The sequence below is a fragment of the Acidobacteriaceae bacterium genome (assembly GCA_035944135.1).
Classification (GTDB): domain Bacteria; phylum Acidobacteriota; class Terriglobia; order Terriglobales; family Acidobacteriaceae; genus Granulicella.
Genome location: DASZBM010000002.1, coordinates 57,672 through 173,014 on the forward strand (window position 1 = coordinate 57,672; position 115,343 = coordinate 173,014).

Below are 115,343 nucleotides of genomic sequence, written 5' to 3' on the forward strand. Positions count from 1 at the left end.
GCATCTTGTTTGTTTCCAATTTATGCAGCTGATCGTAAAGGCTTCGCTTGAGCTTCTGGGTGAAGCCGGTTCCGGAGCGGCCGACGTAAAGAAGCTGGGGTGAGCTGGACTGGTGGGGGCTGTCGTTTTCGTAGACGCCGAGGATGAGGGAGCCGATGCGGCCGGGGCCTTCGGTGGAGTCGGTGAAGCCGCCGATGACGAATTCCTGCTCGAGGAGGCACTTGGATTTGAGCCAGTCGGAGGAGCGGCCGGAGCGGTAGGGCACATCGCGTTTGGAGATGATGCCTTCGGTGCCGAGCTTGCAGGCTTCGTGGAAGATCTCGGGACCTTTGCCGTCGATATGGTCGCTGAAGCGGACGGTGCCGTCGTCGGTTGAGGGGATGATTTTGGCGAGGAGTTGTTTGCGCTGGCGGACGGTGAGGTTGCGGGTGTTGCAGCCGTCGAGGTGGAGTAGGTCGAAGACGAAGTAGGTGAGGGAGAAGCGCTCGCCTTCGTTGAAGGAGGCCTGGAGATTGGCGAAGGAGGAGATGCCGTTGTCGTCGAGCACGACGACCTCGCCGTCGAGGGTGAGCTTGTCGGCGGGAAGGGCGGCGAGGGCGTCGGCGACGGCGCGCATGCGGTGGGTCCAGTCGAGGCCTTTGCGGGTGAGGAGTTGGACGCGGGAGCCGGACTTGCGGGCCTGGATGCGATAGCCGTCGAGCTTGATCTCATGCAGCCAGTCGGGGCCGTCGGGGGTGGCGGTGGTCTCTTCGGCGAGTTGTGGCGGGATGAAGGCAGGCTGGGATTCGGCGGGGAGGTTGGCGAGGGTGGCGGGATCTATAGAGCGGGCATTCAGCCCTTTCTCGGTTTTGATGACCGCCGACCCAGGGCTCGTATAGGTTGCGCCCTTGGCACTCTTCGATGAGCGGCGTGGATTGATGTCGAACTTCTCGCCTACGTTAGAGTTACTGGAGGAAGCTCTTGTAGTGGACGAGGAACCGTTTGACCCGGGTGGAGCGTCCCGGCGATACCAGGCACGGCCAGTGCCGGCGGTTTCTTTGGAGTTCCAGACGTGGTCGCTCTCGTGGGCGATCTGGTCCATGGTGCGGCCGGTGACGGCGGAGTTGGGCTCGGCATCGGTGATGGCCGGGTCGTTGGGGCCGCGTTCGAAGTCGTCGTGCTCTTTGATCAGGAGCCAGTTGGGCTTGTCGGAAGAGCCCCAGCGGGAGCCGGACGAGCTGGAGGATTTGGGGCCCATCCGGACGAGCGTCCACTTGCCGTGCATCTTGGTGCCGTCCATGAGGAATTTGAGTGAGCCCTTACGGAGGGCCTCGGTGACGTCTTCGTAGCCGGGCTGAGGGCGCCAGGTGCCCTGGTCCCAGACCATGACGGTGCCGCCGCCGTACTGGCCTTTGGGGATGATGCCTTCGAAGCCGCCGTACTCCATGGGGTGGTCTTCGACCTGGACGGCGAGGCGGCGGTCGCCGGGGACGTAGCTGGGACCTTTGGCGACGGCCCACGATTTGAGGACGCCGTTCCAGCCGAGGCGGAAGTCGTAGTGGAGGTGCGAGGCGGCGTGCTTCTGGATGACGAAGGGGAGCGCGTTTTCGTCGGTCGTGGCGGACTTGGCGCGCTTGGAGCCCGAGGGCTCGGCCGTGATGTGAAAGTCGCGCATGGAGCGGTAGCGCGAGAGTTGCTCGTCGACGGAGTCGGCGGCAGAGGCTGATTTGCGGCGAGCGGGTTTTGTGGGCTTGGCGGACTTGGCCGCGTGCGCGGGTTTCGGTGGGGATTTTTTGGCGGCGGATTTTGTGGGCGTCTTCTTCGCGGCCGATTTGGTTTTTGCTGATTTTCGGGAGGCCTTGCGTGGGGGTGCCATCAGGTCAACTCCATGTGGATTCTCAGATGTATCAGATGCGCGGTAAGGACGGGCAACTGCTTATTTCTCGTTGGTTTGCATGATCGGACTGGGGTGTTAGGCTGTGTCATCGTTTCCAACCTGATTGTTCGAGTTGCGAGGTGAGAGGTATGTCGCGCAGAGGTGCGGTTTCTCGTCGTGGATTTTTGGGTGGCGGCCTGGCCGCTGCGGCGCAGCTTGCTGCGCCGGTCGCAGCAAGGGCTGATCCGAAGGCGCGGACGTTTGTGCTGGTGCATGGAGCGTGGCACGGCGGATGGTGCTGGCGGCGCGTGGCGGATCGGCTGACGGCGAAGGGCCATTATGTGGTGGCTCCGACGTTGTCGGGGGTGGGCGAGCGCTCGCATTTGAAGGCTGAGGATATTGATCTGACGACGCACGTTGAGGATGTGGTCGGCGAGATGAAGTGGAAGGACCTGGATGATGTGGTCCTGGTGGGGCACTCGTATGGCGGGATGGTGATTACGGGTGTAGCGGAGCAGATGAGAGAGCGGATCGCGGCGATTGTTTATCTGGACGCGTTTATGCCGGGCGATGGGCAGTCGCTTGCGGATTTTACAAACAGGACGTCCTGGCCGGAGCCTGTGACCCCGGCGCCGCCGGCGACGTACTTCCACGTGAATGAGAAGGATGCTGCGTGGGTGCAGAGCAAGCTGACGGCACATCCGACGCGATGTTTCACGCAGAAGCTGAAGGTGACGGGAGCGTATCAGTCGATTGCGAAGAAGCTTTATGTGCGGGCACCACTGTTTGCGCAGAAGGGGTTCGATCAGGCGCTGGAACAGTGCCGCGCAGATAAGTCGTGGCAGACCGCGACGGTGACCTGTGGACACGACGTAATGATCGATCAGCCAGGGGAACTGGCGGCGATGCTGGAGAAGTTCGCTTAAGCGCTCTTGCGCTTATGGGTCGTGCGCGCGGTCTTCTCGCTCTTCGGCGGTTTCTTGGTGCCGGAGGAGATGGAGACTGTCTTTTTCTCGGCCGCGGCGGATTTCTTTGGAGAGCGCTTGGCGGGTGCTTCTTCATCGGCGGATGATTTCGCACCAGAGCTGACGGATTTGCGGAGCGCGTCCATCAGGTTGATGACCTTGCCCTTGGCGGGTGCGGGCTCCTCGTCCTTGGGGATGGGCAGGTGTTTGAGCTTGGCTTCGACGAGCTCTTTCACGGCAACCTCATAGCCGTCGACGAATTTCTCGGGATCGAACTTGGCCGTGCGGCGCTTGATGAGCTCTTTGGCGAGGTCGAGCGATTCCTTGTCGATGGAGTGGTGCTTGATGTCGGAGAAGTAGTCGGCGGGCTTGCGGAGCTCGGCGTCGTAGCGGAGGGTGTAGGCCATCATGCCGCCGGTTTCGGATTTGTTGTCGGTGCCGCCGGGGCCGCCGGGTGCGAGGGCGACGATGTGCTCGCGGCCACCGAAGGCGATCTTGGTGATGGCGACCTTTTTGGTTTCCTGGAGGGCCTTGCGGACGGTGAGGAAGGCCTCGGTCTGGGCGTCGTTTTCGGGGACGACGAAGTAGGGCTTCTCGTAGAACTCGGGGTCGATCTCGTCTTCGTTGACGAACTGCGTGACCTCCATGGTGTGCTTGGAGGGGACGCGGAGGTGGGCGAGCTCTTCGGGCTCGATGGTGACGTAGTGACCCTTGGAGTACTCGTAGCCTTTGACGATCTGGGATTTCTCGACAACCTCGGACTGATCGGCGGCCTCGTCGGGGCTACGCTCGATTGCGGAGGCGAGGACCTTCTGATGACGCACGCGCTCGCCGGTGGAGCGGTCGATCTGATGGAAGCTGATCTGGCTTTTGGCTTCTGTAGCCACGAAGAGCTTGACGCCGAAAGAGACGAGCGAAATTGTTACCTGTCCACTCCAGTAGGGACGTGCCATCCTTCACCTCAACTGATAAGAAGCTGGGGGCCGGTCAGTAGTTGGATGGTACCGCGGAAGCGAGGATGGTGCCAGATCGTTGTGAATGAGGTATTAGCGTGTGCGTTAGGCGAAATGAAATCGAAGAAAGTATTCAGGCGGTGTAGATCTCGCGGTCGAGCACGCGGGCGTAGGCGGGGACGGTGAGGAAGTCCTGGAACTTGGGGGCTTTGATGAGCTCGCGCATGAGGAAGGCGGCGTGCTCGTAGGCTTCGTAGCGTGGAGCGGGGACGTTTTCTTTGGCTCGGGCGAGCTCGGCGTCGATGAACTCGTCGCAGAGCTCGGTGGTGATCGGAAGGCCGGCGTATTGGCCGTCGGAGAGTTTGGCGCCGTGGTGGACCCATTGCCAGAGCTGTGCGCGGGAGATTTCGGCGGTGGCGGCGTCTTCCATGAGGTTGAAGAGCGGGACGCAGCCGATGCCGCGCAGCCAGGCTTCGACGTAGCCGAGGCCGACGGCGATGTTCTGCTTGAGGCCGGCTTCGGTGATGGTGCCCGCGGGGACGGCGAGGAGGTCGGCGGCTGTGGGGTTGTAGTCGGGGAGCTGCTTGTCGATCTGGTTGGGCTGCGGCATGAGGCGATCGAAGACCTCTTTGGCGACGGGGACGAGGCCGGGGTGCGCGACCCAGGTGCCGTCGTGACCGTCGGAGGCTTCGCGCTCTTTGTCGGCGCGGACCTGGGTGAGGGCGCGCTCGTTGGCTTCGGGGTCTGACTTGATGGGGATGAACGCGGACATGCCGCCCATGGCGTGGATGCGGCGGCGATGGCAGGTCTTGATGCAGAGCTTGGAGTAGCTGCGCATGAAGTGCGTGGTCATGGTGACCTGTGAGCGGTCGGGGAGGAGGATGGAGGTATCGGCGGCGAGCTTTTTGATGAAAGAGAAGATGTAGTCCCAGCGGCCGCAGTTGAGGCCGGCGGAGTGCTCGCGGAGCTCGAAGAGGATCTCGTCCATCTCGAACGCGGCGAGGATGGTTTCGATGAGGACGGTGGCGCGGATGGTGCCGCGCGGGATGGCGAGCATGTCCTGTGCGCGGAGGAAGATGTCGTTCCAGAGGCGGGCTTCGAGGTGGGACTCGAGCTTGGGAAGATAGAAGTAGGGGCCGGAGCCGCGGGAGGTGAGCTCGCGCGCGTTATGGAAGAGGTAGAGGGAGAAATCGAAGATAGAGCCGGACATGTACTCGCCGTCGACGACAAGGTGGCGTTCTTCAAGGTGCCAGCCGCGCGGGCGGATGACGAGGACTGCGGGGTTGTCGATGAGGGCGTAGTGCTTGTGGGTGGAGGGGTCGTCGAAGGTGATGGTGCGGCGGACGGCGTCGATGAGGTTGAGCTGGCCGTCGAGGAGATTCTCCCAGGTGGGCGTGGTCGAGTCTTCGAAGTCAGCCATGAAGACGCGCGCGCCAGAGTTGAGGGCGTTGATGATCATCTTGCGGTCGACGGGGCCGGTGATCTCGACGCGGCGGTCCTGGAGATCAGCGGGGATGGGCGCGACGGTCCATTCGGTCTCGCGGATCTGGCGGGTCGAGGCGAGGAAGTCGGGGCGTTCACCGGCGTCGAGGCGAGTTTGGCGAGCTGCGCGCGCGGCGAGGAGCTGCTTGCGGCGCGGGTTGAACTCGCGGTGCAGAGCGACGGCGAAGGCGAGGGCTTCGGGCGTGAGGACGCGTTCGTAGCGGTCGGCGGTGGTGGCGTGGATTTCGGTGTTGGGTGGGAGGGTCATGGCAATCCTTGCAAGAAGCAGATCCCCTTCGGGGATGACAGAAAGAAAGGCAACGGCAAAAGCTTAGGCGAAGCGGAGGTCGACGCGGCCCGCGGTGGAGAAGACGACCTCGACGGCAGAGCCGGCTGAGGCGAGAGTGTTGCCCGTCCAGGAGCCGGTGGTGATCCATTGGCCTTTGCGGAGGCCGCCGGTGCGCGCGGCGCCTTCGTTGGCGAGCCAGGGAAGAAGGCGGAGTAGGTCGCCGGCAGTGTTAGAGCCGGTGCGCTCGACGCGGACGATGCCGTCGACCGCGAGCATGACGTGCTCTTTGGTGAAGTCGATCGATTGCCAGTTGGAGACGGCGGGGCCGTAGACGAAGCCGCCGTGCATCTGGAGGTCAGCGATTACGGCAAGGCGAGCGGCCTTGGTCGGGTCTTCGAAGGCTGGTTCAAGGATTTCGATGGCGGGATGGCAGGAGGCCATCGCGGCGAGAGTTTCCTCACGCGTGTAGGGGTGTGCGCGTGGTGGGAGATCGCGGCCGACGAGGAAGGCGATCTCGGCTTCGAGGCCGCGGTAGCGCCAGCGCTCGCCTGCGAGTGTGCTGCCGGAGGCTGCGATCCAGGCGAGCGGCATGGGAGCGTACATGGGCGTGGCTTCTGGTGTACCAGCTCCGATCTTCCATCCGCCGATTTCGCCGAAGGCTGGAGCGATGCGGTCGTGGATGGCATACGCCTCGTCAAGAGACTGGGGCTGCAGGTTGGCGGGGAGATCGGCGAGCAGATGGCCGGTGCGGCGGGCGTTGAGGAGGGCGTCGGTCGCGTCGATGATGCGGAGTTCGTCGGGTCCAGTCATGTGAGGCTCCGTGAGAAGGTTAGTTTCTATCCCACCGATCGCGCAAAGGCGCGCGACGAATGGGGCAACCCCTGATCGTGGCGATTAGTTGACGTCGAGCGAGCGTGGGCCGTGGAGGAGTTGGTCAACGGTGAGGCCGCGGATGGAGGCGTCGAGGAGTTCGACCATGTGAAACGTGGGAAGTTCGGCGGCGCTGCGGCGGCGAAGGCCGTTCATGAGTTGCAAAAGACAGCCGGGGTTGGCGCTGATGACGGCGTCGGCGCCGGTGGCGAGCAGGTGCGAGACCTTGCGGTCGCCGAGTTCGTTCGCGGGCTCGGGGTTGAGGAGGTTGTAGACGCCGGCGGAGCCGCAGCAGAGATTGGATTCAGCGATTTCTTCGACGGTGAGTTCGGGAATTTGTGCGAGGAGAGCGCGTGGTTGCGCGAAGATGCCTTGCGCATGACGGAGATGACAGGCGTCGTGATACGCGACGCGGAGATTGATCGGACGGCGCGGAGCGATGGGCTCGACGGCAGCGAGGACCTCGCTGATGTCTTTGCATTTGGCGGAGAAGGCAGCGGCGCGCGCGGCCCAGGCGGGGTTGTTGCGGAGGAGGTGCGCGTACTCCTTCATGGTGCTGCCGCAGCCGGCGGCGTTGATGACGATGGTGTCGACGTTCGCGGATTCGAAGCTGGCGATCATATCCTTCGCGTAGCTTTGGGCCGCGTCCTCGAGACCGGAATGCACCATAAGTGCGCCGCAGCAACCTTGCGATTTGGGGATGATGACCTCGAAGCCTTCGGCAGCGAGGACGCGCGCGGTGGCGGCGTTGACGTGACCGAAGTAGGCGTCCTGCACGCAGCCGGTGAGCATGGCGACGCGGCCGCGGGATCGGTTGCTGGAGGCGACGGTGTGCGGGAGCGAGTGGAAAGGGTTGAGCGGGACGGGCGGAAGTAGCGCTTCCATGGAGCGGAGACGAGCAGGCAGAAGGTTGAGGAGACCGCTGCCGCGGACGAGATTTTGCAGGCCGGTGCGCTGGTAGATCGCGAGTGGAAGACCGAGTGCGCGGAGACGGCGCGGATGCGGGAAGGTGGCGAAGAGGAGCTTGCGGAAGAGCCGATCCGAGAGCGAGCGCGAGCCCGTGCGTTCGGCCTGGCGCTCGACCTGGCCCCGTGTGTCTTCGATGAGCTTGTTGTACTCGACGCCGGACGGGCAGGCGGTCATGCAGGCCATGCAGCCGAGGCAACGGTCGATGTGCGTTTGAAAGATTTCGTCGAGCGGGGCTTCGCCCGTGGCGGCTTTGCGCATGAGCCAGATGCGCCCGCGCGGAGAGTCCATCTCTTCACCCCAGAGCGCGTACGTGGGGCAGGCAGGAAGGCAGAAGCCGCAGTGAACGCACTTGTCTATCAGGGCTGGCTCGGGTGGGTTGTGGGTGTCGAACGAGCTGGGACGCGTGGAGGTGGTGATTTGCGTGAGTGCGGATTGCGTAGCGAGGCCGGTGGCTTCGTGGGTTGGCAGGGCTTCGGGAGTGCGTGGCATCAGATGCCTCCGACGAAGCGGCCGGGGTTGAGGATGCGGTTGGGGTCGAACTCGTTCTTGATGGCGCGCATGAGTTCGATGGCCGCTGGCGGGTCGCCCCAGGAGTTCACGGAGTGTGGGAGCAGTCCGCGGCGAAGGAGGATAGCGCTGCCACCGTGAGCACGGAGGCGAGCGCGTAGGTCTTCGGTGAGCACGGCGAGGTTTTCGGGTGTGGCGGAGAAGGCGACGGTGGCGATGCCGGTGGGTTCGGCAACGCAGTGTGCACGTGTATTTGGTTCTATGTTGAGTACGGCGGCGGCACCGACGATTGCGGAGAGCTTCGCGGGAAGGCTGGCGATTTTGAGGACGGTTGCATCAGGTTCGGCGAAGAGTCGCTCGTGTGCGGACCAGATGTTTTGATCTGAGGGAATGAGCGTGCAGTTTTGTGCGAGTTCGCGGAGTTGGCGCTCTTGATTGGTGAGGGCGTCTGGTTCGGAGGCGAGCTGGATGTCGAGCGCGAAGTCGGCTTCCTCGTTGCGCAGTTGCATGGCTTCGAGGCTGAGTGGAGCGGCAGTGACGCGGTGCATGAGGTCCGCGAGCTGCGTGATGGAGGCGGAGCGCGCGGTGAGGTTGAGTGTGCTCGCGGGCAGCGGATGCAGGCGGAAAGTGACCTCTGTGATGATGCCGAGTGTGCCGAAGGAACCGGTTAGGAGCTTGGGAAGATCGTAGCCGGCGACGTTCTTGACGACCTTGCCTCCGGAGCGCGCGATGGTGCCGTCGGCGAGAACGATGGTCATGCCGAGGACGAGGTCGCGGAGCGAGCCGTAGCGGCGGCGCAGGACGCCGGAGTCGTTGGTGGCGATGACGCCGCCGACGGTGGCGCGATCGGGGAAGACGGGATCGAGTGCAACGCGCTGGTTATGGCGTGCGAGCTCGCGCTGCATGGTGGACCACGGTGTGCCGGCGGCGACGGTGGCGGTCATGTCCTGCCAGACGTGCTCGCGGATGCCGGAGAGTTTTTGTATGTTGAGTTGGAGGCGTGGTGTAACGCGTGATCCCCAGGTGAGTTTGGAGCGGCCACCGGTGGGCTCGACGGCGAGGGACTCTGCATTGGCTGCGCGAAGGATCGCGATGACTTCATCGGCGTTTGCAGGTGAGAGGACCGTGACGCCGTCATGGTCGTGGGCGTCGATATTGAGTTCCGAAAGGGAGGCGAGCATCAAAAGACCTCCGCGAGCCCGGCGGCTTCGATGGGATGCGGCGCGTAGTTGCCGCCGGAGCGCTCGCCGCAGAGGCGTGGCGTAGGGAAGAGCTTTTCCGGGTTCGCGATGTTGTGCGGATCGAACGCGTGACGAACGCGATGCATGGTGGCGAGGTCGGGCTGGGCGAACATGTAGCTCATGACACATTGTTTTTCGCGGCCGACGCCATGCTCGCCGGTGATGGAGCCGCCGGCATCGACGCAGAGCTCCAGGATTTTATAGGAGAGATCGAGGGCGCGAGCTTCTTCGCCTTCGTGCGAGCCGTCGTAGAGGACCATCGGGTGGAGGTTGCCGTCGCCGGCGTGGAAGACATTGGCGATGCGAAGGCCGGTTTCGGCGGACATTTCCTGCATGCGCGCGAGTACGGAAGGAAGCTGTGTGCGGGGGATGACGCCGTCCTGCACGATGTAGTTGGGCGAGACGCGGCCCATGGCTGCGAAGGCGGCTTTGCGGCCCTTCCAGACGAGAGCGCGTTCGGTGTCAGATTGCGCGAGACGCTGTTCCCATGCGCCGTTCTTTGTGCAGAGCTCGCGGACGCGCCGCATCTGGGTGTTGACTTCGTCGATGGGGCCGTCGAGCTCGACGAGCAGGAGACATTCGCAGTCGGGATAGCCGGCGTGGACGGCGGCTTCGGCGGCGAAGATGGAGATGCGGTCCATCATCTCCATGGCGGAGGGAAGCATGCCGGCGGCGATGATGTCGGAGACGGTCTGGCCGGCGGCGGTGCTGGAGTCGAATGCGGCGAGAAGAGTTTGCACGCATTGCGGACGACGGACGATGCGAAGCACGGCCTTGGTGGCGACGCCGAGTGTGCCTTCGCTGCCGATGAAAACGCCTGGGAGGTCGTAGCCCGGTGTGTCAGGCACACCCGTTGGAGAACCAAGCCAGACGAGTTCGCCGGTGGGAAGAAGAACTTCACAGCCGAGAACGTGCGTGGTGGTGAAGCCGTATTTGAGGCAGTGCGCGCCGCCGGCGTTTTCGGCAAGGTTGCCGCCGATGGTGCAGACGATTTGTGATGAGGGATCGGGCGCGTAGAAAAAGCCGGCGCTGCGGACGAGATCGGTGACCTGCGAGTTGGTGACACCGGGCTCGACGGTGATGAGTGCGTTTTCAAGATCGATGGAGAGCACGCGGTTCATGCGTGCGAGACCGATGACGATGCAGCCGGGAGTGGGGAGCGCGCCGCCGCTGAGGCCGGTGCCTGCGCCGCGTGCGACGAAGGGGATGTTGTGCTTTGCGCAGACGCGGACGGCGGCTTCGACTTGTGCGGCTTCGCGCGGCAGGACGACGGCGCCTGGAACGGCACGGAAGTTTGTGAGGCCGTCGCACTCGTAGGTCTGGAGTTGGGTGCGATCGATGATGAGGTTTGCATCGCCGACGGCTGCTCGGAGTTCAGCGATGACTTGCGATGGGATCACGACCTTATGGTATCGCGGGTGGTTGCGGTGTTAGGTCGTGAGCCAGCGGAGTGCGTTGGCGAGAAAGCGTTGCTGGAGGACAGGGTGGAAGTCGGGGCAGCGATGGAAGAGGACTTTGCCTTTCCCGAGGCGCGTGGTGAAGGTGCCGGCACCGACGTTGCGATCGTGGTCGCGTGAATAGCCAACGACGACTTCCATGGGTGCGCCGTTGGGGGATTGATCGATGAGGAGGCCATTGGAGGGGCGGCCTTTGCATTGGTAGAAGCCGCCGAGGGCGCAGTTTTGTGGGAGGCCGGAGAAGAGTGTGTGCTCGCGGACGAAGTACCAGTTGCCCATCCAGGGAGCGCGGAAGTCGCCGACAGCGCCGCGGTAGGTGAAGGCTCCGGCAGCGGCGAGCTCTTTGGCGACGCCTTCGGAGAGTGTGTCGGTTGGGGGGATGGCGAGGAGTGGCGTGCCGGCACGGACGGCGTCGAGGATGCCCGTTTGGAGATGGCCGAGCGCGATGACCTGGGCTTCTTCACCGGGCTCGGGTGTGTGGCCGGGCTTCATCGGCGGTGCGGCTTCGAGGCCGGTGGTCTCGCCGACCTGGCCCTCGGCCTGGGTGTGCGAGGTGATGCCGGAGGAGATGATTGCCCTGTAAGTTGCGTTGGGCTTAAAGTCGACAACTTCAAAGCAGCCGATGGTGTTACTGAGCGCCTCAAGCTGGTTGCGCAGAGATGGTGAGATTCCGGAAACGGCAATACTCATCGGCTTGAGGCAATCGTTCGTTTGCGGCTTCGTGACCCAGAGCTCTTTCTTCTGTGTCGCGAGTGGTACCGATGAGAGTGCGAACTTGAAGCGATAGAGGCCTTCTTCGGTGAGTGGCGGTGTGGTGAAGGCTTCTTCGAGTAGATAGCTGAACTGATCGAGTGTTTGGTTGGTCGGTGCCGGGAGAGTCTTGAGTTCGATGCGCTTGTTGCTCGGCGTGATCATCGAGAAGGTGAGGGTGCCGGTGGAGGGTTGGTGCGAGTCATTGAAGAGGAAGAGGTCGAAGGTTGCAGGTTTGCCGAGCTCGACGGAGAGTGCGCGCTGCTTCGCGCAGGGGCGGATGGGTTGGAGTGTGTCGCCGATGAGGTGCGGGTCGGACTTGTGGTTGCGCAGGTTATCGACGATGCCGGAGTGGTTTTCAATGGCGGTGGACTCCCAGCCGGAGATGGCGGCGAAGTCGAGCGCGTCGTTGATGCGCGCGTTCTCCATGTAGTTTTGCCAGGACTCGTAGCAGGTGCGGCCGAGGGCGCGGAAGACGTGGTCGGGTGTGGGGAAGGATTTGCGGAAGCCCCACTTGTCGAGGAAGCGGTTGTAGCCGGCGATGATCTCTTCGTGGTCGGCGAGGTCGTAGCTGGCTCCGTGAGATGCGGCGCCGCCGTATTTTTTGTAGGTCTCGGTGATCTGGTGGACCATGAGGCCGTGGATGTCGGGGCGGGCGCAGCCTTCCATTTCGCCGTACTCGGTGAGGACGTTGCGGAGGTTGATGTTGTAGGTGTAGTCGGTGGGTGATTTGTAGAACTCGTCGTACCACTGATCGCCGGCGCCCTGGTGGTTGTTCCACCAGTCGCCCCATTTTTCTTCGTCGGAGCGATGGAGTTTGCCCTCTTTTAGCTGATCATTCCAGGGTTCGTACCAGGCTTGCGCGGCGCCGCGGGCGACGAAGCCGTCGTTGAGCACGACGCAGCGCGAGGGGTCTTCGTCGTGCATGGCTTTGAGGATGGCGAGCGTGTCGGGATTCTTGAGGTCGGCGCCGAGCTCGTTTTGCAGGCAGTACTCGATGACGGAGGGGTGCGAGCGGAAGGCTTTCACCATCTCGACGCACTTGGTGAACATGTAGCGCTGCGCAAACTTGTCGGCTTCGGTGGTGGGTTTCTCCATCACGGTGCCGGCGGCGTTGGAGGCGGTTTTGGGCGGCAGCTTGCCGATGGCCATCTTGCCGGCGCCGGGCTCCATGTAGCGGAGGACGCCGAGGCGGTCGTGCCAGCGGAGGACGTCTTCCTTGGCGAGATTGCGGTGGAAGTTGAGGCAGTTGAGGCCGAGGGCCTGCGCGGCGCGGACTTCTTTCTCGGCGAGTTCGGGGACGGGGAACATGCCGTTGAGCCCCCAGTAGCCCCAGGAGATTGCGGTGTAGATCTTTGTGCGCTTGCCGTTGAGGCGGAAGACGGCGTTGGAGTTCGGGTTGTTGGGGTCGACGCCGGTGATCGTGAAGGAGCGGAAGGCGAAGGCGATGGTGCGGGTGTCGGCGCCAGCCTCAGAATTCAATGTCATCCGCAGCCAGTAAAGCTTTGGATGATTCAGGTCCCATGCTGTCGCAGTCTCTGCACCGATCTCCTGCTTCACCGAGGTGATGCTTCCAGCGTCCGTAATGCCTTGCATGTTGACTGAGCGGCCTACGACTGCTCCAGTCTGTGGATCGATGACCTCGAAGTGGACAGTTGCGTTGCCGATAGCTTTCGAGTTTCGTCGGTCGAGCGTCACGTATGCGATGGCAGTGTTCTTTCGCGGTGTGTTGAGCACCCAGGCATCTTTGATGCGAACGTCACCATGCCCACTGAGCGTGATGCCGCGATCGAGCGCGCCGAAGCCGTGGGAGCGGTAGAGAGAAACCTTGCCCCATTTGGCGTTGAGGCCGTCGACCCAGTCGAAGCGGCCGAAGGGGTTGGTGATGCGGATGGCGAGGTGGTTGTCGCCACCGGGGTTGGCGGCGTCGGTGCAGTCGCACTCGAAGGGAAGCTCCTCCATGATGGAGTAGCCGACGAGCTTCTGGTTGAGGTAGACCTCGGCGCGGAGGTGGGCGCCGCGGATGTGGAGGAAGATGCGCTTGCCGCGGTACTCGGCCGGGATGTCGATGCGGCGGTGGAACCAGGAGACGCCGAAGTAGGCGCCGTTCTGCGGAACTGAGTCATCCGCCGGAGGAACTGGCGGGGTCGTCGCCGCATAACGGTATTCCTCGGGTGTGTAGGGACGACTGCCGTACTTGCCCCAGAAGTGTTGCTCGACGGAGGTCGGGAGTGTGACCTCGAGGCCGGTGTCATGCGTGAGTGTTGACCAGCCGCCCGTGGGTGAATTGACGGGAAGCGGTTGGCCTTTCGCGCAGAGCTTGCCATCGATCCAGCTGATGTCTTCAGGGAGAAAGATGTCGTCGTTCTGCCACTCGGCCTTGTCATCGATCCAGAGGCGCCAGCCTTCGTCGGGGATGAGCGTGCCGTTCTCAGGGTAGGGGAGTTCGGTCGGCTTTGTTTCCGCGGGCAGCGCCAGTGCGGGAGTGATGGCTGCGGCGGTGGTGAGTGCGGCTGTGGTCTGAAGGAAGGCGCGGCGGGAGAGGCTGTCAGACATGTACCCGTGAGTTTAGACGAGTGTATTTCTCGAGCGCGATGCTGAGGCTACTCGCCGAGCATGATGCGCTGAACGGAACGGGCGCGGCCGGTTGCGCCGTCGCAATCGATGAGTGTGGCGCAGAGTTTCGGGTTGCCCTTGGCGGCTTCGAACTTGCCGGGCATGCCGGTGAGGAAGCGCTTGAGAACCATCTCGGTCTCGACGCCGATGACGGAGTCGTAAGGGCCGGACATGCCGACATCGGTCTGAAAGGCGGTGCCGTTGGGAAGCACACGTTCATCAGCGGTGGGAATGTGGGTGTGTGTGCCGAGCACGGCGGTGACGCGGCCGTCGAGATACCAGCCGAGCGCGACCTTTTCGCTGGTGGCCTCGGCGTGGAAATCAAGGAGGATGACGCGCGCGCCGGACCTCTCGCGGATTTCAGTAAGGAGGTCGTCGGCTTTGCGAAAGGGATCGTCGCAGGAGGACATGAAGACCCGGCCTTGCAGATTAATGACCGCGTAGGCGGGGCCGTTGGGCAGTGTTCCCTGGTAGAAGCCGAAGCCGGGCGTGCCATGCGCATAGTTCGCAGGACGAATGACGCGGCGACCGCGCGAGTCAGAGTTTTCAGGAACTGCGATGTATTCGAAGATCTCTTTCTTGTCCCAGATGTGGTTGCCGGTGGTGATGACGTGTGCGCCGAGGTCGAAGAGCTCTTCGGCGATGGCCGGTGTGAGGCCGAAGCCGCCAGCGGCGTTTTCGCCATTGATGATGAGGAGGTCAACCGCGTGTGTTTCAACCAGATGCGGGATGTGTTCATGTGCAATGTGGCGGCCGGCGGAGCCAAATATGTCGCCTACAAACAGAATCTTCACTGGACGAGTTTATACGGCTAACAAGTTAAGAAGTCAGCGAGTCGGTGAGATAGCGGTTTTTGAGCCCGCCTGGGCGGAAAGGTGACACACTGATAGACATGATCGACCTGGTGTGGAACTTCCCCCTTCTACCCGGTCAGCAGGAGATGTGGTCGCGCTATCTGGAGGCAGCCTTGGCTGAGTCTGGATCGCAGTCTGTGGAGTCTTTGCGGCCGTCGTTTCGAACTGTTGAGCCGAAGCTGCGGGAGCGGGCGGCGCGGTGGCTCGGATACCCGTTGAGTCGTGTGTGGGTGACGTGCGGCGGACATCATGGAACGCTGAATTCGCTGATGGCGTCCGGGCTGGCAGGAACGCGCGTCGCTGTCGAGGGCAACACGTATCCGGGATTTTTGGATCAGTGCTGGATGACGAAGACGTCGGTGGTCGCGTGTCTTGTGGATGACGAGGGCATTGTGCCGGAGGCGTTGCGGGAACTATGCGAGCGCAAGCGGCAGGAGCTGGAGCCGGTGCACGGGATCTTCACGATGCCGACGGTGCAGAATCCGCTAGGGTTTGTGACGCCGGAGCAGCGGCGCGTGGAGATTGTGGAGATTGCGCGCCAGTTTCAGCTGACGATCATCGAGGACGACGCATACGGGTTTATGGAGGAGAATGCTCCGCCGAGTTATGCGGACCTCGCGCCGGAGCGCACCTATTATGTGCGCGGATTGGCGAAGAGCCTGGCGCCGGGTGCGAGGACGGGATTTCTGATTGCGCCGGAGAATGCGGCAGCGTCGATTGAGGCGTCGTTGCGCTGCACGGCGACGGGCACGGATGTGCCCCAGAATATGGCCGCGCTGAAGATGTGCGAAGAGGGCGTACTTGATGAGTTGATTAAGGCGAAGCGCGCAGAGGGGCGCGAGCGCAACAAGGCCGCGCGTGCTTCGCTGGGAAGACTGTGCGCGCCGGGAGCCGCGGCGGCCTGGCATGTATGGGTGCGGCTGCCGGAGGATGTTGAGCCGAGCGATATCGAGGGCGCGATCAAATCAGAAGGTGTGATCGTGACGAACGGGCAGTGGTGCGCGGCGGCGCCGGAGTACAGGCATGGGCTGCGGCTGGCGCTTGGCGCAGAAGTGGAGCGCGCGCGGGCGCTGGAGGGGGTCGCGCGGGTGGCTGGGGTGCTGGAAGGTTTTATGAAACAGGCGCAGCGGCAAGAGATGGGCTACACGAAGAGAATGGCGTGATTACTCGGCGGACTCGCCGTGCGTGTGGCCATCTCCTTCGTCTTCATCAGCGACTGTTTTGTTGATCGGACGCATGAGTGGGAAGAGGATGACATCTCGGATGGAGCGCGCGCCGGTGAGGATCATGGTGAGACGGTCGATGCCGATGCCTTCGCCTGCTGTCGGTGGGAGACCGAAGCTGAGAGCGCGAACGTAGTCCTCGTCCATCTGATGGGCTTCATCGTCGCCGCGGTCGCGTTCTTTCAGTTGATCTTCGAAGCGGCGGCGCTGGTCGTCGGGGTCGTTGAGCTCGGAGAAGGCGTTGCCGACTTCGAAGCCGCCGATGTAGAACTCGAAGCGCTCGACCCAGTCGGGCTCGTCGGGCTTGACCTTGCTGAGAGGAGAGACGGCAAGCGGGAAGTCGTAAATGATGGTGGGTTGGATGAGGTGTTCTTCGGCAAGGAACTCGAACAGCTCTGCAATAAGCTTTCCCAAATTGCCGGCTGATGGACCGTAGTCTGGATGGCCGATGTTGAAGTCGCCCGCGAGCAGTTGGAGATAGAGAGCGCGAACATTTTCAATCGTGTCAAACGACTTCTCCGTTGGTGCCGTCCCAAAATTTTTCGGCCAGAACTTAACGATCGCCTCACGCATCGAGAGCTTCTGCCACTTGCTCAGATCGATCTCGTTGCCGTTGAAGTTCGTGATCGCAGTTCCGTTCACTTCCTTCGCGACGGTGGTGATGAGCTCCTGAGTGAGGTCCATCAAGTCGTGGTAATTGGCGTAGGCCTGATAGAACTCGAGCATGGTGAATTCGGGGTTGTGCTGCGTGCTGACGCCCTCGTTGCGGAAGTTTCGGTTAATTTCGTAGACACGATCCAGCCCACCGACGACGAGCCGCTTGAGGTAGAGTTCGGGCGCGATGCGAAGCGAGAGGCCGATATCGAGCGCGTTGTGGTGCGTGCGGAAGGGACGCGCCGCGGCGCCGCCGGCGATGGTGTGCATCATCGGCGTTTCGACTTCGAGGTAGCCGCGGTCGTCGAAGAAGCGGCGGATGGCGCGGAGGATCGCGGCGCGTTTGACGAAGACGTCGCGGACGTTACGGGGAGATTCGGGTTCGGCGTTCGTGGTGGAAATGGGTTCTGCTGCCGCGGTGGGGTCAGCGGTCGCGGGGTTCTTCGACTCCGGCTCGCGGAGCGAGCCTTCGCTCAGAATGACAGCTTTTTTGTCAGCGCTCAGGATGCCTGGGCTTCGTGTGGGCGGGGCACCCGGATTTGTGGCCTGCTCCTGCTTTGCGAGCGTGCCGGAATTCATGATGAGGTCGACGTAGCGCTGGCGGTAGCGGAGTTCGACGTCCTCGAGGCCGTGGTACTTGTCGGGCAGCGCGATCATCGCTTTTGAGAGGAAGCTGATGGCGGGCTTGCTGCCGGCGGGCAGGGCTTTCAGTGTGAGCTCGCCCGTGCGGGTGCGCATGAGATGGCCGCGCACGCCGATGTGGTCGCCGAGGTCGAGCAGTTTGTAGAGCGCGAAGATGTCCTCACCGACGTCGTCCTTGCGAACGTAAATCTGAAGCCGCTTGCCGCCTTGTTGCAGATGCGCGAAGCCGGCCTTGCCCTGGAGGCGGATGGACATAATGCGCCCGGCGACGGCGAACTCGGGATGTTCAGCTTCGAGGGTCTCTGCGGAGACCGGCGCGGATTCGGAGTCGTAGCGCGCGAGTAGGTCGGGGATGTGCGCGAAGGGGATGGGCTCGTCGGCCGCAGGGAAGCGGTTGGGATAGATGCTTTCGGCGGTGGTGAGGCCAAGGCGCTGGCCGATGGCGGAGATCTCGCGCAGCTTTTCCTGACGCTGTGCGTAGAGATTTCGTTCGAATTCACTTTCAAACTGGGACAATCTGGAGGGCTCACTTTGCTGGAGACGTATGAGGCTTCAGTATATCGGCGAGTGGCGGCACGGCTGCGGCGGATGGTAAGGTTTGGCGATGGCGGATGATGGACAGAAGCAGAAAGGCGGCGGGATTTTCGGCAGCCTGGTGCAGGCGGAGTCGATGGTTCAGCTTGCGCTGGCGCTGCCGGCGGGCTGCCTGATTGGATGGTTCATCGGGATGCTGCTGGACCATCACTTCCATACGGATTGGATCCAGATTGTTGGGATTATTGTGGGGGCGATCGCCGGGTTTGTGCAGATCTTCCAGACGGCGTCGAAGTTTATGAAGAAGGGCAATTAGGCGTGGAACTGGCGGGACTGACCGACGAGGATGTGCGGCAGACGATGTTGCGCGCGCTGCGTCTGCTGGCGATCATCGCAGTGGCCGGAGTATCGCTGGCGTGGTGGAAGCTGGGCTGGCAGAGCGCGTTGCTGCTGGCGGTGGGGGCTGTGATTTCGGCGACCGGCCTGTGGGAGTGGATGCGGCTGATGGCGGTGGTGATCAGCCGCATGGATGCCGGCGCGGAGCCGCGTCCGGTGGGCACCGTGCTGGTGGGTTTCTTCATGCGGCTGGGGATCGCTCTTGTGGCTCTGTATGTTAGTCTTAAGTATCTGGATGGTTCTGTTTACGCGCTTGCCGCGGGCCTCGCATTGGGCATGGTTGCCCTGACAATTGAGGCGCTGAGGCTGGTGAGATCGTGGACAGTTTAGTCGCCTGCGGCATCTGAAGCTCACGAATTGAACCGCCTCCAGGACTAGATTTCGACGTAGGTTTTCTGAAGTTTCTATGCCGACTCAGCTTTTGTTCACGCGTCTTTTGAACCACTTCTTTGCCCGCCAGGTGGACGGGCTGCTCGCTGTTTTTCACGTCACTCCGGCCTATGCGAACGCTCCGATTACGAATGCAGTAGCGATGGAGCTGCTGGTGTTTCTGATCCTGCTGGTTTACTTCGTGCTCGTGCGGGCTTCGCTGAGCGTGGAGAAGCCGAACGGACTGCAGCATCTCGCGGAGTTGCTGAATGAGGGAGTCGAGGAGCAGAGCGAGGCCATCATCGGTCACGGGTATGAGCGCTTTACGAGCTATCTGACGGCGCTCTTCCTGTTCATCCTGCTGTGCAATCTGGTGGGTTTGATTCCGGGACTGGAGTCGCCCACGGCGAATCCCTCCGTGCCGCTCGGTTTTGCGGTCGTGACTTTTCTGTACTACCACTACCACGGTATCCGCGTGAACAAGGGCGCGTACATCAAGCAGTTCCTTGGACCCGTGTGGTGGCTGTACTGGCTGCTGTTCCCGATCGAGATCATCTCGCACTTCGCGCGTATCCTCTCGCTCACGGTTCGTCTTTACGCGAACATGTTCGCCGGCGACCTGCTGACGATCGCGTTCTTCTCGCTGGTGCCCATTGGTGTTCCGCTGGTGTTCCTCGGACTGCACCTTGGCGTTGCGATTGTGCAGGCGTATGTGTTCGCGGTGCTTGGAGCGATCTACCTTGGGCTGGCTGTCGCGCACGAGCATTAGAAATTAGCGGCGAAGTCTGCCGCGCAAAGATCCCGCGAGGGGGTGCTCCCTCTTCGCGGTGGGTACTTCCGCCGTTCAGCGTGAGGGGGCCAGTCAGGTGAGCCTCAACCACCCACTGATGGCGAGATAACGGGAGCATGGAGTACGAATGCGTAAGCTGCAATATCTCTTTATGTCACTGGCCGCGATGCTGATTGCCTCGCCGGCCTTCGCGCAGGCGACGGGGCAGTACAGCCCGGCGTCGCAGTGGGTTCCACTGGCGGCGGGCCTGGGAATGGCCTTGGCGGCCGGACTCTGCGGTCTCGGACAGGGACGCGCAACGGCCTCGTCGGCCGAGGCGCTGGCCCGCAACCCCGGCGCACGCCCTGGAATCTTTCTCTTCCTGATTCTCGGCCTCGCGTTCATCGAGTCGCTGGCGCTGTTCACCTTCGTCATCATCTTCTTGAAGGTTCACGCCTAAGCTTTACGCAAGCCAGTAAGAAGGCCTCCGCGATGCGGAGGCCTTTCTGTTTGGCCCGATTTCGCTGTGGAGTTACTCGCCGGTTGCAGGCGTCTGGACGGCTTCTGGATTGGGCGCCGGTGTGACGGGGAGCGTGACCGGAGTCGAGCGTTGAGTGAGATGCAGCACCCGGCCAGGAGCGATCCCGAGGAACAACGTTGCGAGCGCAGTGGCCGCAAGCGCGATGCCCGCAGGAATCGCGACCTTGCGCGTGGGGAGCGTGGATTCAGTCGCAGTTACCGGCCGCGTGTACAGGGCCGCGAGCAGACGCAGGTAGTAGAAGCACGCGATGCCGGAGTTGAGAAGTCCGATGACCGCGAGCCACACATGGCCCGTGTACATGGCTGCTGTAAACGAATAGAACTTGCCAAAGAATCCGCCGGTAAAAGGAATCCCAATCAGGGAGATGAGGAAGAAGCTGAGCAGGGCGGCGAGGCCTGGCCGGTGCAACGCGAGTCCAGTGTAGTCGTCGATCGTGCGCGACTCTTCGCTGTAGCCTGAAGCGGCTGTAAGGACGAGGAACGCGCCTACATTCATCGCGGCGTAGGCAGCGGTATAGAAGAGCGCGGCGGAGATGGCGTTTTCGCGTGTGGAGCTGAAAGCGACGAGCAGATACCCGGCATGCGCGATGGAGGAGTAAGCGAGCAGGCGCTTGACGTCACGCTGTACGAGCGCGCCGAGATTGCCGATGCACATGCTGGCGACAGCAAGGATCTCGATAAGCGCAATCCAGTGCGGCCGAAGAGCGGGCATGCCGTTGAAGAGGAAGCGCAAAAGCACAGCGAAGGCAGCAGCCTTTGGGGCGGTAGACATCATGCCGACGACAGGAGCGGGAGCGCCCTGGTAGACGTCAGGAGTCCAGACGTGAAACGGAGCGAGGGACACCTTGAAGCCGAGGCCGATCAGCACCATTGCGATCGCAAGGATCGCGAGGTGGGGTGTGGTGGTGGTTGCGATGCCGTTGTGGATCGCGGCGATTGAGGTGGAACCGGTCGCGCCGAAGCAGAGCGCGATGCCGTAGAGGAAGAATGCCGTCGCGAAGCTGCCAAGCAGGAAGTACTTCAGCGAAGACTCCGATGCAGTGGCCTGGCCTTTGCGGAAGCCGGCCATGATGTAGGTGGAGATCGAGGAGATCTCGAGCCCGATGAAGACCATTAGCAGTTCGACCGAGCAGGTCATGAACATCATGCCGCTCGCGCCGAAGAGCATCAGCGCATAGAACTCACCGGCGTGGGAATTGGGCGTGCCATCGAAGTAGTCGAGTGTGGCGAGCAGCGTGACGAGAACGATTGCGGCGATGAGCAGGTGGAAGAAGACCGAGAAGTCGTCGATCTGCACGGTGCCGTAGAACGCGCTGATCGTGCGCCACTGGAACTGGCCGAAGAGGCTGTGCTGGTAGACGGTCGCAGCGCCGGCGCCGAGTGTGCCGAGGATTGCGAGCCAACCGAGCGGTTTGCGCGAGCGGCCGGGAGCGATCGTTGGTTCGGCGAGCATGATGATCACGCCCGCCACGACAAGGATGACTTCGGGAAGAACGGACAGGAGCGATGTGGGCATTAGTAGTGGGCTCCTTTATTGATGGCCGGAGCCTGTTTGCCGAGCGCGGCCGCGCCGAGGTTGGGATCGACAAAGCCGGTGGGCTGTGCCTCTGGTCTGTCCACGGCAGACGTGCCCGGAAGCGGCTGAGTCTGGCGAGAGGCAATTGAAGTTGTGTAGGTCTGGATCCCCTTCGTCCAGTAAGGCGAGAACACGCCCATGACGAGGAAGAGCAGGGCCAGCGGCCAGAGCTCTACGTGCTCGCGGGCGCTAATGTCCCAGCCAGGAACTTCCTCAGGCCGGAGTCCCAGCGAGCCGTAAAAGACGCGCTGAATCATCCAGAGCATGTATGCGGCTGAGAAGATCACGCCCGTGGTGCCGACGACGGTCCAGAGTACATGGTGGGCGACGAAGGTCTGCATCGCGCCGGAGAGGATCAGGAACTCGCCGACGAAGCCGGAGAGCATCGGGAGGCCGACGGCCGCGAGTCCGGTGATGACGAAGAAGGTCACCATCCACGGATGACGCGCCGCGAGGCCGCCGTAGTCGCGCATGTCGTAGGTGCCGTAACGCTCATAAAGCAGGCCCAGAAGAATGAAGAGCGCAGCGCCAATGAGTGACTCGTTGAGAATCTGGTACGTGCCGCCGTCGAGACCGGAGATGGTGAAGGTGAAGATGCCGAGCACAATGAAGCTGTTAGCGCTGAGCGTGGCGAACGAGGCGAGCTTCTTCAGGTCAGTCTGGACCAGAGCAATGAGTGCGCCGTAGACGATGCCGATGGCGCCGAGGGCGATGAGCAGAGGAGCGAGCTGCCGGGATTGATCCGGGAAGATGCTGAAGCTGAAGCGAAGGATGGAATAAAGCCCGAGTTTGCCCGCAATCACCATGACGGCGGCCGTGGGGGCCTCCTGCACGGCGTCAGATAACCAGCCGTGCAGCGGGAAGATCGGCACCTTCACGCCGAAGGCGAAAAGGAACGCAAGTGAGCAGAGCAGGAGAGCGGACCCGTTTGTCGAGATCGCGTGCTGCTGAGCGAGCGTCTGCAAGGTTGGCAGATCGAACGTGCCGGTCTGCGCGTACAGCCAGATCATTCCGACGAGCAGCAGTGCAGACGGAATGAAGGTGTAGAGGAAGAACTTGATGGCAGCGCGGCGGCGGTTCTCGGTACGGCCGAAAGTTGCGATGAGCAGCGCCATGGGAACGAGCGAGAGTTCCCAGAAACCGTAATAGAGGAACAGGTCGAGCGAGACGAAGATGCCGATCATCGCGACCTGCTGGAGCAGGAACAGAGTGAAGAAGAGGCGCGAGCGCGAGCGGATCGCGTTCCACGAGCAAAGCACGCCCAGCGGAGCCAGTACGCCGGCGAGCACAACTAGCCACATCGACAGGCCGTCGACGCCAAGGTGATAGCGGATTGCAGGAGATGCGATCCAATCGGCGTTTTGCTCAAACTGGAAGCGGCCGAAACTCGCGTAATCGAAGTGCGCCGGCAGGTGCAGCGCGAACGCCAGCGTAAGAAGCGTGACGACAAGCGCGACGATGTGGTGTAGCTTCGAGCCTTCCTCGCGGTCCGGAATTAGCGCGACGATGATCGCGCCGACTAATGGCGTGAGGATAAGCAGCGTAAGAATGGAATGGTCGAGATTCATCGAGTCAGTGTGATGGCGTGCGTAGGTTGGGTGGCGACGACGAAGAGAACGATAGCGATGACGACGGCGGCTCCGAACGCCAGCCATCCTGCGTAGGAGCGAATGTTTCCGGACTGCATGCGGCGGGCAAGCCAGCCGAGCCCGCGGGTGCCGCCGGCCAGCGTTGCAGCACTTCCTTGCACGACGATTCCATCAACCAGACCGCCGAGAACGATGCGCGAGAGCATGAGCAGCGGCGAGACGATCAGACGGCCGTAGATCTCATCCACCCAGTACTTGTGATCGAGCAGAGAGTAGAGGCCATGGAAGCGTGCGGCGAGTGCTGCAGCGGTGCCCGGCTTCCGGTAGTAGAAGATGTAGGCGACGAAGAAGCCGATAGCGACGACGAGCAGTGAGATGGCAGCGAGCGAAAGCTCGAGCGCGTGCGAAGTTGCGGGCGCGGGGAGCACAGTGGCCGCACCCGTGGCGAAGACGGGCTCCAGGAAGTGCTCGAACTCGTTATGGCCGCCGAGTGCGGCAGGGACGCCGACCCAGCCGCCGATGATGGAGAGGATGGCGAGGATAGCGAGCGGGACCCACATGACGGCAGGCGACTCATGGACACCGTGCGGATGTGCGGCCTGAGCTTTGTCGTGCTCGGGCCCCTCGGGTTCGGCGAGCATGACGGCGTGGGTGTCGCGGTGGAGGTGGACGGGAGCGAGGTCCTCGTCGTGATCCGCATGTGCGCCGTGGCCGTGAGCGAGTGCGGCTTCGTCGAAACGCGGCTCACCGAAAAACGTCTTGAACCAGAGGCGGAACATGTAGAACGAGGTGATGCCGGCGGTAATGAGGCCGACGGCCCAGAGCGTGTAGCCGAGCGCGCCCCCGCGGATGAAGGTCTGGTAGAGGATCTCGTCCTTGGAGTAGAAGCCGGCGAAGGGAAAGACGCCGCAGATGGCGAAAACCGCAGCGGTCATGGTCCAGAAGGTGATAGGGATGCGCTTGCGCAAGCCGCCCATGTTGCGCATATCCTGCTCGCCGCTTAGCGCATGAATGACCGAGCCGGCCGCAAGGAAGAGCAGCGCCTTGAAGAAGGCGTGCGTCATCAGGTGGAAGATGCCGGCGGAGTACGCTGCTACGCCGCAGCCAAGGAACATGTAGCCGAGCTGCGAGACGGTGGAGTAGGCGAGCACACGCTTGATGTCGTGCTGCACGGTGCCGATAGTGGCAGCGAAAAACGCTGTAGCGCAGCCAATGATGGCGACGACTGCGAGCGTGAAGGGCGAGCGATCGAACAGCACATGGCAGCGCGCGACCATGTAAACGCCGGCCGTGACCATGGTCGCCGCATGGATCAGAGCGGAAACCGGTGTGGGGCCTTCCATCGCATCGGGCAACCAGATGTACAGCGGGATCTGGGCGGATTTCCCGGCTGCTCCGACAAAGAGCAAAAGGCAGATGGCGGTGAGGAAGCCCCCCGTGAGACCGGGAGCGGAGTTGACCTGGCCAAAGACGTTGGCGAAATCGAGGGAGCCGAAGTGCGCGATGAGCAGAAACATTGCAAGCAGGAAGCCGAAGTCGCCGATGCGGTTGACGATGAAGGCTTTCTTGCCGGCGTTTGCAGCGGAGTCGCGCTTGAAGTAGAAGCCGATGAGCAGGTAGGACGCTAGGCCGACGCCCTCCCACCCAACGAAGAGCAAAAGGAAGCTGGATGCGAGCACGAGCACCAGCATGAAGAACATAAAGAGGTTGAGGTACGCGAAGAAGCGCCAGTAGCCTTCTTCCTCAGCCATGTAGCCCACCGAATAGACGTGAATCAGGAACCCTACGCCAGTGACGACGCCGAGCATGATCAGCGTGAGGTGGTCGATCGCAAAGGCGAAATTGACCTGGAAACCGCTGATGGCGATCCACGGCGCGCCCGTCAACGTAAAGTGATCCGGCGCCCCAGCCGATTTCATGTACAGCCACAGCTTCAAAACGATGAGTGCAGGCACCAGCGTGAAGAGCAGTGCCACGGTCGAGACAAGCGCCCGCGGAAACCTGCGGCCGAGCGTTCCGTTGATAAGGAAGCCGGCGAAGGGAAGAGTCGGTATGAGCCAGAGCAGGGTATCGTTCATGCGTTTTGTGCGGGCTCGTTAATCCTTCATAAGGTTGACCTGATCGACGTTCAAGGTCTGACGGGCGCGGAAGAGCGCGATGATAATCGCCAGACCGACAGCGGCCTCTGCCGCTGCAACGACCATGACGAAAAAGACGAAGATCTGGCCCTCAATGCGGTGCCACATGTGCGCAAACGCAACGAAGGTCAGGTTGACGGCGTTGAGCATCAGCTCGATCGACATGAAAATCGTGATCACATTGCGCCTGATCAGAAAGGAACAGACGCCAATCGAGAAGAGCACGGCCCCGAGGATGAGGTAGTACGAGGTGGGGACCATTTAGCGGTCCTCCTTACGGCGAAGGCGTTTGGAGATCAAAACCACGGCCAAACCCGCAACGACGCCGGCAGCAAACGACAGCCAGGACTCGCGAGATCCGGTGAAGAACAGAGCCATGGCGAGAGATGAGCACATGCGGCTACTGCTCCTTCCTGGCGAGGACGACTGCGCCGAGAATCGCGACAAGGATCAGGATCGAAGTGACTTCGAACGGCAGCAACTGTGAGGTGAAGAGGGTGTGCGAGAGAACCTCGATGTTGTTCACGGCGCCGGTGAGGTAGCCACCGATGGGAACGGCGCCGAGGTGATCGCGCTCCGAGAGAAAGACGAACGTCAGCAGGCAGAAGATCGCTGCCGCACCGGGAAAGCCCGCGATCGTTGCAGCGCGCGAGAATTTCGACGCGGGGCTGGTATCTTCTTCGCCGGCATTCAGCAGCATGATGACGAAAACGAACAGCACCATGATGGCGCCGGAGTAGACGATCACCTGCGCAGCCGCCAGGAACTCCGCGCCCAGCGACCAGTAGAGCACCGCGAGCGACATCATCACGACGATGAGCGAGAGCGCTGAGTTAATCGGGTGGCGCTGCAGCAGAAGGTTGAGCGCTCCTGCGACCGCGAGCAGACCGAAGATGATGAACAGGGCAAGTTCCATCGTTGCTGTCTTTAAGCTCTTTCTTACGTACGCGTGTACTTTCGATTGTAAAACGCGCAGCCTGAACAGATGCGGGCCGATTCGATGGCGCGCAAGCTGTTTTTAGCTAGCGATACGCGAGTGCCAGGGCCGTCGCCAGGATGTTCAGGATGGCGACGGGCATAAGAAACTTCCAGCCGAAGTTCATGAGCTGGTCATAACGGAAGCGCGGAAGCGTTCCACGCACCCAGATATAGAGCAGGAGAAACGCGAGAATCTTTACGACAAACCAGAAGATGGACAGAAGCGTGCCGATCACCGGCCCGTTCAAAATGTTGTCGAAGATATGGCCGAAGGGCGATGTGGCGCCGCCGAAGAAGAGCAGGGTAGCGACGCACGCGACGGTAATCATGTTCGCGTACTCGGCCATGAAAAACATCGCAAACTTCATCGACGAATATTCAGTGTGATAACCAGCGACGAGCTCACTCTCGGCTTCGGGCAGGTCAAAGGGGGTACGGTTCGTCTCCGCATACGCCGCCATTATGTAGATGAAGAACGCGACGAACTGGAAGCCGCCAAAGAAGTTCCACGACAGCAGCCCATGCGGCGACTGTACGTCCACAATGTGGCGCAATGAGAGCGAGCCCGACCGCAGGACCACGCCCACCAGCGAAAGCCCAAGCGCTAGCTCATAGCTGACCAGTTGGGCAGAGGCGCGCAGGGAACCGAAGAGCGAGTATTTATTGTTCGAGCTCCAGCCTGAGAGCGCCACCCCATAGACCCCGATCGAGGTTATGCCCAGGATGACCAGCAGACCGATGTTGACGTCCGAGATCTGGCCGAGATCGACGGTGACACCGTGGAAGGTGAACGGCGTCACCTTTGCATACGGCACCATTGAGATCGAGACGAGCGCGCACGAAAGCGCGATGAGCGGCGCCAGGATGAAGAGCGGGCGCTCAACCGCAAGCGGCATCATATCTTCCTTCAGGAAGAGCTTGATCCCGTCAGCTAACGGCTGCAGCATTCCAAACGGCCCGACCCGCGAAGGTCCCCACCGGTTCTGTAGGCGGCCCAGGACCTTGCGCTCCAGCAGCACGGTGTAGGCAACCGCGGTGAGCGTGATGCCCAGCACGACGACGATCTTGATAATGCTGATCAGCAAAAAGATTTCAAAGTTATGCATGTCAGTCTAGTCGGCTTCCGCGAAGTGGTCGGCGACTTCGCGCTGCTGGTGCTTCTGGATGTCGAGGAGCATGGGCGAGTACTTCGTGAGCGAGCCCGAGGTAAAGAGCGTGTCGGACGACGGCAGGACCAGATCTTTACGGGAGGTCGCGTTCGAAATCTGGATCAGGCCGGAGCCTGCCGGCGTGAGATGCTGATCATTTCCGCTGAACAATTGCAGGCGCAGCAGCTTGTCGTAACCGGGAACGAGGCGCTGAATCTCGTCCAGGATCGCGAACGGATCAAATGGCGAAAGCTTGGGCTCGAGATTCTGCGCGGTGAGCCACACGGCATGGCGGTCGGCTTCGCCAGATTGCGCGCCGCGAGATTGGCCGATGTCTGCCCGGATCCCGCGCTTGCCAAACGGAACGAGTGTCTTGACGGGATGGCCCATCTTGTCCGCGAGCCGGACGATGAGCTCGAAATCTGGTCGTGTGCCAGCTTTATCAGCGGCTTTGTTGACGAGCTGGATATCACCGTAGCTATTGGTGACCGTGCCGGACTTCTCGTACAGCATTGCCGCGGGCAGCACGACATCTGCGATTGCCGCGGTTTCGGTCAGGAAAAGATCCTGCACGATGAGAAACGTATTCCGGAGCGCCTCCGGCGTAACTCCGTATCGCGCCACCGGGTTCGATCCGACGACGTACAGCGCCGCCAGGTTGCCGGCGTTTGCTGCGTCGAACATCGCAAGCATATCCAGGCCAGGAGTCGAGGGAGAGTTGTACTCAGCGCCAAGTGCCGAACCTGAAAGCGGCTGATAACCCGGGAGCACGTCGGGTAGTAAACCCATATCCGATGCTCCGTGCGAGTTTGCGTAATCAGCCATGCAGGCAAATTTTGCATTTGGCAGGGTGTTGACCAGCCGCGCAAGCTCGCCATCGCGCAGCTCATTGCCCACGAGCACGACAAGCTTCTCCTCACCAAGCACCGCTGTGCGCAAGTTGGAGAGTTCATCTGCCTGCGCGATCACCGAAGCCGCGCTTGCAGCGCTATCGTCTCCGGCCAGATAGCTGACGAAGCTGCCATAAGCAAACGGCGCGACCTGGATGAACGCGTGCGCTTGCCGCCGCAGCTTGATCTCTTCTGTATTCGCGACGTATACGTGCGCTTTGTTCAGCCGAACGTTCGTGCGAATGTTCCATGCCGTAAGCGGCGCCTGGTTCGTCGGGTCGCCTCCAACCAGCAGAATCGCCGGTGCGTTCGCCACGTCGCGCTGGGAAGCAAAGCGGCCCGTCGTGCCCTGCAGAGCAGCCGCGAGGGTGACGAAATCGGCCGTGCGGTGATGGTCGATGTTGTTTGTCCCCAGCACTGTGCGCGCGAATTTCTGGAGCAGATAATTCTCTTCGTTCGTCGTGCGGTTCGAGCCGATGACGCCAAGCGACTGCGGCCCGCGCGTGTCCCGCAGCTCACGCAGCTTGTTGCCCGCGAAGGTAAGCGCGTCTTCCCATGACACAGGCGTCAGTTTTCCATCCTTGCGAACCAGCGGCTGCGTCAGGCGCTCAGTGTTGTTCGCAAAGTCAAATGCATAGCGGCCTTTGTTGCATAGAAAGTCGCCGTTCATGCCGCTCTTGTCGCGGTTATCGCCGCGGATGATTTCCGCGCCTTCGCTTACCGCGCGTACGCCAAGCGTGGTCTTGCAGCCATCGCCGCAGTGTGTGCAGATAGTCGCGACGTGGTTCATCTCCCAGGGCCGCGTCTTGTAGCGGTAGGTGCCGGAGGTCAGCGCGCCCACCGGGCAAGCGTCGATGCACATCCCGCATTGTTCGCAATCCACGCGTGCGAGATGGTCCGGCGAAAGATCGGCCGGAACGTTCGGCGCGATCACCGATGAGCTGCCGCGGTTCTGAATGCCCAACGCGAAGACGTCCATGCCCTCGCCGCACATGCGCACGCAGCGGTAGCACAGAATGCAGCGCGGCCGATCGAAGAACACGACCGGCGACCACTGCTGCTCGTCGCGGTGGTTCTTGGGCTCCGTGTAGAAGCTGTCTGCCGCCCCATACTTGAATGTCATGTCCTGCAGTTCGCACTCACCACCTGCATCGCACACGGGGCAGTCGAGCGGATGATTGCCCAGCAGAAGCTGCAGCGTCGCCTTGCGCGCCTGCGCGATCTCCGGCGACTCCGTCGCAACAACCATGCCTTCAGTCACAGGCGTAGTGCAGGCGGTTTGCAGCTTCGGCATCTTCTCAATGCGCACCACACACATGCGGCAGGCAGCCTGCAGTGAGAGCCCGGGGTAATAACAGAAGGCCGGCACCTCAATCCCCGCGGACTTGCACGCGTCAATAAGCAGCGTGCCCGCGGGTGCGGTGAGCTTCTGGCCGTCTACTGTGAACGATACGTCTGGCATGAGTTTCCTCTAATGGATAGCCTCTGTGTGCTTGGTGGCATGAGGCTGCGACTGAACCTGAGCAAGCGCTGCTTCGACGACAGGGACGATGTTTCTGGGATCGCCGCTTTCCGCGTTCGCCCCGCAGATCACCTGCTGTTTATGGTCGGTGACCACGACGATTGTAGGAGTCCAGCCAACGTTCAACCGGCGTCCCAAATCGACGTCCGCGTTAACCTGCTTTGCCAGTGAACCATCGGGGTCAACTAGGAAGGGCATCTGCTTCCCGTGGCGTTGCAACCACATCCGAGTAAACTGCAGCACGTCCTCCTTGCTCGAGATGGACATCTGTGCAGCGAAGAGATCGGTGCGGAACTGGTTCGCGAGCTGGGGATTGATCCGATCCTCAATGTAGCGGGCGCACACGGCCCCTTCGAATGTCCAGACATGGCTCGGGATTGGGAGGTCGTAACGCTCAATGGGAACGTGGGTCTCTGCTGCGGCTTTCAATTCGATCGGATGAGCTGCGGCGCAGTGCGGACATCCAAGGTCTTCAAACACGACGATGGCGACCTTGCTGTTTCCTGGCGGTTTGAGCAGCGAGAGATTCTTCAGGACGCCCGTCGGAGCCTGCGAGGTGAATTGTGCGCGAGCAGCAACGGGCAGACATAAAGCGGCTGCGAGACTTGCATATCGCATCATTTGAGACCAACGCATCGTCATCCTCCTCTCTGTGCTTTGCGGTTTCACGCGATCAATGAGCTCCAGCAAGTTCGGGTTCGCCGACCGGCTGAATCTGAATGAGCAGCGGCTCCGTGCGCTTGCCCTCGAGATACTCCTCAAACTCCGAGCGGAACTTCTTCACAAACCCGAGCGTAGGCATCGCTGCCGCATCGCCGAGCGGGCAGAAGGTGCGGCCCATCATGTTCTCGGCCAGATACTGAATGTTGTCGATGTCCTTCTTGTTGCCGCCGCCGGCATGGAAGCGCACCAGCGTCTTCTTCAGCCAGTCCGTGCCTTCGCGGCAGGGAATGCACCAACCGCAACTCTCATGCTGATAGAACTTGATGACCCGCATCGCGAACTCAACGATGGACACCGTCTCGTCGAGAACAACGATGCCACCGGATCCGAGCATCGTTCCAGCCTTCGCCATCTGGTCGAAGTCCAGCCCGACATCAATCTCATCGGCCTTGAGCACCGGGCAGGATGATCCGCCGGGGACAACCGCCTTCAACTGCTTACCGTCCTTGATGCCACCCGCGACCTCGTAGATCGCCTTGCGCAGCGAGTAGCCCATCGGCAGCTCGTACACGCCGGGCTTGTTCACATGCCCGCTGATGCCAAACAGCCGCGTTCCGCCGTTGCGCTCCGTGCCGAGCTTCGCGTACGCCTCGCCGCCCATCAGCAGAATGTGCGGCACGCTCGCAATCGTCTCCGCGTTGTTGATGACGGTAGGCCCGCCGTATAAACCCACAACAGCAGGGAAGGGCGGCTTGATGCGCGGAACGCCACGCTTGCCCTCGAGCGACTCCATCAGCGCAGACTCTTCTCCGACCTCATACGCGCCCGCGCCGGTCTGCGTCACGATGTCGAAGTCCACGCCATCCTTGCCGAAGATGTTCTTGCCCAGGAAGCCCTTCGCATACGCGTCCGCGACGGCCTTCTCCATAATCTTCAGCAGGTAGCGATACTCGCCGCGCAGATAGATGAACCCCATCTTCGCGCCAATCGCGAGTCCGGCAATCATCGTACCCTCGATGATCGCGTGCGGGTCGTCGATAAAGATGACGTGGTCCTTGCACGTGCCCGGCTCGGACTCATCACCATTTACAAGCACGTACTTCGGCTTCTCGCTCTGCTTGGGCACAAAGCTCCACTTCAGACCGGTCGGAAAACCTGCGCCGCCGCGCCCGCGGAGGCCACTGGCTTTCATCTCGTTGATGATCCACTCCGGGCCTTTTTCGAGAGCAAGCTGCGTCGCTTTATAGCCGTCGAGCTCAAGGTACTTATCGATATCGGACGCGCCCTGGCCGAAGCGCCGCTTGAGCACGATCACCTCGTCGGGATGGCTGACGGAATTCGGCATTACTTCACGTCCTTTCCGCGGCCGGCAGCGTAGTCGTCCAGCACCTGATCCATCTTCTCGGGCGTCAGGAATTCGTGGAAGTCGTAGTTCACCTGCGCGGCCGGAGCCCAGCAGCACGCGCCGATGCACTCGACTTCTTCAAGCGAGAACAACCCATCCGGCGTCACGCCCTTGTGACCTACGCCAAGCCGGTGCTTGCAGTGGTCCAGCAACTCATAGCCACCGCGCAGCATGCACGAGATGTTGGTACAAATCTGCACGTTGTATTTACCCGCGGGCTTGGTGCGCAGCATCGAGTAGTAGCTCAGCACGTTGCGCACATCGAGCTCGAGGATGTCGAGCCGCTGTGCAAGCTCGGCGACAACCTCGTCCGAGACGTAGCCGACCTCATCCTGCGCGTAGAGCAGCATGGGCACGAGCGCCGAGCGCTTGACTGGATAGAGCGTCACCAGCTTGTCAAAGCGTGCGGCGAGCTCGGGAGAAAAAATCGTGTTGGCGATGGCGGCCATAAGAATCAGAGATCAGAAAACAGAAATCAAAAATTAGGGATCAGGATCTCGCGGGCGAACTGTTCAGCGGCGATGTCCATCTCCTGTTGCGGTTGATTGCCTACCGTTGCTGTGCCGTCCTCGTTCAAGTGAAACGCGAGCGGCGAATGGTTGCTGGCGGTTACCTCGTTCGGCGTGAAGCGAATCCAGCGGCTGCCCACGCGGAGGGTGATTTCGTCTGCACTTACTTCAACAACTGCGTGCTGCGTACTGTTCAGTCCGTGAGCGGCTGCGTAGCTGCGAAGCAGTGACGCCCAGGAGGTCCAAAGTTCGGTGTGGAGTGATTGCTCCACGTTATGCGATCATCGCCGCGCTCCGAATCGAGGGGCGACTGAGAAAAACAACAGCGATGATGAGGAGTAGCAATCGAATTGAATTCTCTATGTTGGAGACCGAAACCAACAACACGCCTGGGGATACATGGCTGCTGCTGAGCAATGCACCCAACAATCCCGGAGCGGAATGACCGTGGATTACGGGCGAGATGAAAACGTATCGAAAGAGATCCATCAGACTTGGCCAGAGAACAATTGCAGCGCCAAGCCAGAGGAAACCTGTGTTATGGGTGCGTAGGTACTTACGAATGAGAAGGACGGTAAGTGCCACGTACAGCACGAGCACGACAGCGACCAAAAAATAAATAGTCATCACTCCTCCTTTCGACCGCAATTCATCGACCTATCGATCGATCGCCCCCAGCACAATATCGAGTGACCCGATCACTGCAACCACATCCGCGATGAGTCGACCCTTGCACATCACTTCCAAAGCCTGCAGGTTCGCGAAGTCCGCGTTGCGCATGTGCACGCGGTAAGGCTTCGCCGTGCCGTCTGAGACCACGTAGTAGTTCATCATGCCGTGCGGCGCTTCGACCGAGCTTGTCGCCTCGCCCGCCGGAACCTGGAAGCCTTCGGTGACGATCTTGAAGTGATGGATCAGCGACTCCATCTGGGTCTTCATCTGCTCGCGATCCGGCAGGATGATCTTCGGCGCGTCAGCAACGTAGCGGCCTTCGGGCATGCCGTCCAGCGCCTGCAGGCAGATCTTCGTCGACTCCCGCATCTCTTCCATGCGCACGATGTACCGCGCCCAAACGTCGCCGTCATTCGAGACCGGGACCTTGAACTGAAACTTCTCGTAGCTGGAGTACGGCATGTCGCGGCGCAGATCGAAATCAACGCCAGACGCGCGCAGCGGGGGTCCACTCACGCCCAGCGCAATCGCGTCCTCCTGCGAGATGTAGCCGACGCCCTTCAGGCGGCCGAGCCAGATCGGATTGCCATTCAGCAAACCTTCGTACTCCGCGATCTTGTCCGGAAAGGTTTTGAGGAACTTGCGAATCTGATCGAACAGTCCCAGCGGCGGTTCCATCGACACACCGCCGATGCGGATGTAACTCGTCATCATGCGCTGGCCGCTGACGGCCTCGAAAAAGCGCATGAGCCATTCGCGCTCGCGGAAGCAGTATAGGAAGACCGTGAGCGCACCGATGTCCATCGCGTGCGTGCCCAGCCACACCAGGTGCGAGTTGATGCGCATCAACTCGTTGAACAGCACGCGCAGCCACTGCGCACGCGGCGGAATCTCGAGCTCAAGCAGCTTCTCGACCGCCAGCGCATACGCGGTGTTGTTCGTCATCGGCGCGAGATAGTCGATGCGGTCGGTGAGGGGCGTGACCTGCGCGTAAAACTTTGCCTCGCAGGTCTTCTCAATCCCCGTATGCAGATAACCGATGTCCGGCGCCATCGAGATGACGGTCTCGCCGTCGACCTCAATCACCAGGCGCAGCACGCCGTGCGTCGACGGATGCTGCGGCCCCATGTTGAGGATCATCGTCTGGTCGGAGACCGGGTCCGAGCCACGCGGATGATGGTGCGTCACCGACTCCTCGACGACGTCCTCAACGCCGGGGATGATCATGTCTTCCGCATTGCGCAGGCCGGTCAGCGTGGCGCCGGTCTGCTGCGTATTCACGCGGCCGGCAAACGGAGAGCGCGGCGCATCGGGATCCGGAGTCGTGGTGGGCTTCTCAGGAGCTTCGGTCGGCATTAGCGATACCCCTCCACCGGGTAATCCTTGCGGAGCGGGTGTCCGTTCCAGTTGTCGGGCATCATGATGCGCGTCAGCCGCGGGTGTCCGGCGAAGGTCACGCCAAACAGGTCGAAGACCTCGCGCTCATAGAAGTTCGCCGCCGGCCACACGCCGGTGATCGAATCAATCGTCGGTGAATCACCCTCCAGCCGCGCCACGATGCGGATGCGCTGTTTCAGCTTATGTGAGAGCAGGGAATAGCTGAGCTGAAACCTCGGCTCGGTCGGATACCAGTCAACGCCGGTTAGATCCTCGAAAAAGTTGTAGCCCGCAGCCTTCGCAGCTTCGCACGCCCGCACGATGGTTTCCGGCGCGACCGTGAGGGTCAACTCGCCGCGGTCCCACTTGGCGTCGGTGATGAACTGGTGAAGTCCCTGAACCGCGGCATGGTCGGCGAGCGCTGCAGCGACGGCTTCCTTGCCGAAGACGGCCTCGGGAGTGGCGGGAGTTTCCATTGGATCTTTTGGCTCAGGACCTTTTGGTTCAGACATCGCTTTACAACCACTCCTCGAAAGCTAAACAGTTACAGGTCGGCGCGATCGTTCGACCAGTTCAGGACGCCCTTTTTCCACACATAGAAGAGCCCAACGGCCACAAAGCCGAGATACACAAGCATCTCCCAGAACCCGAACAGCCGTGATCCGGTGATGCCCGGCAGCTTCCGGTAAATGACCGCCCAGGGCAGCATGAAAACCGCTTCAACGTCGAACAGGATGAACAGCATCGCCACCATGTAAAAGCGCACGGAGAAGCGCCCGCGGGCATCGCCCACCGGGTCCATGCCGCATTCATAGGCGCCCAGCTTCGTCCGCGAACGCCGATGCTTGCCCAGAAAATACGACGCGCCCACCATGAAACACGCCAACCCGATCGCCAACAGAATCTGAATAGCGAGCGGAACATATTGCCAGATGTATGGATTGCTCTGCATGGCCATCTTTGAGTGTAGGAGTGAGGTCGTCAAGGGTCAAGGCGAGCCGGTTGCTTCCTAAGCAAATCCAAGAAACTGCTGCTTACAAGACAAGAGACGCCTGCGCGTGGACACTAAGAGGCATCAGTGCATCTCCTCACGCTTGAAATTCTTTTGGTGGTTTTCATCGCCTCGCTGGTCCGCTCCGTCTTCGGCTTCGGCGAGGCCCTCATCGCCGTCCCTTTGCTGGCGCTCATTCTGCCCATCCAGATTGCGGTTCCGCTCGCCGTTCTACTCTCCGTCGCGATCGCGGCCGTCGTGCTCGTTCAGGATTGGCGCAAAATTCATCTCGGCAGTACAGCCTGGCTTCTCGTCTCCACGCTCGCCGGAATTCCTGCCGGAATCTGGCTCTTGAGGTTCGCCCACCAGGATCTCCTCAAGGCCGCGCTCGCTGCCGTAATCCTGCTCTTTTCCGGCTACTCTCTGCTCGGCCGCCGCTCGCTGCGTCTGGAGCACGACAGCCGGCCGTGGCTCCTGGGCTGCGGATTCCTCGCCGGCGTTCTCGGCGGAGCCTACGGGATGAACGGCCCTCCGCTCGTCATCTACGGAGCGATGCGCCGCTGGTCGCCGCAGCACTTTCGCGCGACCCTGCAAGCCTACTTTCTGCCCGCAAGTGCAATCGCTATCGCCGGCTACGCGCTCTCCGGTCTCTGGACAAAGCCGGTCACGCACTACTTTCTCGTCTCGCTCATTGCAGCGATTCCCGCCACGTTCCTTGGTGGCCTCATCAATCGCCGCCTGCGAGGAGACGCGTTCCTGCGCTACGTCTACATCGGCCTTATCTGCATCGGTATCGTCCTTCTGGTGCAAGCCGTCGGACACCACGTCTAGCCGCTGCCTAGAAGAAACCCCGGTACCACTCCACCATCGGCCCACCGAGCAGCGCCGCGACCAGGCCGCCAATACAAAGGAATGTCCCGAGTGGAATCTGGCTCGCTGTAGTCGCCCGCCGCCGTGCGAGCAGCACAATGCCATAGGCCGCACCCAGAATCACGCCCACGAAGAACGCCACCATCGCGGACGCAAACCCCAGAAACGCCGCAATCATCGCCATCAGCTTCACGTCGCCGAACCCCAGCCCCTCCTGCTTTCGGATCGCCTTATAGAGCGCCCGAATCAGCCACGGAATCGCCGCCGCCATGCACATCGCCAGCACGCGCCCCCACACAAGATGCTCCGGCCCCGTCATGAACACATCGCCCTGGCTGGCGAACGATCCTGGACTCGACAGTCGCAGACTATGTTGCGAATTCAGGTGAATGTCATAAGCCCCGCGCGGCAGGAAGATTGCCTGCACGCAGACGAGAAAAAAACCGATCGCCGTCCCCGTCAGCGTGAACGCATCCGGAAGCGTGTGCGTCTGCCAGTCCATGACCAGCAGCCCGATGAGCAGAAACCCCAGAATCACAAATTCCACGAGCGTCAGGTAGATATTTGTGGACGCTGCTCCGCCGACCGCCTCGACATACCCAATCCGCGACGCCAGCGCAAACCACAACCCTGTCGCCAACTCCACCGCCGGATACCGCCACGGAATCGCCGCCTTGCAATTCCTGCACTTCGCCGCCAGCAGCACCCAGCTCAGCAGCGGAACATTGTCGTACCACAGGATCGGCGCCAGGCACTTCGGGCAGTGCGACCGCGGCTTCGCCACGCTCCGGTGTTCCGGCAACCGCGAAATGCAGACGTTCAAAAAGCTGCCGAAAAGCAGGCCAAGAAGAAACGCAGGGAGCTCAAAAGCGAGCATTATCAGCATTCTTCTCAGTATAGGTCGCACTGCCAGAGCGTCCTCAGTCCCGCTCACCCCGCTGCGCACGCCGAGTTGCCCACTCTGGAGAAAAAAAGCAAACAATCCCTCAATTCGCCAACGAGGAGTGGACCAGGAAATCAACAGCCAGAGCAACATTCCGGAGGCCCCTGGGTTCCTAACATTGGGTGCCGGATAGAGGATCTCGAATCCGGCGAGAGTTCGGGCCCCAGGAGACTTGAAAATGCGATTTATCAAATATTTAGCGTTGCTGGCAGTTCTCGGCGTTGTCTTGATGCCGGCGTCACAGTCACACGCGCAGATTGGAGTGGGTGTTGGAGTAGGCGTCCCAGCTTATCCTGCTCAGGCCTATCCCGCTCCGGCCTATGAAGCTCCCGCTCCGGCCTACGAAGCGCCGCCGGTCGATATGGCCTATGGCTATCCGCCTAACTGCCCGTATGGCTACTACAACTACGCTCCTTACGCCTGCGCGCCCTACGGTTTTTACGGCCCGAACTGGTTCTATGACGGCCTTTTCATCGGCGTCGGACCCTGGTATGGCTGGGGCTATCGCGGTTGGGGTTGGGGTCACGGCGGCTGGTCATGGGGTCGCGGCGGCTACGGCTACGGCCCGCATCCCGGCTACGGCTTCCGCGGCGGTGTAGGCTATCGCGGCGGCGTAGGCTACCGCGGTGGCGTGGGCGCCGGCTATCGTGGCGGCTACGCTGGCGGAGCTCGCGGCTATGTCGGCGGCGGCCATGCTTTCGCCGGTGGCGGAGCACGTGGCTTCTCCGGTGGCGGCGGAGCGCACTTCTCCGGCGGCGGTGGTGGCGGATTCCACGGCGGTGGCGGTGGCGGTCACTTCAGCGGTGGCGGCGGCCACGGCGGCGGACGACGCTAAATCACCTGAATCAACCTGAAGTTGCAACGGCTACCCCTCGGGGTAGCCGTCCTGCTTTTGGAAGAATGTCCGACCTATCTTCGCGACTGCCGCTCGCGCTCCACGCCATCCAGCGCAATCCACAGTGCCTGGGCGGCGCGCTCGGCAGAGTCCAGCGCGGCGTCGCCGGCGGTCGGATCACTGGCGAGTTCCTTATCGATCAGATCGCGCCACACGGCGGCATGGGCCACATCTGCCGTCTGGTGCAGCGTGAAGTACTTCGCCGTAGTCGCGTCTGCCGAATAATGATTGGCCAATCCCTCAGCCTTGGTGGCTGCAATCTGCGGCACCTTGGACTCATACGCGTACAGCGCGGCCATCGCAGCTGCAGCCTTGGGCTCCTGCATCGCCGCCCGAAACGTCGTCAGCAGCGCCGCCATCTCGGGCTGCACGGTGTGGTTTCTCACCTCTGCCCTCGTCGCGCCCATGCCCGTCGCAAAGTCCATCCACAGATCCGAGTGCGGCCGCGCCGTCGGGCTGTCTGTGCCTTCCTCTTCGGCGAGATTTCGCAACACCTCACGGCGCAGCTCCGAATCCGGCAGCCGGCTGTGCAGCGCGCTGAGATACGTCGGAAAGGCCGAAACGTGATGCCAATACTCAGCCGCGTACGCGCGTAGATCGTCGCGTGTCAGCTCTCCGCGCGACCACGCCTGATAGAACGGGTGCGTCAGCAGGTTATAGGGCGCGATGCGCGATTCAAGGGCGGTCCAGAAACTTGTGCTCATAGGGGTCTCTCTCAAGATTAGGGATGCGAGCCTGCTCAGGAGTTTACCTCGCCGGCCTGTGCGTCGGCGCTGATCGGGCCATTAGAAATCCACATGCGTCCGCACGCTGAACACACCCACCGGCCCGCGGTCCTGGTTGTACCCGGGATGCTCGATGAACTGAAAATCGAACGAGCTGAACAGCCCGCGCCAGTTGTGCGCCGTGTAGTAGCTCTCCAGGATGTCCTCGCGCGCGTAGTTCAGCCGCCCATCGCCAAGCAGAAACCCCAGTCCGCCCAGCCCCAGATACGCCTGGTGGTCACGCTTGATCGCGTTGCTCACCACCACCACGCCGACTCTGTCATTCGGCCGCGACCACCTATTGCCCGCCAGGTCCCCGCCGACCTCGAACGTCTGGTCCACCTCCGTGTACGCGTAGCTCTCGTGCTGGCCCTCGTTCCACCCGAACCGCCCAAACACCCGCAGGTCTTTCGGCAGTTCCTGCTCGAAGTTCAGCCCCACGCCGTACTTCACCGTCGTGCCGAACGGATGATCCGTAATCACCGGCGTTGCAGCGGCATTCCCGCTCGCCCGCTCTTGCAGTGCCTTGATGTTCTGCTGGCGATAGTCACCCATATTCGCGTGGTTCACATATCCCACCAGCCGCACGGCGCCTTGGCGCTTTGGGTCGAGCCACCGCGCTAATGGCCCTCGTCCGTAGTCGATCTCATAGTTGTCGCCACGAGCCTTCCGCAAACTCGACTGCAGATCGATCCCATTCGCCACCGTCGGCATCAGGGCCATTCCATACCGCACAGCCCACGGTCCGTCGTCATACTCCAGCACGGCCGCATACGTATAGCCGCGCGTGTCCGCCGCGTAGTCATAGGCTCCGTTATTGTCGACCGTCCAGTTCAGAAACTGCAGGTGCGAGTCCGATCCCGGCGTGTTCTGGTCGAAGATGTCCGGCAGGCTCAGCTTGCCTACCCGCAACTCAAACCGCCGATCCGGAACCTTCGTCGCCAGCGAAAACTGCGTCCGCTGCGCCTCCACCATCTTTGAGGTCAACCCGATCGTCTGGTGAATCTCCGCGCGGGCCACATACGGCTTCGGGCCCAGGTTCGGATTCCGCACCACGTCCAGGTTTGTGAAGCCCGCCAGCCCCAGCGCCTCGGAGATCCCGCGCCCGCCCGTCGACTCCAGATCGAAAATCGCGTCCGTGTTGTAGCGGGCGTTTCCGTGTAGTTCCAGTCCTGTAAACAGCGTCCCGACAAGCGAGGTCTTGTACTCCCCGCGCGCCAGCATGGAATTCGTCCCTGAGTACGGTGAGTGAAAGCCCGGATGTGCCTGAAAGATGATGTTCGCCTGCCCGGAAACCAGCCACCGCTGATCGTCCGAATGCGGAAACATCGTCACATGAGCCGGCCTGTTCGCGGCGTGGGGCGGATTCCCGCCGTCGGCATCCGGCTGGCCTGCCGGGTCCTGTTGCGCGTGCGCCATGACTACCGCAAACATGCAGAGGCTTAGCGTCAGTTTGTGGGCCACGCGCAGAATCATCGGAATTCGAAAGGGTTATTAGAAGACGGGCAGATAAGGCCCGAATAAAAAGGCCCGCCATGGGGAGAGCCTCCACACGGCGGGCCGCGTTAATTCACCGTCATCAGCGGTCGCATCGTTCTCCAGGCGCGACCAGATGCCCGCGATCGGGCAGCGCTCGTCCCCAGTCTCAACGAAGGTGCGAGTCAGGTGCATGCGGCTAAACCGCGGCAGCATCGGCAGGTTCTCTGCTGGGCGTACCCAGCGATTGGTCAGGTTCTTCATGGGAGTCTCCTCCTTTCTGCGCCGCATTCGGCGCCACGTTCCTTTAGATGTAGTATACCCCGGTAGGGTATATAAAAGACGTAAAATTCTCCCCCGGGAGGCTCTGTGGAGATCGACCGCGAACGCACGAAGCTCATCAACCGCGCCAAGCGCATTCACGGCCAGATGGAGACCGTCGAGCGCAGCCTCATCGAAAACCGCGACTGCACGGACGTTCTGATGCTTCTCGCCGCCGTCAAAGGCGGCATCAATGGCCTGATGGCCGAGATTCTCGAGGACCACATCCGCCTGCACATCGGCGCCCGCCCCATGACGCCAGAACTCGGCGAAGAGCTCATCGACCTCGTCCGCGCGTACCTCAAGTGATCCGCCACGCTCATCCCCTTTGACTCGCGATTGGCCATCGAATAAGCTGTCGATACACGGGAAAGGAGGATGATCCAGCCTATGAAATCTGACAGTACCAGTTGCAACACAACACGTGAGGTGACTGAGGCTTAGAGCATCCGCGCTCTAGACCTGGCAGTTCTGGCAATCTTCAGAATCTCCTGCCGAGGCCCATCCAGCACGGATGCCTCAGGTCAATCTCCACAGTTCACCGCAAAAGGGCTCGCCGACACGGCGAGCCCTTTGTGTCTCTCGCCTCTCTGCACAACCTGGGTGCCCATCCATGCGCCGCTTCATCCCGCATGGGCGGGGGAATAACCGTCGGCCTTCTGAACATGTAGCCTCTAGCCTCTAAAATCTTCTTATGAGCACAGCCGTCGTCGACCAACCCGCCACCACCACCGACGACCTCATCATCGCCGGCCGCCGCTTCCGCTCCCGCCTCATCGTCGGCACCGGCAAGTACAAGGACGGTCCCGAGACTGCCGCCGCCATCGAGGCCTCCGGCGCCGAGATGGTCACCGTTGCCGTCCGCCGCGTCAACCTCGACCGCTCCAAGGAATCCCTCCTCGACTTCATCGACCCCACGCGCTTCTTCCTCATGCCCAACACCGCCGGCTGCTACACCGCCGAGGAAGCCATCCGCGCCGCCCGCCTCGCCCGCGAGGTCGGCCTCTCCGACTGGGTCAAGATCGAGGTCATCGGCGACCAGCCCACCCTCTACCCCGACGTCCAGGCCACCGTCGAAGCTACGCGCGTCCTCGTCAAGGAAGGCTTCACCGTCCTGCCCTACACCACCGACGACATCGTCTTCGCCAAGCGCCTCATCGACGTTGGCGCCGCCGCCGTCATGCCCCTCGGCGCGCCCATCGGCACCGGGCTCGGCATCGCGAACAAGTACACCCTGCGCATGATGCGCGAGCTCATCACCGAAGTCCCACTCGTCGTCGACGCCGGCCTCGGCACCGCCTCCGACGCCGCCCTCGCCATGGAGCTCGGCTTCGACGCCGTCCTCCTCAACACCGCGATCGCCGGCGCAAAGAACCCCATCCTCATGGCCTCCGCGATGAAGAAGGCCGTCGAAGCCGGCCGCGAAGCCTTCCTCTCCGGCCGCATGCCCAAAAAGCTCTACGCCAGCGCCAGCTCACCCATCGAAGGCATCTCGCGTTAGCGGGCAAGCTTCTCCTGCAGCGCCCGCTTCACCTCAGGCCACTCACTCCCCACAATCGAAAACCGCAGCGTATTCCTCGGCACGAAATCCGCCGCCATCCTGTGCGCCCGCAGCGTGCCTTCGAGCTTCGCCCCAATCCGCTTGATCGCCGCCGCCGAGCGCTCATTCCGCTCATCCGTGCAGAAGCTCACCGAGTTCATCCGCCACACCTCGAACGCGTGTGTCAGCATCAGCAGCTTCGCCTCGGTATTCGCCGCCGTCCGCACCGCCGAAGCCGTCAGCCACGTGTAGCCGATCTCGCCTGTGTCGTACACATGCTTGCCGTGGTGCGCCGACCCCACCGGCCACGCCCACCGCTCCAGTCCATAAATCCGCGTCGACCCAATCACGACACCATCAGCCTTCCGCACAGTCACAAACGGCACCGCCGTCCCCGCATCTCTCCACGCGATCGCAGTCTCGATATACCTCTCGACCGCGTCGCGCCCCACCGGAACAAGACTCCACTTGTAGATCGACGTATCCGCCGCCGAAGCCTCCACCAGCGCCGCGGCATGCTCGCGCTCCAGCGGCTCCAGCCTCACATGCTCACCCTCGAGCGTTACAAGCTCCATCGCCATTACAGTCGCTGTCCGAAGCACACCAGGTCGCCGTCAGGCGCAACGATCAACAACTCGCGCTGGTGATACGGCTTGTCCGCGGGTCCGTGCACATCGCCCTTCGGCAGCTTGTCCAGCTTCGCCTTCAACTCCTCATATAGCGCGTCCACGTCGCGGACATCGAAGTAGTACCGAAAATTCCGCACGCCGCGCGGTGCATCCGCCGCATCCTCGCGTCCCCATATGCGAATCCCGCAACCATCGCGCTGCATGTACGCGTAGTCGCTCACTCGCGTGTGCGCCGTAAACCCGAGCACCTCTTCAAAGAACCGCACCGCCGCCTCAAACTCCCCAATCGGAACGTGCATGAATGGCGTCGTTTGAATGAAGTTCGACATTCGTCACAGCTTACGTCAAGCTCCGCCGGATGACACGCAAAACCGGCACGTCACGCCATGCACGCTCGCGTCCACGGATCCTGGCCCACCCTCGTCCCCGGCGGCAGCACGGAAGAGTACGCCGCCAGCTTCGCCCGCAACTCGTTCACATCCTCCGGATGCACAGCATAGAACGCGATCGTGAACCCGCCAACCGTCGCATGACGACTCGGGCACTTCGGCGTTAGGCTTCCCGCATACGTCCACTCCTGCGGAAGCGCCTCCGCTCCCTGGAACCACTCGACGTAAACCGCCACCACTTTCACGCCCTGCTCTGCCGCGAGCTGCCGCATCGCATCCGTGTCGTACGCATGCGCCAGCTTCAGGTTCAGTACTTTGCTCGAGGTGAGCCCGAACAAATCCAGCATCTGCCCATCGTGAAAATAGCTCACTGCCCCCACATCATTCACCGCAATCGGCGCGTCAGGATAGCTCTTCGCGAAGAAGTGCGCCATCTGATACTGCTGCAGAAAAATCGACTGCACCGCATCCGCATTGGTCGCGAGGATCACCGCCGCGCGCGGCACCAGCGCGAGCACCCCACAAGCCACCAGCCATCCGGCAATCTTCTTCGACTGCACAGCGCTCAGAATTCCCCGGCACTCTTCCAGCAGCACAAACAGGCTGAAGATCGTCAGCACCACAAGGTAGCTCTCATATCTTCCAAGCTGTCCCATGCGCGATAACAGCGTGTGCAGCACCGACAATCCAACGGTGATGATCCCCGCAGCCGCGGCGCCGCGCATCGCTCCACGCGCACGTATCGACGCGATGCTCAGTCCCAAAACAACTGCCCATCCGACCGGCAGCAGATGTTTTCCCGCATACTTCAGGTTCTGCAGCACCGGAGCAATCCGGTCCGAGAACGCAGCCGACGCCGGTGCAGTCTTCAACAGCAACGAGTTCGGAAAGAAGTGCGACCCAGGATGGCTCATGCTGAAGATGCCGAACGCCAGGATCGGAAGAAATCCCGCGCCCGCAACAGCCGTCGCCAGACCCGCACGCCTCTGCCACACAAGCAGCGCACAGATGCACGCAACCTCAAACGCAATCTCATAGCGCGACGCAGTCGCCACCGCTGCCCACACAATCAGCGGCGCCACGCTTTTCACATCACGCGGACGATCCAGCACCTCAGCCGCCGCAGCTAGTAAGCCAAGTGCCGTGATGCTTTCGAGCACATGCTCCAGGCCCAATGACGTGAGGCTGCTCAAAGGCGTAAGCACTGCAATTGAGAGCAGCGCGACGGCCCGCATCCACTCTGACCTCACTCCGATCAGCCAGAGCCACCGATGCGCCAACCAGAGCAGAACCAGCGACAGCACAACATTCAGCACAAACGGCAGCCACACGTGCAGGCCAACGATCGCTCCGAGCGCTGCCAGCAGAAACGGCCACACCACGGAGGACGACGCGCCCGTAAATCCATACGGCGTCACGCCAAACACATGATGCGTCAGCAGGTTCTTTGAAATCGCGAGGTGAATGTACGCATCATCTACCGCATACATTTGCTGCAGCCGGTCAATGTGCCATACCTGAACCAACAGCACACCCAGCATGAACAGGTAGGTCGCTGTTGCTATCCAGTACGGCCGCAGGCTGCCGCGTGGTGCCTCTGCGCTGCTCGCATCAGGCATTGAAGAAGTTGTTCTCCTGTTGTTGGACTGCAGAACGTTGTCCGGACTAATCCAGCGTGTACATCGCCAGCCCGCTCAGCAACTTCGGATAAAAGTCCGTCGACTTCTGCGGCATCACTTCCAGGTTCAGCGAAATGTCCTTCATCTGCTCCAGCGTCACCGGCTTGATCAGGAAAGCCACATCGGCTTTTCCGTTCTTCACGCGCTCCACGGATTCATCCGCTTCACGGTAATAGCGAATCACCTCGCCCTTGCGGATCGTGTCCTCATCCAGTCCAAAAATCCGCTCCAGCACTACCTTGTGCAACTGCGTCACATCCAGTTGCTGCTGTCGCGGCGACAAGCCCTTCAGCACCGGCGCAATCGCCTCTGGCTTCGGCGTCAATAGCAGGTTGCCGTCACTCGCCGCCGCAACGAACGCCACTCCATTCGTCGCATTCAACTTCGCCAGCAGTTCCGCTGGCGTCAGCGACCCCTCCAACTCCTGAACGTCGAAGTACTGCTTCGCCTTCTCCGCAAAATCTTTGATCGAAAAATCCGCGAGGCCAGACACCACACGATGCGTCGGCAGAATCGTGATGCCCGGCGCATCCATGTTTACGAACGTCATCATCATCGCTTGCTCGGGAAACGCAGGTTGTGGCAGGCCGTCGGCGGTCAGCTTCGGCTCCGCGTCCGCATCGCAGTGCAACTGCTCCGCGCGCTCATGCATGTATCCCACCGAGGTTTCGTAACGGTGATGTCCATCCGCGATCAGCAGCCACTTGTCCTTCATCGCATCCAGCACGCGGGTGATCAGGTTGCAGTCCGTGAGCTTCCACACTCGATGCACCACGTGATACTCGTCCGTGATTTCCAGATCCGGCACGCGCGAAACATGTGAGACCGTGGCAGCGTTGCCCACGTTTGGCGGAGGCACGTCGAAGATCACCTTCTCCGCCGTGAATGTCGGATCGGAGTACAGCATGTAAATCTGCTCGCAATACGCGCGCGTTGCCTTGAACAGCGCGAGCCGGTCCGACTTGTGCTTCGGGAACGTCTGCTCGTGCCTGTAAACAACGTGGTCGGCATAATCGTGAAGCTGCCCGAGCGCAATAAATCCGCGGCGCTCGCGAATGTCGGCCTTCACGCCTGTATCGCCACCCGTCCCCGGAACCGTGTAGGTCTGCGAGTACCCATACAGGGCGGGCACCGTCTCCTTGCACAGCACGCCCTCATCCTGCCATTGCTCCAGCGTCTCCGCCGCGCGGGTGTACACATTGTGCTGCTCGTTGTCGTCCGGCTGATGTTTCCCAAGCACAACGCGAACCAGGTTGTACGGACTCAGGTTGTAGTAGCGCTCCTGCATCTGCTTATCGATCTTGTCGTAGGGCTGCGTCACCACATCGGCCATGTTGACGCGGGTTGGGTCATAGCGAAGCGCGCGAAACGGAAACAAACGTGCCATCCCTCCATTGTAGACAAGGCTCGCGGACTCATTCCGCATACACTGGGCGAATGGTTTTGAGGAAGGCCGACGCAGCAGACTACGACGAGATCATCGATCTCGCGAACCTCGCCTATCGCGGACGCGAGGGCGCAACTCCAAGCTGGAATATCGAAAAGGGAATCGTCGGCGGACAGCGGCTCGACCATTCACTGCTCCGCGAAGAACTGGCCGCAAAACCTGACGGAGCGCTGCTGATCTATCGCGAAGAAGCTGATGGCCCGCTCCTCGGGACCGCATGGTTGAACCCGGAAGAAGATGGTGTGTGGTCGCTCGGTCTGCTGACCATTCGGCCAGAGCTGCAGAATCAGCAGCTGGGGCGCAAGCTGCTCGATGCAGTAGAAGATTACGCGCGTTCGCGTGGCGCAAAGCGCATCCGAATCGGTGTGCTGCACGTGCGTGACACGCTCATCGCCTGGTACGAGCGCCGAGGGTATCGTGCAACGGGAGATACAGAACCATATCCGGCCGACGATCCTCGCTTCGGTACGCCTCTCCAGGACAATCTGCAGTTCGTCATCATGGAGAAGCAGGTCTGATTCAGCCGCCTGCAATCGCGCCGAGAATAATCAGTGGCTCGCGTCCGCTGACAATCTCCTCGGGCAGTGGAGCATCCACCGATTCGTGAGACAGATCCTCGTTGCACGCGAAGAAGCGAATGAAGGCCCGACGTTCTTTCGTTGTCTGATCGCGAATCGTTCCGCACAACGTTGGGTGCGTCCCTTCGAGCGCATCCAGCACGCGCCGCAGCGTCACCGGCGCATCAATCTCAAGCGTAACCTCGTGGCCGCTCGTGATCTTCGCATGACGCAGCAGCGGCACGGGTAGTTCAACGCGGATGCGACTCATGGGAGCGTTTGCACCTCAATGGAAAGCACCGGTGGCAGGTGTTCGGTGATCGTGTTCCATGAATCACCGGCATCAGGCGAGCAGTAGATCTGGCCGCCGGTTGTGCCAAAGTAAACGCCGCAGTCATCCAGCGCATCGACGGACATTGCGTCGCGCAGAACATTCACGTAGCAATCCTGCTGCGGCAGTCCCTTCGTCAGCGGCTCCCATTCATTACCGCCGGACTTGCTGCGGAAGACCTGCAGCTTGCCGTCGAGAGGGAAGTGCTCGGAGTCGGACTTGATGGGCACAACGTAAACCGTCTCCGGTTCATGCGTGTGCACATCGATCACGAAGCCGAAATCCGTCGGAAGATTGCCGGAAATCTTGGTCCACTGATCACCTGCATCATCCGAGCGCATCACGTCCCAGTGCTTCTGCATGAACAGCGTCTTCGGCGTTTTCGCATTCATCGCGATGTGATGGACGCAGTGGCCAACCTCGGCAGTCGGATCCGGAATGTACTTCGAGTACAGCCCCTTATTGATTGGCTTCCAGCTCTTGCCTGCATCGTCGCTTCTGAACGCTCCCGCCGCAGAAATTGCGATGACAATGCGATCGGGATTCGTGGGATCAAGAATGATCGTATGGAGGCACATGCCGCCAGCACCGGGCTGCCACCCCGGGGCGGTGGCGTTCGTGCGCAGGCCGGAGAGCTCCGTCCAGTTCTGCCCGCCGTCCGTAGATTTGAAGAGCGCTGCATCTTCCGCTCCGGCGTAAACCGTATCGGGATCTGTCAGCGAAGGCTCGAGGTGCCAGACGCGCTTGAACTCCCAGGGGTGGGGGGTGCCGTCGTACCACTGGTGGGTGCCGGGGACGCCGTCGTAGGTGAACTGGGCGCTGACGGGGTTCCAGGTCTGGCCGCCGTCGTCGGAGCGCTGCACCTGCTGGCCGAACCAGCCGGAGCACTGCGAGGCGTAGAGGCGGTTCGGGTCGGCGGGCGAGCCCTTCAGGTGGTAGATCTCCCAGCCGGTGAAGTGAGGGCCGGTGATCTTCCAGTCCTTGCGCTTGCCGTCGGAGGAGAGGATAAAGGCGCCTTTGCGGGTTCCGGCGAGGACGCGGACGGAGCTCATCGAGCGGTCTCCTGTGTGAGAGGTGGTCTGTCTGGGGCCTCGAGAAGCATACGCTCGGCAGCAGTGGAAGTTCAGGGGAAATTTGGTTTGATGGGTACCCCCCTCCCCCCGTACTTTTTGCGCAAAGTCTTCGAACGAGAGACTTTAGGTCTGGACTTTATCGTCCTGGAAGGCCGGTTTTGTGCAAAGTCTTCAAAGCAAAGAGGTAATCCTCACGGGGGGTTGTCGGAGCAAATTGTAAGTTATGGGAAATGAGCGGTTTGCGTCGGGTCACGCTTAATGGCGCGCGGGTCCGCAACGTGGGAGGCCTCTTGGGGTTCTTAGGACAATGGTCAGTCAGTAGGAGGGGAACTGTGAGGGCTTGGGCTTTGTTGGCGTTGTTAGGGCTGGTTGGTGGTGTGGCGCAGGGACAGACGGATCTGGCAGCGAGCGTGTACGGGGCGTTCACGGGATCGGTGACCGGGAATGGCGTGACGCAGAGCCCGTCGAACCAGGGCGGCGCGATGGTGGAGCTGCATCACCAGTCGAATCCGCTGGTCGGGTATGCCCTCACGTATTCCTGGAATCGGGCGGACCAGAAATATACGGCGGGCCAGATCACGTGTGGACTGCCGTGCGGCAACCAGCCGACGACCGAGACGGTCCATGTGCCGGCGAATGCGCACGAGGTGACGGCGGCCTGGGAGGTGGGAGTGCACGTGCTGAACCTGCGGCCGTTCCTGCTGGCGGGCGGCGGGGTGCTGTTCCATCAACCGGCGCAGAGCTCGAGCGGGACGCAGAACCATACGGCGGGTGTGCTGGTGTATGGGGGCGGTGTGGATGTCGGGCTGGTGCCGCATGTGGGGATTCGGGCGCAGTATCGCGGGAATGTGTACAGCGCGCCGCAGTTGTCGACGGCGTTTTCGTCGACCAAGGCGTTTTTCAATACGGCGGAGCCGATGGTGGGGGCGTACCTGAGGTTTTAAGGATTGAGGATTGCGCCTTGCGCCCGTACTACCCGGCCTGAAGCATCCAATCCACTTGTGGAGGGACGATGCGGAAGGCGGTCTTCATTGCGCTCATGATGGCTGGGTTGGTGGGGTGTACCCGAGAGCAACGCAGCCCCGACGCGATCCGGAATGACACCGCGCATGCGACCGCCGGTGCGGTTCGTGATGGGAAGGCTGTGGTGGAGGGAGTCTTCGATGGCCTGCGGCAGAAGGGGCCGGTGAATATCAACAAGGCGAGCAGCGATGACCTCGAGCGGCTGCCGGGAGTCACGCCGGAGATTGCGGACCGGATTATTGCGGGCCGGCCGTATCAGAACGGAGCAGACCTTTACCACCGCCGGATCGTGAGCAAGGCCGAGTACAACCAGATTGCCGACAAGATAGAGGCGCGGTGAAGAGCAACAAAGGCAAAAGCAAAAGCGGGTTCGCGACCAGTTTCGAGTTGCGAGTTTCGAGTCGCGAGTAAAAGCGGAAGGCCGCCTGTTCAGGCGGCCTTCGTTCTTTGCGGAGTTGCTTTAGAGGAACAGGGGGGCGAGCACGAGCGTGATCGTCGCCAGGAGCTTAATCAGCACGTGCAGGCTGGGCCCGGCGGTGTCCTTGAAGGGATCGCCGACGGTGTCGCCAACGACGGCGGCCTTGTGGGCCTCGGAGCGTTTGCCGCCGTACTGGCCGGATTCGATGAACTTCTTGGCATTGTCCCAGGCGCCGCCGCCGTTGTTCATCAGCATGGCGAGCAGGATGCCGGCGATGGTGCCGACCATCAACAGCCCGGCGACAGCGGTGGCTCCGCCCAGGTTGACCGGAAGGCCGTTGATCATCGGGACGTTGGACATCTGGCCGGGAGCGAGCGTGACCGAGCTGGTGCCGTAGCTCGCCGAGAAGTTGCGGAAGATGAGACCAACCGCGACCGGCATGGCGACGACGAGCACGCCAGGGACAACCATCTCCTTGAGCGCGGCTCCCGTGACGATGGAGACGCAGCGGGCGTAGTTGGGCTTGGCTGTGCCTTCCATGATGCCGGGGTTCTCGCGGAACTGATCGCGGACGTCCTGCACGACCTTTTGCGCCGTGCGGCCGACGGCCTTGATGGCCAGCGACGAGAAGAGATAGACGAGCATCGCGCCGAGGAGGGCGCCGACGAAGACGGGGATCTCGGCGAGATTAATGTTGGTGAAGGACCAGCCGTGCGGCATATAGCCGTTGGGGCCGGCAGCCGCAACCTTGTCGGCGACGATGGTGCGGACCTCTTCAAGGTAGGCGGAGAAGAGAAGGAAGGCGGCGAGCGAGGCTGAGCCGATGGCGTAGCCCTTGGTGAGCGCCTTGGTCGTGTTGCCGGCGGAGTCGAGCTTGTCGGTTATGTTGCGGACGGCGTCGGGCTGGTGGGACATCTCGATGATGCCGCCGGCGTTGTCGGTGATGGGGCCAAAGGTATCCATCGCGAGAATGTAGGCTGCCGTTGCCAGCATGCCCATCGTGGCGATTGCGGTGCCGTAGATGCCCTTGGCGTAGTCGGAGATGACGAGCATGTTGCCGTTGATGTCGGTGGCGTTGGCCAGGGCGCGGACGCCGCAGTAGTAGCTGGCGAGAAGCGCGATGGAGATGACGATGACGGGAAGCGCCGGCGTCTCCATGCCTACAGCCAGGCCGGAGATGATGTTGGTGGCCGGGCCGGTGAGCGAAGACTCGGCGATGAGCCGGACGGGGCGGTAGCGGCTCTCGGTGTAGTACTGCGTGATCCAGACGAAGAGAAATGCCGTGACGAGGCCGATGACGCCGGAGAGGAAGAGCCAGCCGGGCTGGACGCCGGGGCCATTGAGCATCTTCCAGACGACGACGGCGAGACCGCCGAGCGCGATGATGGCCGTGACATAGAAGCCGCGGTTGAGCGCGCGCATCGGGTCTTCGGTTTCGCTGGAGCGGACGACCGCGACGCCGACGATGGAGGCGATGAGGTTGATCGCGTGGATGATGAGCGGGAAGAGGATGCCCTTGATGCCGAAGACGGGGAAGAGCGCGGCGCCGAGGATCATGGCGCCGACGGTTTCTGCGGCGGTGGACTCGAAGATGTCGGCACCGCGGCCGGCGCAGTCGCCGACGTTGTCACCGACGAGGTCGGCGATGACGGCGGGGTTGCGTGGGTCGTCTTCGGGGATGCCGGCTTCGACCTTGCCGACGAGGTCGGCGCCGACGTCCGCGGCCTTGGTGTAGATGCCGCCGCCGAGCTGCGCGAAGAGCGCGACGAGCGAGGCACCAAAGCCGAAGCCGACCAGTTGGTAGACGACGCCGGTGGGATTTGTCGTTCCGCCGTAGGCGAGGAAGAGGATGCTGACGCCCAGGAGGGCGAGGGCGACGACGACGAGGCCGGTGATTGCGCCTCCGCGGAGTGCGGCCTGGAGGGCTTTGTTCAGCGAGGAGCGGGCGGCGGAGGCGGCGCGAATGTTGGTGCGGATGGAGACGTACATGCCGGTGAAGCCGGCGATGCCGGAGCAGGTGGCTCCGACGAGGAAGCTGACGACGGTCTGGATGGCGATGTCGTGCGTGCGGGGCGAGAAGAAGTAACCGCAGAAGATGATGATGGCCAGGACGACGGCGATGATGCCGATGGTGCGGTACTGGCGGGCGAGGAAGGCTTCGGCGCCCTCGCGGATGGCGTTGGAGATGGCCTGCATGTCGGCGGTTCCGGTGTCGCCGGCGAGGACGGAGCGCGCGATGACGGCCGCAGCGATGAGAGCGAGGACGCCGATGGCGATAGCGATCCAGAGCCAGACGGTGTCATTAGAGGAAACGGTGGGGGCGGCTGGGGAATAGTTCTGAAAGGCGATAAGGGCCGCGGGTGCTCCGAGATGCATGAACAGGTGTCCTCCTGAAGTCGTGCAAGGGTGGATATATGGATTGTGTGCCGGATGACCGCTGGTGTACCGGAGTGACTCCCCTTGAAGGGGAGACTGGCGAATTAGAGCATTTGAAGTGTGAGAGGGTCAATTGACAGTAGTAACTTGAGGAACCGGTATTCGGATGGGGGTTTCGAGCGGGAGGGATGACGGGGGCTTCAGAGGAAAGATTGGCGAAGAAAGCGCGGCGGTGCGATAGTGATAGCGCAGGGCTCCGCGCAGCGATCTGGGGACGACGGGTGCGGAGCGCGAGGTGCCGTATGCGGTGCTTGCAGTTGGGCCGGGTGGAAGGTGGTGCGCGGAGCGGCAGAGTGTGGCTGTGCTCTGTTTTCCTCATGCTTTGGGTATTGGCGATGGCAGGGGGGAGCTTTGCTCGGGCGCAGGAAAATCCTCTGGGCGACGTGAAGACGCCTGCGCCGGCGGCGCCAACCGAGCCGAAGGATAATCGGCCGCTGATTACGGGCAGTGCCGTGGCCACGAAGGCGACGAACTCGCCGGGGTCCGAGATTCGTGTGGATGTGAATCTGGTGCTGGTGCCGCTGACCGTGACGGATCCGATGAATCGGCTGGTGACGGGGCTGGAGAAGGAGAACTTCGCGGTCTACGACAACAACAATCTGCAGACGATCAAGAGCTTTGCGACCGAGGATGCGCCGCTGTCGATCGGGATTGTTTTCGATCTGAGCGGGAGCATGCAGTCGAAGTTTTTGCGGGCGAGGAAGGCGCTGACGGAGTTTTTGCGCACGTGCAACCCACAGGATGAGTTCTTTGTGATCGGGTTTAATGACCGGCCGGCGGTTCTGGTGGATTACACAAACGACGTGGAGGACGTCGAAGCACGTATGGTGATGCTGCATCCGCAGAACCGGACGGCGCTGATCGACGCGATGTACCTGGGAGTGAACAAGCTGCGGCAGGCAAAGTATGCGCGCAAGGCGCTGCTGGTGATCTCGGATGGCGGGGATAACCGGAGCCGGTATACGGAGGGCGAGCTGACGCGCATTGTGCGCGAAAGCGAGGTGCAGATTTATTCGATCGGCATCTTTGACGCGTTTGCGCCGACGGAGGAAGAGGTCAACGGGCCGACACTGCTGAATGAGGTGTGCGAGTCGACGGGCGGGCGGCTGTTTCGTGTGATGGAGATGCAGGACCTGAGCGACATTGCGCAGCGGATCAGCGAAGAGCTGCGGAACCAGTATGTGATCGGGTTTACGCCGACGGACAGGCGACGGGATGGGCAATGGCGGAAGTTGAGGGTGAAGCTGATGGAGCCTCCGGGGCTGCCTCCGCTGACGGTGCACAGCCGCGAGGGGTACTATGCGCCGACGCAGTAAGGCTGCGGGTTGCTTCTTACTGGTGGGAGTGACGGCGGGTGCTCAACAGGCAAATGTGCCGAAGTGGCCGCACGTAAGAGTGAATGTGTCGATCGTGGATAGAAGCGGCGCGCCGGCGGTGGGCGTGAACGCGGATGCGCTGGAGATCAGGGATGGGAAGAGCGTGGTTCAGGATGCGGTGCTGCATCCAGTTGGCGACGAACCGGAATCGGTGTGCCTGCTGGTGGATACCTCGGGGTCGACGTACGAAGCGCGCAATGCAGTTCATGCCGAGGTGGGGAAGCTGATTGATAAGCTGCCGGGGACCGATGAGATGTGCCTTGTGGATTTCTCTTCCTCTGCGTACGTGGATGCGCCGCTGACGACGGACCGGGCGCTGGTGAGGAAGGGAGTGAGTTATCTGAGGTCCTCGGGTGGGTCCGTCCTTCTGGATGCGGTGGAGAGTACAGCCCGATACATGCAAAAAAACGCGCATTTTGAGCGCAGGGTCATCGTTCTGGTGAGCGATGGAGGCGAAAATGCGTCCAAGATGAGTGAAGACGAGGTGTGGCGCGAGCTGCACCGGCCGGAGGCGCCGGTTGTTTATTCCATTCAGAACCCGAGCGCAGCCAGCTCTGGTTCTACGGCTGGTTGGAAGTTGCTGCTGAATCTTTCCGAGCGCACCGGCGGGCTGGCCTTCCCGGTGAATACGGAGAATGAGGCCCTGCAGGCTACCGACTATCTGATTGAGGCGATACAGGGAAGGTATGAGCTGGAGTTTACGTCGGGCAATCCGGCGGCCGATGGCAGTGTACGGAAGCTGCGTGTTGAACTGACGAACGATTTGCGGAAGCAGAAGTTTAAAGTAGTCGGAGCGGATGGATACGTTGCCGAGCGGCAGTGAGGTTGGATTGAGAAGAGCTGAAAGATTGGCGTGGTGGGTGGTAGCGCTTCTGTGCACGGCGATGGCGCCGCGTGTGTGGGCGCAGGCGACACCACAGCAGCAGGCGCCGGCAACTGCAACGCAGAAGCAGGTTCCTTTGACGCAGGACAGCGACCCGGTGCCGTCGCCGGATCCGGACACGCATACGGCAGCTCCCGTGCCGACCGGGCCGCCGAAGGCGGGAGAGATTACGAAGGAGCACGGCGAGTACACCCTGCGCGCGAATGCGTATGAGGTGCGGCTGAATGCGTCCGTGATTGATGGAAACGGGGCCCCGGTGGAGAACCTGCCGCAGGACGCGTTCCATGTGTACGAAGACGGCGTGCCGCAGACGATCATCGGCTTCCGGCATGAGGATGTGCCGGTGTCGATGGGGATTCTGATCGATAGCTCGGGGTCGATGTACGACAAGCGGGCGGCGGTGGATGCGGCGTCTCTGGATCTCGTGAGGCTGTCGAATCGCGAGGATGAGGCGTTCCTGGTGGACTTCAGCTCAGAGGCGTATATCGACCAGGATTTTACGAACTCGATTGAGAAGCTGCAGCAGGGGCTCGCATACATCAAGTCCAGCGGAGGGACCGCGCTGTATGACGCGGTGATCGCGTCGGCGGATTATCTCTCGAAGAATGCGAAGCGCAGCAAACAGGTTTTGCTGATCGTGACCGACGGCGATGACAACGCATCGAGCGCGACGCTGGAGGCGACGATTCGCAGGGTGCAGGACCTGGACGGCCCGGCGATCTATTGCATCGGGCTGCTGTTTGGCGAGGATGTGAGCCACTCGGAGGCGAGGCACTCCCGCGAGGTGCTCACCGAGCTGGCGGCGCAGACCGGAGGCATTGCGTACTTCCCGCGATCGCTGAAAGAGGTGGATGGCATCACGCACGAGGTAGCGCAGGACATCCGGTCGCAGTACACGATCGAGTACCGGTCGACGAAATCGCCAGAATTGGGCGGATACCGGACGATTCACGTGGAAGCAAAAGAAAAGGGCTATCGCGGGTTGCAGGTGAGGACGCGCTCGGGATATTTTCCGAAGGTCGCTGGTGGTGGGAAGAGCGCCGGGACGACGGGAGAGTAGCGGGCAGCGTGCGAATCGGAACAGATGTAACTCAATTGGTGGGCCACACGCCCATGGTGCGGTTGTCGAAGTTGGCGAGCGCGGACTCAGCGGAAGTGTGGGCGAAGCTGGAGACGATGAACCCGGGCGGCAGCATCAAGGACCGCGCGGCGCTGGGCATTGTGCTGGATGCGGAGCGGCGAGGCGTGCTGAAGCCGGGAGGAACGATCTGCGAGGCGACGGCGGGAAATACCGGCGTGGGATTGGCGCTGATCGGCGTGCAGCGCGGCTATCGCGTGAAGCTGTTTGTGCCGGAGGGCTACGCGGAAGAGAAGTGCATCCTGATGCGCGGTCTCGGCGCGGAGGTCGTTCGCACGCCGGAGGCGGAGATGATGGCCGGGGCGATCAAGCGCGCGCTCGCGTTCGAAGACGAGACGCCCGGAGCGTTTGCGGCGATGCAGTTTGAGAATCCGGCGAACGCGGATTATCACGAGGAGACGACGGCAGAAGAGATCTGGTCGCAGATGGAAGGCCGCATTGATGCAGCGGTCATCGGTGTGGGATCTGCCGGAACGTTTACGGGCATCGCGCGATGCTTCAAGAAGCGGCTGCCAAACGTGCTGACGGTTGCGGTAGAGACGCAGGGAAGCATTCTGCAGGGTGGCGAGCCCGGGCCGCACAAGGTTGAGGGCATCGGCGTGTCGTTCATTCCGGCGAACTTCGATCGCAGCGTAACGGACCGCATCATCATGGTGAGCGATGACGATGCGTTTGCGATGGTGGGGCGCCTGGCGCGCGAAGAAGGCGTGCTGGCGGGGTCGAGCTCGGGCGCGAATGTCTTCGCGGCGTTGCAGATCGCGAAGGAGCTGGGGCCCGGCAAGCGCGTGGTGACGGTGGTGCCGGATTCGGCGGAGCGGTATCTGTCGAAGGGGATATTGGGGGAGTGCCAGGGCGGGTGAAGGTATCTCGGCATCCTGCAAAGGGTGCGCTACCAGTTTCGAGATGCGAGTGATGAGATGCGAGTGAAGCTTGCTGGTTGAGGCCAAGGAGGCTTTTATTGCGGCTGTGTAGTCTGTTGCATCAGATAAGCGTGTACTGCGGCAAAATCTGAAGGAGACAATGCATGCTTGAGTTGCGCACGATCAACGACATCCTGGCGGGCCTCGCCCAACGCGACGGCGATACGGTTGCGATGTGGAAGTCAGTCGAAGGATGGAAGCCGATCATAGGGCGCACGATGTATGGGCGTGTGCGGGCCCTGGTTGCGGCGCTCGAGAGCTGGGGCGTGAAGCGCGGCGATCGCGTGGCAATCATCAGCGAGAACCGGTGGGAGTGGCCGGTGGTCGACTTTGCGGCACTGGCGATTGGCGCGGTGGACGTGCCGCTGTACCAGACGCTGTCGCCGGAGCAGGTGGGTTTTATGCTGCGCGATTCGGGCGCGAAGGTGGCGTTCGTTTCAACGCGCGAGCAGTACGACAAGGTGGTGAGTGCGGGCGAGCTGCCGGCGCTGGAGCGGGTGGTGGTGTTCGATGCCGGGGAGTTTCCGAACGCCGAGCATCTGTGCAATCTGCTGGAGAATGCGGGGCAGATGGAGTCGCGCGATGCTGGCTTTGACGCGAAGTTGAACGAGACGAAGCCCGAGGAACTGGCGACGATCATCTACACATCAGGAACGACGGGCGAACCGAAGGGCGTGATGCTGACGCATAAAAATCTGTGCGACAACCTGCATCATTCGACGGACGATTTGCAGATCGGCAAGGGAGATTCGGCGATCTCGTTTCTGCCGCTGAGCCATGCGCTGGCGCGGCATCTGGACTATGCGATCTACGCACATGGCGGATACCTCGCGTATCTGCCGGGGTTCGATCGTCTGCCGGCTGCGATGAAGGAAGTAAAGCCGACGATCTTCCTCGCGGTGCCGCGCGTGTTTGAGAAGGTGCGGCAGGGGGTTGAGGGCAAGGCGCAAGGCATGCAGAAGCGGATTTTGAACTGGGCGCTGGCGCAGGGACGCAGGCAGAAAGAGACGATCGTCGCGGGCAAAGAGCCGGGGTCGCTGGGATGGAAGATTGCGAACAAGCTAGTGTTCTCGAAGATTCGCGAGGCGTTTGGAGGGAACGCGAAGCTGTTTGTTTCGGGCGGGGCGCCGCTGGGCAAAGAGACGACCGACTGGTTTTTGAGCGTGGGGATTCGCGTGTTTGAAGGCTATGGGATGACGGAGACGTCGCCGGTGATTGCGCGGAACACGTTTGCGGCGTACAGGCCGTACACGGTGGGCACGGTGATTCCGAATCTCGAGACGCGGCTGGCCGAGGATGGCGAGCTGGAGGTGCGCGGCACGTCGGTGTTCGCGGGCTACTGGAAGAAGGAAGAGGCGACGAAAAAGGAGTTCACGCCGGATGGGTGGTTCAAGACCGGCGACATTGCGAAGCTCGAGGACGGATTTCTGTCGATCACGGATCGCAAGAAGGAGTTGATGAAGACCTCGGGCGGGAAGTATGTTGCGCCGCAGCCGGTGGAAAGCAAGTTGAAGGTCGATGCGCTGGTGGGGCAGGCGGCGCTGATCGGGGATCAGAAAAAGTTTGTGAGCGTGGTTATCTCGCCGAACTTTGACGCGCTGGAGAAGTGGGCGCAGCAGAACGGTGTGCAGACAAAGGACCGCGCGAAGCTGGTGGAAGATGCGAAGGTGCAGCAGGTGTACAAAGGCATCGTGAGCAAGGCGAATGAGGGCCTGGAACACCATGAGACGATCAAGAAGATTGTGGTGGTCGCCGAGGAGTGGACGGTGGAGTCGGGTGAGCTGACGCCGAGCATGAAGCTGAAGCGGCGTGTGATCAATGAGAAATATAAGGACAGGATTAATGCGCTGTATGGTTCAGGCAATGGCGCGGAGTAACGCGAGACTGTGGAGCTGGGTAATTGTCGCGGCGTTCGCAGCCGCGGCGGTCGCGCAGCAGTCAAGCGCAGGTCCGGGCGTTGTACCGACAGATCATTATGGTCCGCCGATGTGTGTGGCAGGACCGAAGCCGGGAGCGTCAGATGCGGTGGAACGGGCTGCGCGAGAGCAGAAGGATGCGCTGGACAACTCACGCATTCTGCCTTCGGCCGAACCGCTCGCGAACTTTGGCGTGGAACGCTACAAGCTCGTGGAGTACGGCGAGTGCACAGGCAACGGCGGATGCTACTGGGCGGACCTGGATGCGCAGTACAGGCGCGCGGAAACGGAGCTGAAGCAGGAGATCGCGACCAAGAAGCCGGGCGAGAAGCTCGCGGTCGTCATGGATATCGACGAGACGACCCTGACGAACTGGTGCGAGATGCGGCGTGAGGATTTTGGCTACGTGGGTTCGCTGTACCGGCCCTACGAGCTGACTGGATCCGCGGTGGCGATCCCCGGAGCGCTCCGGCTGTTCAACGAGGCGCGCGCGGCGGGCGCGGCGGTGTTCTTCATTACCGGAAGGCCGGGAAAGCCTGACCGTCGCGTGCAGGACATTGGGAATGGCGACGAGACGGCCGCGACGGCCAGAAACCTGGAGGCCGCGGGCTTTCATGGGTGGGCCGGGCTGCGGCTGCGGAACGGCGAGGAGAACGGTATGCCGACGATTCCGTATAAGTCGCAGGAACGGCGGCAGATCGTGGCGGATGGCTACCGGATTGTGATGAGCGTGGGTGACCAGTGGAGCGATCTGCTCGGCGAGCCGCAGGCGGATGTGAGCGTGAAGCTGCCGAATCCGTTCTACTTCATTCCGTAGGGGCAGGATCAGGGATCAGGGCAGCCGGCGGGACGGATCCGACGGCGGTGTGAGAGTATCGAAAGACTTTATGGGGTTGCTGGAGCGCGCGAAGAAGCAGGGTGGGCGGTATCTGAATCCGGTGCCGACGAAGATGGGCGGATTCGGGCTGATCTTCAAGGTGTTGCCGTTATATCTGCGCAATAAGGCGGAGACGGAGCCGAAGATTCCGCTGGGACCGTTCCGGACGGATGTGCGCGTGTACCGGAAGGCGCCGGCGAGCGGGCTGCGGGTGACGTGGTTCGGGCACTCGTCGATGCTGCTGGAGATTGATGGCGTACGGATCCTGATTGATCCAGTTTGGGAGGAGCGCGCGAGCCCCTTGCAGTGGTTCGGGCCGCAGCGGTTCTTTCCGCCGACGATGCCGCTGGAGCAGATGCCGGAGCTGGACGCGGTGCTCATCTCGCACGACCACTACGACCATCTGGGCGCGGTTACGGTGGGCAGGCTGGCGCGGATGAATTGCACGGCGCGGGCGCTGTGGGTGACCTCCGCGGGCGTGGGCAAGCGGCTGCGGCGCTTTGGCGTGCCGGAGGGCCGGATCGCCGAGCTGGACTGGGGGCAGTCGAGGGAGTTGGCGGCGGGACCGGACGCGGGTCTGGGGCAGGGCGTGCGGGTTACGGCGTGGCCATCGCGGCACTTCTCAGGCCGGCTGCCGTGGGACAGGTTTACGACGCTGTGGAGCTCGTTTGTGATCGAGGGTCCGAAGCACAGGGTGTACTTCGGGGCAGACTCGGGCTGGTGGGACGGTTTTGCGGAGATTGCGGCGAACTACGAGAAGTTTGACCTGACCATGCTGGAAATTGGGGCGTTTCATCCGCTGTGGTCGGAGATTCATCTTGGGCCGGAGGGTGCGGCGCGGGCGTACCAGGCGATGGGTGGGGCGCAGAAGGCCGGGCTGCTGATGCCGATCCACTGGGGAATGTTCAACTTGGCGCTGCATGGGTGGCGGGACCCGATTGAGCAGCTGGAGGAGCTGGCGGCTCGGGATGGGGCGGGTCTGTGGACGCCGGAGCCGGGAGTGCCGACCGAGGTGGTTGAGGGCAGTGGGCAGACTCGATGGTGGGCGGACCCGTTTCGGCGTTTTTAAGGCGCTCATTTTCGTGCAAAAACCGCGAAATTTTGCGCAAAAACGACTCATTTTTTAACCATCAATACTCGAAATAAATCGCGTCAACGCAGGTTAGAAACTCGCCAAGAGCCAAGAAAAGCAGGAGAGAACCGGAAGATTTCCGCTTGTATACCGTGCCAAAAGCGGGTACAAGAGGATTCGCGCTGAGAGTTTGCGAGAGTATCTGAGATTCCCGGATCTTCCGGATGGAGATTGGCGATGGCATCTGCACAGGCACAGCCCGCGCTTCGCGAGGTGATGGATATTCGGCAGGCGGCGGAGTACCTGGGGATCAGCGGCGACACGCTGTACCGGTATGCGTCCGAGGGGTTTGTGCCGGCGTTCAAGCTGGGGAACCGGTGGCGGTTCAAGAAGAGCCTGCTGGATAGCTGGATGGATGAGAAGAGCGGGGTCAGGCCTCCCGCGGCTCCAGTGGACGTGACGAAGAAGAAGCCGGCGGGGAAAGCGCGGTAGGTCCTCAGCGGACACACCAGAAGCAGATTCCCTGCGGGAATGACAGAAAGAAAAGCAAAGGCAAAAGCGACCGCGCGTCCTAACGCGCGATACCCCACCCTTTCGCTGCGCGAAAGGATGGGCCACCCGGCATCCTTGCTAGCCCACTCATGCGCGATGAAACCGCGCATGAATGGGGCACCCGGCTGGGCCACCCGGGTGTGCGGTGATCCGGACGAAATACGGAGATCCTTCGGCTACGCTTCAGGATGACGGCCTAAATTAGCTGGCTCAGGATGACGGCGTGGGGAATGCGATGCCCGAATTGGTGCGGCTACGCGCGCTGCAGGGTGAAGTGGGTGATTTCGGCGGGGCAGTTGAGGCGGAAGGGGAGGCCGACGGTGCCGAGGCCGCGGTTGACGTAGAGCTCCATGTGGTCGAACTGGAAACGTCCTTCGATGTACTTCTTGCCCATGGGGGGGAGGATGAGCGGGCCGATGGCGGGGAGGCGGACCTGGCCTCCGTGGGTGTGGCCGGAGAGCATGGCATCGATGTAGGGGAAGCGCGGGTGGCGGACGACGTGGTCGACGTAATCCGGCTCATGGCACATGAGGATGACGGGCGCGGTGGGGGCGGCGGGGACGGCGAGGTTGAGATCGGGGTCGCGGGTGCCGGCGTCGTCGGAGCCGCAGAGCCAGAAGTAGTCGGAGCCGCGCTGGATCGGGATGTAGCTGTCGATGAGCATGGGCGTGCCGTGGGCGCGGAGGGGATTGATGACGTGCTCGGCACCGACGGCGACGTCGTGGTTGCCGAGACAGGCGAAGCGCTGGGGGGCCTTGAGCTCGGAGAGGACCTCGGCGGCGATGCCGGCGGCGCGCCAGGCGACGCGGTCGGTGGCCGGGCCGCGGCTGATGATGTCGCCGGTGATGAGGACGAGGTCGGGGTGGAGGTTGTTGATGGTCTGGACGGCCTGGCGGAGGAACCAGGGCTCGGTGTACTCCTCGAGATGGATGTCGGAGAGCTGGACGAAGCGGAAGCCGACGAAGGCGTCGGGGAGGTTGCGGAGGGCGAGGGTGCGCTCGGTGACCTCGAGCTCATGGCGCGCGTGGGTGCCGGCGTAGGCGGCGAGCGAGAGCCCGGCAGCGGACGCCCCGACAAGGAAACTGCGGCGGGTAATAGTCCGCAGGTCAGGATGAGATTTTGCCTGAGAAACGGCGGGCATATTCCATGATACCGAGGGTTGGACGGTTGAAGACTTCCGGGGGCTGAAGCCCCTGTTTGTTATCGAGGTTTTACGGCACGGCTGAAGCCGTGCCCCTTCAAAGCAACCGGGTAGAATCAGTTAGATGCAGCATCGAGTGAGACGGCAGGCAGCGCTGGAGGCGGCAAGGGGTGCAGGCGTGGATGCGCTGGTGGTGACGCATCTGCCCGATGTGCGGTGGCTGAGCGGATTCACGGGGTCGAGCGGGGCGGTGGCGTTGATGAAAGGCGCGGCTGCTCTGTTTACGGATGGGCGGTATACGACGCAGGCGAAGTCTGAGGCGGCGGGGCTGCGGGTGGTGGTGGGAAAGGGGTCGCCGGGTGCGCAGGCGGCTGCGTGGCTGGCGGAGAAGGGCGCGAAGAGAGCCGGCTTCGATGCGGTGAACACGACGGTGGCGGCGCTGGATGCGATGCGAAAGGTGTTGCCGGCAGGGCAGCGGCGGAGTTTTTTTGTCGCGACGCAGGGGCTGGTGGCGCGGCTGCGCGAGCGCAAGGACGCGGATGAGATTGTGAAGATGCGCCGGGCGGCGGCACTGGGCTGCAGGTTGTTTGAGGGCGTGCTGACGAACCTGAGCGCCGGCGAGACGGAGAGCGAGATTGCGCTGGTGATGGAGATTGAGGCGAGGCGCGCGGGCGCGGAGGGGATGAGCTTCGAAACGATTGTGGCGAGCGGAAAGCGGAGCGCGCTGCCGCATGGTAGAGCGAGTGCGGCGAAGCTGCCGCATCGTGGATTTGTGACGCTGGATTTTGGCGTGCTGCTGGACGGTTACTGCTCGGACATGACGAGGACTGTGCACATGGGCAAAGCCACGAAGCGCGAGTGGGACGTGTATCATTCGGTGCTGGAAGCGCAGCAGGCAGGTGTGGCTGCAGTGGTACCCGGAGCGACGTGCGGCGATGTGGACGAGGCCGCGCGGTCGGTACTGCGAAAGGCGAAGCTGGAGAAGTGGTTTACGCACTCGACCGGGCATGGCGTCGGGTTGGAGATTCATGAAGGACCGCGGATTGCAGCGAAGCAGGAGCAGGTGCTGGAACCGGGGATGGTAATTACGATTGAACCGGGAGTTTATCTGCCGGGTGAGTTCGGAGTTCGCATCGAAGATATGGTGCTTGTGACGGAAAAGGGTCGCGAGGTGCTGACGAAGGCGAGTCCGAAGACGTGGGTGGAGTTGTAGCGAGTCAGCAAGTTAGCGAGTCAGCGAGTCAGTAGTAAGGCAGTCGGAAAGTTAGAGAGTCAGGAGTTAGTTGATGGCGGCGGAAGATCTGCAGCAGCTGCGAGAGCTGGTTGAGTTTTTGAAGGCAAACGGTATCGCCGAGTTTGACATGGAGCGGACGGACCTGAAGGTTCGGCTGAAGTTTGCCGGATTGCAGCCGGCGCCGGCGATGGATGTCGCGCACCTTGCGAGCGCGATTGCGGCGCAGGGAGCGCCCCAGATCGTTCCGGTGGCTGTGCCTGCGGCTCTGCCGAGCCTGCAGGCGGCGGCACCCGCGGCGCAGGGGTCGGCTCCGGCTGCACAAGCAGCGGCGCCCGCGGCAGAGGCTGGGCCGGAGGCGGGAGCGCATATTGTGAAGTCGCCGATTGTGGGGACCTTCTATGATGCGCCGTCGCCGGATGCGGACCCGTTTGTGAAGATGGGCGACCGCGTTTCGAGCGGGCAGGTGCTGTGCATTGTCGAGGCGATGAAGCTGATGAATGAGATTGAGAGCGACTTCGCGGGCGAGATTGTGAAGGTGTATGTGAAGGCAGGGCAGCCGGTCGAGTATGGGCAGCCGTTGTTTGCGATCAAGTAAGAGCAGTGAATAGTGAGTAGTGAATAGTGAATAAGGCAAAGGCGATCAAGTAAGGCTTGACGATATGAGGCTGACACTTCCAGAACTCACGCCTGGTGGAGAGCATTGGGCGACGCGTACCTCATGGATTTCGATCGCCGGTCTCCTATTTTGTGCATGTTTGTTTGAAAGGCGACGGGATCCGTTCGCATTCGCGTTTGTTCTTGCGTGCCTTGCGATCTGTTTGCCTCTCTCGATCATTTACACAATCCGAGCGCGCCGCAAATAACGGTTCGCGTCACAGCACCGAAAGGTAGTGAATGTTTCGTAAGGTTTTGATTGCCAACCGGGGTGAGATTGCGCTGCGCGTGATCAATGCGTGCAAAGAGATGGGGATTCGCACGGTTGCGGTTTATTCCGAGGCGGACCGCAACAGCCTGCACGTGAAGTTTGCGGATGAGGCGATCTGTATTGGGCCGCCGCCGTCGAAGGATAGCTACCTGAATATTCCGTCGGTGATCTCGGCTGCGGAGATTGCCGGTGCGGATGCGATACATCCGGGGTATGGGCTGCTGAGCGAGAATTCGAACTTCGCGGAGGTCTGCAGGGCGTCGAACATCAAGTTCATTGGGCCGCGGCCTGAGGTGACGCGCATGATGGGCGAGAAGTCCACGGCGCGGCAGACGATGAAGCAGGCGAAGGTGCCGATCCTGCCGGGAAGCGATGGGGTGCTGGCGAACGAGGACGAGGCGCTGGCGTGCGCGGAGAAGATTCGCTATCCCATCATTCTGAAGGCTGTGGCGGGTGGCGGCGGACGCGGCATGCGGATTGTGCGCACGAAGGAGGAGCTGCCGGCGCTGTTCCAGCAGGCTTCGACGGAGGCGCTGAATGCGTTCAGCAACGGCGAACTGTACATGGAGAAGTTCATCGAGCGGCCGCGGCATATTGAGTTCCAAGTGCTGGCGGATGAGCACGGGAACGTGATGAGCCTGGGCGAGCGCGAGTGTTCGATTCAGCGGAGACATCAGAAGCTGATTGAAGAGGCGCCGAGTTTGCAGGTGACGCCGAAGCTGCGCGAGCGGCTGGGCAAGACGATCGAGCGGTCGCTGAGGGATATCGGTTATTGGAATGCGGGGACGATTGAGTTCCTGATGGATGAGGATGGAGAGATCTACTTCATCGAGATGAATACGCGTATCCAGGTGGAGCACTGCGTGACGGAGATGGTTACGGGTGTGGACCTGGTGAAGGCGCAGCTACGGATTGCGGCGGGCGAAAGATTGAGGGATATCGTTCCTGAGGTGCCCGCGATTCAGGGGCATGCGATTGAGTGCCGCATCAATGCGGAGCATCCGGAGAAGTTCACGCCGAGCCCGGGCAAGATTACGGTGTTCAATCTGCCCGGCGGGAATGGCGTGCGCGTGGATACGGCGCAGTATGCAGAGGGTGTGGTGCCGCAGTATTACGACTCGATGATTGCGAAGCTGATCTGCCATGGCAAGGACAGGGTGGAGGCGATGGACAAGATGCAGCGGGCTTTATCGCAATTCGTCGTGCAGGGGATCTTTACGTCGATTCCGCTGCACCAGAAGATCTTCGCGGATGAGGAGTTTCGTCGCGGGGAGTTTGATACGAAGTTTATGGAGCGGTTTTTGGAGCGGCAGAAAAGCAAGGGGTAGAGGGTAGAAAGTAGAGGGTAGAGAAGAGCCCGGTGAGAGCCGGGCTTTTTTCTTGGCCCACGCGAAAACGTTTGACGCAAAGAGCGCAAAGGGGCGCAAAGGCACGCAAAGGCAGCGGTGGTGATCAGAGGTCGGTGCGGTTGCGGACGATGAGGTGGTCGACGGTGAGCTCGTCGACGTGAAGCTTTTCGAATTGGCCGAGTTTGAGCTTGAGTTTGCCGATGGCGATCCTGCCGACGGCGAGGGTGCCGATAGCCGCGGCTCCGAAGGCGATGGCGCCGAGAGCGAGAGAGCCGCCGGCAGCGGCGCCGAATTTTACGAGGGTTGAGGTGCGCGGGCGAAGTCTCATGGGGAGGATTGTAGACCGGGTGTGTCGCCGGGCGATTTGCGGGATAGCCTTGAGTTATGAGGGACGGGTTTCCAAGGCTGTATGCGATTGTGGACCGGGCGACGCTGGATGCGCGGGGGATGAGTGCGCGCGAGTTTGCGCGGGAGTTGCGCGCGGCGGGCGTGCGGCTGGTGCAGTATCGGGATAAGGGGAACGGGCCACAAGAAATTTTGAGGGCGGCGCGGGAGATCGATGCGGCGTTTGAGGGCGTGGAGGTCATTCGGGTGATGAATGATCGCGCGGACCTGGCGGTGTTGGCGGGGTGGGAGGGCGTGCATGTGGGGCAGGGGGATTTGGGGGTGGAGGCGGTGCGGAGGGTGTTCGACCCCACCCACCACGCGATGAGGCCGCGTGATGAATGGGGCACCCGGATGGTTGGGATTTCGACGCACAATGAGGAGCAGGTGGGGGCGGCGGTGGGGGCGGGGCCGGACTATGTGGCGGTTGGGCCGGTGTTTCGGACGGCGTCGAAGGCGAATCCGGAGCCGGTGGTGGGGCTGGAGCTGGTGCGACGGGCGAGGGCGATGACGGAGCTTCCGGTGGTGGCGATTGGAGGGATAACGCTTGCGAATGCGCGCAGTGTGATTGAGGCCGGGGCGGATTCGGTGGCAGTGATTGGTGGGCTGTTTGTTGAGGGCAGGCGGGTGAGTGAGGTTGCGCGGGACTTTCTCGAGATTTTGGGGTAGGGTACGGGGAAGTGACTCCTCAGACATCAGTGGCTCAAGAGGCGAAATACAGAGGTCCTTCGGCTGCGCCTCAGGATGACGGCGGCTCTGTGGGGGTACGTGCGCCGCACTTTGTGCAAGGGTTGGGGTTGTTTTCGGCGACGGCGATTGTGATGGGCTCGATGATCGGGTCGGGCATTTTTATCGTGCCCGCCGAGATGAGCCGCGTGGTGGGGTCGCCGGCGCTGTTGATTGCAGCGTGGGCGGTGACGGCGCTGATGACGGTGATTGGCGCACTGAGCTATGGCGAGCTGGCGGCGATGATGCCGAAGGCTGGCGGGCAGTATGTGTACCTGCGCGAGAGTTTGGGGCCGATTTGGGGATTTTTGTACGGGTGGACGCTGTTTACGGTGATCCAGACGGGAACGATTGCCGCGGTGGGCGTGGCGTTCGGTAAGTTTCTGGGGGTGTTTTTCCCGAGCATCAGCCAGACGAACTGGATTGTGCACGTGGGCTCGGGGAATGTGGGGCTGAGCACGGCGAATTTGGTGGGGATCGTCGTGATTGTGCTGCTGACGTTCACGAATACGCGCGGCGTGAAGACGGGCGCGGCGGTGCAGAACGTTTTCACGACGACGAAGGTGCTGGCGCTGCTGGGCGTGATCGCGGTGGGGCTGATTGCGAAGAATGCAGTTGCGCACGCTGCGAATTTTGGCGTGGGCTGGCATAACTTCTGGGCGGGAGCGCACTGGGGAACGCCGCATGTGGTGCAGGTTGGGTCGTTCCTTGGGCTGGGCGGCGGGACGGCTGTGGTCGGCGTGCTGACGGTGGTTGCGGTGGTGCAGGTGGGGTCGCTGTTTTCGAGCGATGCGTGGAATAACGTGACGTTCACGGCGGGCGAGGTGCGGAATCCGAAGCGGAACCTGCCGCTGTCGCTGGCGATTGGAACGGGCGCGGTGAGCCTGCTGTATATCGCGTGCAACTTTGTGTATCTGAACGTGCTGCCGATGAGCGGGATTGCGAATGCACCGCAGGACAGAGTGGCGACGGCGGTGATGCAGACGGCGTTTGGGCCAGTGGGTGCGAAGCTGATGGCGGCGGCGATCCTGGTGAGCACGTTCGGGTGCGTGAACGGGATGGTGCTGGCGGGGGCGCGCGTGTATTACGCGATGAGCCAGGATGGCCTGTTCTTCAAGAGCACGGGGAAGCTGGACAGCAAGGGCGTGCCGAAGAACTCGCTGTGGATGCAGTGCGCGTGGACGTGCCTGCTGTGCCTGAGCGGACAGTACGGCAACCTGCTGGATTACGTAATCCTGGCGGCGCTGGTGTTTTATGCGCTGACGATTGTGGGGCTGTTTGTATTGCGGCGGACGGAGCCGGATGCGGCGCGTCCGTACAGGGCGTTTGGGTATCCGGTGCTGCCGGGGCTGTACATCGTGATGGCGGTGTGGATTTGTGGCGTGCTTTTGCGATACAAACCCCAGTACACTTGGCCGGGACTGATTCTGGTGCTGCTTGGCGTGCCGGTGTACCTGGTGTGGAGATGGGTGGGAAGTAGAGATCAGAGATTAGAGATTAGAGATTAGAAATTCTGGATACGGACAGGGATTAGGAGAAGCAGAAAGCATGGCGAATTTGTTGGCGGTCAAGCCGCTGAAGGCCTTGATGCATGAGGCGGAGAGCGAGAGCAGCGGCGGACTGAAACGTGCACTCGGTCCAGTGAACCTGATCACGCTGGGAATTGGCGCGATCATCGGGGCAGGCATCTTCGTACTGACGGGAACGGCGGCGGCGCAGTTTGCGGGACCGGCGATCGTGCTCTCGTTTGTGGTGGCGGGCATAGGCTGCGTGTTTGCGGGTCTCTGCTATGCGGAGTTTGCGGCGATGATTCCGATTGCGGGCTCGGCGTACACGTACGGGTATGCGACGCTGGGCGAGTTGATGGCGTGGATCATCGGCTGGGCGCTGTGCCTGGAGTATGCGTTTGGTGCGGCGACGGTGGCCGTTGGCTGGAGCGGCTACATGAGCAGCCTGCTGGGATATTTCGGGGTCCGTGTGCCGTTCAATCCGACGCCTTCAGTCACGATGACGCTGTTCGGCCATCTGTTGTCGGCGAAGGTGGATATCTACGCGTTTCTCGCGATCATCGTTGTGACGACGGTGCTGGTTGTGGGCGTGCGTGAGTCGGCGAATTTCAATAGCGCCGCGGTCATGATCAAGGTGTCGGTGGTGCTGTTCTTCATTGGGATCGCTACGGTGTATGCGTTTGGACATCCGGCGCACATGGCTGCGAACTGGCATCCGTTCATTCCGAAAAACCTCGGGCACTTCGGGCAATATGGATGGTCGGGAATTATGCGAGGGGCCAGTGTGGTCTTCTTTGCGTATATCGGGTTCGACGCGGTTTCGACGGCAGCGCAGGAGGCGAAGAATCCGCAGAAGGACATGCCGTTCGGCATTCTCGGCTCGCTGATACTCTGCACCATTCTCTACATCATCGTGGCGGGGCTGCTGACCGGGCTGAAGCCCTATGCGACGCTGAACACGCCGGCTCCGGTGGCTGATGGCGCGGCGGCGATTGGTGCAACGTGGGGCGTGTGCCTGATCGATCTGGGCGCGATTGCCGGCCTTGCTTCGGTGATGCTGGTGATGATCCTGGGCCAGACGCGCGTGCTCTACACGATGTCGCGCGACGGTCTGCTGCCGAAATGGGTTGGCGAGATCCATCCGCGCTTCCGCACACCGTGGCTGGTGACCATCGCGGTGGGCGTGCTGGTGGCGTTTTTGGCAGCATTCTTCAACATCTCTTTCCTGGGCGAACTGGTGAGCCTGGGCACGCTGCTGGCCTTCGCGATTGTGTGCGTGGGGGTGTGGGTGATGCGGAAGAAACAGCCCGATGCGGTGCGGCCATTCCGCACGCCGTGGGTGCCGTTCGTGCCCATCATGGGCATGCTCATCGCGCTGGCACTGATGGTTTCATCGGATACGCCGGCAAAGATCGGCTTTGTCAGCTGGCTGATCATTGGCCTGGTGATTTACTTCGGGTACTCGACGCGGCATAGCAAGGTGCAGCGTGCGGAGCGGGAGACGACGGCGGCGGCGGATTAGCGGCTGGCGTTTGGATAAAGGAAAGGCCCGGCAAGTGCCGGGCCTTTTGCTTTGTGGTTCGGCGATTATTCCTTGGGGCTGGGCGTGGCAGCGGCTGCAGGAGCAGCGTTGGCCGGCGCGGCAGTGTCCGGCTTGCTGGTGTCCGGCTGGGATGAGTCCTGCTTCGAGTGCTGGGTTTCGGTGGCGGACTCTCCGGAGGTTGTGTCGCCAGCGGCAGCGGTGTGTGTGGCCTGAGACGCCGCAGAGGAGTGCTCTGAGGGGCGGTGGAGGCGCGCGGTGGTGGTGGCGCGCGGAGATGGGGCGGGTGTCGGTATGGGGATGTTGGCGGCGTCGATGGGGTTGGGGTCGTCGCGCAGCTTGAGGAAAAGGGTGCCTGCGGCGGCGGGGTGGGGAACGCTGAGGGTTGACCCGGTATAGCCGTCGGGCACGTTTGCCGGGTTGTCGAAGGCGGGGTCAGGCGAGATAGAGGCGATCAGGTAGAGGCTTGAGCCGGAGAGGGTGCAGGAGGACGTCGGGTCCGCGGGGCACTGCAACGTGACCAACTGGGGAAGACGGACGAGGGTGCCGAGTGGGAGCCAGTCGCTCGAGGATTCGTCTTCGGCGGTGGTGGTTGCGGGGTTGGTTGGGGCGGCCTCCTCGCTGTGCTTCCTGGGAGGGAAGATGGCGCGAACGTGCAGGGCGCCGAAGGCGCTGGGGCCGAAGGCGCGGAGCGGGTCGAGAGTCGCGACGACGGTGTGGGGATCCTGGAGGACGAGACCGCCGGAGGGAGCGAGGGTGAGGACGGCGCGCAGGGTGCCGTCAATGGTTTCGACCTCGACGCGGCCTGAGCGCGGGAAGGGTTGCGCGGTCTTGAGCGTGAAGGTCAGCGGAGCGGAGAGCGGGAGGTCGTCTGTGCTGGAGAGCGTGATCGTCGGCGCGTTGGCGGGCTGGGAGCTCTTGCTGAGGAGCGTGACGGACGGGCGCGCGGCGGAGACGGTGACGGGCACGGTCAGGCTGCGGCCGTCGTTGAGGGTGATGCGGGCGGTGAGCTTGTCGCCGACCTTGGTGGGCGGTGCGGGCGCGTCGGAGGGCAGCGCGAGGCGGAGGGAGTTGGAGGTCTCGGCGGGCTCGGAGCCGTCGCTTGTGCTGGGAGGCTGCGGCTTGAAGGTGAGGTCGCCGAGTGCGAGGCGCTCGATTTCATTCAGGCGCTGGCCGCTGAGGAGAATGGTGCGGTCAGTGGCGTGGAGCTCGACGGAGTTGATGTGCGGAGGCTCGGCGAAGGTGCGTGCGGAGAGCTGGTCGGCCCGGGGTTGGCCGAACTGCTGGATGGAGAGGTTGAGGTCGCCGGGGGTGACGTCGTGCTCGAGCGGGAGTGTCAAGGCGAGCAGGTTGGGCTGGTCCGGCGTAGGCGCAGGCTTGAACGCAATTTTCAGAGTTGCACCGGAGCCGCGGGGCTCGGCGGTGATGGTGTGGACGCAGGCCGAGCCCGTGGAGGTGATGAGGAGTTGAGCGGCCTTGCCGGCGATGAGGCTGCTGTCTTCGCTGTCGTCACCATTGGCGATCTGCCAGTCGCTGCCGGGGAGCTGCTGGAGCGGGACCGTGGGACCGGTGAAGGAATCGAAGCCCCACTGACCCTGGATGGTGCCGGTGAGCCGGATGGGCTCAGGTTGGGGCTTAACGGGCTTGCTGTCCTTGGCGTCGGGCTTGGCGGAGCCGGATTTGTCTTCGCGGAGGACGTCGTGGATGGGGACATGGTGCTCGGGCGTGCGCTGCAGGACGAGGCCGCCCTGGTAGGAGTCGGCGACGAGCGGGATGTCGGGCTCGGCGGGGGCTCCGGGAGGCGTGTTGAGGTGCAGGACCAGGTCGTGGGCGAGCGAGGTGGAGAAGACGAGCGGCGCGCCCTCGATCGGGAGAGTCACAGATGGCTCGATGAGGCAGCCGACGTGATTGGGGTCGGTGGGGCGCAGCGGGGGTGACGGCGAAGACTGGACGGCGGGAAGGCCGATGACGAGTACGGATTTTGGATTGTGGAAGGATGGCGGCGTGTTGAGGCGCAGGTTCATCGCGTCGTTCTGGGGGAAGGCGATGGCCGGGATGTACTGGTACTGCGCGGTGTGCAGGTTGGCCATCACGCGGACGAGGTCGACCACAGCGCCGACATATGCGGAGTAGAGACCGCCGCCGGCGAGGCCGGTGTAGCTGGCGGCGGCGATGAAGTCGGAGTTGGGGCCGCTGGAGAGCGCGGCGGCGATGGAGTTGCCGTGGCCGTCGTCGAGCAGGCTCTGCGAACCGGTTTGAGTGAGGCAGGTGAACTGCATGTCCACGGGCTGCTGGAAGCAGGCCTCGTTGGGCTTGAGCGCGAGGGTGCGGGCGAGCAGGTCGGAGTGCTTCTGAAGCTCGGCGGGGTCGCCGGGAGGGGCGCGGCGGATGTCGGCGAGGTAGCGCTCGATGCGCGACTGCTCGAAGCCGGCTTCGGCGAGATCCTGCGAGGCGCGGACGAAGATGCCAGGGCGACCGCGGACGGCGGATTTGAGGGTGGAGAAGTCGCCGCCGGTCTCAGGGGCGAGGAACAGGACGGCCTGCTGAGCCTCCTTGGGAACGGTGACGAAGACGCCCTCTTCGCGGACGTTCTTCTGCCAGGTCTCGATGCGGGTGAACCATTCCTCGGGCGGAGGGTTGGTGGTGCCGCGGAGAAAGGCGCAGATGAGGAGGTACTTGACGGACTGGGTGGCCGGAAGGTCGGGGTGCAGCCAGATGCGGTCGCCGGGCTGAAGGTTGGGGACCTCGGCGATGGGGAGGGTGACACCGTTGCGGGTGACGCGCACGTTGATGCGCGGACCGACAAGATCAAACCGCGCGTCAACAGCGAAGCTCGGCCTGATGAAGGTGAGAAGAAGAATGCAGAGGGGGACTAATCGGGCGCACTTCGCCATGCTTTAAGTTTAGATGCGGCGGGGCAAAGGCGGTTAGCGAGAGAAATGACTCTCTTGAGGCATGTTGTTGAAGCCTTTACGTTTCTTTTCTTTCATTTGTGAAGCGCCGCCGATAGAAAAAGCAGATTCCCTTCGGGAATGACAGAAAGAAAAGCAGAGCAAAACAGAGCAAGGCAGGTGGCAGCGTTGCTAGTTGTGCTTGCGGCGAGTGCTGGGGGCGTCGGAGAAGACCGTGCCGTCGCGGATAGAGATGATGCGGTGGGCGAAGTCGGCGATGTCGGGCTCGTGGGTGACGAGGACGATGGTGTTGCCCTTGGCGTGAAGGTCGTCGAACAGGGCCATGATCTCGACGGAGGTCTTGGAGTCGAGGTTTCCGGTGGGCTCGTCGGCGAGGATGATGGACGGATGGTTCACCAAGGCGCGTGCGATGGCGACGCGCTGGCGCTGGCCGCCGGAGAGCTCGTTGGGCTTGTGCGACATGCGCGAGGCGAGACCCACCTGGTCGAGAACCTCTTTGGCGCGGGCGATGCGCTCGGCTGCCGGGGTGCCGTTGTAGATGAGCGGGAGCTCCACGTTATGGAGCGATGTGGCGCGGGCGAGCAGGTTGAAGGTCTGGAAGACGAAGCCGATTTCCTTGTTGCGGATGCGGGCGAGCTCGTCGTCGTTGAGCGAGGAGACGTCGTGGCCGTTGAGGAAGTACTGGCCCTGCGTGGCGGTGTCGAGGCAGCCGATGAGGTTCATCAGCGTGGATTTGCCGGAACCTGAGGGTCCCATGATGGCGACGTACTCGTTGTGGCGGATGCGGATGTCGACGCCGCGGAGCGCGTGCACCTCCTGATCACCCATCTCGTAGGTCTTCCAGAGGTTGTGGGTAACGATGACCTCGCCGGAGTGGGGCGGCTCGAAGGCCGTGGAGGTGGTGGGCTCGGCGGGAAAGGTTGTTGTGGCCATCTTGGTCTCCGGAATACGGACGGTAGAGCGTAGACAGTAGAGGGTAGAGAAACGCGACCCTAACTAGAGCTGTTGTCGGTCGTGATGGTGACCGGCGAGTTGTCGCGTTTGACGGCGGTGCCACTCTTCAGGGTGCGAAGGACCTTATAGCGGCCGGTGACGATCTCGTCCCCGGCCTTGAGGCCGCTGAGTACTTCGATGTCTGTGGAGCCGACGACGCCGGTCGTGACCGGGACGAAGCGGACGCGCATGCCGCTGCCGTCGCGAACCATCAGGTAGACGCCCTGGGTGTCGGTGGACTTCGTCGCGGCGGAGGCACTGCCGTCGGACTCCTTGCCATGGTTTTTGAAGAGCGTGTTTTCGGCTGTGAGGTCGCGCTCGACGAGGGCCTGGATGGGAATCGTGAGGACGTTGGGCTTATTGGCTGTGGTGATCTTCGCGTTGCAGGAAAGGCCGGGGCGGAGGTCATCGGGAGGATTGTCAAGGGTGACGACAACCTTGAAGTCCTTGGCCTCTTCGGTACCTGTGGTGGACTGCGAGGTGGCCAGACCGGTCGTGCGCAGGAGGGCCTGGTCGCCGACCTCGGTCACGTGGCCCTTGAGGATGCGGCCGGGGAAGGCGTCGATGGTGACGTCGGCGGGCTGGCCGAGCTTCACGTTGACGATGTCAGTCTCGTCGACCTTGACCTCGGCGGTGATGATGCTCATGTTGGCGAGCGTCATCAGCGTTGAGCCCTCGGCGTTCTGGATGCCGACGACGACGGTTTCGCCCTCACGGACGGGCACGTTGGTGACGAGAGCGTTGAACGGGGCGCGGCTCTCGGTCAGGCCGAGTTGGTAGGAGTTGCCGGAGAGCGTCGCGACGGCCTGGCTGACCTGGCTGCGGGCGGCGGCTGTCTGGGCTTTGGCCTGGGCGAGCGCGGCCTGGCGCTGGGCGAGCGTGGCGACGTCGATGTCGTAGGCGGCTTTTTTGGCGTCGTAATCCTGCTTGGCGACGAGTTGCTCTTTGTAGAGCTGGTTGTAGCGCTGGATGTCGAACCGTTTCTGTTCGAGGTCAGCTTTTGCCTCTTCCACGGCGGCCTGCGCGGTTTTTTCGGCGGCTACGTAGGAGTCGACCGTGGTCTTATCAGCCTGAATGGTGGCCTGCTGGGCCTGGACCTGGGAGGCGGGCTGCTGGCTTTCGACGGTGGCAATGAGCTGCCCCTTCTTTACGTGGTCACCCTCTTTGACATAGAGGTGCGTGATGCGACCGAAGGCGGTGGCTCCGACGTTGACGTAGGTGAGCGGCTTGATCTGGCCGGTTCCGCTGACGGTGGCGATCAGATCCTGCTGCACGGCTTTGCCCGTAGCCACTGCAGTCACGCTGTTGCGGCTGTGGATGACGGAGCCAATGATGACGCCGGCGACAACAATGAAGGCTACTACTAACAGCAGGATCTTCTTTAGGCTCATACGGCTTTCCCCCGGAGCAACAGCCCGGGTGCGGGCAAGGTCCCGGCATAGGGTTTGGACTCCAGGTTGTAATCGAAGGTACGCAGAACGGAGGCCGGTGGTTCCGGGGGCAGCAGAAACGGGCTTTGGGGCGCGGCTTCGATGGCTGGGTCTGCCGGGATTCTAACAGGGAACATGGCGGGATTGCCTTGTGTAGAGAGATGAAACACACGTAAAATGGGAGCGTCTTTCATCTTCAGGAGCTCGGCCCAATGCAACTGCGCGTTTTGTTTACCGGTATCACCGCCCTAACCCTCGCAGGATGGGGGATGGGGGTCCGCGCACAAGCTACGGACACGACCGCCCCTCCGGCCGTTCAGGACAATGGCGGGGTCGTCAAGACTCAGCCTCAGGAAGAGAAGCCGGATCCGCTGAAGCGGCGGCTGAGCGATTCGCAGGAGAGGCAGCGCAAGAAGGACGTCACCCGCGAGTTGAAGGGCCAGTACAAGACCTGGCTGGATCAGGACGTCCGCTGGATCATCACGCCTGAGGAAGAGAAGGCGTTCAAGGCGCTGAGCAACGATGAGGAGCGCGACCAGTTCATCGAGCAGTTCTGGCAGCGCCGCAATCCGAACCCGGACTCGCCGGACAATGAATTTCGCGATGAGCACTATGCGCGAATTGCATATGCCAACGAGCATTTCGCGGCGGGCAAGCCGGGATGGATGACCGATCGCGGTCATATCTATATCGCATTCGGAAAGCCGGACTCGATTGACTCGCATCCTTCGGGAGGGCAGTACGAGCGTCCGATGGAAGAGGGCGGGGGCAACACGTCGACCTTCCCGTTTGAAGTGTGGCATTACCGCTATCTGCCCAGCGTGGGTGACAACATCGATATCGAGTTTGTGGATACGTGCATGTGCGGCGACTACCATGCGACGATCGACCGCTCGGAGAAGGACGCGCTGAAGCACACGCCGGGCGCCGGCCTGACCCAGTACGAAGAGATGGGCATGGCGCAGAAGAAGGACCGCTTCAATGGCGGGATGGAGCAGTTGGGCACTGGGCCGCTGTCGAGTTCGCAGGAGTCGAAGGAATTCGACCGGCTGGATACGTTCTCGAAGCTGTTTGCGCCGCCGCCAGTGAAGTACGCCGACATGGATGAGTTCCTGGCCAATGCGAAGGTGCTGAACGGACCGCCGTTCATCTTCGACGTGCGCACCGATTACGTGAAGCTCACAAACGATACTGTGATGGTGCCGATTACGCTTCAGATTCGCGACGGCGACATCACGTACAAGACCACCGAAGGCGACTCCAAGGGGATCGTGCACATCATGGGACGCGTGAGCAACATCACGGGCCACATCGTGCAGAGTTTTGAAGATACGGTGCAGGTGGAGACGCCGAGCGAGCTGCTGCCGCAGACCAAAAACAACGTGAAGGTGTACTGGAAGGCACTGCCGCTGTCGCCGGGACGGTACAAGGTCGAAATTGCAATCAAGGACGAGTACAACCAGGCGCACGTGGGGACTTGGAAGCGGAGCGTGGATGTGCCGAAGTATGACGACGACCAGCTGGCGAGCTCGTCCCTGATCCTGGCCAGCGAGATGAACCGCGTGCCGACGAAGGACGTCGGTGCCGGCAACTTTGTAATCGGCAACACGCATGTAGTGCCGCGCGTACCGCCGACGATCTCGACGCCGGTGACGTTCCACCAGGGGCAGAATCTCAATTTCTGGATGCAGGTCTACAATCTTAGGATTGGTGACGATAAGAAGAACGACGCGACGATCGAGTATCAGATTCTTGATCTGGCGACGAACAAACAGATACTGCAAGCGTCGGAGTCGGCATCGAAGCTGAACCCGAACGCAGACCAGTTGACCCTGGAGAAGACGATGCCGCTGGCGAGTCTGGCTCCTGGCAAGTATCAGGTTGTGATTAAGGTGAATGACGGGATCTCGAAGCAGCAGATCGCAGAGACCGCGAAGTTCAACGTTGAGCAGTAGCCGGTCATTTTTCAGGACCGGGCGAGCGTTCGGTTTTTCCGGTAGTAAGGGCAGGGTCACACGAGACTAGACAGTGATGACCCGCTTGGCGTAAACATCCCAGGATGAAGTTCGACAGCTTGGGATTTTTGGAGAAGCCTTCGACGCGCGTAAGGAGTCTCAAAGCGCGGTGAGACGAGCTGTTGCAGGTCTGGTACTGACGGTGCTGGTGCTCGGATGGTCAGGGCACTGCAAAGCCGCGTCGACCGATGCGGCGATCTCAGGTGTGGTGCGCGACAGCCACGGCACGCCGCAGATGGGTGCGCTGATCGAGCTGCTGAAGGCCGATGCGACGATGGTTGCTTCGGCGCTGACCGACGACCACGGACGCTACATCATCCCCGCAGTCCTTCCCGGCAAATACCAGCTGCGGGCGTCCGCGGCGTTCCTCGTACCTGTCACGCGCGGAGATCTGCGGTTGCAGGCGGGAGCGCAGGCGGTCATCAACCTGACGATGACGACGCTTTATGAGGCGGCAAACTGGCTGCCAACCCAGGGACGGCGCGCAGGTGAACCTGTGGACGACTGGAAGTGGACGCTGCGGTCAACGGCGAGCCGTCCGCTGCTGCGCCTGACTGATGAGAATGGCCAGGAGATGTCTTCGAGCGGGGTGGAAGGGCGCCGGGTGGTCTCGCAGGGCAGGGTTGAGGTCACGAACGGGGATGGGGCGTTCGGACAGGGCGGCGTGCACCAGATATTGATGATCAACCGGACGCTGGAGGACGGCGACAGCGCGGTTATGCGGGCGGACATTGCCGATCTGGGATCGATGGTGAGTCCGCGGTTTTCGGCAGATGTGAGCGCCGGATATGAGAAGCGGTCACAGTTTGGCAGCACGCGGCTGGTGGCGGCGATGCAGACGCACCCGGAGCTGACGGCCGCCGGCGGCAACGCTGGGTATGGCGTGCTGCGGATGGCCAGCGCGCACCAGATGTCGATGGGCGATGCGGTCATGATCGACGCCGGGACGCTGGTCGCGGCGGAACGGCTGGCATCGACGATGATCGACGCCGAGCCGTACCTGCGGGTGTCAGTGCGTCCGGGCGATGACCTGCTGGTGGTCTACCGGTATGCGAGCGGGCGCGAGCTTCAAAGCGCGGACGACCTCGACCGGTTGAAGCCGGAGAATCCGTTGTTAGCTGACGCTCAAGGCCGCCCACTGACGGGGCGCGGCATGCATCACGAGGTGAGCGTAAGCAAGAAGATGGGAAGCCGCGTGATGACCGCGTCCGGGTACGTCGACCGGGTGAATGAAGATTCGATAGGCGGCAGCGGTGTTCTGGACATGAAGGCCGAACAGGGGATGGCGCTGGTGGCCGACCCGGTGACGGGGACGTTCCAGCTCGCCACGGGGTCGTTTGCGGGACGCGGCATGAGCGTGAACCTGGAGCAGAGCCTGACGCCGCTGCTGAAAGCGTCGGTGCAGTACGATCTTGGAACTGCGATAGGGCGTGAGAGGGACCTTGTTGCGCTCGCGCAGGCGGCCGCTGAGCTGCATGCGCAAACGGAGCAGGCGATCACTGTGATGCTGAACGGGAAGGTGGTGCGTTCCGGTACGAATGTGCGCGCGGAGTACCGCTGGCAGCCGCAAGAAACACTGACGCAGGTGAATGCGTACAACGCGGATCCGAATGGAGCATACCTGACGTTTTATGTGCGGCAGCGGCTGGCGTGCGGACGATTCCTCCCGAATGGAATGGATGCCGTCGTCGAGGCAACAAACCTGCTGGAGCAGGGATATCAGCCGGTTCTGGCCCCTGATGGCCATACGCTCTTTCTAGCGCAAGTGCCGCGTTCGATTCAGGCCGGGCTTGCGTTCAACTTCTAGAGCATTTCTCCTTATACTGCTGGCTTCCAAAGGAATCTGTGGAGGTCGTTTTGCTTGAGAGAAAACGACACCAGCGGACTTCGCCTTGACCACACCTTCAAGCGAAACGCTCCAGCTCGACAAACGGTTTTCAAAGTTCTTCTCGCATGGCATGGCGCGGCTGTACCATGTTGCGAAGACTAAGCTGCAGGAGTTGAAGAACGCCCGATGGTGAAGACCCACCGCAGGTATCAGGAGATTGCCGGACGTATCTCGCGTTACATCGCGGAGAACAATCTCCATCCGGGGGCACGGCTTCCGGGAGAGATTGACCTCGCAAAAGTGTGCGGCGTGAGCCGTCCGACGATTCGTGAGGCAATGATTGCGCTGGAGATCGCCGGCGAGCTGGAGATCCGCAGCGGATCGGGCGCGTATGTTCGCGAGGCGGTAAACCCGATGTCCCTGGTGCTGGACTCCGGCCCGGGACCGTTCGAACTGTTGCGCGCGCGATTGCTGATAGAAGGCGAAACGGCGGCGGATGCGGCGCTGTACGCGTCGGCGGGTGATCTGAACAAGATCGAGAAGACTCTCGAACAGATGCGGCGCATGGTGGATGGCAAGATCAATGCGCAGGTGTCGGACCGGCAGTTTCATGTGGCGATCGGCGAGGCTGCAAAGAACAGCGTGCTGGCGAGCATCATCAACGGGCTTTGGGCGGGGATGTTTGCGCCGATGTATCACAGGCTGAGCCAGCGGGCCGGGCTCGAGCAGCATCAGGCGGCGGCGCTCGAGGATCACGAGGCGATCTTCAAGGCGATAGCGGCGCGCGACCCCAACGAGGCGCGGCGCGCGATGCGGCGGCATCTGCAGCACGTGGAAGAGCACCTGACGAGCGATACGGACGAGATCGAATCGAATGACAAGACGCCTCCTCCGTCGAAGCGGGCGGGGCGCAGTGCAGGGAACGGCGCCGCAACACCGCGCCGCAACTGAAGCTGAACTGAACAGTCATGAGATTGCGGGAATACAACCCGAGTGATCTCGGCGCTATCTTTGCGCTGGATGAAGTATGTTTCGCGAAGCCGTTCCGGTTCTCAGAGCGCGCGATGCAGCAGTTTGCTGAAGCAAGAAATGCGCTGACGATCATTGCCGATGATGAAGCGAGCGGTGAGATCGCCGGGTTTTGCATTGCTCATGTGGAGAGAGCGCGCAAGGGGCTCGTCACATACGTGGTTACGCTGGATGTTGATCCGAAGTACCGCCGGCATGGGCTGGCGCGGCGGATGATGCAGAGCATCGAAGAGCAAGCGTCGGACGCGGGTTGTGAGGCCGTGGAACTTCACGTCTGGGTCGAGAACGACGGCGCGATTGCGTTCTACGAACGCGAGGGCTACGAGCGATCGCACATGGTGAAGAGTTTCTACGGGCTCGGGCGGCATGCGTATGTTTACCGCAAGCCGCTGGAAAGTGCAGCGCGGCGCGCCGAGGAGTTCACCGCATTTCTGAAGGCGTGATCAAAACTTGAATCGGTAGCGGACTTCCCCGTAGAGCTGACGGGGCTGGTTGTAGTGGAAGCCGCCGAACGTGAGGCTGTTGTCCAGCAGCGCGCGCGTGTTGCTGATGTTCAGTGCATTGATGGAGGCTGTACAGCGCTCGCCGAAGTCGCGGGCCAATGAGAGGTCGGCCGTGGTGTGCGACGGAAGATAATCGCCGCTGTAGGGCGAAGGCGGATCCGGGTAGCCGTTTGAAAAGCCGGAGCCATAGTAGACGTTGAACGCACCGAAGAGGTGGAACGGCAGGTTGGCGTTCATGCCCAGGTTGAGCGTGTTGCGCTGATCGTGGTCGAGCGGCGAATAACCCGGTGGAACATCACAGACGCCGGAGTTGTCGGGGTCGAAGCAGACTAAGCCGCCGGTGATGCCGCCGATCTGTTGCGCGATTTGATTGGAATAGGAGAGATGGACCTGTCCGAACCGCCATGAATGCGGGGAGCGGAGCGTGAGCTCCCACGCCTGGATGAGGGCGCCCTGCACAGTGACGGGGATGAAAATGCTCGACTCACCAATGTTGTTGTGATCCAGGAAGTTGCTGGCTCTCGTTTCGAATGTGTCGGCGTCGAGCAGCCATCCTTTGAATGGAATCTGCACGCCGAACTGATGCTCTTCATCGCGTTCGCCGCGGAGCTTGGCGTAGTTGTCGTTGCTGCTCTGCGCGTATTCGAGCGCCGGGCCGGTGATGCTTGTGAGCGGGGGCGGCTGGTAGTAATGGCCGTAGAAGGCGCGAAAGACCCAGTTGAGCTTCGGCACCTGCAGGGCGACGCCGACACGTGGATAAGTTGCGTCTTCGCTGACCAATCCTGAGAAGTGCGTCTGGCGCTCGCCGCCGATCAGCGTGAGCCAGTTGGTCGGGCGGAAGTTGTCTTCGATGTAGGTTTCTTCGACTCCGCCGCTGACCACCGGGTTGATGGAGAAGTTGTTGGCGCTGCCGTCGTTGAAGACCACCGAGAACAGATCGTTCTCATGCTGCGCATAGCCATATACGCCTGCGCGAATGGTGTTGCGCGCAAGGACCGTCGAGAAGCTGGCCTGGCCGCCCGTGTAAACGCCGGTCTGGATTGCGGTCGTGGCGGTGGGCTGATCGTCGCTATTGGGCTGATCGTTGGTGCGGTTGTAGTGGTAGAAGGGTGAGACCTGCGCGACGGTGTTGGCGCTGAATGTGTGCAGCCAGGTGAACGCGCCGTAGCTGTCGGTCTCGTGCTCAGCATCGCGCAGCGAGCTCGAGTCGTAGAGCTGATTCTCCCAGTCGGTGGGATTGGGATCGTAAGGGACCTGGTAGAAGTCGGCGCGAAGCTGGCCGACGTAGCGGAGCTGGTTGGCAGGATCCGGATTGAAGACCAGCGAGCCGAATCCGCCGTAGCCGCTCTCCTGATCGTGGATGGGCGCAGAGACGGCAGGTTGCAGGCCGTCATTGCTGTAGTTTCCGTTCACGCTGGTGTACCAGGCGAATCGCTCGCTATGGTCGCCGAAGGAGAGCTGGTCGTTCGTCTGGTGGAAGTTGCCGGCGGAGACCATAAGCTCCGCATCGCGGTTACGCTCGAAACCGGTGCGAGGAACGACGTCGAAGATGCCGTAGGTGCGATCGCCAAGCGACGCGTTATAGCTGCCGCGGTTAGCTTCGAGGGTGTCGACGTCCTTGGGGTCGATCTCGGGTGCGATGTTCGAGGCGATGTTCGTGTTTGGGATCTGCACACCGTCGATCAACCATGAGAGTTGATGGCCGCCGCGCACGTGCAGCATGTCGTGCGTTACATAGGCGCCAGGCACAAAGTCGGTAATCATCGCCAGCGAGTTGGTGAGGTCGGCGCCCGGTGTGCGCGCGATATCTATGCGGCTGATCTGCGTCTCCGGAGTTACAGAATCGACATTGGTGGCGTCCTGCACGGCAGAGACGCTCACGGCTTGATTCAGAGAGGCAACGGAGAGCATGTAGTGGAAGATCGGCGCGGAGTCGCTGCTGACTGTGACGGACTCATGCAGAGCTGCGAAACCCGGTTTACTGATGGCGATGATGTAGTCGCCGAGCGGGACGGCAGGCAAGCTGAATTCGCCAGACTGGTCCGAAGAGGCCGAAAATTTCAGATCCGAATGAGCTGCGTTAAGGACAACTGTTGCACCTGCGATCGGGCGATGCTGCGGATCGTGGACGATGCCGTGCAGCCCGCCAAACACGGTGGCGTGCGCGCAGAGGCCAGCAAAAAGAAGAAAGAAAGAGCAGAGAGGCGATATTTTTCGCATGGGATTCCGGCGCCCAGGTGGCGCTGCTAAAGCGAACAGGTGGCAGCTTGCACGCGAAGCCGCATGCAAATGCTGCTATGCGAGGGCGGGGGATTGAAAGGGCGGGCCGCGCTTGGGGTGCAGTCGCTCGCTGATATGGCACGGATGCGTGTCGCGCCCTGCGCAGGAGAGGACAAGCGTATCGAGAGAAATTTCGGGCGGCGAGCTGCGTTCAAGGAACGGATGGAAGACGACTAACGCTGGTACCGCCCGCTGCGGCCAGACAGGGCAAACTGCGTTGACCTGGTGGGCCGACGGATCTTTCTGCCGATCCAGCATGGCGCAGTGGTGCTGGCCGTGACGCCGGCAGCACGCCGGAAGGGCCGCATCCGGATCCTGCGCGAGCGCGATCAGCGGCGCAACCAACGGAAGCGCAAAGGCCGCGAGCAGCAGGATGGAGAGCAGGCGTCTCATAAGACCAGACACCCCAGTGTACGGCCTCGTGCGGTGCTTGCGGGTGTTCCTTTTCTAACTTCGGATGCGATAAACCGCAGCCGTCGTGGTCTAAGCTAAGAGGTAAATTCGCGAGGAGGCACGATGAACTTGCGAGTCCTGGGTACAGCACTTTGGGCTGGCGCGTTGGGTCTGGGCGTGGTTGGCGGAGCCGCAGCGATTCACGGACGGAATGGCGTCGTGCTTGGCCCGCCGCCTGAGGTAGCCGTCGAGCCGGTGACGGAGGTCGTGGGTGGGCATAGGATCACCGACAACTATCGCTGGCTCGAGGACCAGAAATCTCCGGAGACGCGGGCCTTTCTAAAGGCCCAGATGGCCTACACGGATAGCTACTTTGCGCAGGTGGGCGACCTGCGCGAGCGCATTCAAAAACGTCTGACCGAGTTGAGCCGCGTGGACCAGACAGGCATGCCGCAGGAGAGGAGCGGCCTGCTCTTCTTCACGCGCAGGCTCGCGGTAGAGAACCAGGCCTCCATCTACATGCGGCCGCTGCGGTTCGAAGTGAAGGGCGGAGCGTGGTTGCAGCCGGGCGATGTACGACTGATCGATGCACGGACACTGAGTGCGGATTCGAATGCGTCGGTCAACATCGCGGCGATCTCGCGTAAGGGCGACCTGCTGGTGTATGGCGTCCGCCACGGAGGGGCGGACGAGCAGACGATTCACTTCTACGATGTGCCGAAGCGCGCAGAGATCGAAGACGAGCTTCCGCTGGCAAGGTATAGCGGCTTCGGACTCACGCCGGATGCGAAGACGCTCTTCTACTCGAAGACGATGAGCGATGGAACCGCAGCGGTTTTTCAGCACACGGTGGGAACGCAGACCGGCAAGGACACGCAGATATTCGGAGGCACGTATAGGGACGAGACGCTTGGAGCACTCGATCTGATCAACTGCAGGGTCAGCGAGAACGGCCACTGGTTAATCATTTCGGTGAGCCATGGAGTGCCGGCGACTCGCGAGGACATTCTGTTGAAGGATCTTCGCAAGCCGGATGCGCAGTTCGAGCCGCTGGTTTATGGCGTCGATTCGCGGTTTCAGCTTCATATGTACCACGACGAGATGTTCGTCAGCACGGACTTCAACGCGCCCAACGGACGCGTACTGCGCGCCAGCTTCGGCGATCCTTCGACGAAGAGCTGGCCGGTGGTTATAGCCGAGAGCAAGAGCCCGATCCGCGCCGTGTCGATTGTGGACGGCGTGTTCTTCGTCGGCAGGCTGAATGATGTAAAGACCGAGACGAATATCTACTCGCGGCACGGCAAGGAGATCGGCGAAATTAAGTATCCGACGATCGGGACCGGCGGCGTGGTGCAGGGACGCGAGGACTCGGACACCGGCTACTATACGTTCTCATCGTTCACGGTGCCCCCGACCATCTACGAGTACAACGTCGCCACGAAGGAGAGCACGGTGTGGTCGGAGTCGAAGGTGCCATTTGATTCCAATCAGTACGAGGTACATCAGGTCTTCTTCACGTCGAAGGATGGGACGCGCGTGCCGATGTTTGTTGCGGGCCGCAGGGGTCTGGCGATGGACGGCAAGGCGCCCCTGCTGATGACCGGCTATGGCGGCTTCGACATCTCGGAGACGCCGGCGTTCAGCCCGGAGTACGCGTGGTGGATGGAGCAGGGTGGCTTCTTCGCGCTGCCCAATCTTCGCGGTGGAGGAGAGTACGGTGAGAAGTGGCACGAGGCGGGGATGTTCGAGCACAAGCAGAACGTCTTCGACGACTGGTTCGCTGCAGCCGAGTATCTCCTGAACAATCACTACACGACGCGCGAACGGCTGGCGATTACAGGGCGATCAAATGGTGGTCTGCTCATGGGCGCGTCGATGACGCAGCGGCCGGATCTCTACGGAGCGATCCTGTGCGGCTATCCGCTGCTGGATATGAGCCGCTATCAGCGGTTCCTTGTCGGGCGCTGGTGGACGACCGAGTACGGCTCAGCGGAAAAGCCCGATCAGGCTGCATACATCCTGCAGTATTCGCCGTACCAGAACATCCGCCAGGGTGTGCATTATCCGGCGATCATGTTTCTCTCCGGCGACAGCGACACACGCGTGGCTCCGCTGCACGCGCGCAAGATGACCGCGGCGATGCAGGCGACCGTGATGGCAGAGCCAGAGGATGATCGAAGGCCGGTTCTACTCCACTACGACACCCGCGCCGGCCACAGTGCCGGCGTCAGTGTGGAGCAGGGAATCCACGACACCACGGACGAATTGACGTTTCTATGGAATGAGACGGGTGGAAGCTAGAGCACTTAACCGCGAAACTGGCTCCTGTGACTTTGCCTCGTAACTTCGATTGAAGCGCAGGATAACCGCCCACTCACCATCAAGGTCCGGCGACCTCCAGACGATCTGCCCATGCAGAACGGCGGCGATTTCCGCGGGAGAGAGGTCGGGGTTTGCGTTGAAAGCGCGGCCGATTCGACTGGCGGGATGTGACAGGAGATAGCGTTGCAGGCTCGGGGCGACATAGTGCGTCGTGAAGACGATCGCAGTATCGAAGCGCTCGGGGTGTTCCGCCGCCTTTTGAATTTCGGCCAGCGAGAAGTCTTCAATCGGGGTAACGCGTATAGGGCGCGTGGTGTAGCCGAGCTCCGGATTGGACAAGTCAGTAGAGACAGGCCAGGCAGTCAGCACGGTTGCATCGGGATAATGCTGATTCACGAACGCAACAGCCTCCTGGTGAACCACAATCATGTCGCGGTAGACCAGTGTGTCCTCGGGCGCGAAGGAGGTTGGCGGATTGATCCAGAGGCCGCTCAGGAACATCGCTGTCGTTGCTGCGGTAAGCCAGAGAAGCCATGGTGTGCGGTCCCGCCATGTATCAACACAGAGCAGAAGGATTACCGGATAAACCGGCAAGAGATATCGGGTGAGCAGCGCTCCGCCCAGCACAGAGAAGGCGATCCAGTTGGCGAAAATCAGGAACGCGCACGTGACTCGCGTGATGATGGTCAGGGACTTTACTTCATTGCGTGGACGAGGGGGCAGCAGCAGGCAAGCGCCCGCGAGCAGGAGTGGCAGCCATATGTTGCGTTGCCATACGAGGTGCAGAAAACGGTATCGCAGCGCCGTAAAGATGTGCGCGGCCGTAAAATTTGCCGTGGCGTTGTAACGCAGATAGACCGGATTGCCGAAGATGAAGCCGGTACGGGCGCGATGATAGGCGTACCACGCGATCAGCGGCAGGAACGGAGCGGCCAGCGCAGTCATCCAGCGAAGGCGTTCGCGGCGCGCCACGGGTGAGCGGCGTTGATAAATAAATCGCCCGGCCTCGATGGCGATGAGCGCGGCAGGTTCTACGATCGCCGTCTCTTTTGAGAGCGCGGCAAGCGAGAACAGAACGGCGACGACAATCCGGTTGCGGCGCTGATCACGCTCGGTTGCAGTCGCCAGGGGTGAACTGGTCGCCGGCAGGTACACGGCGAATGCCCAGAGCGTGAATGCAGCTGCAAAGATGTCGGCGTGCGCGAGTGTGCTCTGCGCAAACCAGATCGGATAAACCGCGATCATCAGCGTCAGGCTCACAGCCGCTGTGGGGTCCAGAAGACGTTGTGCAAGTCGAAAGATTGCGGTCAGCGCCGCGGCGGCGACGGCACACACGGCCAATCGGGTAGCAAGGATATGCAGGCCAACGATGTGCCACAAGGTGCCGAGCAGAATGTTCGGCACCGGCGGGTGTGCATTGGTGAACTGCGGGATGATCCAACCGTGGTGGTAGAAGTCCAGCGCAGCCGGGATGTAGTATCCGCCCTCGTCCCAGTAGTAGGGAAGGCGCAGGAGGGTGAGATGGCTGAGGGCCACGCATGCGAAGAGCAGAAGCCAGAGCAGCCACGAGGGCAGCGCGGCGATGCGAACGGGAATCGGGCCTGACGAGCGCGCGTCCACTGCGGGTTAGTGAACCGGACCGCCGGGAGGCGTAACAAAGCGCGCGTTGTTGGCCGATGAGGGCTCAAGCGCAATGGTGCCGAAGGTCTGCTCGTACTGGGCGAGGTTCATACCGAGAATATTGTGCAGCGCCTTGGCCTGTTGCGGACTGAGATAGATGCCCTGAAAGTTGTCAATCTCTACCTGCTCCGGCATCTGCGGCGAGAGAGTGCCGAAGACGAGCAAAAAGTCCCAGACAGAGAGGCGCACCTGGACACTATTCGCATAGGAGTCGCGATAGTCCGCAGTGCGCTTGAGAAGGATGCGAGGGTTGTCGGGCGAAACGGGCTGATTCATTGAATATCCTGCGGCGGCTTGGTGCGGGGAGAGGGACTTGAACCCTCACGCCTTACGGCACAGGCTTCTAAGACCTGCGTGTCTGCCATTTCACCATCCCCGCTGAAGTGGCCGTCCCCTCAGCGTATCGGGGATGGGGCGCGGGTGCAATGCGTCAGATGGATGACAAACTCGGAACCCGGTTTGTTGCGAGGATGGAATATATAGGGTCGGGATCGAACCTCTGCTAAGAGGGGTCCTGATGACCTGTGCGCGCATAGCAGGCATTTCGCAGGTGGCCGATGCTCGGTTCGTCCGCGGGCGGGTGGCTGAATTTGCTTCCCGGTGTCGATTCAGGTCTGCGATGGGATAGTTATCACAAAACGCCCTCGATCGCCGTAAAACGGTTTATACCTGTGAATTCTTACGACCCCGCTGCGTAATCTCCGCAAGTTTTTCCTTGACTGTCCTCCAGAGCTCTATGTATTTTGCCCTTCGCAAAAATACCTCCATCGATTGTGGTTACGAAAAGGGCTGAAGGAGATGCTCGACCGACTGCCGCAGCGACCGACTGGACCGGTTCGCTGCGCTTTGTTGTGTCTGGATCGCGGCGTTTGAGGAGTTTTTTTAGCACAGCACGGGAAGTTCTGGAACAGAAAGATCTTGAAGCAGTTTGGCAGGAAGATTTCTGGAGGCGGCGGATGAAGGGCAGCGTGTTTTGCAAGGCGGGGGAGACCGGAATGCAACATCTTCACAAGATCGTGCGTAATGGCGCAAGTGCGTGTGCTCTCATACTGGTCGTCCCGGTCCTCGGGCTCTGTGGTGGAACCGCCGGAGCTCAGAGTGTCCCGAATGTAGTGCTGAGCCAGGTGACAACCCTTGCCGCTCTGCCCAACGGTGGCGCGCTTGCCGGCAGCAATCCGGCGGGCAGCAGTATGGCCGTCGACTCCGCCGGCAATCTGTACGTCAGCACCACCTACGGCAGCACGATCGCCGAGTTCCCGGCTGGGTCAACCACAGCCACGAAGCTGGGGTCGTTCTCGAACCCCGGCCCAGTTGCGATCGATCCGGCCGGCAACCTGTACATCGGCCAGGCGTATAGCGCGACCGTCATTAAGATTCCGCTGGTCAGCGGAACGCTCGCGGCAATCAGCACCCCCGGCAGCTCGACCCCAACGTGCACCGGAAATGACACGACGGAGTGTGCGCTTCCGTTCTCCGCACCCGTGGCCGGTCTCGTATCGATGGTCTTCGACGCGGCAGGAGACCTGTTCTTCACCTCCACCACCGGGGGAACGGATCCCAATTCTGTCTTCGAGTGCACAGCAGCGTGCCTGATGAGCTCGTCATCTACGGCGACCCTGCTCTATAGCGAGCCGTCCGCAGGAGTTACGGAAGGGTCGGACACCGCATATTGGCAGCTGGGAGGAATTGCGGTCGATCCGTGGGGCAACGTCTTCTTCGCCGATTCGCTGCTCGACAAGAAAGACACTAATGGCTTCAGCTATCAATCGACGCTGAAAGAGCTCACGTATAGCAGCGGCTCCTATAGCTCCACGCCTGTCACGCTTTACACGCTCACTGACAGCTCCCCTGGGGATTATGACGATCAGCTTGTGGGCGTAGCCATCGACTCGAACGGCACTGTTTACTTTTCGACAGAATACGACGGCATCTACGCGTTCCCGAACAACAAGGGAACGGTGACAACTACTACTCGCTACATGATGTCGACCCAGGGCGCGAAGATTCTGACCACGGATGGTCATGGGAATTTTTACGTCGTCAGTTACACATCTTCGGACACGGCCATCCGTGTCGGGATCGGTGAGCTGACTGCGACGGCTTCGTCGGTGGGAAGCAGCTCGACGGCGAACGCGACAGTCATCCTCAATGACGAGGGCTGCTCGCCTGCTCCGATGGTGAACTTCTCCGCCCTTGAGGGGAGCACGTCAACGACGGAATTTACAGCGGCGACGACGGGGTCCTGCAACACGGTCAACAGCACCGGTGCAAGCTACGCGGTCACGCTGACATTTACGCCGGCTTATGGCGGCACACGGTCCGCCACGCTCAATGCAACCGAGGCGAGCGGTCCAGGTAGCAGCGGCTCGGCGAGCGTGACCGGGTTCGCCACCGGACAGTTGGCTCCCCCGACGTTCTCTCCAGCGGCAGGAACGTACAACGCCGTGCAGACCGTTAACATCTACGACCAGACGCCCGGCGTCTCTATCTACTACACGACTGACAACTCAACTCCCACAACAAGCTCCAACCTTTATTCCGGTCCGATCACGGTCTCTTCGACAGAGACCATTAACGCGATTGCGACGTCCAGCGCGAGCGGAGTGACCACCAGCAGTGTCGCTAGCGCTGCGTACACGATTCAACTTCCAGCGGCAACGCCGACCTTCTTGCCAGTTGGCGGGTCTTATGCGGCAGCGCAGACGGTGACGATCTCCGATGCCACCTCCGGCGCAACCATCTACTACACGACTGACGGCTCAACCCCGACAACCTCGTCGAAGGTTTATAGCGCGCCGATCGCCGTCTCTTCGAGCGAAGTGGTCAAGGCGATCGCGGCCGCCAGCGGATCGCCGAATAGCAACGTCGGAGCGGCAACGTACCTCATCAACAGTGCGACGAATGGGACCTCACTTAGCGTGTTGATGGAGCAGATCTCTACGCTGGGAACATTCTCCGGTGGGGGCGCGCTGGCCGGTGGCAGTCCTGCGGGCAACAGCTTCGCCGTCGATGCGAACGGTAACCTGATCACGGGAAACAGCTACGGGAGCAAAATCCTGGAGTTCGCGCCGGGCTCGACCACCGCGACGACGCTGGCGTCGTTCAGCAATCCGGGTCCTGTAGCGATTGACTCGGCCGGCAATCTTTACATCGGCCAGACGTACAGCGGCCAGATCGCCAAGATTCCTGTCGTGAGTGGAGCGTACGCAGCCATCAGTGCTCCCGGCAGCGGGACACCGACTTGCACGGGCAGCGATACGGCAGAGTGCGTAGTGGCCGCAACGATGCCTGTCTCCGGGCTCGCTACGATGACTTTCGACGCTGCGGGTGACCTCTTCTTTACTTCAACAGACGGAAGCACGAACCCGAATTCAGTCTATGAGTGCACGGCAGCCTGCATGAAGACGGGCTCTCCGGCGCCCGTACTTCTATGGGCGGAGCCCACCGGAACAGTGACTGAAGGAACCGCGAAGGCGAGCTGGTATCTGGGCGAGATCGCCGTCGATCCGTCGGGTGATGTGTTCTTCACGGACACGCTCATGGTGGCGTCGGCCAACACGAATTACCAGTCCACGTTGAAGGAGTTGACCTACAGCGGAGGAGCTTACAGCTCGACACCCACGACGGTGTACACGCTGAACATTGCCTCTCCAAGCGCTTATGACAACCAACTGGACGCGGTTGCAGTGGACGCGAACGGGACTGTGTACTTCGCGGACCAATACGACGGCGTCTTTGCCTTTGCAAACAATAAGGGAACCGTCAACACGAACACCGAGTACACGGTTTCGACGCAAGGCGCGAAAATGCTCACGCTCGACTCAAAGGGCAACGCGTATGTATCCACATACTCGAGTTCCGCGAGTTCGGACGTCGCAATGCAGATCGCGATCGACAACATTACTCTGCCGAACGCGGCCGTGCCCGGCTCGTCGACTGCAAGCAACGTTACGACCATCCTGAATGATGGCGGCTGCTCTACCTCGCCGGTAGTCTCATTCTCGGCAACCGAGAACGGAGCCGCGTCCACGGAGTTTTCCGCCAACACTACCGGAAGCTGCACGTCGACCTCGACCGGCGGAGCCTCGTTTGCTACGAACGTCACGTTCAATCCGACAGTCGCAGGAACCCATGCTGGCGTGCTCACTGCGGTTGATACGGTGAATGGCGGCGTCGGTTCGGCGAACTTGTTTGGCGTAACCGCAGGCAGCGCTGCAGGGACGCCTACCTTCTCGCCGGCCGCCGGAACCTACACCAGCGTTCAGACTGTAACGATCTCTGACGCCACACCTGGCGCGACCATCTACTACACGACCGATGGAACGACGCCGACCACCAGCTCCACAAAGTACACCGGCTCGATTACGGTTTCCTCGTCGGAGGCGATCAATGCGATCGCAGTCGTCAGCGGTCTCAGCAACAGCGCCGTTGCGACAGCAGACTACACGCTCAATCTTCCGCTAACCCAGACGCCGGCGCTTTCCGTGGCGACCGGCACCTACACATCCATTCAAACGGTGAAGATCACCGACTCAACCCTCGGCGCCAAGATCTACTACACGACGGACGGCAGCACACCCACCACCAGCTCGACGCCGTACAAGAGCCCAATCACAGTCTCAACGTCGGAAACCCTGAATGCGATCGCTGTTGCCACAGGGTACGCGCCAAGCGCAGTAGCGACGGCGAACTACACGATCAACCTCACGGTTACTTCGCCGACCTTCTCCCCCGCAGCAGGAACCTTCACGACGATCCAGACGGTCACGATAGCGGATACGACACCAGGTGCCTCGATCTACTACACGACGGATGGGAGTACGCCCAGCACCAGCTCAAACCTTTACAGCGGCCCCGTCCAGGTTCTCGGATCGGAGACGATCAATGCGACCGGCGTTCTGACCGGCTATGCCAATAGTCCGGTGGCGTCGGCGACCTACACACTCAACCTTCCGCAGGCGGCGACACCGACCATCTCCCTCGGCAGTGGAACCTACACGGTCTCGCAGCCGGTTACGATCTCTGACACAACCACCGGCGCCACCATTTACTACACGGTCGACGGCTCGACGCCGACCACAAGCTCCAAGGTTTACTCCGGTGCGCTGACTCTCTCGGCAACGGAAACCCTGAAGGCCATTGCGGTCGCGATCGGCTATAGTCCGAGCGCTGTCGCCACTTCCTCCTACACCGTCAACATCATGCCCGCGGGGTTTGCGCTCTCTACGAACCCCTCCTCGCTAACGATCCCGTCGACAGCCACCTTCGGCACTGTTCAACTCACGGTTCAACCGGAGGGCGGATTCACGGGTGCGGTCCTGCTCTCCTGCAGCGGCCTTCCCGCCGGCGCCGCGTGCGGCTTCAGCGCCTCGCCCGTGAACCTGACCAACTACAACCAGCCCCAGACCGTCACCGTCACTATCAGCACCGGGCAGGTCGCGATGCAGCGGCACCGCTCCAATCCGCTGGTGCCTGAGGCGACCCTGGCGCTTGCGCTCTGCTTCCTCGGATTCCGGAAGCGCCGCGGGGTCCAGATCGTGCTGCTGGCCGTCATCAGCGTCCTTGGCGTCACGATGCTCGGCGGTTGCGGTTCGTCGGGTCCGGGAACCACCACCTCCACAGCCACCATCACGGCCACTGCAGGCTCCCTCTCGAGCAAGACGACCGTCTCGATCACCATGAACCACTAAACCCTGTTGTTTGCGACCGGCAGGCCTCCCAAAAGCTTGGGAGGCCTGCCTTTTTGCTCCGGCTTCCGTCCCGTGGACGTGAAACCCAGCTTCGACATCTTAGAAAGCACCGCCGAATCGGCTGGGGAACGGTTTGGCACGGGCCTGCGCAGGGGAGTCCAGATCTTGCGACCGAGGCAGGGTCTAGTGCATCCTATGCATGAAAGTTGATAAGGACACACTAAAGATGCCAAACGAGTTTGTGAGCGTAATCCGGCCGACAGGCGAAAGAGAGGGTGAGGAAAAGGTTGACGGGAGCTCGTATCCTGTTCTTCCCGTGCGAGATACGGTTCTGTTCCCTCACGCCGTGCTGCCCCTGACCGTGGGCCGTGAGAGCTCCATCCAGCTCATTCAGTCCCTCGGCGAGGAGAAGACCATCCTGGTGGTCGCCCAGCGCGACGCCCGACAGGATGCCCCCCTCGGCACCGACCTGCATTCCATCGGCACACGAGCGACCGTTCATAAGGTCGTAAAGATGCCCAACCAGAGCCTCTTTGTCTTCACGGAGGGCACGGAGCGCGTGAAACTGACCAACTTCACGCAGGTACAGCCGTTCCTCACGGCCGAGTTCGAGACGATTCACGAGATCGTGCCTCCGGATTCCGCGGAGCTCGAAGCCCTGCAGCGCAATGTCGTCGGCCAGTTCCGCGAGATCGTCACCTCGTCGCCGACCCTGTCGGACGACCTGCAGACGATAGCCATCAACATTGAGGAACCGTCGCGGCTCTCCGATTTCATCGCCTCCAGTCTGCCGTTCCTCACAACGGCCGAGCGTCAGGAACTGCTCGAGACGGCCGACGTGAAGGCGCGCCTCGAGAAGCTGAACAGCCATCTCGCCAAGGAGATCGAGGTCCAGCAGCTTCGCAACAAGATTCAGAGCGAGGTTCAGGACTCGGTGCAGCAGTCGCAGCGTGACTACTATCTCCGCGAGCAGATGAAGGCGATTCAGAAGGAGCTTGGCGATCAGGACGAGACTCAGAAGGATGTCCAGGAGCTCAAAGAGAAGATCGAAGCTGCGGGCATGCCTGAGGAGGTCAAGAAGGACGCCCTCAAAGAGTTGAACCGCCTCAGCCGCATGAATCCCGCCGCGGCGGACTACTCTCTCACGCGCAATTACGTCGAGTGGCTCGCGGTCCTGCCGTGGTCGAAGCAGTCCGCAGGCGAAGTCGACATCAAGAAGGCGCAGGAGGTTCTCGACACCGACCACTACGGCCTCAAAAAGGTGAAGGACCGCATCCTCGACTATCTGAGCGTGCGCCGTCTCAAGCCCGACATGAAGGGTCCGATCCTCTGCTTTGTTGGCCCTCCGGGAGTGGGCAAAACCTCGCTCGGCCGCTCGATCGCCCGGGCGCTCGGTCGCAAGTTCTCGCGCATTTCGCTCGGCGGCATGCATGACGAGGCGGAGATTCGCGGTCACCGGCGCACGTACATCGGCGCTCTGCCGGGGCAGATTATTCAGCACCTGAAGCGGGTCGAAGTGCGTGATCCCGTCTTCATGCTGGACGAGATCGATAAACTTGGCCGCGACTTCCGCGGCGACCCGGCGAGCGCGCTGCTCGAGACGCTGGATCCGGAGCAGAACAATACGTTCCGCGACAACTACCTCGATCAGCCGTTCGACCTCAGCCACGTGCTGTTTATCTGCACAGCCAACCAGCTGGACACGATACCGGCGCCGCTGCTCGATCGCATGGAGATCATCGAGCTCACCGGCTATACCGAGGAGGAAAAGGTCAACATCGCTGAGCGCTATTTGATTCCGCGCCAGATCAAGGAGAACGGAATCTCGCCCGAAGCGATCGAGTTTCCGACGGAAAGCGTCGCTCTCATTGCCCGTCACTACACGCGTGAGGCTGGTGTCCGCAGGCTCGAGCAGCTCATCGGCACAGTTGCGCGCAAGACGGCACGCCTCGTCGCCGAAGGCCAGCTTGACCCCGCCAAGGGCGAGAAGCTCGTGATCACCCCGGAGATCGTGCACGAATTTCTCGGCGGCATCAAGGTTCGCGTGGACACCGAAATCGCCGAGCGCACGAAGCGCCCCGGAGTCGCTGTAGGTCTTGCCTGGACACCCGCCGGCGGCGACGTCCTCTTCATCGAAGCCAACAAGATGAAGGGTAAGGGCAACTTCTCCATGACCGGCCAGATTGGTGACGTGATGAAGGAGTCCATGCAGGCCGCTCTCACGTGGGTGCGTTCGAACGCTGCATCCCTTGGACTCGATGAGGACGTTCTCAAGGACACGGACATTCACATCCATGTACCTGCGGGCGCGATCCCGAAGGACGGCCCCAGCGCCGGTGTGACGATGGCGACTGCCCTCGTCAGCTTGCTGACGGACAAACCAGTTCGCCCGCTGCTGGCCATGACCGGCGAGATCACGCTCAGCGGAAACGTCCTTCCGGTCGGCGGTATCAAGGAGAAGTTCCTCGCCGCGAAACGCGCGGGTGTTCGCGATGTCATCCTTCCCATCGACGTGAAAACCAATGTGGAGGAAGATCTCGCCCCTGACCAGATCGACAACGTCACCATCCACTATGCCTCGCGCATCGAGGACGTGCTCGCCGTCGCTCTGCCTCACACGCAGCAGGAGACCGTGCAGGACGAAGAAGTTCGCGAAGAGGTTCTCGCATCCGTGAATTAAGCGGCGCGGATGCTTCTGACAGCCGGGGCGAATCTGCCTCGGCTGTTTTGCTTTTACGCTGGAACGAAGCGGCAACGATATCCTGAGAACGATGACCGCAGAGAGCACACTGCTGCTGATCGACACCGTCGGCGACGCACCAGGCGCCGTGCTGACGCGAGGCGATCGGATCCTTGCCGGCGCGGAGTTCCCGCTGCGCTCCGCCTCCGCTGTGCTGTTGCCCGAGCTCCGCCGCATGTTCTCCGCCTCCGGCATCTCTCTTCGCGCTCTCAACGGAATTGGAGTCGTCTCCGGTCCCGGCTCGTTCACTGGTGTGCGCACCGGTCTCGCGATGGCCAAGGGTCTCTGCGAAGTTGCCGGCGTTCCACTCGCCAGCATCTCGCGCCTTCAATTGCTCGCCGAGGCCGCGGGACTCGACGAAGGTTTCGCCTTACTCGACGCCGGCCGTGGTTCGCTCTACATCCGCGAGCAGCGCCGCACCGAACCTGCGCACGAGTGGCTTGCCACGATTGAGCAATTTGAACGCACTGCTGCCGGCGCGCCGATCGTTGTTGCAGAGATGCGCACCGCAGAGCTGCTGGCCCAACTTGCGCCCGTCGTCCGGGAGCTTCGGCCCATTGATCTTCTGCGTCCAGTGGAGCGCTGCCTCGCCGCGGGTGGGACGAACGTCGCCTTTGCCGACGCAAACTATGTCTTGCCGGAGAGTGAGATTTACACTCGCCCACGGCACTCTCCAACAGCCGAGGCGAAGCAGCACTGATGGCGCCGCCTGGCATCATTCTCCGTCCTGCGGACGCAACCGATCTGCAGCGGCTTCTCGCTCTGAGCGAGAGTGCTCCCGGCGCACCGCGTTGGTCGCCGTCAACATGGCAGCAGATTCTTCGTTCCCCCAGCACAACAGCGCGACTGGTTCTCATGGCCGAGTCCGCCAACGAGTGCGTCGGCTTCGGCGTAGTGGGTCTTGCAGCGGACGTTGCAGAGATCGAGAGCCTCGCCGTCAGCGCAGATTGGCGGCGGCAGGGAGTCGCCCGCCTTCTCTGCTCCCATCTCCTCAAGTGGGCACACGCGCGGCATGCAACGCAAGCTTCGCTGGAGGTGCGGCTCACGAATATCCCCGCACGCGCCCTGTACGAATCACTCGGCTTTGAAAAGAATGCCGTACGCCGGGGCTACTATCGCGATCCTGAAGAGGATGCGCTCGTGATGACCATGGTCCTCTAGGCAATCCTTCTCCCGGGTGCTCAAACCTCTCGGCCATCGCGGGTATAATCGTGTGGCTATGGTGCGTGATGGGCTTTTCTACGGGCTGGCGCTGATCGTCGTCGCAATCATCGTCTGGTTCTCGACGCACATTCTTGCGTTGACATTAATTCCGCTGCTGCTTGCGGCCTTCTTCCTCTGGTTTTTTCGCGACCCGCCGCGCACCATCCCACAGGGCGCAGGCGTCATCGTCTCACCGGCGGACGGCAAGGTCGAAGAAGCTGACTGGATTGAAACCACCTCCGGCAGCCGCGTTCGCGTGACCATCTTCCTGAATGTGTTCGACGTGCACGTGAACCGTGTGCCCTCTGAAGGCGTCGTGAGCCTCGTCGAGTATCGCGAAGGCCACTTCCTCAACGCGCTCAAGCCCGAGTCCGCTGTGCACAATGAGCAGACGCTCGTCACGATAGAGAACGAGCACTACACTATCAGCTTCAAACAGATTGCCGGCCTGCTCGCACGCCGCATCGTGTGCAATCTGCGGGTGGGCCAACGCGTAGAGCGCGGACAGCGCATGGGCATGATCAAGTTCGGCTCGCGTTGTGACGTACTCCTGCCCGCAAATGTGGAACTGCGCGTCAAGGCAGGGGATCGAGTGAAGGGCGGAAGCTCTGTGCTCGGTATCGTTTCCATCGCAGGGCAGACGGACGGACGCGGATGAGCGCCGAGACCGCGAGGCTTCACCCAATTAGGCACGGCATGTATGTTCTGCCGTCGCTCTTCACGGCAGGCAACATCGCCATGGGCTACTACGCGATTCTGCAGAGCATCCGCGGAATCCACACTGGCGAGTCGGCCTGCTTCGATCACGCCGCCATCGCCATTGTGCTCGCTGGTGTTTTCGATGGGCTCGACGGCCGCATCGCACGTCTTACCAACACCTCCAGCGCCTTCGGTCGCGAACTCGACTCACTCGCTGACGTGATCACCTTCGGCGTCGCGCCCAGCCTGCTCGCGTATCTCTGGGGCGTACGCCAGGTTGTGCCCTCCGGCTATCCCATCATCGAAAATCGTGTCGAGCACTTCGGCGCTGTCATCTGCTTTCTGTTTCTCATCTGCGGAGCCTGCCGCCTCGCGCGCTTCAACATCAGCATTGATCCCAAACCACGCAACCCAGGCCGCCCTGGCCGAAAGTACTTCGTCGGCATGCCCATCCCTGCAGGTGCTGCCGTTCTCTCGGCGGTCATCCACTTTGAGGGCGGCTCACCCGTCCACAACGTCTGGCTGTCTGCTCTGTGGATCGCGCTTGTCGCCTTCACCGGCTTTCTCATGGTCAGCAGTTGGCGCTTCTGGAGCGGCAAGGAGATAGACTTCAGCTCCCGCAGGCCCGGCCGTCTGCTCGTTCTGCTCCTCGTGCTGCTCGCTGTAATCTTCGAGTGGCATCAGTACGCGCTCATCGTGATGGCCATGATCTATCTCGTCTCCGGAGTTGGGGCCCGGCTCGCCTATTCCTGGAGCCGCTGTTCCGCCAAAGCCGCTTAGCAGCAAACACCGGCATAACATCTCAAGCACAGAAAGGAGGGCAGCGATGGCGACCAGGCTTCGCGCCGTGATCGTCGGCGCCTCGACGCTGCTCGGCAAGGAACTCATCGACGAGCTCAACAGCTCGCACCCGGAATGGGATCTCCGCCTCGCCGACACTCCGGATTCCAGCGGCCAGCTCATCGCCGGCGGGGACGAAGCGCTCGTCATTCAGCCTCTCACTCCCGAAATCTTCGAAACGTGCGACATCGCTTTCTTCGCCGGCGATCCGCAGATGACCCGCGCACATTGGCATGAAGCCCGGTCAGCCGGCGCCATCGTCGTCGATCTCACGTTTGCGCTTCAGGACGAACCCGGAGTTGTCATTCGCTCTCCGTGGATCAATGCAGGCGCCACCCCCACCAGCAGCGCAGCTGTCGTAGTCTCCGCACATCCCGCAGCGGTGATGCTCGGCATCGTCGCCTCGCGCTTATCAGCGGCGTTCAAGGATGTGCACCTCGCCGCGACGGTGCTCGAGCCCGCATCGCAGCAGGGAAGCCGCGGCCTCGATGAGATGCATCAGCAGACCGTCAACCTTCTCGCCTTCCACTCGTTGCCGCAGGAGGTCTACGATGCGCAAGTCGCGTTCAACCTGCGTATCTCCGTCGGCGAATCGGCAAGGCTCGACATGACCCAGATCTCCTCGACGATTCGGCGGCACCTCAAAGCAATCGCCGGAGACTCACTCGCGTCCGCCATCTCATTCCAGCTCGTCCAGGCGCCCGTGTTTCACGCTTACACGATGTCGGTCTACGCGCAGCTTCCCGCAGACACAGATGCGTCTGCGGTCGGCCATGCACTCCACGGCGGCCTGGTCCACCTCGCCAATCCTCGCGAAGCAGCACCCACCAATCAGAGCATCGTCGAAGAGCAGGGAATCGCCATCGCGCTCAACCTGGACACCGCGAGCGCAGAACACATCCGCGGCTTCTGGCTCTGGATGGCCGCGGACAACGTCAAGCTAACCGCGCGCCACGCTATCGCCTGCGGAGAACTCGCCAAGTCGCATACCGTAAACAGTCAGTAGCCGCCACTGACTGCGGTACACTCGAAGAGGTGCGCCGGGATGGCGGAACTGGCAGACGCAGCGGACTCAAAATCCGCCGATCCTTGCGATCGTGGGGGTTCGACCCCCCCTCCCGGCACCAATAGCGACGCGCTGAAGTTGCAAGCTCCCATCGTTATCTCACCGTTCCGCCGCCGTCGCCTGTGGCGGTTTTGTGCGCTGCATCAGCTCCGGAATGAGCAACAGCACCGCAAGCACCGTAGTGACCATGCCTCCCACGACCACCCGAGCCAGCGGCTGCTGCGCCTGAGCTCCGATTCCGTTCATCGTGGCCGCTGGGAGAAGACCCAGACCCGCCGCCAGGCACGCCATCAGAACGGGACGAAGCTCATCAAGAGCCCCAGCCTGAAGTCCATCTGGGCCCGAATTTGTCCGTTGGGAGCGGCGCACACCGGAGAGGAAGACCACCGCAGCCAGCGTGGCAACTCCCGTCAGGGACGTGAATCCTACCGCGGCCGAAATGCTGAACGGTGTGTGCGTGACGAGCAGCGCCAGCACGCCGCCAATAGCGCAGTACGGCAGTGTAACGAGCACGATGAGAGCATCGCTCCAGCGCTGAAACTGCAGATACAGCAGAAGGAAGATAACCAGGAGGCTGATTGGGATAATCACCGCCAGCCTCTGTTGCTCTTTGCGGAGCGAATCGAATTCACCCGCCCAGGCATAGCTGTAGCCCTGGGGGAGGCGAATCTTCTGCTGCAGTTGCCCGCGAAGATCCTGAATCGTATCGGCGAGATCGCGGCCGCGCACGCTGAACTTGATCGGTATATATCGTCGGCCACCTTCACGGTAGATCATGAAGCTGCCTTCCCGAATTCCTATATCAGCGACTTGAGAAAGCGCTACACGTCCTCCATCGGACGCTGCTAGTTGAATGTGCCCAATCGCGTCCGTGTTGCTGCGATCGGCTTCCGGGTACCGAACAGTGATGTCGAACCGACGGTCGCCTTCGATCATCTGCGTGACGGCTGCACCGCCGACCGCGGCCTGGATGGCAGCATTAATATCTGCGGGCGCGATCCCGTATCGTGCGGCCTCCTGCCGGTTGACGTTGACGATGAGGTCGGGCTGTCCGTTCACCTTGAACACACCAACATCAGTAACGCCTTTCACCTGCGTCATGAGACCGGCGATCTGGTCAGCCAGACGCGTGAGTTCGTCCAGGTCGTCGCCGAAGAGCTTGAGTGAGTTCTCGCCCTTGACGCCGCTCATCGCCTCTTCAACATTGTCCTGGATTGTCTGCGAAAAGCCGAAGTCGACGCCGGGGTATTTTGAGAAGACCCTCTGCATCTGATCGATCAGTTTGTCCTTGTTGCCATGAAGCTCAGAGGGCCACTTGTTCTTCGGCTTCAGATCAACTCCAAACTCGATATTGTTGAACGTCGTCACGTCGGTACCATCGTCCGGACGCCCCAGCTGCGAAACAACCTGTGTGACCTCAGGGAACGACGAGATGTCGGCGCGGAGCTGGTCGGCCATGTCCGACGCCCGTTCGAACGAGATGTCCTGCGGCAGGGTGGCCCGTATCCAGAGATTGCCTTCCTCGAGCGGCGGCATAAACTCACCGCCAACTGCGAAGACGAACAGCAGCACCGTGCCGATTCCCGTTACGGTCAGGGTGATCCACATGCGCCGAGGCTTGGACATCGTGTGACGAAGAATGCGCTGATAATGGCGCGCGAAGAAGCGGCTCAGCACCGTGCCTTCGGTCTTCGGATGCGAGTCACTCGACTGGGTCGTCGAAGATTGTTTTGCCCCGGAAGTCTTCGGCGCGAAGACGTCACTGAGCACCGGGGCAAAGACCAGAGCGAAGATCAGTGCGCCGGTCAGCGCGAACCCATAGGTGACCGACATGGGCGCGAAGATCTTGCCGGGCACACCCTGCATCGTGAAGAGCGGAATAAATGCGACCAGGATGATGAGCGTGGAGAAGAGCACGGGGCGGGCAGCATCTTGTACTCCCTGGACAATGGCCGTCCCCGCTTCCTCCCCCGGAGCGCGACGAGTGAGTCGCCGAAAAACATTCTCGAGTACAACGATCGATGCGTCTACAAGGATGCCGAAGTCGATTGCGCCGATCGAAATGAGATTCGCGGAACGGCCCGTAAGGACCATCATCGAAAATGCAAAGAGTACGGCGAACGGGATAGTGGCGGCAGCGATCAGGGTTGTGCGCAGGTCGCCAATCATCAGCAGGAGGATCAGCGTGACCAGCACAAGCCCTGTGACGATCACGTGCTCAACCGTGTGTGTCGTGAGATCGATCAGCTTGGTACGGTCATAGATCGTGCTGATATGCATGCCGGCTGGCAGCAGTGTGCCGTGATTCAGCTCATTGATCTTTTTCTTCAGTGCGCTCAGGGCCGGCAGGCTCTCTTCGCCCTTCTGCAGCAGAACGATTGCCTCTATGATGTCGCTCTGTTTGTCGCGGCCCACCTTGCCAAGCCTCGGCTGAAATCCTTCCTTCGTTGTCGCAACATCCCGCAGCAGCACAGGTGTGCCGTTTTTCTCGGCCACAACGATGTTGTTGATGTCATCGATGTTCTTCAGCAGACCGACGGAACGCACATTGACGTTCTGATCGCCGATCGACAGATAATTACCTCCCGCATTGGCGTTGCTGTTCTGCAACGCGCTGATTACGTTAGGCAGCGTGACCCCATACGCAAGAAGTTTGTTCGGGTCCGGTTCCACCTGGTACTGCTTCGTTGTGCCGCCAAAGGTCGTGATGTCGATGATGCCCGGCACCTGCTTCAGCTCTCGGCGAACCAGCCAGTCCTGCGTTGCTTTCAGATCGTTCAACGAGTACGGGCCGGTGAGTTGGTACCGGTAGATTTCGCCAACGGGCGACCACGGCGAAAGTTGGGGCTGCAGGTTACTCGGCAATGTCAGCGTCTGCAGCCGCGCCAGGACCTCCTGTCGATCGTGGAAGAGATCGCTTGAAAAGCGGAAGTACAGCTTCACATCGCTGAGGCCGAAGATACTGATCGACCTCACCTGCTCCAGTTCAGGCGTGCCGTTCAGGGTCAGCTCGATTGGCGCAGTGACTTGCTGCTCCATCTCCTCCGCCGACCACGCCGGGTTCTGAGTGATCACCTCGACGAGCGGAGGCGAGGGATCGGGATAGGCTTCGATGTCGAGCTTGAGCGCGCCATAGACTCCGGCGGCCAGTCCAGCTGCCAGCAGGATCAGAACTACCGTGCGGTACCGCAAAAGTGCTCTCAGGAATGCAGCCATCATCAGTCTCCGGCCGGCTCACGCAGAAACGCTGCGCCTTCAGTTACAACCTGCTCGCCGTCTCGCAGGCCGGAAACGATCTCTACCTGATCGCCGTGGGTTGCTCCGGTAGTCACTTTGCGGGGTGCGTACTTCCCTTGACCATCCGGAACATAAACTTCCGTCGCGTTGCCGTCGTGTAGAACGGCTGCCTGCGGAACCATGATGCGGGCCACAGTGGGACGTGCGATCTGCAACGTGGCAAACATGGCGGGCTTTAGCTTGTGATCTGGGTTAGCGAGCACAACGCGAACCTTCACCGCGTGTGTCTGCGGGTCAAGTGAATCCCCGATGTTTGCGACTGTCCCCCGAAAATTCTGCCCTGGGTATGCGGGGAACGTGATCGTGACAGGATCATGAAGATGAACTGAGCCCAGGTCCTGTTCGTACAGATCGCCGGTCACCCATATCGTGTCAAGGTTTGCCACGGTGGCGATCCCCGTCGTGGTTTCAAGGGACCGCTGCAATTCGCCGCTTGCCGTCCCTATGTCGAGGACCGTTCCGCTAATTGGGGAAGTCACGGCAACGATGTCCGAGGTGCCGTTCTCGGAAAACCCAAGCTCGTGGATACGCTGGCGTGCACGCTCCTGCTCTGAATGCGCAGCATCGTCGGTGGCCTGCAGCTCCTGCAGGTCAGCCTGCGACATCACCTCATGCGCCGCGAGCAGTTTGCCCCGGGTGAGCGCCCGGTCAGCGCGAAGTGCTTCGATTCGTGCCTTTTCGAAGTCCGAGCGTGCCTGTGCGACATCACCGCTCTGGAGTTCCCCAACAGTCTGCCCCTTCCGCAATTCCTGTCCCGGAACAGCAGTCATATTCAGAAGCCGGCCGCTCAAGGGAGCGTAGATGTGCACTACGTGATCCGGGTCCGCTTCGACCCGTCCCGGAAGAACCAGCGGATCCTCGAACGGTTGCGCGTGAACCGCGCTGACCTGGATATTCGCTGTAGCTGGCTGCGTCTCTTCCGTGGAAGAAGATGATTTGCAGCCCGAAACCCAAAATGCCGCAAGCGCTGCAAGGCCAAGAGAAGTGATGAATTGGCGGGATCTTGTCATGGGAGGATCTCCGTTTGTGTCACGTAGGACAACTGTTCGATCGAAAGAAGCAACTGTAGCTGCGCGTTTAAAGAAGCCAGGTTCACCTGTCTGTAGTCGGAGAGTGCGCTCAGGTAATCGAGCAAAGTCGAATTTCCATTTCGATAACTGAACTCCAGGTTGTCCCGCACATGGGCCGCTTCGGCCAGGTACTTGTTGCGGTAGAGCGCGTCTTCGGCCACTGCTGTCTGGTAGCCCGCCCATGCGCTGTCGACATCGGAGAGAACCTGATTGCGCGCCGCGGTATAAGCCAGTCTGCTGCTTTCAAGCTCGTACGCAGTCCGCTGCTTCTCGCCCTGGTTGCGATCAAAGATGCGGAGAGGAATGTTGATGTTCCCGCCGAAAGTGTTGGCGTCACCGCTGCGCTCGTATTCGCCTTCGATCGTGGGATCCGCCGTTCCGTTCGCCTTGGCCAGCTTCGCCGCTGCGACGTTCGTGTCGATCTGTGCCTGTGCCGCCTTCAGATCCGGCCTGTTCGCGAGCGCGCTGTTACGCAGATCATCGAGCGTGAGCATTTCCGGCGGAGGCGCAAGGCTCCCTGTAATCGCAAAGTTGTCGCTCGGCGTCGCGATTCCAAGGAGCGTCTGCAAAGCAATGCTCCCTTGCTTCAGAGTAAGTTCGGCGTTCGCGAGATCGGACTGGAATCCCGCGAGCTGAAGTTCAATACGATCGAAATCCGTACGGTCTATGTCGCCGGCATCGAGTCGTACTTTCATGAGGTCGACCGTTTTCTGATAGCCCTCGAGATTCTCGCGCGAGATATTCAGCGCTCCCTGTGCGTAGAGCATGCGCGAAAATGCCTGGCGGATCGCAAGATCTGTTTGCCGGCGCTGATCGTCCAGCTGAAAGCTCGTCAACGACGTTGTGGAGCGCGCATTCTCGAGGCGGAATTCACGCTTATTGCCCCGTTCGAATAACCGCGACACGCCCACGCTGTAGAAGTCGGGACCATTAGGGTTGCTCGGTAGCAGCGTTACCATCTGGCCCGTGACAGCGCCAACAGGATTCTGCCGAAGCCCGGCCGTGATCTCCTGCGCACGCACTGCTGAAAGGTGCTGCGCCCCGGCCAGCAGCGACGGATTGCTGCGGTGCGCCAGATCCAGCACTTGCGCAAGCGTCAACGGCGCGGCCTTCGACGGCGATGTCGATGCCGTGATGGTTGTTGGGATCTGCGGAGTTGGTGGTGAAGATTGAGGCCACGCACTGCTGGCCACACAAATCAGTAAAAGCAGAAAGACACATCGGCGCACGAATGCAACCTCGCTCATTTGGAACTGCAGGGCAGTTCGACCAGACAATTTAACGGAGTTCTAGCGGGCGAGAGCAGGCGGAGGTCGTAGTCGTTGCGATGGCGTCAGCCATGCCTCCATGGGTCGAAAGCAATCCTCTCGTTCGTCAAGCGCTCGCAGCTTGACGAGCTCGCAGCCCAATAACAGGAGCAAGGATGTTTCTATAACTAAGATCGCTTCCAGGCCGATCGATGCGCTCTCCGATGCAAGGTGCCACGTCTGCGCCGACAGCGGCAACGTAGCTTGTCGTGCCTCGATGAGGTCATCGCTCACCGAAATTACAGGGAGCAGGAGAAAGCAAACCAGGAGCGTCGCCATCATGGCCGACGATGGTCTGATGCGCACCGTGCCGCGGCGTACAAAACAATACGTCAGCACAAGAAGCACCAACGAGACACCGAGCCATGTGAGATTGGAAGCTAGCTCCACAGCGTCATTCTACCCGTCCGCGATATTTTTCACGTTGAGGACAGGACACCCTTACTAACTTTTGACTCGCGCGCCGTTGCTAATGCAACCCCGTTATCATGCCCGCCGTTCGAGGTACACCTCTAAAAGGTGTCCGGCACGCGGTCCACGCTTGCCATGCTCACATCGCGTCCCTGTCCGAACCCATAAATCACTACCGCGAGATACGCTACAGCGACGACGATGTATCCATGCGCCATACTTCCGGTCGCTCGCGCAATCGCTCCCAGCAGCGGCGGAAACGCCGCGCCACCCACAATCGACATCACAATCAGCGCGCCGCCAATCTTCGTATTCGCTCCCAGTCCTTTCACGCCCAGCGCAAAGATCGTCGGGAACATGATCGACATGAAGAAGCTCGTCACCATGATTGCAATCGCGCCCGCAAGTCCCGGATGCACTATCCCCACGCCGATCAGTCCGATGTTCACGATCGCATAAACGCCCATCATGCGCGACGGCCTGAACCACCGCATCAGGCCCGTCGACACAAACCGCCCGCATGCAATCAAAATCAGATTGCCCGTCAAAAACCACCCGGCCCCGCGTTCGGAAATCGTCGTGTACTGCTTCACATACGGGATGAACGCCGACCACGTCGTCACCTGCGCGCCCACATAAAAAAACTGCGCAATCACCGCAAACCACAAATGCGGATATTGTCCGAGCGCTCCGAAGCTCCCCCGATCGTCATCATCCTTCGCCTGCGTCGCCATCGCGGGGAACCGCGTGATTCCAATCAGCAGCGCCCACAGCAGTACCACACACCCTAGCACCACGTACGTGGGTACCACGCGCATGATCTCCGTGTGCAGATACGCTGCGTACGTCCCCGCAGCTTTCATCTGCGCGACCTTCGCCGCAGGCAGCTCCACGCCCGAAAAGATGAAGTACGTCCCAACCAGCACGCCCGTAATCGTGCCCGGCGGATTGAACGCCTGCGCAAAATTCAAGCGGCGCTCTGATGTCTCCGCCGGTCCAAACTGCGCGATGAACGGATTCGCCGCCGTCTCCAGCGTCGCCGAACCGCAACCCACAACAAACAACGCCAGCAGAAACGGTGCATATTGCCCAATCACCGCCGCCGGCCAGAACAGCAGAGTTCCTAGGCCGAAGATGCACAGCCCCGCAAGAATGCCCGCTTTGTATCCCCATCGCCGCATCAGCAGCGCCGCGGGCATCGCCATGCAGAAATAGCCGGTGAACACAGCGGACTGCACCATCTGCGCCTGCAGTTGCGACAGGTTGAATCCCTTACGAAACTGCTGCACAAGAATGTCGGTCAGGTTGTTCGACATCCCCCAGATGAAGAACAGCACCACTACGAGTACGAATGGGAGCATCTGCCCCGTTGGAAACACGGGCGCGTGCTCTGTGCGACCCGAGGCACCTGCAGTCTGCGGATTACTTTGCGTTATCTGCATCAATCCACAGTCTTTGCGCGTTTCAAATTATGCAACGCCGTTTTCATTGCCCAACATCATATCGCGCTCGCTGCACATCGTTCCCGCAGCCCAATCGACATCCCCGTAGACTGGTACCAGGTGAAAAATTAGCAGCTCTATGGCTCCCATCCTCACAGCTCAGGCCATCTCCAAACGCTTCGGCGCAACGCCGCTCTTTGAGAATCTCTCGCTCTCCATCAACGACAACGACCGCATCGGTCTCATCGGCCCTAACGGCGCCGGCAAGTCGACTCTGCTGGCCATGCTCGCCGGCGAACAGCAGCCGGATACCGGCGAGATCACCGCGCGTCGTCGTGCCGCCGTTAGCTACGTTGCACAGGTTTCAGAATTCGCACCCGGAATCACCGTCCGCCAGATCGTCCAACGGGCGATGGAGCGCGCTGCCGTTCCCGCAGACGAACGCGAGCAGCGTCTTCGCGAAACGCTCGGCCGCGCCGGCTTCACGGACGATGGATCCGAAGGCGCATCGTTCAACGCCGCCGCCGCAAGCCTCAGTGGTGGTTGGCGCAAACGTCTCGCACTCGTTGAAGGCCTCGTTCAGCGCCCTGATGTGCTCCTTCTCGATGAGCCGACCAATCACCTTGACATTGAAGGTATCGAGTGGCTGGAAGAGACACTGCGCTCCGCTCGCTTCGCCGTCGTCGTCGTCACGCACGACCGCTACTTCCTCGAGAATGTAGCGAATGAAATCATCGAGCTCAGCCGCACCTACGCGGAAGGTCTGCTCCGCATGCGCGGAAACTACTCGCAGTTCCTCGAATTACGCGAAAGCTACCTAGAATCGCAGATGCGCGTGCAGGAGGGCCTTCGCAATCGCGTTCGCACGGAAATTGAATGGCTGCGCCGCGGCCCCAAGGCGCGCGCGACCAAGGCCAAAGCTCGCATTGACAACGCCAATGCACTCATCGGCAAGCTCGCCGAAGTCGATGCTCGTCTGCGTACCTCAGCAACCTCGATTAGCTTTGACGCCACTGACCGGGAGACAAAGCGCCTCATTGAGCTCGAGAACGTCAGCGTTGCCTATGAGGGCCGCGAGATCGTGCGGGATGTCAATCTGCTGCTCACGAATCGCGCGCGCCTCGGCATCATTGGCCCGAACGGAGCAGGGAAGACAACTATCTTGCGCGCAATCACAGGCGAGACTCCCGTTAGCAGTGGTACCGTCAAACGCGCGCCCACTTTGCGTATTGTCTATCTCAGCCAGCTGCGCGAGCTCGATACAACGATCACCCTGCAACGCGCGCTTGCTCCGGATTCCGACGCCGTGGTCTACCAGGGGCGAGTCGTTCACGTCGCCAGCTACGCGGCGAAATTCCTCTTCACCGGAGATCAACTTCGCCAGCCCGTCGAGCGCCTCAGCGGCGGCGAGCGCGCCCGCGTTCTGATCGCTCAGCTCATGCTTCAGCCCGCTGACGTGATCATTCTCGATGAGCCGACGAACGATCTCGATATCCCAACACTTGAGATCCTCGAAGAAGCCCTGCAGGAGTTCTCCGGCGCAATCGTGCTCGTCACGCACGACCGTCACCTGCTCGATCGCGTCACCGAAAGCGTTCTGGGCCTCGACGGCCGAGGCAACGCGGCACTCTTCGCTGATTATCTGCAGTGGGAACAGTGGCGTGAGACCACCGCAGCCGCAGCACAGCCAAGGCCCGTCACGAGCGCATCTGCAAAACCTGCCACTTCCATGACGAAAAAGAAGCTCTCTTACATGGAGCAGCGTGAGTTCGACACCATCGCTGCACAGATTGAAGCCGCGGACGAGCGGCTTGCAACAGCCAAAGGCCGCATCGAAGATCCTGCGGTCGCAACGGATCCTTCTGCGCTGACCAAAGCTCTCGCAGAACTGGAAGCAGCACAGACCGAGCACGACCGCCTGCTCGAGCGCTGGGTCGAACTCAGCGAAAAAGCCGGCTAGTCCTTGCGCACAACATCGCCGTTTTTCATCACGAATTTCACGTGAGAGAGGACCGAGATGTCGGTCAGCGGATCACCCGGGACGGCGATGATGTCGGCGAAGAAGCCGGGCTTGAGCTGACCGATCTCGTCTGTCCAGTCGAGAAGTTTTGCGCCGTTGATGAGGCCGGAGCGGAGGGTGTTGGCGGGACTCATGCCGTACTGGACCATAAGCTCGTACTCGCGCGCCTGCGTCCCATGCGGAAACGGACCGACATCAGAACCGACAGCGAACGGCACGCCTGCTGCCATCTGCTTCTTGAACTGTTCGGCATGGAAGGCGAGCATGTCGTTCTCGCGCTTCGCTGCTGCTGGTGTCTCCGCATGCTGGGCGAAGTACTCGAAGATTGCGAAGGTGGGCACGGCGTAAATTTGCTTGTCGTGCATCAGCTTCATCGTCTCCGGCGAGAGGTTCAGCGCGTGGTCGATGGAGGCGACGCCGGCCTGGGCGGCGTACAGGGCACCTGGCTCTCCCGTGCAGTGGACTCCCACGCGTGAGCCGGTGCGGTGGGCCTCTTCGACAGCGGCGGCGAGCTGGGCCTCGTTGTACTGATAGGGCGTGGTGAACACGCCGTTCACGAGGTGGTCGCGTCCGGTCTCGTAGATCTTGGTGAAGTCTGCGCCTTGTTTGCGTTGCTCGCGCATGGTCGCAATCACTTCATCGGTGGAGTTGGCGCGATCGGCGTTGGAGAGCAGGTGCTCCTCGGGGTTGAGACCGGAGTTGTCCTCGTGCCCTCCGTTGATATCGATGGCGTTGCAGGAGACGCGCATCCGGGGGCCGGGGATGAGGCCGGAGCTGATGGCGTTGCGGACGGCGACGTCGGCGCAATACGCGCCCTCTGTGCCCATGTCGCGCTCGGCGGTGAAGCCGGCGAGGAGGTCGGCCTTGGCTTGGGCGGCGGCGATGAGGGTGCGCTGCGGGACCGATTCCTCTACGGTCTGGAAGGCCTCGTTGCCGGGGTGGAGGAAGAGGTGGGTGTGGGCGTCGATGAGGCCAGGCATCAGCGTGGTGTCGCCGAGGTCGAGGACGGTCGCGTCGGCGGGATGGGAGACGTGCTCGCCGACCTCACGGATGCGGTTGCCGGTGACCAGGACCTCGCCGGGCGAGATGAGCTTGCCGACCCCGACGTCAAGCAGGTGCGCAGCGTGGAGGACTGTGGATTTCTGGTCCTGCTGCGCGGGACCGGCAACGGGAAGCAGCAGCGCGACGGCGAGGATTGCGGGTTTCATCTTGCGGAAAAGGGTACCACCCCCCTCCCCCCCTGTTTTTGTGCAAAGTCTTCAGAGAAGAAGGGTTAGGTCTGGACTTTTGGTGTAAAGTCCTGATTTTTCGCGTGTGTTGCTCGCAAAGTCTTCAGATGATTGGGTTTAGAAAGAGCGCAAAAGCGAAACCCGGCGCTAGGCCGGGTTTCTGTGTCCTTAAGTTAATTGTACGGGTGGGGTCAAGAGGGACTGTGGATTACCTGGGGGACCATTGTTCGTCGGCGGAGGGGCCGTAGAGAGCGGGGACGGGGACGTCATTGAGGCGGAGGTAGACGCCGAGCTGGGCGGTGTGGTGGATCATGTGGTCGAAGAAGAGACTGCGGAACATGGCGGCGCGCGGGGCTTCGCCGATGAGCTGCTGGCCGAAGCTGAAGCGCCAGGGAGTCATGAGGACTTCGTCGCTGGCGCTGAGGAGTGAGGTGCGGCACTTGCCGGCGGCGTCGTCGAGAGCGGCGAGGGCCTGGTCGCGGCCCTTCCACTCGAGCGCGAGGTGGGGGCGCTTGGGAGCTGCCATGTCCATACCGTCGTCCTCGATGATGTAGTGGCCGAAGAGCGGGATGGTGGCGCAGTGCATGGCGAGGCGACCGAAGGCCATGGATTTGTCATGGCACTTCCAGTCACCCTTGTCGTCGGGGACGCGCTCGAGGGTGCGGCGGGTATTGGAGATCTCGGCGTCGAAGTCGAGGAGGAGGATGTCGGCGATCTTCATAGGTGGCTCCGGATGGGATTGCGGTCAGGGAACAAGATACACGGGCGTGATGACAGGCTTCCTGCGAAGTATTGCGCTATGAGTTTCGAGATGCGAGTTTCGAGATGCGAGTCAGGGTGACTACACGGGATGGTTGAAGCCTTGCCCCTACCAAAGGTTCAGACGTTCGTGCGTTCAGCTGTGAGCTTCGAGCTGTGAGCTGTGAGTTGAATGTGATTCAGCATCCTGCGAAGGCGATCGCGGTGAAATGGATCGCAGCTAGATGCCGGTGACGTTGAAGCCGCAGTCGACGAATGTGATCTCGCCGGTGACAGCAGAGGCGAGACTGGAGCAGAGGAAGAGAGCTGTGCCGCCGACTTCTTCCTGCTCTACGTTGCGGTGGAGAGGGGCGCGGTGGGTGACGGTGTCGAGGATGGTGGCGAAGTCGCCGATGCCGCGCGCGGCGAGGGTGTTGATGGGGCCGGCGGAGATGGCGTTGACGCGGATCTTTTTGGGGCCGAGCTCGGCGGCGAGGTAGCGGACGGCGGCTTCGAGGCCGGCTTTGCAGACACCCATGATGTTGTAGTTGGGGAAGACTTTTTCAGCGCCGTAGTAGGTGAGCGTGAGGATAGAGGAGCCTTCGGGCATCAGCGGAGAGGCGACGCGGGCGATGGCGATGAGCGAGTAAACGCTGATGTCGTTGGCGATGGCGAAGTCCCGGCGCCCGGTATCGAGAACAGCGTTCTTGATGTTGGGGGCAAAACCGATGGAGTGGACGACGGTGTTGATGGCGGGGAACTTTGCCTGGATCTGCGCGAAGGCGGCGGCGATGGCTTCGTCCGAGGAGACATCGCACTCGACGAGCAGGCCGGTGTCGGCCTGGCCGAGTTCCTTGAGGAGCTCTTCGGAGGTTTTTTTGAGGCGCTCAGACTGGTAGCCGAGGACGAGCGTGGCGCCTGCCTGGGCGAGTTTTTCCGCGATGGCGTAGGCGATCGAGCGTTTGTTGGCGACTCCGAAGACGACCGCGACCTGACCTTGCATGTTGATCATGAGAGCTCCTGTTCCGTGGGTCAGGATAGCAGGGGTGGGCGTGGATGATTTGGTCGGCTATGAGATTCGAGATGCGAGATTCGAGATGCGAGTTAAGGCGCGAACCGAGCGTTCGTGGTTGAAAAGGGTTAGGCGGTATGGGTGACACAAACACTGTCGGGGTCCTTCGACTTCGCTCAGGACGACGGACCAGTGGTGGCCCGAAAAGCACTCGCGCGTCTTAACGCGCGATACCGCCACCCTGCCGCTTCGCGTCGAGGGTGGGGCACCCGGAGTGTCGCGAGAATCAGCCGTTGACGAGCCAGTCGAATTGGGCGTCGGTGAGGGGGACGACGGAGAGGCGGAACTGGCGGAAGAGGAGGGAATCTTTGAAGACCTTCGATTCGCGGATTTCGGCGAGAGGTTTTTCGCGCTTGAGGCGCTTGCCGGCTTTCAGACGGACGATGGGAGTCTTGCCGTCGGTGTCGAGTTTGACGGAGACGACTTTCGCGAGGCCGATGGCGGCTTTGCCAGTGTTGGAGTGGTAGATGACGACCTGCTCGCCAGGCTTCATGTTGCGGAGGGTGATGAGGGCTTGCGGATTCTTGATGCCGTCCCAGGTGGTTTCGCCGTCGCGGACGAGGTCGTCGAAGGAGTAGACGTCGGGCTCGGATTTGAGGAGGTACGGCATAAAGCAGAGGGTAGAGGGTAGAGGGTAGAGAGTAAAGACAGTTTAGCCGCCGAGGTCGAGGAGGTGGACTTCGCTGATGGGTTGGGCAAGGAAGTGGGAGCCGAGGCGCTGGAATTTTTCGACGGAGTCGGTGGCGAAGCAGTCGAAGGTGGAGGGTGTGGGGGAGAGTTGGGCGGCGATGGGGGTGGTTGCGAGGGTTTGGGCGACGGCGTCGGCGGTGGCCTGGGCGGAGTCGATGACGACAGCGGAGGAATTGAGTGCGCGGAGCTCGGCTTCGATGGCGGTGTGGATGAGCGGGTAGTGGGTGCAGCCGAGGAGGACGGCGTCGGGGGTGCAGGTGGCGAGGGCTTCGCGGAGGTAGATGCGGATGACTTCGCGCGTGACGGGGTGGTCCACCCAGCCTTCTTCGACGAGAGGAACGAGGAGCGGGCAGGCTTTTTCGGTGGCGCGAAGTCCGAGGGCGGCGCAGGCAGAGTGGTAGGCGTGGGATTGGACGGTGGCGGCGGTGGCGAGGACGAGGACGGAGGGGGCAGGGGTTAGAGGATAAGGGGTAGAGGGTAGAGAACGAATCGCGGTGGCGGTGGCCTGGGCGCCGGGCTCGATGACGCCGAGGACGGGGACGCGGACGGCGGAGCGGATGTCGTCGAGAGCGAGGGCTGTGGCCGTGTTGCAGGCGATGACGAGGAGTTGCGCGCCGCGGGATTCGAGGAGGCGCGCGGATTCGACGGCGTAGCGGGAGACGGTGGCGCGGGACTTGGCGCCGTAGGGGAGGCGGGCGGTGTCGCCGATGTAAAGGAAGTGGGCGCCGCTGATGGTAGAGAGGAGCGCGCGGAGGACGGTGAGGCCGCCGAAGCCGGAGTCGAAGACACCGATGATGGGGCGGGGGGAACTTGAGGATCGTTGTTGCCCACTCATGTCGCTACCACCCCAGCGAGCAGGCTCGCCGGGGACCCCGGAGCGCTCCATGAATGGGGCACCCGGCAGAATCGATCGTTCGACCCCACCCATCTCGCGTTGCTCGATGAATGGGGCACCCGGTTTGGCGGGAACCCCGAAGCGCTCCATGAATGGCGCACCCGGTATGGTGGCTGGTCGAGTCTGCTCATTGGTTGGTGCTGGTGGAGGTGTCGCGGGAGGGATAGGTGCGGAGTAAGTCGGCGTGGCCGGCGAGGGTTTCGCGGGTCTGGCCGTCGACGAGGAAGCGGACCTGCTCTATCTGCGGGAGGTTGGCGTGGAGGGTGCCGATCATGGAGGAGATGGTGAGGGTTTCGACTTCGACGCCGGAGGGGTGCTGGTTGACGAAGGAGCCGCGGAGGTCGATGACGGCGAGCTGGCCGCCGGGAGTGGAGGGCTGGGGGGCGTTGGGGTCGTCGGAGGCGACGGGGATGGTGGGGGTGCGGCCGTCGGCGGTGGCGAGGGAGTTGTCGACGGCGTGGCCGACGAGGGGGAGCGGGAGGAGGAAGACTTCGTCGACGGCGGGGCCGGGCTCGAGCGGATGGGCGGAGCCGGGGAGGGCGTACTCGGTGACCAGGTGGTCGAGAAGGGCGCGGGCGCGGGCGGTGGTCTCGGAGGGGAGGGCGATCTGGCGGGTGGTGGCGGTGATGTTGCCGTCGTCGTCGTTGGCGAGGAGTAGGGTGACGGGCTGCTCGTCGGTGTAGGGAGCATCGAGGGGCATGGAGTCGGCGAGGCGCTCGATGCGGCCGCGGCGGGCTTCGCGATGTGCGAAGAGGCGGATGCCCATGGCGACGATGGCGATGACGGCGACCCAGAAGAGGATGCGATAGGTGCGGACGCTCATTGGTTGGCCTCGGCTGTGGTGGGCGTCGTGGATGCGGGCGGTGCAGGCGGGGTGAGGTGCGGCGGCGGCTGGACGGCGTCCTTCCAGAGGATGAGGGCGTTGGAGGCGGCCTGGGCGACGGACTGCTGGTAGCTCCAGTCGTTGATGGAATCGGCGTCGTCGGTGCGGGGGGCGAGTTCAAAGACGAGCGCGGGGCAGGTGGCGGAGTCGACGGGGCGGATGGAGGCGGTGCCGTTGACGAGGGGAATGTGAGAGCGATTGAGTGCGTCGGCGATGCGGCCGGCTAGGCGCTGCGACTGCGCGACCCAGGGGGCCTGGAGGGTGAGCCAGGGGGCGGCGGGGAGCTCGCCGGGCGCGGGCGTGAGCTCGGAGGTGTAGAGGTGGACGCCGCTGCCGGAGGAGGTGGCGTGGAGGAAGATGCAGGCAGAGGGGCGCTCGTGGTTGGCGATGCCGACGCGGTCGTCGAGGGTGAGTGGAGCGAAGGGTGGGTTGGGGTTGGCCGCTTTGTCGTCCTGCCGGGTGAGGACGACGTTGAAGCCGCGCGCGGTGAGCAGCGAACGCAGGCGGAAGGCGAGCGCGAGGGTGACGTCCTTCTCGACGATGTTGTCGGAGATGCGGGAGCCGGAGTCGGAGCCGCCGTGGCCGGGGTCGATGACGATGGTGGTGGGATGGAAGGGCAGCGGCGGGAGACTGATGAGGGCGCTGTGGAGGCGCTCGGCCGGGGTCTTGATTGGGGTTTGTGGCTTGGGCGCGGTGGTGGTTGTTTGGGAGGAGGTGGGACTCGCTGTGGGTGCGGTTTGGGGCGTGGTGTGCGTGACGGGGAAGGAGTTCTGGTATGGCGGGGGTGTGGTTGCGGGCTGGGATTGCTGGCGGCGGCCGAGGGCGGAGAGCGCGAAGGCGACGAGGAACATCGTGCCGAGGAGGGCGATGTGTCGGACTTGGGTCTTTTGCAGAGAGATCAAGCAGTCGCCTTCGGTCGAGTTCTCAGTGGGTTCGATTGT

97 protein-coding genes and 2 tRNA genes (1 of these 99 only partly in view) are annotated in these 115,343 nt (G+C 61.7%); 41 read left to right on the forward strand and 58 right to left on the reverse strand.

Annotated features, from left to right (window positions below; genetic code table 11):
• On the reverse strand, positions 1-1,855 hold the 5' portion of the coding sequence (ligD, locus tag VGU25_02910) for a DNA ligase D (GenBank protein HEV2576140.1). It extends 1,229 nt beyond the left edge of the window; the window shows 1,855 of its 3,084 coding nt (coding positions 1-1,855); it begins with the start codon at positions 1,853-1,855; the stop codon falls past the left edge of the window.
• Between the two features lie 149 nt (positions 1,856-2,004).
• On the opposite strand from ligD, the gene VGU25_02915 reads away from it, so the two are divergent.
• Complete coding sequence (locus VGU25_02915) at positions 2,005-2,781, forward strand: alpha/beta hydrolase (GenBank protein ID HEV2576141.1); 777 nt, start codon at positions 2,005-2,007, stop codon at positions 2,779-2,781.
• Here VGU25_02915 and VGU25_02920 read toward each other — a convergent pair.
• From VGU25_02920 to VGU25_02955, 8 genes are all read right to left on the reverse strand, one after another.
• Positions 2,778-3,773: a Ku protein gene (locus VGU25_02920; GenBank protein ID HEV2576142.1), complete on the reverse strand. Its 996-nt coding sequence runs from the start codon at positions 3,771-3,773 to the stop codon at positions 2,778-2,780. The two genes, VGU25_02915 and VGU25_02920, sit on opposite strands and share 4 nt — an antisense overlap.
• Positions 3,774-3,906: 133 nt before the next feature.
• Complete coding sequence (gene aceB, locus VGU25_02925) at positions 3,907-5,523, reverse strand: malate synthase A (protein ID HEV2576143.1); 1,617 nt, start codon at positions 5,521-5,523, stop codon at positions 3,907-3,909.
• Between the two features lie 63 nt (positions 5,524-5,586).
• On the reverse strand, positions 5,587-6,354 hold the full coding sequence (locus VGU25_02930) for a 2-keto-4-pentenoate hydratase (GenBank protein ID HEV2576144.1): 768 nt from the start codon (positions 6,352-6,354) through the stop codon (positions 5,587-5,589).
• Positions 6,355-6,438: 84 nt separating this feature from the next.
• The gene (locus VGU25_02935; GenBank protein ID HEV2576145.1) at positions 6,439-7,872 is read right to left on the reverse strand and encodes a heterodisulfide reductase-related iron-sulfur binding cluster; all 1,434 of its coding nucleotides are present in this window, start codon (positions 7,870-7,872) and stop codon (positions 6,439-6,441) included.
• Positions 7,872-9,071: an FAD-binding oxidoreductase gene (locus VGU25_02940; protein ID HEV2576146.1), complete on the reverse strand. Its 1,200-nt coding sequence runs from the start codon at positions 9,069-9,071 to the stop codon at positions 7,872-7,874. The genes VGU25_02935 and VGU25_02940 overlap by 1 nt, the downstream gene beginning before the upstream one ends.
• On the reverse strand, positions 9,071-10,531 hold the full coding sequence (locus VGU25_02945) for an FAD-linked oxidase C-terminal domain-containing protein (GenBank protein HEV2576147.1): 1,461 nt from the start codon (positions 10,529-10,531) through the stop codon (positions 9,071-9,073). The genes VGU25_02940 and VGU25_02945 overlap by 1 nt, the downstream gene beginning before the upstream one ends.
• Before the next feature lie 30 nt (positions 10,532-10,561).
• Positions 10,562-13,894 (reverse strand): twin-arginine translocation signal domain-containing protein, encoded by a 3,333-nt coding sequence (locus tag VGU25_02950; protein HEV2576148.1) that lies wholly within the window; start codon positions 13,892-13,894, stop codon positions 10,562-10,564.
• 47 nt (positions 13,895-13,941) lie between these two features.
• Positions 13,942-14,748 carry a TIGR00282 family metallophosphoesterase gene (locus VGU25_02955; GenBank protein ID HEV2576149.1) on the reverse strand — a complete coding sequence of 269 codons (807 nt, stop codon included), beginning with the start codon at positions 14,746-14,748 and terminating at the stop codon, positions 13,942-13,944.
• Between the two features lie 98 nt (positions 14,749-14,846).
• On the opposite strand from VGU25_02955, the gene VGU25_02960 reads away from it, so the two are divergent.
• Complete coding sequence (locus VGU25_02960; GenBank protein ID HEV2576150.1) at positions 14,847-15,971, forward strand: PLP-dependent aminotransferase family protein; 1,125 nt, start codon at positions 14,847-14,849, stop codon at positions 15,969-15,971.
• Here the strand turns inward: VGU25_02960 and lysS are convergent, their stop codons facing one another.
• Complete coding sequence (lysS, locus tag VGU25_02965) at positions 15,972-17,843, reverse strand: lysine--tRNA ligase (protein HEV2576151.1); 1,872 nt, start codon at positions 17,841-17,843, stop codon at positions 15,972-15,974.
• Between the two features lie 88 nt (positions 17,844-17,931).
• Between lysS and VGU25_02970 the strand changes: the two genes are divergently transcribed.
• From VGU25_02970 to VGU25_02985, 4 genes are all read left to right on the forward strand, one after another.
• Positions 17,932-18,177, forward strand: coding sequence for an AtpZ/AtpI family protein (locus tag VGU25_02970; protein ID HEV2576152.1), 246 nt, complete (start codon positions 17,932-17,934; stop codon positions 18,175-18,177).
• Positions 18,178-18,179: 2 nt separating this feature from the next.
• The gene (locus VGU25_02975; GenBank protein ID HEV2576153.1) at positions 18,180-18,587 is read left to right on the forward strand and encodes an ATP synthase subunit I; all 408 of its coding nucleotides are present in this window, start codon (positions 18,180-18,182) and stop codon (positions 18,585-18,587) included.
• Positions 18,588-18,663: 76 nt separating this feature from the next.
• Positions 18,664-19,395, forward strand: a complete 732-nt coding sequence (gene atpB, locus VGU25_02980; protein HEV2576154.1) for a F0F1 ATP synthase subunit A — start codon at positions 18,664-18,666, stop codon at positions 19,393-19,395.
• Positions 19,396-19,543: 148 nt separating this feature from the next.
• Positions 19,544-19,855: an ATP synthase F0 subunit C gene (locus VGU25_02985; protein ID HEV2576155.1), complete on the forward strand. Its 312-nt coding sequence runs from the start codon at positions 19,544-19,546 to the stop codon at positions 19,853-19,855.
• Between the two features lie 72 nt (positions 19,856-19,927).
• Here the strand turns inward: VGU25_02985 and VGU25_02990 are convergent, their stop codons facing one another.
• From VGU25_02990 to ndhC, 16 genes are all read right to left on the reverse strand, one after another.
• Complete coding sequence (locus VGU25_02990) at positions 19,928-21,451, reverse strand: NADH-quinone oxidoreductase subunit N (GenBank protein HEV2576156.1); 1,524 nt, start codon at positions 21,449-21,451, stop codon at positions 19,928-19,930.
• Positions 21,451-23,079, reverse strand: a complete 1,629-nt coding sequence (locus VGU25_02995; protein ID HEV2576157.1) for an NADH-quinone oxidoreductase subunit M — start codon at positions 23,077-23,079, stop codon at positions 21,451-21,453. Before VGU25_02995 ends, VGU25_02990 begins: the two co-directional genes overlap by 1 nt.
• A complete protein-coding gene (gene nuoL, locus VGU25_03000; protein ID HEV2576158.1) occupies positions 23,076-25,178 on the reverse strand; it encodes an NADH-quinone oxidoreductase subunit L in 2,103 nt (700 codons plus the stop codon). The genes VGU25_02995 and nuoL overlap by 4 nt, the downstream gene beginning before the upstream one ends.
• Positions 25,179-25,196: 18 nt before the next feature.
• The gene (gene nuoK / locus VGU25_03005) at positions 25,197-25,499 is read right to left on the reverse strand and encodes an NADH-quinone oxidoreductase subunit NuoK (protein ID HEV2576159.1); all 303 of its coding nucleotides are present in this window, start codon (positions 25,497-25,499) and stop codon (positions 25,197-25,199) included.
• Entirely contained in the window at positions 25,500-25,634 is a 135-nt protein-coding gene (locus VGU25_03010; protein HEV2576160.1) for a hypothetical protein, read from the reverse strand. It lies immediately after the preceding gene.
• Between the two features lie 4 nt (positions 25,635-25,638).
• A complete protein-coding gene (locus VGU25_03015) occupies positions 25,639-26,154 on the reverse strand; it encodes an NADH-quinone oxidoreductase subunit J (GenBank protein HEV2576161.1) in 516 nt (171 codons plus the stop codon).
• A 106-nt stretch (positions 26,155-26,260) separates the two neighbouring features.
• Complete coding sequence (gene nuoH / locus VGU25_03020; protein HEV2576162.1) at positions 26,261-27,322, reverse strand: NADH-quinone oxidoreductase subunit NuoH; 1,062 nt, start codon at positions 27,320-27,322, stop codon at positions 26,261-26,263.
• 6 nt (positions 27,323-27,328) lie between these two features.
• Positions 27,329-29,716: a molybdopterin-dependent oxidoreductase gene (locus VGU25_03025; GenBank protein ID HEV2576163.1), complete on the reverse strand. Its 2,388-nt coding sequence runs from the start codon at positions 29,714-29,716 to the stop codon at positions 27,329-27,331.
• 9 nt (positions 29,717-29,725) lie between these two features.
• On the reverse strand, positions 29,726-30,466 hold the full coding sequence (locus VGU25_03030) for a thioredoxin domain-containing protein (GenBank protein ID HEV2576164.1): 741 nt from the start codon (positions 30,464-30,466) through the stop codon (positions 29,726-29,728).
• Positions 30,450-31,784, reverse strand: a complete 1,335-nt coding sequence (gene nuoF, locus VGU25_03035) for an NADH-quinone oxidoreductase subunit NuoF (protein ID HEV2576165.1) — start codon at positions 31,782-31,784, stop codon at positions 30,450-30,452. Before nuoF ends, VGU25_03030 begins: the two co-directional genes overlap by 17 nt.
• A complete protein-coding gene (locus tag VGU25_03040) occupies positions 31,784-32,293 on the reverse strand; it encodes an NAD(P)H-dependent oxidoreductase subunit E (protein HEV2576166.1) in 510 nt (169 codons plus the stop codon). Before VGU25_03040 ends, nuoF begins: the two co-directional genes overlap by 1 nt.
• A 26-nt stretch (positions 32,294-32,319) precedes the next feature.
• Positions 32,320-32,625, reverse strand: a complete 306-nt coding sequence (locus tag VGU25_03045; GenBank protein HEV2576167.1) for a transcriptional regulator — start codon at positions 32,623-32,625, stop codon at positions 32,320-32,322.
• Between the two features lies 1 nt (position 32,626).
• Complete coding sequence (locus tag VGU25_03050; protein ID HEV2576168.1) at positions 32,627-32,980, reverse strand: hypothetical protein; 354 nt, start codon at positions 32,978-32,980, stop codon at positions 32,627-32,629.
• Positions 32,981-33,010: 30 nt separating this feature from the next.
• Positions 33,011-34,252 (reverse strand): NADH dehydrogenase (quinone) subunit D, encoded by a 1,242-nt coding sequence (gene nuoD, locus VGU25_03055; protein ID HEV2576169.1) that lies wholly within the window; start codon positions 34,250-34,252, stop codon positions 33,011-33,013.
• A 128-nt stretch (positions 34,253-34,380) separates the two neighbouring features.
• On the reverse strand, positions 34,381-34,914 hold the full coding sequence (locus tag VGU25_03060) for an NADH-quinone oxidoreductase subunit C (protein ID HEV2576170.1): 534 nt from the start codon (positions 34,912-34,914) through the stop codon (positions 34,381-34,383).
• 32 nt (positions 34,915-34,946) lie between these two features.
• Positions 34,947-35,354 (reverse strand): NADH-quinone oxidoreductase subunit A, encoded by a 408-nt coding sequence (ndhC, locus tag VGU25_03065; protein HEV2576171.1) that lies wholly within the window; start codon positions 35,352-35,354, stop codon positions 34,947-34,949.
• A gap of 126 nt (positions 35,355-35,480) precedes the next feature.
• Here ndhC and VGU25_03070 point away from each other — a divergent pair, with 126 nt between their 5' ends.
• Positions 35,481-36,224 carry a sulfite exporter TauE/SafE family protein gene (locus VGU25_03070; GenBank protein ID HEV2576172.1) on the forward strand — a complete coding sequence of 248 codons (744 nt, stop codon included), beginning with the start codon at positions 35,481-35,483 and terminating at the stop codon, positions 36,222-36,224.
• Between the two features lie 7 nt (positions 36,225-36,231).
• Here the strand turns inward: VGU25_03070 and VGU25_03075 are convergent, their stop codons facing one another.
• Positions 36,232-37,140 (reverse strand): prepilin peptidase, encoded by a 909-nt coding sequence (locus VGU25_03075; GenBank protein HEV2576173.1) that lies wholly within the window; start codon positions 37,138-37,140, stop codon positions 36,232-36,234.
• 244 nt (positions 37,141-37,384) lie between these two features.
• Here VGU25_03075 and VGU25_03080 point away from each other — a divergent pair, with 244 nt between their 5' ends.
• Positions 37,385-38,041, forward strand: coding sequence for a hypothetical protein (locus VGU25_03080; protein ID HEV2576174.1), 657 nt, complete (start codon positions 37,385-37,387; stop codon positions 38,039-38,041).
• A gap of 74 nt (positions 38,042-38,115) precedes the next feature.
• Here the strand turns inward: VGU25_03080 and VGU25_03085 are convergent, their stop codons facing one another.
• The 3 genes from VGU25_03085 to VGU25_03095 all read right to left on the reverse strand — a co-directional run bounded on the left by VGU25_03085 (position 38,116) and on the right by VGU25_03095 (position 40,605).
• Positions 38,116-38,805 (reverse strand): CADD family putative folate metabolism protein, encoded by a 690-nt coding sequence (locus VGU25_03085; protein ID HEV2576175.1) that lies wholly within the window; start codon positions 38,803-38,805, stop codon positions 38,116-38,118.
• Positions 38,806-38,886: 81 nt separating this feature from the next.
• Positions 38,887-40,341, reverse strand: a complete 1,455-nt coding sequence (locus tag VGU25_03090; GenBank protein HEV2576176.1) for a carbohydrate porin — start codon at positions 40,339-40,341, stop codon at positions 38,887-38,889.
• Between the two features lie 18 nt (positions 40,342-40,359).
• Positions 40,360-40,605: a hypothetical protein gene (locus VGU25_03095; protein ID HEV2576177.1), complete on the reverse strand. Its 246-nt coding sequence runs from the start codon at positions 40,603-40,605 to the stop codon at positions 40,360-40,362.
• Between the two features lie 105 nt (positions 40,606-40,710).
• Here VGU25_03095 and VGU25_03100 point away from each other — a divergent pair, with 105 nt between their 5' ends.
• Positions 40,711-40,971 carry a metal/formaldehyde-sensitive transcriptional repressor gene (locus VGU25_03100; GenBank protein ID HEV2576178.1) on the forward strand — a complete coding sequence of 87 codons (261 nt, stop codon included), beginning with the start codon at positions 40,711-40,713 and terminating at the stop codon, positions 40,969-40,971.
• Between the two features lie 385 nt (positions 40,972-41,356).
• A complete protein-coding gene (locus VGU25_03105; protein HEV2576179.1) occupies positions 41,357-42,163 on the forward strand; it encodes a thiazole synthase in 807 nt (268 codons plus the stop codon).
• On the opposite strand, the gene VGU25_03110 is transcribed toward VGU25_03105, so the two are convergent.
• The 4 genes from VGU25_03110 to VGU25_03125 are packed head-to-tail and all read right to left on the reverse strand — an operon-like array spanning position 42,160 to position 46,286.
• Positions 42,160-42,804 carry a GNAT family protein gene (locus VGU25_03110; protein HEV2576180.1) on the reverse strand — a complete coding sequence of 215 codons (645 nt, stop codon included), beginning with the start codon at positions 42,802-42,804 and terminating at the stop codon, positions 42,160-42,162. The genes VGU25_03105 and VGU25_03110 overlap by 4 nt on opposite strands.
• Positions 42,783-43,160 (reverse strand): VOC family protein, encoded by a 378-nt coding sequence (locus VGU25_03115; protein ID HEV2576181.1) that lies wholly within the window; start codon positions 43,158-43,160, stop codon positions 42,783-42,785. Before VGU25_03115 ends, VGU25_03110 begins: the two co-directional genes overlap by 22 nt.
• A 50-nt stretch (positions 43,161-43,210) precedes the next feature.
• Positions 43,211-44,839 carry a hypothetical protein gene (locus tag VGU25_03120; GenBank protein ID HEV2576182.1) on the reverse strand — a complete coding sequence of 543 codons (1,629 nt, stop codon included), beginning with the start codon at positions 44,837-44,839 and terminating at the stop codon, positions 43,211-43,213.
• Positions 44,840-44,885: 46 nt separating this feature from the next.
• Entirely contained in the window at positions 44,886-46,286 is a 1,401-nt protein-coding gene (locus VGU25_03125; GenBank protein HEV2576183.1) for a DUF1015 domain-containing protein, read from the reverse strand.
• Positions 46,287-46,336: 50 nt separating this feature from the next.
• Between VGU25_03125 and VGU25_03130 the strand changes: the two genes are divergently transcribed.
• Positions 46,337-46,864 (forward strand): GNAT family N-acetyltransferase, encoded by a 528-nt coding sequence (locus VGU25_03130; protein ID HEV2576184.1) that lies wholly within the window; start codon positions 46,337-46,339, stop codon positions 46,862-46,864.
• A gap of 1 nt (position 46,865) precedes the next feature.
• Here the strand turns inward: VGU25_03130 and VGU25_03135 are convergent, their stop codons facing one another.
• Entirely contained in the window at positions 46,866-47,174 is a 309-nt protein-coding gene (locus tag VGU25_03135; GenBank protein HEV2576185.1) for a MoaD/ThiS family protein, read from the reverse strand.
• The gene (locus VGU25_03140; protein ID HEV2576186.1) at positions 47,171-48,286 is read right to left on the reverse strand and encodes a sialidase family protein; all 1,116 of its coding nucleotides are present in this window, start codon (positions 48,284-48,286) and stop codon (positions 47,171-47,173) included. Before VGU25_03140 ends, VGU25_03135 begins: the two co-directional genes overlap by 4 nt.
• A 353-nt stretch (positions 48,287-48,639) precedes the next feature.
• Here VGU25_03140 and VGU25_03145 point away from each other — a divergent pair, with 353 nt between their 5' ends.
• Both VGU25_03145 and VGU25_03150 read left to right on the forward strand, forming a co-directional pair.
• Entirely contained in the window at positions 48,640-49,251 is a 612-nt protein-coding gene (locus VGU25_03145) for a hypothetical protein (protein HEV2576187.1), read from the forward strand.
• Positions 49,252-49,319: 68 nt separating this feature from the next.
• The gene (locus tag VGU25_03150) at positions 49,320-49,670 is read left to right on the forward strand and encodes a helix-hairpin-helix domain-containing protein (protein HEV2576188.1); all 351 of its coding nucleotides are present in this window, start codon (positions 49,320-49,322) and stop codon (positions 49,668-49,670) included.
• A 120-nt stretch (positions 49,671-49,790) separates the two neighbouring features.
• Here the strand turns inward: VGU25_03150 and VGU25_03155 are convergent, their stop codons facing one another.
• Entirely contained in the window at positions 49,791-52,124 is a 2,334-nt protein-coding gene (locus tag VGU25_03155) for a sodium-translocating pyrophosphatase (GenBank protein HEV2576189.1), read from the reverse strand.
• A 443-nt stretch (positions 52,125-52,567) separates the two neighbouring features.
• On the opposite strand from VGU25_03155, the gene VGU25_03160 reads away from it, so the two are divergent.
• The 8 genes from VGU25_03160 to VGU25_03195 all read left to right on the forward strand — a co-directional run bounded on the left by VGU25_03160 (position 52,568) and on the right by VGU25_03195 (position 60,858).
• The gene (locus VGU25_03160) at positions 52,568-53,500 is read left to right on the forward strand and encodes a VWA domain-containing protein (GenBank protein ID HEV2576190.1); all 933 of its coding nucleotides are present in this window, start codon (positions 52,568-52,570) and stop codon (positions 53,498-53,500) included.
• Positions 53,484-54,383 carry a VWA domain-containing protein gene (locus VGU25_03165; GenBank protein ID HEV2576191.1) on the forward strand — a complete coding sequence of 300 codons (900 nt, stop codon included), beginning with the start codon at positions 53,484-53,486 and terminating at the stop codon, positions 54,381-54,383. The genes VGU25_03160 and VGU25_03165 overlap by 17 nt, the downstream gene beginning before the upstream one ends.
• A gap of 7 nt (positions 54,384-54,390) precedes the next feature.
• Positions 54,391-55,503, forward strand: a complete 1,113-nt coding sequence (locus VGU25_03170) for a VWA domain-containing protein (GenBank protein ID HEV2576192.1) — start codon at positions 54,391-54,393, stop codon at positions 55,501-55,503.
• Between the two features lie 8 nt (positions 55,504-55,511).
• On the forward strand, positions 55,512-56,441 hold the full coding sequence (cysK, locus tag VGU25_03175; GenBank protein ID HEV2576193.1) for a cysteine synthase A: 930 nt from the start codon (positions 55,512-55,514) through the stop codon (positions 56,439-56,441).
• Positions 56,442-56,605: 164 nt separating this feature from the next.
• Positions 56,606-58,378 (forward strand): long-chain fatty acid--CoA ligase, encoded by a 1,773-nt coding sequence (locus VGU25_03180; protein ID HEV2576194.1) that lies wholly within the window; start codon positions 56,606-56,608, stop codon positions 58,376-58,378.
• Positions 58,344-59,234: an HAD family acid phosphatase gene (locus VGU25_03185; GenBank protein HEV2576195.1), complete on the forward strand. Its 891-nt coding sequence runs from the start codon at positions 58,344-58,346 to the stop codon at positions 59,232-59,234. Before VGU25_03180 ends, VGU25_03185 begins: the two co-directional genes overlap by 35 nt.
• A 49-nt stretch (positions 59,235-59,283) precedes the next feature.
• Positions 59,284-60,363 carry an MBL fold metallo-hydrolase gene (locus tag VGU25_03190; GenBank protein ID HEV2576196.1) on the forward strand — a complete coding sequence of 360 codons (1,080 nt, stop codon included), beginning with the start codon at positions 59,284-59,286 and terminating at the stop codon, positions 60,361-60,363.
• Positions 60,364-60,603: 240 nt separating this feature from the next.
• Complete coding sequence (locus VGU25_03195) at positions 60,604-60,858, forward strand: helix-turn-helix domain-containing protein (protein ID HEV2576197.1); 255 nt, start codon at positions 60,604-60,606, stop codon at positions 60,856-60,858.
• 313 nt (positions 60,859-61,171) lie between these two features.
• Here the strand turns inward: VGU25_03195 and VGU25_03200 are convergent, their stop codons facing one another.
• Positions 61,172-62,059, reverse strand: coding sequence for a metallophosphoesterase (locus tag VGU25_03200; protein HEV2576198.1), 888 nt, complete (start codon positions 62,057-62,059; stop codon positions 61,172-61,174).
• 136 nt (positions 62,060-62,195) lie between these two features.
• On the opposite strand from VGU25_03200, the gene VGU25_03205 reads away from it, so the two are divergent.
• The 3 genes from VGU25_03205 (at position 62,196) to accC (ending at position 65,546) form a co-directional block, all read left to right on the forward strand.
• Positions 62,196-63,272, forward strand: a complete 1,077-nt coding sequence (locus tag VGU25_03205; protein ID HEV2576199.1) for a Xaa-Pro peptidase family protein — start codon at positions 62,196-62,198, stop codon at positions 63,270-63,272.
• 73 nt (positions 63,273-63,345) lie between these two features.
• The gene (gene accB, locus VGU25_03210; GenBank protein ID HEV2576200.1) at positions 63,346-63,888 is read left to right on the forward strand and encodes an acetyl-CoA carboxylase biotin carboxyl carrier protein; all 543 of its coding nucleotides are present in this window, start codon (positions 63,346-63,348) and stop codon (positions 63,886-63,888) included.
• A gap of 299 nt (positions 63,889-64,187) precedes the next feature.
• Complete coding sequence (gene accC / locus VGU25_03215) at positions 64,188-65,546, forward strand: acetyl-CoA carboxylase biotin carboxylase subunit (GenBank protein ID HEV2576201.1); 1,359 nt, start codon at positions 64,188-64,190, stop codon at positions 65,544-65,546.
• A 124-nt stretch (positions 65,547-65,670) separates the two neighbouring features.
• Here accC and VGU25_03220 read toward each other — a convergent pair whose 3' ends face one another.
• The gene (locus tag VGU25_03220; protein HEV2576202.1) at positions 65,671-65,895 is read right to left on the reverse strand and encodes a hypothetical protein; all 225 of its coding nucleotides are present in this window, start codon (positions 65,893-65,895) and stop codon (positions 65,671-65,673) included.
• 56 nt (positions 65,896-65,951) lie between these two features.
• On the opposite strand from VGU25_03220, the gene thiE reads away from it, so the two are divergent.
• The 3 genes from thiE to VGU25_03235 all read left to right on the forward strand — a co-directional run bounded on the left by thiE (position 65,952) and on the right by VGU25_03235 (position 69,707).
• Positions 65,952-66,620, forward strand: coding sequence for a thiamine phosphate synthase (gene thiE, locus VGU25_03225; protein HEV2576203.1), 669 nt, complete (start codon positions 65,952-65,954; stop codon positions 66,618-66,620).
• Positions 66,621-66,709: 89 nt separating this feature from the next.
• On the forward strand, positions 66,710-68,185 hold the full coding sequence (locus VGU25_03230) for an amino acid permease (GenBank protein HEV2576204.1): 1,476 nt from the start codon (positions 66,710-66,712) through the stop codon (positions 68,183-68,185).
• 40 nt (positions 68,186-68,225) lie between these two features.
• A complete protein-coding gene (locus tag VGU25_03235; protein HEV2576205.1) occupies positions 68,226-69,707 on the forward strand; it encodes an amino acid permease in 1,482 nt (493 codons plus the stop codon).
• A gap of 65 nt (positions 69,708-69,772) precedes the next feature.
• Here the strand turns inward: VGU25_03235 and VGU25_03240 are convergent, their stop codons facing one another.
• The 3 genes from VGU25_03240 to VGU25_03250 all read right to left on the reverse strand — a co-directional run bounded on the left by VGU25_03240 (position 69,773) and on the right by VGU25_03250 (position 75,021).
• Entirely contained in the window at positions 69,773-72,619 is a 2,847-nt protein-coding gene (locus VGU25_03240; GenBank protein HEV2576206.1) for a hypothetical protein, read from the reverse strand.
• 189 nt (positions 72,620-72,808) lie between these two features.
• Positions 72,809-73,570: an ABC transporter ATP-binding protein gene (locus VGU25_03245; protein HEV2576207.1), complete on the reverse strand. Its 762-nt coding sequence runs from the start codon at positions 73,568-73,570 to the stop codon at positions 72,809-72,811.
• 59 nt (positions 73,571-73,629) lie between these two features.
• Positions 73,630-75,021 (reverse strand): efflux RND transporter periplasmic adaptor subunit, encoded by a 1,392-nt coding sequence (locus tag VGU25_03250; protein HEV2576208.1) that lies wholly within the window; start codon positions 75,019-75,021, stop codon positions 73,630-73,632.
• A gap of 251 nt (positions 75,022-75,272) precedes the next feature.
• On the opposite strand from VGU25_03250, the gene VGU25_03255 reads away from it, so the two are divergent.
• The 4 genes from VGU25_03255 (at position 75,273) to VGU25_03270 (ending at position 80,375) form a co-directional block, all read left to right on the forward strand.
• Positions 75,273-77,015 carry a GWxTD domain-containing protein gene (locus VGU25_03255; GenBank protein ID HEV2576209.1) on the forward strand — a complete coding sequence of 581 codons (1,743 nt, stop codon included), beginning with the start codon at positions 75,273-75,275 and terminating at the stop codon, positions 77,013-77,015.
• Positions 77,016-77,184: 169 nt separating this feature from the next.
• Entirely contained in the window at positions 77,185-78,882 is a 1,698-nt protein-coding gene (locus tag VGU25_03260; GenBank protein HEV2576210.1) for a carboxypeptidase-like regulatory domain-containing protein, read from the forward strand.
• Between the two features lie 207 nt (positions 78,883-79,089).
• Positions 79,090-79,854, forward strand: coding sequence for a FadR/GntR family transcriptional regulator (locus VGU25_03265; GenBank protein HEV2576211.1), 765 nt, complete (start codon positions 79,090-79,092; stop codon positions 79,852-79,854).
• A 17-nt stretch (positions 79,855-79,871) separates the two neighbouring features.
• Positions 79,872-80,375, forward strand: coding sequence for an N-acetyltransferase (locus VGU25_03270; protein HEV2576212.1), 504 nt, complete (start codon positions 79,872-79,874; stop codon positions 80,373-80,375).
• Here the strand turns inward: VGU25_03270 and VGU25_03275 are convergent, their stop codons facing one another.
• The gene (locus VGU25_03275; protein HEV2576213.1) at positions 80,376-82,655 is read right to left on the reverse strand and encodes a TonB-dependent receptor; all 2,280 of its coding nucleotides are present in this window, start codon (positions 82,653-82,655) and stop codon (positions 80,376-80,378) included.
• A 75-nt stretch (positions 82,656-82,730) separates the two neighbouring features.
• Positions 82,731-83,108, reverse strand: a complete 378-nt coding sequence (locus tag VGU25_03280) for a hypothetical protein (GenBank protein ID HEV2576214.1) — start codon at positions 83,106-83,108, stop codon at positions 82,731-82,733.
• 123 nt (positions 83,109-83,231) lie between these two features.
• Between VGU25_03280 and VGU25_03285 the strand changes: the two genes are divergently transcribed.
• Positions 83,232-85,409: a prolyl oligopeptidase family serine peptidase gene (locus tag VGU25_03285; GenBank protein ID HEV2576215.1), complete on the forward strand. Its 2,178-nt coding sequence runs from the start codon at positions 83,232-83,234 to the stop codon at positions 85,407-85,409.
• Here VGU25_03285 and VGU25_03290 read toward each other — a convergent pair.
• The 3 genes from VGU25_03290 to VGU25_03300 all read right to left on the reverse strand — a co-directional run bounded on the left by VGU25_03290 (position 85,383) and on the right by VGU25_03300 (position 87,489).
• Complete coding sequence (locus VGU25_03290; protein ID HEV2576216.1) at positions 85,383-87,050, reverse strand: glycosyltransferase family 39 protein; 1,668 nt, start codon at positions 87,048-87,050, stop codon at positions 85,383-85,385. The genes VGU25_03285 and VGU25_03290 overlap by 27 nt on opposite strands.
• 6 nt (positions 87,051-87,056) lie before the next feature.
• The gene (locus tag VGU25_03295; GenBank protein HEV2576217.1) at positions 87,057-87,386 is read right to left on the reverse strand and encodes a DUF3467 domain-containing protein; all 330 of its coding nucleotides are present in this window, start codon (positions 87,384-87,386) and stop codon (positions 87,057-87,059) included.
• 19 nt (positions 87,387-87,405) lie between these two features.
• Positions 87,406-87,489 (reverse strand) — tRNA-Leu (locus VGU25_03300).
• 616 nt (positions 87,490-88,105) lie between these two features.
• Here VGU25_03300 and VGU25_03305 point away from each other — a divergent pair.
• The 8 genes from VGU25_03305 to VGU25_03340 all read left to right on the forward strand — a co-directional run bounded on the left by VGU25_03305 (position 88,106) and on the right by VGU25_03340 (position 99,409).
• Positions 88,106-92,800, forward strand: a complete 4,695-nt coding sequence (locus VGU25_03305; protein ID HEV2576218.1) for a chitobiase/beta-hexosaminidase C-terminal domain-containing protein — start codon at positions 88,106-88,108, stop codon at positions 92,798-92,800.
• 226 nt (positions 92,801-93,026) lie between these two features.
• Positions 93,027-95,480: an endopeptidase La gene (gene lon / locus VGU25_03310; protein ID HEV2576219.1), complete on the forward strand. Its 2,454-nt coding sequence runs from the start codon at positions 93,027-93,029 to the stop codon at positions 95,478-95,480.
• Between the two features lie 91 nt (positions 95,481-95,571).
• Positions 95,572-96,240 (forward strand): tRNA (adenosine(37)-N6)-threonylcarbamoyltransferase complex dimerization subunit type 1 TsaB, encoded by a 669-nt coding sequence (gene tsaB / locus VGU25_03315; GenBank protein ID HEV2576220.1) that lies wholly within the window; start codon positions 95,572-95,574, stop codon positions 96,238-96,240.
• Positions 96,240-96,701: a ribosomal protein S18-alanine N-acetyltransferase gene (gene rimI, locus VGU25_03320; protein HEV2576221.1), complete on the forward strand. Its 462-nt coding sequence runs from the start codon at positions 96,240-96,242 to the stop codon at positions 96,699-96,701. Before tsaB ends, rimI begins: the two co-directional genes overlap by 1 nt.
• A 16-nt stretch (positions 96,702-96,717) precedes the next feature.
• Positions 96,718-97,401 carry a phosphatidylserine decarboxylase family protein gene (locus VGU25_03325; protein ID HEV2576222.1) on the forward strand — a complete coding sequence of 228 codons (684 nt, stop codon included), beginning with the start codon at positions 96,718-96,720 and terminating at the stop codon, positions 97,399-97,401.
• Positions 97,398-98,222 carry a CDP-diacylglycerol--serine O-phosphatidyltransferase gene (gene pssA / locus VGU25_03330; protein HEV2576223.1) on the forward strand — a complete coding sequence of 275 codons (825 nt, stop codon included), beginning with the start codon at positions 97,398-97,400 and terminating at the stop codon, positions 98,220-98,222. The genes VGU25_03325 and pssA overlap by 4 nt, the downstream gene beginning before the upstream one ends.
• Before the next feature lie 46 nt (positions 98,223-98,268).
• Entirely contained in the window at positions 98,269-99,288 is a 1,020-nt protein-coding gene (locus tag VGU25_03335) for an Asd/ArgC dimerization domain-containing protein (GenBank protein HEV2576224.1), read from the forward strand.
• 33 nt (positions 99,289-99,321) lie between these two features.
• Positions 99,322-99,409 (forward strand) — tRNA-Leu (locus VGU25_03340).
• Between the two features lie 38 nt (positions 99,410-99,447).
• Here VGU25_03340 and VGU25_03345 read toward each other — a convergent pair.
• The 4 genes from VGU25_03345 to fucP all read right to left on the reverse strand — a co-directional run bounded on the left by VGU25_03345 (position 99,448) and on the right by fucP (position 106,794).
• Complete coding sequence (locus VGU25_03345) at positions 99,448-102,567, reverse strand: CusA/CzcA family heavy metal efflux RND transporter (protein ID HEV2576225.1); 3,120 nt, start codon at positions 102,565-102,567, stop codon at positions 99,448-99,450.
• A complete protein-coding gene (locus VGU25_03350) occupies positions 102,567-103,655 on the reverse strand; it encodes an efflux RND transporter periplasmic adaptor subunit (protein HEV2576226.1) in 1,089 nt (362 codons plus the stop codon). The genes VGU25_03345 and VGU25_03350 overlap by 1 nt, the downstream gene beginning before the upstream one ends.
• Positions 103,652-104,962 carry a TolC family protein gene (locus VGU25_03355; GenBank protein HEV2576227.1) on the reverse strand — a complete coding sequence of 437 codons (1,311 nt, stop codon included), beginning with the start codon at positions 104,960-104,962 and terminating at the stop codon, positions 103,652-103,654. The genes VGU25_03350 and VGU25_03355 overlap by 4 nt, the downstream gene beginning before the upstream one ends.
• 572 nt (positions 104,963-105,534) lie before the next feature.
• Positions 105,535-106,794 carry an L-fucose:H+ symporter permease gene (gene fucP / locus VGU25_03360; GenBank protein HEV2576228.1) on the reverse strand — a complete coding sequence of 420 codons (1,260 nt, stop codon included), beginning with the start codon at positions 106,792-106,794 and terminating at the stop codon, positions 105,535-105,537.
• A 220-nt stretch (positions 106,795-107,014) separates the two neighbouring features.
• Between fucP and VGU25_03365 the strand changes: the two genes are divergently transcribed.
• Positions 107,015-108,835, forward strand: a complete 1,821-nt coding sequence (locus tag VGU25_03365; protein ID HEV2576229.1) for an ABC-F family ATP-binding cassette domain-containing protein — start codon at positions 107,015-107,017, stop codon at positions 108,833-108,835.
• On the opposite strand, the gene VGU25_03370 is transcribed toward VGU25_03365, so the two are convergent.
• The 7 genes from VGU25_03370 to VGU25_03400 form a co-directional block, all read right to left on the reverse strand.
• On the reverse strand, positions 108,832-110,103 hold the full coding sequence (locus VGU25_03370) for an amidohydrolase family protein (GenBank protein ID HEV2576230.1): 1,272 nt from the start codon (positions 110,101-110,103) through the stop codon (positions 108,832-108,834). The genes VGU25_03365 and VGU25_03370 overlap by 4 nt on opposite strands.
• A gap of 229 nt (positions 110,104-110,332) precedes the next feature.
• Complete coding sequence (locus tag VGU25_03375) at positions 110,333-110,845, reverse strand: DinB family protein (protein ID HEV2576231.1); 513 nt, start codon at positions 110,843-110,845, stop codon at positions 110,333-110,335.
• Between the two features lie 258 nt (positions 110,846-111,103).
• Positions 111,104-111,874: an enoyl-ACP reductase gene (locus VGU25_03380; protein HEV2576232.1), complete on the reverse strand. Its 771-nt coding sequence runs from the start codon at positions 111,872-111,874 to the stop codon at positions 111,104-111,106.
• A 286-nt stretch (positions 111,875-112,160) separates the two neighbouring features.
• Positions 112,161-112,544 (reverse strand): EVE domain-containing protein, encoded by a 384-nt coding sequence (locus VGU25_03385; protein HEV2576233.1) that lies wholly within the window; start codon positions 112,542-112,544, stop codon positions 112,161-112,163.
• Positions 112,545-112,586: 42 nt separating this feature from the next.
• Positions 112,587-113,609: a glutamate racemase gene (gene murI, locus VGU25_03390; GenBank protein HEV2576234.1), complete on the reverse strand. Its 1,023-nt coding sequence runs from the start codon at positions 113,607-113,609 to the stop codon at positions 112,587-112,589.
• 37 nt (positions 113,610-113,646) lie between these two features.
• The gene (locus VGU25_03395) at positions 113,647-114,342 is read right to left on the reverse strand and encodes a GerMN domain-containing protein (GenBank protein ID HEV2576235.1); all 696 of its coding nucleotides are present in this window, start codon (positions 114,340-114,342) and stop codon (positions 113,647-113,649) included.
• Entirely contained in the window at positions 114,339-115,304 is a 966-nt protein-coding gene (locus VGU25_03400; protein HEV2576236.1) for an N-acetylmuramoyl-L-alanine amidase, read from the reverse strand. Before VGU25_03400 ends, VGU25_03395 begins: the two co-directional genes overlap by 4 nt.
• Positions 115,305-115,343: the final 39 nt, after the last annotated feature.

What these genes read in the sequence shown, in the direction of transcription:
- VGU25_03220 (HEV2576202.1), bottom strand. Translation starts at nt 65,895, where the DNA reads ATGAGACTTCGCCCGCGCACCTCAACCCTCGTAAAATTCGGCGCCGCT.
- VGU25_02940 (HEV2576146.1), bottom strand. Translation starts at nt 9,071, where the DNA reads ATGCTCGCCTCCCTTTCGGAACTCAATATCGACGCCCACGACCATGAC.
- VGU25_03140 (HEV2576186.1), bottom strand. Translation starts at nt 48,286, where the DNA reads ATGAGCTCCGTCCGCGTCCTCGCCGGAACCCGCAAAGGCGCCTTTATC.
- VGU25_03345 (HEV2576225.1), bottom strand. Translation starts at nt 102,567, where the DNA reads ATGATGGCTGCATTCCTGAGAGCACTTTTGCGGTACCGCACGGTAGTT.
- VGU25_03075 (HEV2576173.1), bottom strand. Translation starts at nt 37,140, where the DNA reads ATGCTCGCTTTTGAGCTCCCTGCGTTTCTTCTTGGCCTGCTTTTCGGC.
- VGU25_03155 (HEV2576189.1), bottom strand. Translation starts at nt 52,124, where the DNA reads ATGCATCTCGGAGCACCCGCGGCCCTTATCGCCTTTCAGAACTATTCC.
- VGU25_03165 (HEV2576191.1), top strand. Translation starts at nt 53,484, where the DNA reads ATGCGCCGACGCAGTAAGGCTGCGGGTTGCTTCTTACTGGTGGGAGTG.
- VGU25_03355 (HEV2576227.1), bottom strand. Translation starts at nt 104,962, where the DNA reads ATGAGCGAGGTTGCATTCGTGCGCCGATGTGTCTTTCTGCTTTTACTG.
- VGU25_03040 (HEV2576166.1), bottom strand. Translation starts at nt 32,293, where the DNA reads ATGGCCGCCATCGCCAACACGATTTTTTCTCCCGAGCTCGCCGCACGC.
- VGU25_03010 (HEV2576160.1), bottom strand. Translation starts at nt 25,634, where the DNA reads ATGTGCTCATCTCTCGCCATGGCTCTGTTCTTCACCGGATCTCGCGAG.
- VGU25_03200 (HEV2576198.1), bottom strand. Translation starts at nt 62,059, where the DNA reads ATGCCCGCCGTTTCTCAGGCAAAATCTCATCCTGACCTGCGGACTATT.
- tsaB (HEV2576220.1), top strand. Translation starts at nt 95,572, where the DNA reads ATGACCGCAGAGAGCACACTGCTGCTGATCGACACCGTCGGCGACGCA.
- VGU25_03370 (HEV2576230.1), bottom strand. Translation starts at nt 110,103, where the DNA reads ATGAAACCCGCAATCCTCGCCGTCGCGCTGCTGCTTCCCGTTGCCGGT.
- VGU25_03265 (HEV2576211.1), top strand. Translation starts at nt 79,090, where the DNA reads ATGGTGAAGACCCACCGCAGGTATCAGGAGATTGCCGGACGTATCTCG.
- VGU25_03150 (HEV2576188.1), top strand. Translation starts at nt 49,320, where the DNA reads ATGCGGAAGGCGGTCTTCATTGCGCTCATGATGGCTGGGTTGGTGGGG.
- nuoK (HEV2576159.1), bottom strand. Translation starts at nt 25,499, where the DNA reads ATGGTCCCCACCTCGTACTACCTCATCCTCGGGGCCGTGCTCTTCTCG.
- lon (HEV2576219.1), top strand. Translation starts at nt 93,027, where the DNA reads ATGCCAAACGAGTTTGTGAGCGTAATCCGGCCGACAGGCGAAAGAGAG.
- VGU25_03365 (HEV2576229.1), top strand. Translation starts at nt 107,015, where the DNA reads ATGGCTCCCATCCTCACAGCTCAGGCCATCTCCAAACGCTTCGGCGCA.
- VGU25_03240 (HEV2576206.1), bottom strand. Translation starts at nt 72,619, where the DNA reads ATGGCGAAGTGCGCCCGATTAGTCCCCCTCTGCATTCTTCTTCTCACC.
- VGU25_03080 (HEV2576174.1), top strand. Translation starts at nt 37,385, where the DNA reads ATGCGATTTATCAAATATTTAGCGTTGCTGGCAGTTCTCGGCGTTGTC.
- VGU25_03250 (HEV2576208.1), bottom strand. Translation starts at nt 75,021, where the DNA reads ATGAGCCTAAAGAAGATCCTGCTGTTAGTAGTAGCCTTCATTGTTGTC.
- VGU25_03120 (HEV2576182.1), bottom strand. Translation starts at nt 44,839, where the DNA reads ATGCCTGATGCGAGCAGCGCAGAGGCACCACGCGGCAGCCTGCGGCCG.
- VGU25_03185 (HEV2576195.1), top strand. Translation starts at nt 58,344, where the DNA reads ATGCGCTGTATGGTTCAGGCAATGGCGCGGAGTAACGCGAGACTGTGG.
- VGU25_03280 (HEV2576214.1), bottom strand. Translation starts at nt 83,108, where the DNA reads ATGAGACGCCTGCTCTCCATCCTGCTGCTCGCGGCCTTTGCGCTTCCG.
- nuoH (HEV2576162.1), bottom strand. Translation starts at nt 27,322, where the DNA reads ATGCATAACTTTGAAATCTTTTTGCTGATCAGCATTATCAAGATCGTC.
- VGU25_02915 (HEV2576141.1), top strand. Translation starts at nt 2,005, where the DNA reads ATGTCGCGCAGAGGTGCGGTTTCTCGTCGTGGATTTTTGGGTGGCGGC.
- VGU25_03050 (HEV2576168.1), bottom strand. Translation starts at nt 32,980, where the DNA reads ATGACTATTTATTTTTTGGTCGCTGTCGTGCTCGTGCTGTACGTGGCA.
- accB (HEV2576200.1), top strand. Translation starts at nt 63,346, where the DNA reads ATGGCGGCGGAAGATCTGCAGCAGCTGCGAGAGCTGGTTGAGTTTTTG.
- VGU25_03245 (HEV2576207.1), bottom strand. Translation starts at nt 73,570, where the DNA reads ATGGCCACAACAACCTTTCCCGCCGAGCCCACCACCTCCACGGCCTTC.
- rimI (HEV2576221.1), top strand. Translation starts at nt 96,240, where the DNA reads ATGGCGCCGCCTGGCATCATTCTCCGTCCTGCGGACGCAACCGATCTG.
- VGU25_03085 (HEV2576175.1), bottom strand. Translation starts at nt 38,805, where the DNA reads ATGAGCACAAGTTTCTGGACCGCCCTTGAATCGCGCATCGCGCCCTAT.
- VGU25_03105 (HEV2576179.1), top strand. Translation starts at nt 41,357, where the DNA reads ATGAGCACAGCCGTCGTCGACCAACCCGCCACCACCACCGACGACCTC.
- VGU25_03255 (HEV2576209.1), top strand. Translation starts at nt 75,273, where the DNA reads ATGCAACTGCGCGTTTTGTTTACCGGTATCACCGCCCTAACCCTCGCA.
- nuoF (HEV2576165.1), bottom strand. Translation starts at nt 31,784, where the DNA reads ATGCCGAATTCCGTCAGCCATCCCGACGAGGTGATCGTGCTCAAGCGG.
- VGU25_02950 (HEV2576148.1), bottom strand. Translation starts at nt 13,894, where the DNA reads ATGTCTGACAGCCTCTCCCGCCGCGCCTTCCTTCAGACCACAGCCGCA.
- murI (HEV2576234.1), bottom strand. Translation starts at nt 113,609, where the DNA reads ATGGAGCGCTTCGGGGTTCCCGCCAAACCGGGTGCCCCATTCATCGAG.
- VGU25_02990 (HEV2576156.1), bottom strand. Translation starts at nt 21,451, where the DNA reads ATGCCCACATCGCTCCTGTCCGTTCTTCCCGAAGTCATCCTTGTCGTG.
- aceB (HEV2576143.1), bottom strand. Translation starts at nt 5,523, where the DNA reads ATGACCCTCCCACCCAACACCGAAATCCACGCCACCACCGCCGACCGC.
- nuoD (HEV2576169.1), bottom strand. Translation starts at nt 34,252, where the DNA reads ATGATCATCCCCGGCGTTGAGGACGTCGTCGAGGAGTCGGTGACGCAC.
- VGU25_03015 (HEV2576161.1), bottom strand. Translation starts at nt 26,154, where the DNA reads ATGGAACTTGCCCTGTTCATCATCTTCGGTCTGCTCGCGGTCGCAGGA.
- pssA (HEV2576223.1), top strand. Translation starts at nt 97,398, where the DNA reads ATGAGCGCCGAGACCGCGAGGCTTCACCCAATTAGGCACGGCATGTAT.
- VGU25_03090 (HEV2576176.1), bottom strand. Translation starts at nt 40,341, where the DNA reads ATGATTCTGCGCGTGGCCCACAAACTGACGCTAAGCCTCTGCATGTTT.
- VGU25_03270 (HEV2576212.1), top strand. Translation starts at nt 79,872, where the DNA reads ATGAGATTGCGGGAATACAACCCGAGTGATCTCGGCGCTATCTTTGCG.
- VGU25_03060 (HEV2576170.1), bottom strand. Translation starts at nt 34,914, where the DNA reads ATGTCTGAACCAAAAGGTCCTGAGCCAAAAGATCCAATGGAAACTCCC.
- VGU25_03195 (HEV2576197.1), top strand. Translation starts at nt 60,604, where the DNA reads ATGGCATCTGCACAGGCACAGCCCGCGCTTCGCGAGGTGATGGATATT.
- VGU25_03295 (HEV2576217.1), bottom strand. Translation starts at nt 87,386, where the DNA reads ATGAATCAGCCCGTTTCGCCCGACAACCCTCGCATCCTTCTCAAGCGC.
- VGU25_03125 (HEV2576183.1), bottom strand. Translation starts at nt 46,286, where the DNA reads ATGGCACGTTTGTTTCCGTTTCGCGCGCTTCGCTATGACCCAACCCGC.
- VGU25_03385 (HEV2576233.1), bottom strand. Translation starts at nt 112,544, where the DNA reads ATGCCGTACCTCCTCAAATCCGAGCCCGACGTCTACTCCTTCGACGAC.
- VGU25_02970 (HEV2576152.1), top strand. Translation starts at nt 17,932, where the DNA reads ATGGCGGATGATGGACAGAAGCAGAAAGGCGGCGGGATTTTCGGCAGC.
- VGU25_03350 (HEV2576226.1), bottom strand. Translation starts at nt 103,655, where the DNA reads ATGACAAGATCCCGCCAATTCATCACTTCTCTTGGCCTTGCAGCGCTT.
- VGU25_03305 (HEV2576218.1), top strand. Translation starts at nt 88,106, where the DNA reads ATGCAACATCTTCACAAGATCGTGCGTAATGGCGCAAGTGCGTGTGCT.
- VGU25_02960 (HEV2576150.1), top strand. Translation starts at nt 14,847, where the DNA reads ATGATCGACCTGGTGTGGAACTTCCCCCTTCTACCCGGTCAGCAGGAG.
- thiE (HEV2576203.1), top strand. Translation starts at nt 65,952, where the DNA reads ATGAGGGACGGGTTTCCAAGGCTGTATGCGATTGTGGACCGGGCGACG.
- atpB (HEV2576154.1), top strand. Translation starts at nt 18,664, where the DNA reads ATGCCGACTCAGCTTTTGTTCACGCGTCTTTTGAACCACTTCTTTGCC.
- fucP (HEV2576228.1), bottom strand. Translation starts at nt 106,794, where the DNA reads ATGCTCCCATTCGTACTCGTAGTGGTGCTGTTCTTCATCTGGGGGATG.
- VGU25_03235 (HEV2576205.1), top strand. Translation starts at nt 68,226, where the DNA reads ATGGCGAATTTGTTGGCGGTCAAGCCGCTGAAGGCCTTGATGCATGAG.
- VGU25_02935 (HEV2576145.1), bottom strand. Translation starts at nt 7,872, where the DNA reads ATGCCACGCACTCCCGAAGCCCTGCCAACCCACGAAGCCACCGGCCTC.
- VGU25_03375 (HEV2576231.1), bottom strand. Translation starts at nt 110,845, where the DNA reads ATGAAGATCGCCGACATCCTCCTCCTCGACTTCGACGCCGAGATCTCC.
- VGU25_03285 (HEV2576215.1), top strand. Translation starts at nt 83,232, where the DNA reads ATGAACTTGCGAGTCCTGGGTACAGCACTTTGGGCTGGCGCGTTGGGT.
- VGU25_02995 (HEV2576157.1), bottom strand. Translation starts at nt 23,079, where the DNA reads ATGAATCTCGACCATTCCATTCTTACGCTGCTTATCCTCACGCCATTA.
- ndhC (HEV2576171.1), bottom strand. Translation starts at nt 35,354, where the DNA reads ATGCAGAGCAATCCATACATCTGGCAATATGTTCCGCTCGCTATTCAG.
- VGU25_03025 (HEV2576163.1), bottom strand. Translation starts at nt 29,716, where the DNA reads ATGCCAGACGTATCGTTCACAGTAGACGGCCAGAAGCTCACCGCACCC.
- VGU25_03180 (HEV2576194.1), top strand. Translation starts at nt 56,606, where the DNA reads ATGCTTGAGTTGCGCACGATCAACGACATCCTGGCGGGCCTCGCCCAA.
- VGU25_03095 (HEV2576177.1), bottom strand. Translation starts at nt 40,605, where the DNA reads ATGAAGAACCTGACCAATCGCTGGGTACGCCCAGCAGAGAACCTGCCG.
- VGU25_02985 (HEV2576155.1), top strand. Translation starts at nt 19,544, where the DNA reads ATGCGTAAGCTGCAATATCTCTTTATGTCACTGGCCGCGATGCTGATT.
- VGU25_03135 (HEV2576185.1), bottom strand. Translation starts at nt 47,174, where the DNA reads ATGAGTCGCATCCGCGTTGAACTACCCGTGCCGCTGCTGCGTCATGCG.
- VGU25_03130 (HEV2576184.1), top strand. Translation starts at nt 46,337, where the DNA reads ATGGTTTTGAGGAAGGCCGACGCAGCAGACTACGACGAGATCATCGAT.
- VGU25_03275 (HEV2576213.1), bottom strand. Translation starts at nt 82,655, where the DNA reads ATGCGAAAAATATCGCCTCTCTGCTCTTTCTTTCTTCTTTTTGCTGGC.
- VGU25_02920 (HEV2576142.1), bottom strand. Translation starts at nt 3,773, where the DNA reads ATGGCACGTCCCTACTGGAGTGGACAGGTAACAATTTCGCTCGTCTCT.
- VGU25_03380 (HEV2576232.1), bottom strand. Translation starts at nt 111,874, where the DNA reads ATGATCAACATGCAAGGTCAGGTCGCGGTCGTCTTCGGAGTCGCCAAC.
- VGU25_03115 (HEV2576181.1), bottom strand. Translation starts at nt 43,160, where the DNA reads ATGTCGAACTTCATTCAAACGACGCCATTCATGCACGTTCCGATTGGG.
- VGU25_03395 (HEV2576235.1), bottom strand. Translation starts at nt 114,342, where the DNA reads ATGAGCGTCCGCACCTATCGCATCCTCTTCTGGGTCGCCGTCATCGCC.
- VGU25_02930 (HEV2576144.1), bottom strand. Translation starts at nt 6,354, where the DNA reads ATGACTGGACCCGACGAACTCCGCATCATCGACGCGACCGACGCCCTC.
- VGU25_03335 (HEV2576224.1), top strand. Translation starts at nt 98,269, where the DNA reads ATGGCGACCAGGCTTCGCGCCGTGATCGTCGGCGCCTCGACGCTGCTC.
- accC (HEV2576201.1), top strand. Translation starts at nt 64,188, where the DNA reads ATGTTTCGTAAGGTTTTGATTGCCAACCGGGGTGAGATTGCGCTGCGC.
- nuoL (HEV2576158.1), bottom strand. Translation starts at nt 25,178, where the DNA reads ATGAACGATACCCTGCTCTGGCTCATACCGACTCTTCCCTTCGCCGGC.